Genomic DNA, 115,343 nt, shown 5'->3' on the forward strand with positions numbered 1-115,343 from the left:
CCCAACTTTTCCACGGACTCCAAAAAATTATAACATATTCATTTTTCGGGCCGCCATGGATAGCCTGCCATGAAGATGGAAATGCCCGGCGAAAGATTTGCAAACCCGTAAAACCATCATGATTTATAAAAAGTCTCATATAATAGAGTGACCAGACAAAAACGGGAGAGTCTGTATGGAGCTGAAAAAAACCTATTCGACGTTGTCTCACATGTACCTGTGTCAAACCGTTATTCTTGCATGCGGCCTTTCCGCATTTTGTCTCACGCTGATGTATATCGGGCGCGGCGGCATGTTCAACTGGCTGATTTTGGCCGTCTGGCTGTTCATTCTCTACTTTGCTGCGCGCTATTTCTACTATCAAAAGATAGAAGAAAACATATCCGGAGAAAAAGGGGAGGAAGAAAGACAAGCGGACAGCGGGCAGTACTTGATCCAGTTTCCGCCCGGTGCAAAACTCTCGGTGCAGCTTTATGATGGAAGCGGCCGCTTAGGGTGGCTGCTTGAGGAAAAAGCTTTCAGACAACAAATCCGGTATTTCCGCCTTGAACGGGGAGCGGGCGCCACATTTAGCGCCACGGTCCGCAAACGGCAAAATTGGGAAATCAGCATCGGGTTTCCGGCATATGAACGGTTCTTTTCATTAAAAAGAGCAAAGGGAAAAGAAATGATATTTGAAAACGGCAGCCGGACTTGTGCGATCCGGAAAAATGGAAACCATGATTTGGAATTTTACCGGGACGAACAACTTTTAGCAGTGGTGTCACGCGGCGTGATGCCGGTGAGCTGGCAGCAGAAGTTTCCGCTTAATGCACCGGTACTTACTTTTATACGGGGGACGGAAGAAGACGAAGTACTCGTCATCGCACTGCTCGCCTTTTTTTACAGGCATAATAAATATTTCGTGTAAAAAAAAAGAAGAAATGATACAATTTTTGTAAGAATAAAGAAAGAAAAAGAGAGGAAATCCATCATGCATGTGAAACTGATTAAATGCCACGGCTCAGGCAACGATTTTTTGCTGATCGATGAAACGGAAATCTCTGCGCCATTAACGGACGACATCCGCAAAAAAATGGCTCTGTCATTTTGCCGGCGCGATGCCGGGCTCGGGGCGGACGGCCTGCTCTTTGTGTCGGAAAGCCAGCAGGCAGACGCAAAAATGCGGGTATTCAATGCGGACGGTTCCGAGGCGTCCATGTGCGGGAACGGCCTGCGCTGTGTTGCGCGGTACGTATCCGAAAAACGCGGGAAAGACGATCTGTTAATTGAAACGATGAAAGCAAATCTATATGCCCGCAAAGCAGAGCCCCTATTGGACGGCATCCCAACGTTCCGGGTCGAAATCTCGCCTGTCTCCTTTGACTTGAACAAACTGCCGATGCATATTGATAAAGAAGTGCTCATCAATGAACCGGTTAAGGCCTTGTCGGAAGATTTGTCGTTTACAGCAGTTGCGGTGCCGAATCCGCATCTGATCGCCTTTGTCGAAAATGAAGGATTCCGGTCTGATACGCAAAAAACATTGTCCGAGTATGTGAACGGACCAAATGATATCTTTCCGGACGGCGTGAATGTCAGCTTTGCCAAACCGATTGGTGAAAATGGCTTATACGTCCGCACGTTTGAACGCGGCGTCGGTTTTACAAATGCGTGCGGAACGGCGATGTCCGCTTCAAGCCTTGTGGCCTGCCTGTTAAGATTGCGCCCGTTCGGTGAAATGATCGACGTGTTCAATAATGGCGGTAAAGTACGGTGCTTTGTCCAAAAAATTGAAAAAGAAGGGGAACCGGCATACACGATTGACCTGATCGGTAATGCCACCTATTTATACGAAACCGCTGTTTCTTTTGACGATGGGCACCCGGAACAGTTCCGGATTGCAGAAAAAAAGGATTTCGGCGAACAGAAGCTGTATCAAAAGCTCGAAACCCATGCAAAAGAAACGGTAGAGAAAGCATTGGCTTAAAATTTTCGTCTCCTGTAAAAGGGAGGCGTATTTTTTTCGATTGGAAAGCTGCGCCAAACTATATGGGGCGCCCTTTGTTCTGCTTTAAAAATGCAAGTACCGGGGCAAAAGGCTGGCCGCTTTTGCAGGCAAAGAATCGCGCAAACGGGCAGCCGTACCGGTTCACACGCGAAAGGACCGTTTCAATAGTAAAGTCATACGGCGAAAGCGACGCGTTTACTTCTTCCCAGAAAAGCGGCGCCGCCACAAGCGCATCCTCATGCCCGCGCATCGAATAAGGTGCAATGATCGTTTTTCCTTCCGCATGCTGGACGAAATCAACATATAATTTTCCGCCCCGTTTTTTCTTCATCCGTTCGATTGTAAAATGTTCAGGCGATTTCGAAATGAAATAAGCAGCCATAAATTCCGTGAACAGCCTTGTATCTTCCCATGAGAACTGCCTGTCCGGCAATGGAATGTAGACTTGCAGCCCTTTATTTCCAGAAATTTTGACAAAGCTCTCCAAATGAAGGGCATCCGTCACCTGTTTTAACAGCAAAGCCGCTTCTACTGCAAGTTGAAACGCATCCCGGGAAGGGGGGTCAAAATCAAATACAATCTCACTGACGAAACGGCTGTTTACGGTCTGAAACGGGATATGGTATTCCACCGCTAGCTGGTTTGCGAGCCACATCAGTGTTTTTAAATGGTTGCAGACAATATACCGGATGTCTTCATGCATAGCCGTATCCACAAAAGCGGGCGCATAATCGGGGCAGTTTTTCTGGTAAAATGCCTCGCCGAAGACGCCGTGCGGGTAACGGATGACGGTCAAAAGCCTGTCCGAAAGAAACGGCAGCATAAAAGGAGAAATTTCCCGCATATAGGCAAGAAAGTCGAGCTTTGTCACATGGCGCTTTTTCCATAGCGGTTTATCCGGATGCGTCACTTCCACTTCTTCCGGAATGGCGGCGTTACGGAGCCTGAAATCTTCAAACGTGCAGGCATCCGGCGAAAGGTCAAAGCGGAAGCGGTGGAAATGCGGTTCCCGCAGATTGGCGCCGTCCCATTCCAAATAAAATATCTCGACGCAAATCGAAGGATCGATCGTGTAGACGCCGTTTTCATTGTTTGTGGCATTTTTCCTGACCGCTTCTGTGAGGATTTGTTTTTCGTCCGGATTCATGCTGAAAAGAAACTGGCCGATTGGAAAAATGTCGCCATCTTTAAACACTGCGACATCGAAATACCCGTTTTTCTCGTCGTAAGCCGTAATAAAGCAGGCGGCTGTCTTCCAATTTTTCACTTTTATCCATGTTTCAACTCGTTTTCCCGCTTCCCACTTGCTGTCCGTTTGTTTTGCGACAATGCCTTCACTGTTAAAATTTTTCACCGTCTCTTTTAAGACGGATGCGTCACGGGTGAACGGGATTTGCTGAACCCGTGCCGTTTCGCCCGGGGCGGGGGAGAGCGGCAGCGCGAGCGTTTCACATAAGTTTTCCAATGCTTTTTTTCGCTGCAAATACGGTTTGCCGGCCATATCCTCTCCACCAAGCATGAGCAAATCAAATACGAGATAATGGGCGGGGCGCATTTTCGCCTGCTCTGCAGCTGCTTCAGCTTTCATCCGCCCGCGGCGTTGCAGCTCCCCAAAGCCAGCTTTATACGGATTTTCAAGCAGCACAAGTTCGCCGTCAAGCCGTAACGGAAGCTGCCCTTTTACACGGCCTTCAAGCGTTTGCAAAAAGGTGCGGATTTCCGGAAACCGGGGCAGCAAATCTTTTTCGTTGCGGCTCCATAACCGCATGCCGTCTTCTGTCCAGTCGAGGATCGCGCGATAACCGTCATATTTAATTTCGTATACCCACTTTCCTGTATCTGGCAGAGACCATTTTAAAACCGGCAACATCGGTTTCATTTCGAGCACCCTTTCTTTTTCCAAAAGTTGAAGTACATAGCGGGGTGGATTCGTACATATATTATCTTCAAAAAGCGAGGCGTTTCATTCATGCATACGATGTGGAAAGGCACGATCAGTTTCGGACTCGTCAATATCCCGATTAAACTGCATGCCGCAACGGAAGATAAAGATATCAAATTGCGTTCCCTTCATAAAAAATGCCATTCCCCGATCCGGTATGAAAAGGTTTGTCCGGTGTGCGAGGAAGAATTGGACGCAAAAGAAATCGTAAAAGGATACGAAATCGCGAAAGGAAAGTTTGTCGTATTGGAAGAGGAAGAACTGGAAGAACTGCGCAAACAGACAGAAGAAAAAGCAGTGGAAATTATGGATTTTCTTGATATGCGGGAGATCGACCCGGTCTATTTTAACCGGAGTTATTACATGTCCCCGAATGAAGGGGGCGTAAAAGCTTACGGCTTGTTGCGGAAAGCGTTGACCGAATCAGAGAAAGTCGGACTTGCCCGGATTGTTATGCGTTCAAAGGAGCAGCTCGCCGTTATCCGCGTGTATGAAAACACGCTTTTGATGGAAACGATCCATTACCCGGATGAAGTCCGGAAAGCATCTGACGTTCCGAATGTGCCGCAAGATGATGAAGTCTCGAAAAAAGAAATTGAGACGGCAATTTTGCTGATTGATCAGTTAACGACATCGTTTGAGCCTGAAAAATATACGGATGCATACCGGTCAAACCTGATGGCTTTAATTGAATCGAAACGGACCGGAAAAAAACTCGTCACGGCAAAAGTAAAAGAACCGGAAAACAATGTGACCGACCTGATGGCGGCGCTCCAGGCTTCCATCGACAGGGCAAAGCCGGCAAAAAAACCGGCAAAAAAACCAAAAAAAGCGGCCAAAACAAAGGCAAAAGAAGCGTAAAAACCGGGCGGTACCGGATAGCACGGGGAATGCCGGAAAATTTGCCGGAAAGCCTCCAATATGGTAAATTATTTCATATTGGAGGTTGATGATGAAAAGGCAGACGATTGTGCAATGGGTGTTCGTTTTACTGGTGCTTTCCTTCTGCACCTGGATTTTTTTTGAAATCGCCGGTCACTTCAACCAGGCGGAGATCCGGCATTTTGACCTTCCGATTATCTCATTTGTCCAGGGGAATATTTCCGGCCGGCTAACGAGCGTGATGCTGGCTGTTACCTTTCTCGGATCTGTAAAAGGGGCGGCGGCGGTCACCCTCTTTCTTTCCCTTGTGCTCTGGATCAAAAAATACCGTACACTAAGCCTTTATCTCGCTGTATCTGTCGCGCTTGGAGCCGGGGTTTTTAACACCATATTAAAATACATATTCAAGCGCCAGCGTCCCGATATTATGCGTGTCGTCCAGGAAACGGGTTACAGCTTCCCAAGCGGGCATTCGATGGGATCCATGATTTTATACGGCTGCCTCGTATTGATCCTGTTCCGCATTGCGAAACGCCGGTGGGTGAAGGTCGCGGGGACGCTGTTTGCCCTTTTATTGGTGCTTGCCATCGGCATTAGCCGCATCTATTTAGGGGTCCACTACCCGAGCGACGTTGCCGGAGGATATGCGGCCGGCCTTGTTTGGGTCATTTTATCTGCGCTTGCGTTGAACTTGTTTGAAAGAAAATTGAAATTGTAATAAAATATGGTGGAAATAAAAATATTTGGCGGTGGGTATGCGGAATTCCGGCGCGGACAGCCCCGCTTGGCCGGAAAGGGCTGCCCAGGGGCTGGAAAAGCCGTTGATGAGCGCTTGCTTTTTTTTAAAATTGTATTACAATATGTTGGTATGAATAAATGAAGCGTCCTGAAATTGTTGCCGGAGAGTTTGGCAATTGGGAGGGAATACTGAATGAAGATCTCGTTTAACCAGATTAAAAGTTTGCTAAATAAAAAATACGCCCTGTACTTTCTCATGGTTTTATTGTTCTGGGTAAAAACTTATATTGTCTATAAAGCGGAATTCAATCTGGATCTGCAAAACGGCATGCAGAAATTTTTGCTTGCCATCAATCCCATCAGCTCGGCACTGTTCTTCTTTGCGCTTGCGCTTTTCTTTAAGGGACGCGGCCGGATCATTGCAATGACTGTGATTGACGTGCTTTTGTCTGTTTTGCTGTACGCGAATGTATGCTATTACCGTTTCTTCAATGACTTCATTACGCTGCCGGTTTTGTCGCAGACGAAAAACTTCGGCGACCTCGGCGGGAGTGCAGCTGCATTAATGAAGCCTTATGATATTTTTTACTTTTTTGATACGATCATCCTCATTGCCTTGATTGCAACGAAAACCGTCAGGGCCAACGCAGGGAAAATCAACCGCCGCTCGCTTGCCGGGCTGATGATTGCCGCGATTGCATTTTTCATTTTTAATCTCGGGCTTGCCGAAGCGGACCGCCCGCAGCTTTTAACGCGGACTTTTGACCGTAGCTATATCGTGAAATATCTCGGTATGTACAATTACACGCTTTATGATGCGATCCAGACAACAAAATCGTCTGCACAGCGGGCGATGGCTGACAGCAGTGACGTGAGCGATGTGGAAAACTATGTGAAAGCGAACTATACCGAGCCGGACAGCAAATATTTCGGCGCGGCAAAGGGTATGAATGTCATTTACGTTTCACTTGAGTCGTTCCAGAACTTTTTGATCAATTACAAATTGGACGGCAAAGAAGTCACACCGTTTTTAAACTCGCTGACAAAGGATAAAAACACCTTTTATTTCGATAACTTTTTCCACCAGACAGGCCAGGGGAAAACGTCTGATGCCGAATTTATGATGGAAAACTCGCTGTTCCCGCTGCCGACGGGGTCTGTATTTACGACGAAAGCACAAAATACGTACCAGGCAGCACCTGCCATTCTTGGCCAGAAAGGCTATACATCGGCTGTTTTCCACGGAAACTATAAGACTTTCTGGAACCGTGACGAAATGTACAAATCGTTCGGCTATGACCGTTTCTTTGACGCCAAGTATTACGATATGAGCGACAAAAATACGTTAAACTACGGGATGAAGGACAAACCTTGGTTTAATGAATCGATGCAGTATTTGACCAAATTGCCGCAGCCTTTCTATACGAAGTTTATTACGCTTTCAAACCACTTCCCGTTTCCATTGGATGAAGAGGATGCTGACTTCCCGAAAGGCAATTTCGGTGATAAAACCGTTGATAACTATTTCCAAACCGCCCATTATCTGGATGAAGCGATGCAGCAGTTCTTTACCTATTTGAAGGAATCCGGGCTTTATGACCATACCGTGATTGTCATGTACGGCGACCATTACGGCATTTCGGAAAATCACAATGCGGCAATGGCGAAAGTGCTCGGTGTCCCTGAAATTACGCCATATTTGAACGCGCAGCTGCAAAGGGTGCCGCTGTTTATCCATGTTCCGGGCGTAAAAGGCGGGATCAAGCATACGTACGGCGGTGAAGTCGATGTAATGCCGACGGTGATGCATTTGCTTGGCGTTGATACAAAAGACTACATCCAGTTCGGGTCTGATCTTTTGTCCAGCCAGCATCGCCAAGTTGTTCCGTTCCGTAACGGCGATTTTGTCACCAATAAGTACACGCAAGTATCCGGAACGCTTTACGACAATGCGACCGGTGAAAAAGTCAATCCAAAACTTGGCAAAAATGATGAAAAGATTGCAAAAGAGATGCTGAATCTGTCTGATAAAGTGGTATACGACGACCTGCTCCGTTTCTACACACCAAAAGGTTTTACGCCGGTGAACCGGAACAAGTACGATTATTCCTTTGATCAGACGGATATGAGTGGGTTGCCTGAAACCTCCATTCCGGATTCAGCCAAAAAGAATAAATAAAACAAACAACCCCCGGTGAATCAACCGGGGGTTGTTTGTTGTGCCGTGCAAAAAGGATATTGTGAATGCATCATTCCGGCTTTTTTATGGGTTTGCACAAGTATGTCCGGCTTTCCGTTTTCACGCTTTATTCAAGCCCTTGTCTATTCTCACGATGTTGATGGATTAATTGTAATACCCACTTTTCGTCAAAACGGAGCTTTTCTAACCGGTGTCGGAAAAAGGTCAGGATATACTGCTGTTCTTCCTTGGGAATCCGTTTATCCCCTCCCGCATAAGCCAACCGTTCTTCCTCATGGCGGATTTCATAACGCAAGTAATCTTTATATTGATGCAAAATTAAAAACTGCACTTCCTCACTGACCAGACCAAAATTTTTGAGCTTCATATAAAAATGCAGTTCATAATCCGGTGAGTATGGAATCGGTTCTTCCATCAGCCGGAAAAACCGGATTTTACCTTCATCTGTAAGTTTGTAAATCTTTTTCTTTTTTCCTTTTCCCCGCCGAGCGCCCTCCGGTTGTTCTTCGGGGACCTGCTCGATCAGACCGTCTGCAAGCATGCTGTGAATGAGTGGATAAAGCGCCCCCCAGCTGATTTTTCGTGTGGGGCCCACAATTGCGTTCAAAATTTGATGCAGCAAATAGCCGTGCATCGGGTTGTTCATCAATTCGCCAAGTATGAACAATTCGTTCAAGCGAACGTCTCCTTTCCGTCTAACTGCCTTTTTATGGAACAAGGGATGCTGAACCATGAATATCCAACAAACAGACTCTCGCCATATAATTGTGGGAAGATGGTGCAACGGGAAGCGCCGGGATTCCGCTTAACCTGTCTGGCGGCTGCCAAGTTGGCATGGATGACATTTGAAAGCCGCCTCTTTTTTAATGATCAGATACTAAGTAAAGGGTATTGCCGTCAGGGTCATTGAAGTGTACGACCTGGGCTGCCTTCCCTTCAACATAATCATGGAATTTAACACCATGGGATTTCAATGTCTTGATGGCTGCCTCTAAATCCTGCACCACAAATCCAATCGACATGCTTTCTGATTTTGCCGATTGGGCATTCCGCTCTCCGGTAGGTAAGATGCAGGAGCCCAATCGTCAATCTCGGTGCTTCGATCTGTACAAAATGATCGTCCATTTCGCCCTGCAGCTTCAATCCAAGGGTTTCGGTGTAAAATTGAACGGTTTTTTTTAAATCCGCTACCGTAACTGTTACATTCGCACTCGTAAACATGATATTGCCTCCTTCATAGATTTGGTCGCTTTTATTATATCAAAAATTTATAATGTGTAAACATGTTTTTTTGATATAAAAAATTGGAAGAAAGAAGATGAATGGAAAATGCAGGAAGATAGATTTAACGGCAATCAGAAAATGGTGCTTATTTCAAAAAGGGATTATCCTAGCAAAGCAAACAGAGCATCATCATAGTTCCGGGCAACTGTTCATTTTCTGCTCCCCGTATGTAATAAAAAAAGGAAGGCATCCACCTTCCATGCATAAATCATTTTTTAAAAAGCAAATCCAGTGCAGTTTGAAAATCATTTGTCGGTTGATTGCAGCTGAAGTTTTCACAGACATAAATGGTTGGTTGTCCGTTTATCATGGCATAATCTTCAATAAAGGAAGCGATTTTGGAGAGTTTCGCCTGTTCACGCCTTTTTACCACCATGACGGAAATGCCAGGGTAGAAGTTCTTCTGTATATGGTTAATGAAATCAACAACTTCTTTTGTTTCATCATCCATCACGATCACGACTTCTTTTGTTGCCTGCTGTGCGTACATCACAGCCTGCAGCATCATGGCGTGGGCAGTGGGTTCATCATCGATATCCTTGCTGAAGGCCTGAAACAATTGCTGGACTTTTTCTTCCAACGTAAAATCCCCAGTCAGTTTCGAAAGCCTTAACAACTGGCAGGCTGCAACACTGTTCCCGGAAGGTAGTGCCCCGTCATAAGACTCCTTTTGCCTGACGAGCAATGGTTCATCGTCGTTTCCGCTAAAGAAAAAGCCTCCTCCATGACCATCCCAAAATAAATCGATCATATTGCCGGCCAGTTTTTTTGCTTCCGCCAAATAAAAAGGGGCAAAAGTGGATTCGTACAGTTCCATATATCCCCACAGGAGAAAGGCATATTCGTCTATAAAACCTTTATTTTTTACTTCGCCATCGCGGTATCTCACCATTACACGGTCATTTTGAATCAAGTTGTCCCTGATAAAAGAAACCGCTTTTTCTGCAGCCTGCACATAGGATGGTTGATGAAAAACACGCCCTGCTTTTGCGAGCGCTGCAATCATTAAGCCGTTCCATGCCGTTAAAATTTTATCATCGCGGAACGGGCGTACCCGCTTTTCCCGGTGTTGAAACAAGCTTTGCCGTGCCGTTTCTAATTTTTCTGCGAGCGCCGCGGGAGAAATCCCTTCTTTTTTTGCAATTGATTCTAAATGCGTTGTAATCTGGTTCGGGATATTTTTTCCTTCGAAATTTCCCTGCCCGGTAATGCCGTATGCCTGGCAAAAGAGCGTGCCCAACTGTTCCCCCAGCACATCTTTTACTTCTGCAGGCGTCCACACATAAAACTTTCCTTCCTTACCTTCTGAGTCGGTATCTTCCGCGGAATAGAACCCGCCATCCGGATGGGCCATATCACGCAGCACATACGTGATGATTTCTTCCGTTATTTTTTTGTACTGGGCATTTTTCGTCATCCGGAAAGCATCGGTATAGGCCAGCACAAGCAGCGCATTGTCATAAAGCATTTTTTCAAAATGTGGCACCAAAAATTTTTCATCAACGGAATAGCGGGAAAAACCGTAACCAATATGGTCATAAATCCCCCCGCGCGCCAGCCCGTCCAATGTTTTGGTTGCCATCGCAAGCGCATCCCGGTTTTCATAAAATTTGGCATACATCAGTAAAAATACGAGTGAATGCGGCATTGGAAATTTCGGCGCCTTTCCAAAACCGCCGTAGCGGGGATCAAAACCTTGTTTGTAAGCTTGGAAAGCGCGCCCGATCGTTTCTTTTGTTAAAGCCGTTTGTTTCCCTTTTTCCCGGCTTGCCTCGAGCGCCTGTTTGACTTGTACCCCTACATCCTTGATACGGTCCGGATTTTCGGTATACTGCTGCGATAAATAAAGCAACACTTCTTTAAAACCGGGCATCCCATACCGGCTTTCCCGCGGAAAATAGGTGCCGGCATAAAAAGGGACCTTTTCAGGCGTCAAAAATACACTCAACGGCCAGCCGCCCTGTCCAGTCATCATTTGGCAAACAAGCATATAGATGGCATCAATATCCGGCCGCTCTTCCCTGTCAACCTTAATCGCCACGAATTTCTCATTCAAGATCCGGGCTACCTCTTCGTTTTCAAAAGACTCTCGTTCCATCACATGGCACCAGTGGCAAGTCGAATAGCCGATGGAAACAAAAACCGGTTTGTTTTCCTGCTTCGCTTTCGCAAAAGCGTCTTCACTCCACGGATACCAGTCAACCGGATTACGGGCGTGCTGCAGCAAATAAGGCGATTTTTCATGGATTAACCGATTGAATCGTCTGTTTTCAGCCAAAGCATTCCCTCCTTCTTTCTTTCAGTTTCTTCGTCATCAGTTTACCTGAAACGGTAAGGCGCTACAAATGATATCGCACAGCTCCAAAATTTAGGCAGGGGAAGAGGCTTCGGCGCGTGATTTGTCCGGTTTCACCGCCACAAATGTAAGTCCTGCCGCCACCAGGCAGAAACCGGCCATGATCACCATGCTGATCTCAACCCGCCCTTTCATAAAATTGGCCATAAATAACGGACCTGCCGCCACGCCGATGTAGCGCATAGAACTGTAAATGGCGCTGATCGTTCCGCGGACTTCTTTTTCAATCGACTGATTAATCAGCGCATCCAAAGGCGTAAGGGAGGCGCCGATTCCAATTCCGCAAATGAGAAAGGTCCCTATTAAATAGAAAAAACGGTCCGAAAAAGTGATCACGAGCACGGAGGCTCCGGTAATGAGCACGCTGGAGAAAATAATCCATTTCATCAGTACCATGTTTTCTTTAATGATTTTCCCGGTTATAAAGGAAGAAAGGCACAATGCCGCAAGCGGGACGGCCAAAATAAACCCTTTCTTCACGCCATGGTAGCCGTACTGGTCTTCCAGATTGGACGACAAATAAAACAGCACCGCAAACAAAATAAACATCACGATGGCCCCGATCGCAAATACGGCCGACAGCCAGCGCCAGTGCTTTCGGAACACCTTTTTCGTATTCCCTATAAATGCTTTGATTCCCGGCCCCTGTTTTTCGTGTGCCGGCCTTTTGACAAGAAACAAAACAGACAGGATAGAGATCAGGCAAAAGACAGGGATGGCCGCAAAAGGCAAAAACCAGATCAATCCTGCCAAGAAGGATCCGAGAATCGGGCTCAATACTTTTCCAAACGTATTGGCCGTTTCAATAATGCCGAGGGTGGTGCTCACATCCCGGTTGCGGTGGAACATATCACCGACAAGCGGCAAAACGATCGGTGCTGCGCCGGCCGTCCCAACGCCCTGCAAAGTCCGGCCGATCAAAATAAGGGAATACGGGTGATCAAGTTGCCAGGCCGCGTATGCCGAAATCGCCCCTCCTATAGCCGTAATCGCAAGTGACGGGATAATGACCATTTTTCGGCCGTATCTGTCCGATAAAAATCCGGCAACCGGAATAAGGAAAATGGCGACAATTGAATAAAAGGTGATAATATAGCTGGATTGGACTTTGGTGATGCCCAGTTTGTCCTCCATGAGGGGAAGGACCGGAATCAACATTGAATTCCCCAGTGTCATAATCAGGGGAATGGACGATAATGCAACAATCGCCCATCTTTTTTGATGGATTTCATTGTTTTTATCGGATAAAGGTGTGTTCGTTGTCAAATGATCCATTGTCTGTATTTTCCTTTCTTCTTCTCAATGTCAGCACTCTTCTTTACTACTATCTGCCCAACCGGAGACATTTATGAATGGAAAAAACGGGTTTTCTTTCTCATCATTTTTTAACAAACCATTCATATCTTTTTCTTTTCATTCGGTTAGCATATAAGAAAAAGCGGATTCTCCTTGATCATGCGCTGTCCGGAGCTATAATAAGGGCAGCGGAAAAGAAAGAGTTCCGGCAAAAGAACTTCGAGGGGGAATCATCATGAAACGGATATTACTGGTGGAAGATGAAAAAAATCTGGCCCGTTTTATTGAGCTGGAGTTAAGGCATGAAGGATACGAAGTGAAAGTGGCGTATGACGGACGGGAAGGGCTGCAGTCGGCTTTGGAGGAGGATTGGGATGTGATTCTCCTTGATTTAATGCTGCCGAAACTGAACGGCCTTGAAGTATGCCGCCGCTTACGACAGGAAAAAGAAACACCGGTCATCATGATTACCGCCCGGGACAGCATTATGGACCGGGTATCCGGGCTTGACCACGGGGCGGATGATTATATTGTCAAACCATTTGCGATTGAAGAATTGCTCGCAAGGCTAAGGGCCATTTTCAGAAGGATGGAGTACGCCGAGCCCAAAAAAGCAGCGCTAACAACGTACAAGTTCCGTGACCTTGTGCTGGAAAAAGAAAGCCGGCTTGTTAAAAAGGCAGGAAAAACCATTGAATTGACAAAACGGGAATACGACTTGCTGCTTACGCTTTTGGAAAATAAAAATATTGTCATGACCCGGGAAGCACTCCTGAACAAAGTATGGGGATATGAAACCGAGGTCGAAACGAATGTTGTCGATGTGTATATCCGGTACTTGCGCAATAAAATTGATACAGAAGGCGAAGACAGCTATATTCAGACAGTGCGGGGGACAGGATATGTGATGCGCGAATGAGAGCGGTAAAACACTGGCTGCAAAAAAGTTCCTTGAAAGTAAAATGGTCCGTTGGCGCAAGTATTGCGATCTTTTTAACGTTTCTGATTTTCGGTTTTTTCCAGTATACGCTGATCAGCAGATGGCTTTTGCATGAAGAGGCGACTTCGGTGTCCGAGGCGCTGGATGATTTGAACAACAAGGGGGAAAACATCGATGACATTTTATCGAACCGGACGCTCTTTCAGCAGGTGCTGGAAAAAGACCAGTCGATCCGGATTATCAATGCGGACGGAAAGGAAATGCTTGTCGTAAAAAGCATTCATTCCACCGATGCAAAAGTGCCGTTTGTGCCGGTGAACGAAAAACGGGTCAGCCTGATCCGCGCGGGCAATCATCAAATTTTAGTCGGAAGGAGCCCGTTCCGCTCCCAATCGTTCAACGGCTATATTGAAGTGATCTATCCTTTATACCGGTATGAAAATTTAATGCGGAATGTTCTGTTTGTCATGATGGTCGCCGGATGCGTGGGCTTGCTTTTGAGTGCTTTTCTCGGGTTTATGATGGCAAAAAATTTCCTCAAACCGCTGAAAAAGCTCTCTTCCACGATGCAAAGCATCCGCAAAAAAGGATTCCAAGAACGGATGGAGCCGAGCGCCTCTAAAGACGAAATGGGGGAATTGACCAATATTTTTAACGATATGATGGACCAAATTGAACAGTCGTTCCGGCAGCAGAAACGGTTTGTCGAGGATGCTTCCCATGAATTAAGGACCCCCGTCCAAGTGATGGAAGGGCACTTAAATTTGTTAAACCGGTGGGGGAAAAATGACCCTGCGATTCTTGAAGAGTCGCTCCAGGCTTCGCTGCAGGAATTAAGCAGAATGAAAAAACTGGTGGAGGAACTGCTCGATCTTTCGCGGGCGGAAGAAGCCAAAATATTGGCCAATGAGGAAAAAGCAGATCTTTTGGCGGTCACAGAAAGGGTGATCCGCAATTTTAAAATGATCCATCAGCAGTTCGACTTCAATTTTCAATATGATCCCAATCAGGCCTATGACATCCAAATGAGCGAGAACCATCTTGAGCAGGTGCTGATCATTGTATTTGATAATGCGATAAAATATTCCGACCGCATTTATAAAGTCGATATCCGCCTCAAGCAGGAAAAGGGGAGGGCCATGTTAACGGTAAAAGATTACGGCATCGGGATCCCGAAAGAAGATTTGCCGCAAATTTTCCACCGCTTTTACCGGGTGGATAAAGCAAGGAGCCGCGCAAAAGGCGGGAACGGACTCGGGCTCGCCATTGCCAAACAACTGACTGAAGGATATTCCGGCACGATAGAAGCAGCGAGCGAGGTTGGTAAAGGGACCGAGATCCGGTTTACATTCCCCCTTGTCGCAAAACAAAAAACAGGTGGAAAAGAGGGCGTTTCGAAAAAATGAAACGTTCTTTTTTCTTTTTAAAGAAAAGGTGCAGGGCCGTGTCTGGCAAGGTGCCCGCCTTTCGCCCGTGATGGGTAAGTCTTTTGATACGCAAAAAACGGGAACTGTCAGAACCAACTGTAAGTTTTATCGAGAAGGCAGAGCCGTTAAAAATCAATGCCGACTTCTGTCATTTCATGTTCGCTTTTTTTCAGGAGCCGGATTTCCAGGATGCCATCCCGGTATTTTGCGGTCGTCCCTTTCCTGCGTACCGGGGAAGGCAGCCGTATCACCTGTTCCGAGTCCGGTTTTGGAAATGATTTTAACATGACTTGAAGGGAAGTGTGGAAGATTTTTAAGCCTGTGAGCATGCTTTCCTCCTGGACAGGGACGCGGATAAAAATAAAATCCAGTGTTTCAAATATTTCTATAGACGGGGCGCCCGTATCCGGGGAAGAGGGAGCCGGATCATCGGCCCCGTCCCCCTTTTTGAACGCGGCGCCCCATTCGTCCCATTGAGAAAGGGCTTGGTTGATATGTTCCTGTACAGGCGGAAACGGCATATTCATCATCTTGAAGATCTCTTCGGTGAACGGAAACGTTTTCCATGGGAACATTTTTCTGCTCCTTTCTGCAACGGGGATATAATAAAATATGCGGTTTTGAACAATCAGGTGAGGCAAATGCAGCATCACTTTCCGGAAAAAAAACAGAATGAATCACTATTCATGCAAATTTTTAAAAATAAGAGTTTTTAACTTTATCTATTACGCTTACAGTGCTAAAATTGAGTTTGTAAGCGTTACAGCTTTCAAAATTCTTTATCGTTACATAATTTCATGGTTCCGTTTTGGTATCCGCCAGACGAAATCATACGAAAGTGAATAAGGGACGAAGGGCTGGAGGTTTTTCAAAATGAATGCAACTACACCAAAGGGATTTTGGGAAAGTTTTTCCGGGCCTAATCTTGGGTATGTCATGGATTTATATGAACAATACCTGGAAGATCCGGAGAGCATCGACGAAGAGGCGAGAAAAGTATTTGACCAGTGGGGCGCGCCCGCTGTTTCCGAAGGCGGGAGCCCGACACAGGGGCAGGCGGATATTTCTTTCCAATTGCCGGCAAACCCGACGATTTTCAGCAAAATGGTCGCTGCCGTCAAATTGGCGGACAATATCCGGACTTTTGGCCATCTCGCAGCGGATATCAACCCGCTCCAAAAACCTGTTGGGGATGTCAGAAGAATTGAACTGGGAGAATTTGATTTAACCGAAGAAGATTTGAAAAAAGTGCCGGCATCCTTTATTTGCCCGGATGCACCTAAAAGGGTCAAAAACGGGCTTGATGCCATCAATTATTTAAAAGAAGTGTACACCCAAAAAGTTGCCTTTGAGTTTGACCATATTCACGACATGGAAGAAAAGCACTGGCTGCAACGGACTGTTGAATCGGGCAGCTTTTTCCGCGAACTCAGCCGGGAACAGAAAATCGGCATTTTAAAACGCCTTTCCGATGTGGAAGGATTTGAAAAATTTATCCACCGGACATTTGTCGGGCAAAAGCGTTTTTCCATTGAAGGGCTTGATGCGCTCGTTCCGCTGATGGAACAAATGATTATTGAAGCGGTAAAAACAGGTGTGAAAACCGTTAATATCGGCATGGCGCACAGAGGCCGCCTCAATGTGCTTGCCCATATTCTTGAAAAACCGTATGAGCTCATTTTTGCAGAATTCAAGCATGCTTCCAATAAAGATTTAATCCCTTCCGAAGGATCGATCGGCATTACGTACGGATGGACCGGCGACGTTAAATACCATCTCGGTGCGGACAGAAAAGGGCAAAACGGCGGACCGATCGGCGCGCGCATCGTACTTGCCAACAATCCGAGCCATTTGGAAGTTGCCGATCCTGTTGTCGAAGGGTATACACGCGCCGCGCAGGATAACCGGAACAAAACGGGCTATCCGGACCGCGATCCGGACCGCGCCTTTGCGATTCTTGTCCACGGGGATGCCGCATTTGCGGGGCAGGGCATTGTCGCAGAAACGCTGAACATGAGCAAACTGAACGGATACGGGACAGGCGGGACGATCCATATCATCGCCAATAACAATATCGGGTTTACGACCGAAACGTATGACTCGCGGTCAACGAAATATGCTTCCGATCCGGCAAAAGGTTATGAAGTGCCGATCCTCCATGTGAATGCGGATGATCCGGAAGCATGCGTACAGGCGGCGCTGTTTGCGTATGCTTACCGCGAAAAATTCCATAAAGATTTTGTGATCGACCTAGTCGGCTATCGTCGCTATGGCCATAACGAAATGGATGAACCGATGGTAACCAACCCGGTAATGTACCATGCAGTGCACAATCATCCGACGGTCAGGGCCATTTACGGTGAACAGCTTGCAAAAGAAGGCGTCCTGACAGCCGAAGAGGTCAAAACCATCGATGAAGCCGTCCAGAAAAAACTGCAGGCGGCTTACGAAAAAGTGCCGGACGGCGAAGCGGAACCCGATACGGCCATGGAACCCCCTGAAAATGTGAAAAAAGGTTATTTGAGCATGGAAACAGGGGTGCCGGAACAGGAACTGCGGGCTTGGAACGCTGAATTGCTCGCCTGGCCTGAAAACTTCCATGTCTTTAAAAAACTGGCGCGGATTTTGAAACGCCGCGAACACGTCTTTGACGGCAAGGGAAAAATTGACTGGGCCCATGCGGAAGCGCTCGCGTTTGCAGCCATTTTAAAAGATGGCGTGCCGATCCGGTTTACCGGCCAGGATACACAGCGCGGCACGTTCGCTCAGCGCAATCTCGTCCTGCACGACGAACAGACGGGGGAAGAATACATTCCGCACCATCATCTGTCCGGCGTTCAAACTTCATTTGCCATTTATAACAGTCCGCTGACTGAAGCTGGCGTCGTTGGCTTTGAATACGGCTATAACGTCTTTTCGCCAGATACGCTCGTCATTTGGGAAGCCCAGTTCGGCGATTTTGCAAACATGGCGCAAGTGATGTTTGACCAGTTCATTTCATCTGGCAGGGCAAAATGGGGGCAAAAATCAGGGCTTGTCATGATGCTGCCGCACGGATACGAAGGACAGGGTCCGGAACATTCAAGCGGCAGGGTGGAACGCTTCCTGCAACTGGCAGCGGAAAACAACTGGACAGTGGCAAATGTTTCGACAGCCGGCCAATACTTCCATATTTTAAGAAGGCAGGCAAAATGGCTGGCAAAAGAAGAAATCCGCCCGCTCATTCTCATGACGCCAAAAAGCCTGCTTCGCCACCCGCTGGCATCTGTAGAGCCGTCTGTACTGACGGACGGAAAATTCCACACCGTGCTGGAAGGCCCGGGTACGAAAAATACGGATGCAGTCGAAAGAATCCTGCTTTGCAGCGGGAAAGTGGCTGTAGACTTGGAAGAAAAGCTGAACAGTGCGGAAAATACCAGCTGGCTGCATACGGTAAGGGTTGAGCAAATTTATCCTTTCCCTGAACAGGAATTAAAGGAAATGTTCGCGCGCTTTAAAAACGCGAAAGAAATTGTATGGATGCAAGAGGAGCCGAAAAATATGGGTTCCTGGTCTTTCGTTGAACCGTATTTAAGAAAGCTGGCGCCTCAGGGAGCGGAAATCCGGTACATCGGCCGGCCGAGAAGATCAAGCCCGTCGGAAGGCGACCCGGTCGTCCATAAAAAGGAACAAAACAGAATTCTGACTGAAGCCATTACCCGCCCTTAAACGGCGGCCCGCTCCTTCCAAAGGGGCGGGGGCTTCAATATGCGCAAAATAACCGCTGCTTTGCCCGCTTCATCCTGCAGCCCGCACATGCCGCGCTGCTCGGAAGATGAAGGAGGAGGCTTTGATATAAAAAAAGTGATACTTTTAAGGGAGGACAAGTGTTGTGGCTGAAATTAAAGTGCCTGAACTGGCAGAATCCATCACGGAAGGAACCATTGCACAATGGTTGAAACATCCGGGGGACCATGTGGACAAAGGTGAATATATTGTAGAACTTGAGACAGATAAAGTAAATGTAGAAGTCATTTCGGAAGAAGAGGGTGTCGTCCAGTCCCTCCTTTTTGAAGAAGGGGACACAGTACAAGTTGGCGATGTCATTGCAATTGTCGGCGAAGGAACAGGGGAAAACAGTGCAACGCCATCCGCGCCGCAAAAAGAAGCGGAAGCACCACAACCGGCACAAGCAGAGGCGCCGGCACAAACACAAGCTTTTGCTGCGGAACAGCAAAAGCCGGCGCAAACAAAAGCGTCTGCTCCGGAACAACAAAAGCCGGCTCAGGAAGAAAGCGAAAGCCGCCCGATTGCTTCTCCGGCTGCCCGCAAACTGGCACGCGAAAAAGGCATTGACTTATCGCAAGTGCCGGCAGTGGATCCGCTTGGCAGGGTAAGGAAACAAGATGTGGAAACTTTCAATCCGCAAGCTGCGGCAAAAGCGCCGGCAGCACCGGAAAAACCTGCAGCTGGAAAAGTTGTGCCGGAAGAAGCCGGCAAACCGATTGAAAGAATCCGCATGTCACGCCGCCGCCAGACGATCGCAAAACGGCTCGTTGAAGTGACACAGACAACGGCGATGCTGACGACATTCAACGAAATTGATATGACAGCTGTCATGGATTTAAGAAAGCGGAAAAAAGAACAGTTCGTTAAAGATCATGACATCCGTCTCGGTTTTATGTCGTTCTTTACAAAAGCCGTGGTTGCGGGATTGAAGAAATATCCGTATGTTAATGCGGAGATTCAGGGCAATGAGCTGCTGCTGAAAAAATATTATGATATCGGCATTGCAGTATCCACAGAAGAAGGGCTTGTCGTACCGGTTGTCCGGGATTGCGACCGGAAATCGTTCGCGGAAATTGAAGCGGATATTGCTGCATTTGCCCAAAAAGCACGCGATAATAAACTTGCATTAAGCGATCTGCAGGGGGGAACCTTTACGATTACAAACGGCGGCGTCTTCGGCTCGTTGTTCTCGACACCGATTATCAACGGGACACAGGTTGGTATCCTCGGCATGCACACCATACAAAAACGCCCGGTTGCAGTCGATGGAGACCGAATTGAGATCCGCCCGATGATGTACGTGGCGCTTTCTTATGACCACCGCGTCATTGACGGAAAGGATGCTGTCGGTTTCTTGAAAACGGTGAAGACATTAATTGAAAATCCTGAAGATTTGCTGCTGGAATCTTAATAGTATGAAAGAAAAGCATCGGCAAAACCGATGCTTTTCTTTTTGGTGCCCTTTAAGGGTTGGCAATCCAGACGCTTTTGACTTCCGTATAGTTTTGGAGTGCGTAAGAACCCATTTCACGTCCGATGCCAGATTGTTTATAACCGCCAAACGGGGAAGCGGCATCAAACACATTGTAGCAGTTCACCCAAACCGTGCCCGCACGGAGACGGTTTGCAATATAGTGCGCATTGGCCACATTTTCCGTCCAAACCCCTGCCGCAAGCCCGTACTCGCTGCAGTTGGCGCGGCTGATTACTTCATCAAGGGATTCATATGGCATGGCCGCAATAACAGGACCGAAAATTTCCTCTTTGGCGATCGTCATCTCATCACGGACATCTGCAAAAATCGTCGGTTCAACAAAGAAGCCTTCTTCACGCGGTTTTTTCCCGCCTGTTACAATTTCCGCTCCTTCATCGAGTCCTTTTTCAATGTAATTCAAAACGCGCGCTTGCTGCTCATCTGAAACAAGCGGCCCCATTTCCGTATCTTTATTGAGCCCGAAGCCCTGCTTAATCGACTGGGCGTGGGAGGCCATATCGGCAATGACATTATCAAAATGTTTCTTTTGAATGAACACGCGCGAACCGGCACAGCATACTTGCCCCTGGTTGAACATGACACCGTTTAAGGCGCCAGGAATCGCTTTCGACAAGTCGGCATCTGGCAAAATAATATTCGGGGATTTTCCGCCAAGTTCGAGCGTCACCCGTTTTAACGTTTTCGAGGCATTGGCCATAATCAGTTTTCCGACTTCAGTAGAACCGGTAAAGGCAATTTTATCTACAAGCGGGTGGTCGACAAGGGCGGCTCCGGCAGTTTCCCCAAAGCCTGGCACAATATTGACAACGCCGTCCGGGAAGCCAGCCTCGCTTACCAGCTGCGCCAAGTAAAGGGCGGAAAGCGGCGTTTGTTCAGCCGGTTTTAAGATAATCGTGCAGCCGGTCGCAAGCGCGGCACCCATTTTCCACATTGCCATTAAAAGAGGGAAGTTCCAAGGGATAATTTGCCCGACAACCCCGACCGGTTCATGGCGGGTATAGTTAAAGTAAGGGCCGTTTACGGGAATGGTCTGGCCGGTGATTTTCGTTGTCCAGCCGGCATAATACCGCATATGTTCGATGGCAAGCGGAATATCGGCATTTGCCGTTTCACGGATCGGTTTCCCGTTGTCGAGCGTTTCGAGCTGCGCCAGCGCTTCCCGGTGCTCTTCCATCAGATCCGCCAATTTATACATTAACCGGCTTCTATCGGCAGGGTTCATCCGCGGCCACGGGCCTTCGTCAAATGCTTTTCTGGCTGCTTGTACGGCACGGTCGATATCTTGTTTATCCCCTTCATAGATCGTAGCCAGCGTTTCGCCGGTAGCCGGATTCGGCGTATCAAATGTTTTTCCGGATGCACTTTCAACAAATTGCCCGTTGATGAACATTTTCTTTTTGCCCTGAAGGAAATGCTGAACCCTTTCATCCAACTGCACGGTTAATTGTTCCATTCCAACCCCTCCATTTATGTTAATTTCAAGGAGACAAGCCTCCTTATATACTTGCTTTGTGCGCCAGCCTGTCAGCGCTTACATCCATATTCTACTAAATATCAAAAATAGACGCAATAGAAATCATTCGAATAATTTGAACATAATCTGCGGAAAATCGCAAAAATTCGACATACCCCTTTATGAATAATTATTCGCTACTAATTTTCTAATAAAAAATAATTATTTTATCTTTTTATTTTACTAGTTTCATATTATAATCTATATATACATATATTTTAAGAAACGAGGGATAAAATTGACAATGAATGAGAGAATGGCACTAAAAATCCGCCTGGAGCAGCTGGAAGACGCTGAGATTCGGGTTATACAGGAATTCCAAAAAGAACGGGAAAATATTTTTAAAAGATTAAGGGAGCTGGATGAAAATGAAGGCCAGCAGGTAAAAGCATCCGGCAAACCGGAATATGTATCTTTTAATGCACTTGCGTCCGTCTCGCCGGAAACCTCAGGCGGCGAAGCCCTTACGAATGAAAGAAAGGTGCGGAAATCGCGGTCGTCAAAAAAGGGCAGGTCGGGCAAGATGAGAGAAGAGGCTATCCAAATACTAAAAAACGTTTCGGAACCGATCAGAGGGGCTGAACTGCAGCGGATGATCGAAGAAAAAACCGGCTATAAAATCGCTAATATGACCTCTTTCATGAAATCCGTCGAAAAACTCGATCCGCGTATCCGCAAACCGGACCGTGGGTTGTACGAATTTGTGAATGATACAGCAAATACGGAAGAACCGCATCAGGAAATGGAGCAAAATGAGAACTTGCCGGAGGAAAACGAGGCAGTTACTGAACAGAAGTAAACCTGTATAAAAAATCCCCGGAAACCCGGGGCTGTAAACAACATAAAAGCGGCGGGAACACATCAACTGTGACCCGCCGCTTTTTTATATTTTGATGATCAGATACAATTATGAATTGGATTCTTCCTTCGGCGGATGGGACTGATAAAATTTTTTCTGAATCAGTGTTTGTCCGATCATAAAGAGCCCGCTCACTGTCCAGTACAGCGGCAGAACCGCCGGAGCTGAAAAAGAAACAAAAAGGATCATGATCGGCGACATGAGCATCATATATTTCATTTGTTTCTTCTGTTCCTCAGGAATACCGATCAGTGAAATTTGGGCTTGGATAAAATAAATGACACCAGCGAGAATGGCCATCGGAATATCTGTTTGTCCGAGATTAAACCATAAAAAGGAGTGGGTGGCGATTTCTTTCGAGCCGCGGATCGCATAATAAAACCCCATTAAAATCGGCATTTGGATGATAATCGGCAGGCAGCCCATATTCAGCGGGTTAACGCCGTGTTTTTGATACAACCCCATCATTTCCTGCTGCAGCTTTGCCTGTTCTTCTTTCGTTTTGGCCGCTTTGATTTTTGTCTGCAGCTTATCCATTTCCGGCTTCAAAACTTTCATTTTATCCTGCATGATTTGCTGTTTTTTGAATGTATGCAGCATAAAAGGCATGAGAATCAGCCGGATGATTAACGTCAAAACAATAATGGCAATCCCGTAATCACCATGAAGCAGCTGGGCCGTTGCTTTAATGACAACTGAAAACGGGGAAACAAAATAATGATGGAAAAATCCACCGCTGTGCGTGCTGTTTGTTGAATTTGAACATGCGCTTAAAACGAACAGCAAACTGCTTAAAACCAATGTAAAACTGAAAAATCTTTTCATGAAATATCCTCCTTTAGTATATTGCACAAATCCTGTCCTTTCTGACCGGTCTTAAATCCGGTTCCGAATCAGGATCTTCAGAAGGATATGTCCGTATTCTGACGCAACTTAAAATCCAAATCGTAAAGAAATTGCACCGGCATTCCGCAGCCGGGCGGGTGTGTACAGTAAAATCCTGCATGACGGCGGCAGGCCTTGCTTCAACAAACGCTGCCGGCCTGATCACAAACCGGCTCAAATAAAGAAAACCTGCTGCCAGTACGTAAAATGACAGCGTGCAGACGGCCGGGTCATTTACAAAATCGATGATGTTTTGAATCAAAGCTATTCACTCACTTTAAAGAGATCAGTACAAAGTATACTTTAATTTTGTCTGTTTTACAATCGTAATCATCATTTTACCATACACTGCGAAAGAATCCTAATTTAAGGGAGGGGGAGTATGCCCGGGCAGCATGAAAATGGAAAAATTTTTACGCGCATATAAAACGGGACTGCCCGGATGGACAGTCCTCAGTTACGCTGTTAGTGAATGTCTTTCTTCTTAAATCTGCCGCCGCGCACTTCTGATATGTTTCCAACCGCGATAAAGGCGCTTTTGTCAAATTCTTCTACAATCGATTTCAATTTTGCTTCCTCAAGGCGGGTGATGACGCAGAAAATGACTTTTTTATTGTCTCCGGTATAAGCGCCTTCCCCGTTTAGATAGGTTACCCCGCGGCCGAGGCGGGCCATGATCGCATCACCGATGTCATACATCTCGTCGCTGATGATCCATACCGATTTGGATTCATCCAGCCCCTGTACAACCACGTCGATTGCTTTTGTGGCGATAAAATAGGTAATGACCGAATACATAGCATATTTCCAGCTGAACACAAAGCCGGCACAGGTAAAAATGAAGAGATTGAGACCGAGTATGATTTCACCGACAGAGAAAGGAAGCTTTTTGTTTAATAGAATGGCAAGCGCTTCTGTTCCGTCAAGGCAGCCACCCCAGCGGATGACAAGGCCGACGCCGATGCCAAGGATAATACCGCCAAAAACCGTACACAGCAGCAAATCATCCGTAAACACTTTTACAGGGGTCAGCAGGATGGTTGTCACCGACATGATGGAGATGCCGTAAAGGGTGGTCAAGGCAAAAGTTTTCCCGATTTGCTTGTACCCGATATAAAAGAATGGGAGATTTAAGATGAAAATAACTGGCCCCAGTTTCCAGCCGGCAAGGTGGGAAAGGATAATCGAGATGCCGGTGATGCCGCCGTCCAGAATCTGGTTCGGGACAAGGAACAGCTCGAGGGCAACCCCCATAATCATCGCGCCGAGGCTGACAAAGATAAAACGCTGGCCAAGTACCGCCCACTTATTTTTCTTCTGCCTGAATTGGGCATATGTTTTTGCCGTTTCTTCCATATTTTATCCCCTTTCCAAATGTTTTTGTGAAAAAATGTACATTTTACGCATACATAAGCCGTTCCTTTAAGAGCGGGGTTTTCCAAAGCCAAGGATTTTTCCCTGAACCGGAGAACGAAAAAATATTTACAATGAAGGACGCTCCCGATCAAACAGATGAGAAAAAGCGGTATAAATATCTATAATATAATTATATTATAAGAAAGTTAAAAAGTGAATGAATATGCATTTCCATGTTGTTTAAATTTTTCCCGGCCGTTTTGAATCATGGGGAAGGGCGCGCTTTTAGGGGCCCAAATTGCCCGTATTGACCGCGAAAATGTTTATAAAAAAAGCCCGGCTCGGCCGGGCTTTTCAAATATCCAATCTATTCTTTTTCCAAGGCGGCTTTTAAAGCATCTGCCAGGCTGTTGCCGAAACTTTCCTCTTTCTTTGTGTATTTTTGCAGCAATTTCTTTTCTTCATGTTTTGACAAAGTTTTTTTCTTTTCGTCTGCTTTTTGGACAATATTGCAGTGGCGGCACTGGAAATAGACGCCGGATTTGCCGTGATGAATCTCCATCTTTTTATGGCAGGTCGGGCAGCGCCTATTTGATAGTTTCGGGCTTTTCCGCTTTGTAAACCGGCATTCCCGGTTTGAACAGACAAGCTTTTTCCCGTCTTTTCCGTTTACTTCTTTCATAAGGGAACCGCATTCCGGGCATTTTGTTCCCGTTAAATTGTGGGCGCGGTATTTTTTGTCACTCGTCCGGATTTCACGGACGAGGCGTACGGTTTCCCGGCGGATGGTTTCCAAAAACTGCTTCGGGTTGCCTTTTCCGCGGGCAATTGCTTCAAGCTGTTCTTCCCATTTGGCGGTGAGTTCCGGCGATTTTAGCTCGTCATTGACAAGGTCGATCAGTTGCTTGCCTTTCGGGGTCGGCACAAGGCGGCCGGACTCACGGCTGATCGTTTCGGAGGAGACGAGCCGTTCAATGATATCGGCGCGTGTTGCCGGCGTCCCGAGTCCGTATTTTTCCATTCTCGAAAGAATATCCGCTTCGGAATACCGTTTCGGTGCTTCGGTTAAATGCTGGCTGAGCCGGATTTGTTCCAGCTTAAATTTTTTTCCTTCTTTGATCGAAAGCAGCGTCGTATTTTCCCGCTCCTGTTCATGGTGCAAAACAGCGGTAAAACCGGCATTTTTCACGGCCATTGTCCGCCCGGTCATGGTTTTTCCGCCTGCTTGAAGTTTAAATTGGACGGTTTCATATTCATAAACCGGATAGAATAGCGCAAGGAACCGTTTTACGATCAGATCATAGATTTTCCGTTCATCGGCAGACAAATCTGATAAGGCCGGGCGTTCATCTGTTGGAATAATCGCATGGTGGTCCGTCACCTTCGCATCATTGATGACACGTTTGGCCAGTATTTTACCTTTCCGGGAAAGGACCGGCTGAACTTCTTCTTTGTATGCATCTTTCACCGCAAGCAGCCGGTCGTACATCGTATTTTCCATATCTTTCGTCAAATATTTCGAATCGGTGCGCGGGTAGGTAACGAGTTTATGCTGTTCATATAAGTTTTGCAGCACGTTCAATGTTTTTTTTGCTGTAAAACCAAAACGGTGGTTGGCATCGCGTTGCAGTTCCGTCAAATCGTAAGGGAGCGGCTGCTGCTCTTGCTTCTGTTTGCGGATCACCTCTGTCACGACGGCAGTCTGCCCGGATAAAGCCGCATGTATGGCATTTGCTTTTTGCTCGTCAAATATCCGTTTTTCGCCATGCTGGTCATACGATACTTCGAGTTTTCCGGCGAGCGCTTCAATGGTCCAGTATTTTTTCGGCACAAAAGACTGGATTTCCCGTTCGCGCTCGAGCACCATCGCCAATGTCGGCGTCTGCACGCGCCCGGCGGAGAGCGGATCGTTGTATTTCACGGTTAAAGCACGGGAGACGTTCAATCCGATCAGCCAGTCTGCTTCGCTGCGGCAAACGGCGGAGTGGTACAGATTGTCATACTGCTTTGCCGGTTTTAACTGTTTGAATCCGTCTTTAATCGCTTTATCGGTCTGGGAAGAAATCCATAACCGTTTCACCGGTTTTTTCCAGCGCATTTTTTCCAGAATCCAGCGTGCGACAAGTTCGCCTTCGCGCCCGGCATCGGTTGCGATAATGCAGTCTTTGATGTCGCTTCTTTTGCCAAGCTGTTCGATCGCTTTATATTGCGGATAGGTCTGCCGGATTGTTTTAATTTCCATTTTATCCGGAAGAATCGGCAGGTCTTCCATACGCCATTCTTTATATTTCGGATGATAATCTTCCGGCATTTTCAGTTCGATCAAATGGCCGAGCGCCCATGTCACGATATAGCGCGGCCCCTCAATATAACGTTTTTTATTTTCCGTGCAGCCGAGGACGCGCGCAAGTTCGCGCCCGACGCTCGGCTTTTCGGCGAGTACAAGCGATTTCATTGCATAACACCTTTCTTTTATTCCTGTCTGAACAAGTATAACGCATCAAACAGGATTGATAAATCATTTCGTTTCTTCTGTTTTCACAGTGAAAATTTTGAAATACAAACGGGCTTTTGGTAAAATTGTGGTTTGTAAGAGACAGTGTAACCTGAAAGCCTGCATTATATCTTGCAAATATAATTGGATAGGTGGTTATCAATAATGGAACAAACAAAGCCGTACAGAGTCTTATTGTATTACAAGTATGTTGAAATTGAAAATCCGGAAGCCTTTGCAGCCGAGCATTTGCAGTTCTGCAAAGAGACCGGTTTAAAGGGGCGTATCCTCGTTGCCAAAGAAGGGATCAATGGCACCGTTTCCGGAACGGTTGAACAAACAACCAAATATAAAGAAAAGATGCACGCCGATCCCCGGTTCCGGGACATGGTCTTTAAAGAAGATGAAGCAGATGGCCATGCGTTTAAAAAAATGCACGTCCGCCCGCGCAAGGAACTTGTTACGCTGCGGCTTGAAAAAGATATCAATCCGAATGAAAAAACGGGAAAATATTTATCCCCGAAAGAATTTCGCGAGGCGCTGCTGGCTGAAGATACCGTTGTACTGGATGCGCGCAATGATTATGAGTATGATCTCGGCCATTTCCGCGGAGCATTGCGTCCGGATATCCGCACTTTCCGCGAACTGCCGGGATGGGTGCGCGAACATAAAGATCAATTAAAAGGCAAAAGAATTGTGACGTATTGCACAGGCGGCATCCGCTGTGAAAAATTTTCGGGCTGGCTTTTGGAAGAAGGGTTTGAAGATGTCGGCCAACTGCACGGCGGGATTGTAACATACGGAAAGGATCCGGAAGTGCAGGGCGAGCTGTGGGACGGCAAACTGTATGTATTCGACGAACGGATTTCCGTTCCGGTCAATCGAAAAGAACATGTCGTTGTCGGCCGGGATTATTTTACGGGGGAACCGTGCGAACGTTATGTCAACTGCGCCAACCCGGCCTGCAACAAGCAAATTTTATGCTCGGAAGAAAATGAACATAAATATATGCGGAGCTGCTCGCATGAATGCCGTACCGTACCAAATAACTTATATGTAAAAGAACACGGCCTTACACCGGAAGAAGTGGCTGAACGGCTGCGCCGGATCGAAGAAGAAGACGCGGCGTTAAACCGGTAAACGGTGCGGCTTTTAACCTTACTATCCGAAAAGCGGATGGTGAAAAAGGGCATGGAAACCGTGCTCGCTCCCTGCCGGAACGATTCCTTGCTTCGGAAACGGCATTTTCTTGAAAGAAACAAGGCCTAAAGAGCGGAATGTGAAAAAGAGAAGAAAAACCGGGAACTGCTGCAAACATCCCAGCTCGGGGGCAGGGTTAACAAGCGGTGCGTTCCGGAACAGAGAAAGGATTTGGTGCAACTGGGCCAAATCCTTTTTATCTGCCTGTTTTTTGTGTAAAATGGGGAAAAATGGGCATCTTTGCCGCTTCATACGCGGTATGGCAGAGGATGAAAATCAGCGGGCAATATTTTCAGGATAGAAAGAAAGGCGGGATTTGGATGTGCGGGAGGTACACGTTAACGGCATCTGTAAATGAATTGGAAGAAAGGTTCCATGCCAAAGCTTCTTTTTCAAGCAGTGAATATGCCAAAAGTTATAATGTCGAGCCTTCGCAAATGGTGGCTGCCGTGATCAGCGCCCATGGGCAGTACAGACTCGGTTTTTTAAAATGGGGCTTGATTCCTTCCTGGGCAAAAGATCCGAAAATCGGGCATAAGATGATCAATGCCAGAAGCGAAACCGTATTTCAGAAACCGGGTTTCCGGGAGGCAGTGAAAAGGCGGCGCTGCCTCATTCCGGCCGATTCTTTTTTTGAGTGGAACCGAAAAGACGGCACCCGGGAGCCGATGCGGATCAGGCTTAAGAACAGGGGCATTTTTGCGATGGCCGGGCTTTGGGAAAAATGGATGGACCAGGAAGGGAATCCGGTCTTTACTTGCACGATTTTAACGACAAAGGCGAACAGGATGATGGCAAAAATTCACGACCGGATGCCGGTGATTTTACGCAGGGAAGATGAAGAAAAATGGCTGGACACATCGGTCACTGAGGCGGGCCGGCTGTTGCCACTCCTTTCGCAGTATGATGCAGACCTAATGGAAATGTATGCCGTATCTGAACGCGTCAATTCGCCGAAAAACAATTTTCCGGAGCTGTTATTGCCAAAAGATTAAATTTTTTGTTGAAATGTTGTGGCAAAAAGTTTATCATAAAGGTGACAATTTCATGAACGTAACCACAGGGGGAGCGTTAAGCTGAGAGTGAACGCCATGTTCTGACCCTTTGAACCTGTCCGGTTAATGCCGGCGTAGGGATGTGGAATTTCTTTTGTCCTCCCATGGTTCGTTATGTTCATGCATACCAAAAGGGGGATTTTTTTATGGGCAAATTAAGTTTACAGGCTATGATTGAAGCGGCTATTTTTGCGGCGTTCGCGCTCGTGTTGGACTTATTGCCGTCCATTAAGGTGACGTCCGCGATTTCTCTGTCGTTTGCCATGCTGCCGATTTTTGTGGTCGCTTTTCGCTGGGGATTTAAAGCAAGTGTTGCTTCCGGATTTATTTGGAGCCTGCTGCAGATCGTCACCGGTGATGCTAATGATATTCTTAACCCGCTTCAGGGCATCATGGAATATCCGGTCGCTTTTTCGTTCATCGGGTTTTCCGGGCTTTTCCGGCCGCTTGTCGAAAGAAGCTGTCGTCACGATAAAAAGGGCACGATGACTTTTTGGATATGCCTTTCCGTTCTTACCGGAAGTTTTGCCCGCTATTTCTGGCATTTCGTAGCCGGCGTGATTTTTTGGGGTTCCTATGCGCCTAAAGGACAGTCGGCGTTTCTCTATTCTCTCATCATGAACGGCGGCACGATGATTGGGAATGCGATTTTATGCGCAGCTGTTGCGGCGATTCTCTTGAATGCCGCCCCGCAGCTGCTGACAAAATACCGCAATCCGCACAGGCATGCGGCATAAAAGCAACTTGAAAACGGCAAGGCCAACTGCGCCTTGCCGTTTTCGCTGAAGGAAAGAGGCTTCATGGTAACAGGCGCCTTGTAAAGCCGGTAGTCCGGTTTTTACTGCTTTTTCGGTTGATGATAGGAGGCTACGGGTAAGGCTTTCGAGAAACGGGAAAAGATAAATAGAAGGAAAATGAAAGAAAGGGGATTTTATGGACAAAGACATTCATCACCCGTTTGGCCACCGGGTCATCCCGATGACTTCGATTGAGAGCGGAACAGGCAGGGAATTGCTGCCGGATATCTATTGCCTTACCATCCAAATTGTCAATGTGTGCCTGATCGGCAGGGCCGGAACCGATGCATTTGTCCTCGTGGATGCCGGCATGCCGGGTTCTGCCGAAGCGATATTTTCAGCCGTGCGGGCACGCTTCGGGGAAAAGGCAAAACCAAAAGCGGTTTTACTGACGCTCGGCCATTTTGACCATGTCGGAGCGATTGCGCCATTATTGGAAAAGTGGGACGTGCCGGTTTTTGCACATCGATTGGAGTTGCCCTATTTAACCGGGCGTGAAACGTATCCGGATCCCGATCCGTCCGTTGAAGGCGGCCTGCTGGCGAAGATTTCCATGATTTATCCGAATGAACCGGTTGATCTTGGCCATGCTGTCCAGCCCCTTCCCGAAGACGGGACGGTCCCGTTTTTGCCGGGCTGGAAATGGATCCATACGCCCGGCCATTCGAGAGGGCATGTGTCGTTCTTCAGGGAAGCAGACAGCGTGTTGATCATGGGGGACGCATTTATCACCGTCAGGCAGGATGAATTTTGGAAAGTGCTGGTGCAAAGGCAGGAAGTAAACGGGCCGCCGCGCTATTTTACAAATGACTGGAAAGCGGCCAAACGCTCAGTTGAAAAATTAGCTGCTTTAAAGCCGGAAACTGCTGTTTGCGGCCACGGGATCCCGATGTCTGGCTCCGGCTTGCGGAAAGGGCTTGAGGACCTTGCATCCAGATTTGATGAAATCGCGCTCCCGGATCACGGGAAATACGTAGATGGCACACAATAGGCGGTTTGTTCATTGCTTCCTTCCCCGCAAAGGTTTACAATAATTTGTAAATGGATGGATATAAAGGGGTGAGAAAATTGGAAGTCAAAGATTTTATGATCCGGGATGTTATTACGGTAAAAAAAGAGACAACGATCCGGGAACTGTTAAAGGTGCTTGCCCACCACCGGATCGGCGGCGTACCGGTCGTGGACGCGGAAGGAAAGCTACTCGGTATGATCAGCGACGGGGATGTCATCCGCTTTTTGCAGCCAAAAGCACGGACCGTTTACGATTTTTATATTACGATCGTGGTAAATGAGCAGGAAGACTTTAATGAAAAATTGGTGCACAGCCTGGACTTCCCGGTGGAAAAGATTATGAAACGGCGGGAACTGTATACGGTAAGGCCTGAAGACGATTTTGAAAATGCGCTCAGGATTCTGGCAAAACACCATTTTAAAAAGCTTCCGGTCGTCAATCAGGCAGGGCGTGTTGTCGGCGTCATCTCAAGAGGCGATATCATGCGCCAGATTACGGATAAATTGCTCAACAGCTAAATCGCAATGTTTAGACCGGCCTCCCCGGGGAAGACTATACATAACAGTCTTTCGGGGAGGTCAAATCATGAACGGAACTTCAATGCCGCAATCTCCTGAACCGTTGTGGCGCAAAACGGTCACGATGCCGCAATTTCCATCGTTAACGCAGGATATGGAAGCCGATGTGGCCGTTGTGGGTGCCGGAATGGCCGGGATTGTAACTACCTATTTGCTGGCAAACGAAGGGTATAAAACGATCCTGTTTGATGCCGGATCCATTGCAAATGGCACAAGCGGGCATACGACGGCAAAAATCACCGCACAGCACGGGCTCATTTATGATGAATTGATCCAGCATATAGGAAAAGAAAAAGCATCCCTTTATTACAAAGCAAACGAAACAGCTGCATCGTTCATTGAACAAACGATCCTGAAGCACGGGATCCGCTGTGATTTTTCGCGGCAGGATGCCTTTCTCTATACCAATTCCGATGCATATATTGAAAAACTGGAAAAAGAAATGCAGGCGTATGAAACCCTCGGCATCCCGGGAGAATGGATCGGTTCGCTGCCGGACGGGATTCCCGGGAAAAAAGCGGTGAAAATGGCCGGGCAGGCACAGTTCCATCCGCTTTCGTACTTAAAAGCACTGATTGAATATTTAATGGACAAAAATGTCCCGATTTTTGAACAAACCACTGCGAAAGATATCGATTTTGGCAGCCCATTAAAAATCAAAACGGAAAAAGGGCATACCATGACGTGCAAATACATTTGCATCTGTACACACTATCCTTTTTACAATGCGAAAGGCTTGTATTTCTCAAGAATGTATCCGGAACGTTCGTACTTGCTTGCCGTGAAACCTGTAAAACCTTTTCCGGGCGGCATGTACATTAATGCGGAGCAGCCGTCGCGTTCATTCCGGGAAGCGGAAGGAGCCGGGGAAAAACTGCTTTTGGTCGGCGGAGAGAACCATAAAACCGGCCATGGGGAACCGGAGATCCGCCACTATGAAGCATTGCAGCAATTTGCAGAAGAAACATTCGGAATAGGGGCATTCTGCTGTCGCTGGTCAGCCCAGGATATGACCACATTAGATAAAATCCCTTATATCGGCCCCATTACCAAAAATGAAGAAAGGGTCATGGTCGCAACAGGGTTCCGCAAATGGGGGATGACCGGCACCCATCTCGCCGCCATGCTGATGCGGGACCGGATTATGCAAAAAGAAAATCCTTATGCCGGTATCTTTTCCCCGCAGCGTTTTGAAGCGGATCCGATGGTCAAAAAATTTATCTCGGCAAATGTCGATGTTGCCGGGCAGCTCGTCAAAGGAAAACTTGACATGCGGAATCAATCTTTAGATGCGTTAAAAAATGACGAAGGGGCCGTTGTCCGTATCAATGGAAAGCGGGCAGGCGCCTACAAAGACCAGGACGGGAACATCTATCTGCTTGATACGACGTGTACCCATATGGGCTGTGAAGTGAAATGGAACTCGGGAGACCGCACATGGGACTGCCCGTGCCACGGTTCGCGGTTTGCTTGTACAGGCGAAGTGGTAGAAGGGCCGGCGAAAGAACCGCTGAAAAAAATCGATCAACAGGACTAAAGTGCTGCAAACACCGCCGCAATTCGACGGTGTTTTTCTGCTTCTATGCGCGAATTCGTGACTTTATGCCTATGTTACAAATTTTTCACGGGATTACAAAGAAGCGTTTTTGTGTAACCAAATCAACATTTTGCCGTTATCCGCCTGTTAAATCCGTGTGTTAGGATTTACGGTGTTGGCACAAAAGCCGGCAAAAAGAGGAGGTTACAATTTATGAAAAAAGCAGTATCAGCACTTGCAGCTGCGGTGACAATCACAAGCGTAATGGCTGTCAATGCACAAGCCGCAGCGCCGGATACTTATACCGTAAAACCGGGGGATACACTTTGGGGGATCTCTCAAAAATACAATACATCCGTTAAAACATTAAAACAAAATAACCAACTTTCCACCGAAATGATTTATCCTTCACAAAAGTTAACCATTTCCCCGAAAAACGTTTATGTCATTAAAGCCGGTGACACGCTGTCGGATATCTCGAAAAAATACGGCGTGCCGGTTGAACAAATAAAAGAATGGAACGATCTGTCATCGGATGTCATTTTCCCGCATGATCAAATCGTGATTCGTTCCAATCCGAACAGCAAAGTGACAGTAAAAGAACGTGCAGCGGAAGTTTCCGTCCAGCCGCAAACAAACACGGAAAATGCAAAAGTGGACGTGAAAAAGCCGACCGTGCACGTGGAATCTTCCAAAGAGGCGGCTCCAAAACCGCAGGGAAAAACGATGACCGTCACCGCGACCGCTTATACAGCCAATGATCCGGGCTGCTCCGGCGTTACAGCGACCGGCATCAATGTTAAAAATAATCCAAACGCAAAAGTGATTGCCGTCGATCCGAACGTGATTCCGCTCGGTTCAAAAGTATATGTCGAAGGGTACGGGACCGCTGTTGCAGGTGATACGGGCGGCGCCATTAAAGGAAACCGTATCGATGTCCTCGTCCCGGATTCAGGAAAAGCCGCCAACTGGGGGCGCCGTACGATCCAAATCACCGTGCTGAATTAATGGGCGCACGGATGGTGATCCGGTACTTGCACCCGAAACATTCAACAGGCACAGCAAAACAGAAAACAACCATTTAGGAAGTGACAATGAACGATGGGGGAAATACCGCATTTTGAAACACCGCCCGGCCGCGTAAATCCAGTGGAAAAGGATTTACCCGGCCGGGCGTTTATTTTTTCTTGGCAGCGTGTGAAAAACATTGTAAAGTAGAGCTAGAAAAAGAAAGGAGTGATCTGTTTGTCTTTTCCTTTGATCATCGCTGAAAAACCTGACCAGGGGCGCACCCTTTGTTCGGTTTTTCCGCATGTGAAACGGGAGGGGTATATTGAAATCCGGCCGAATGAGATCTTCCCGGAAGGCGCTTTCTGCACATGGGCGATCGGCCATTTAACCCAGCTCGTCCCGCCGGAACATTACAATCCCGCCTGGGAGCAGTGGAAACTGGAAACGCTGCCGATTCTCCCGGAAACATTCAAATATGAAGTGGCAAAGTCAAAATACAATCAATTTCAAATCGTCAAAAAACTGGTAAAAGACGCGCGTGTAACAAATATTATTCATGCAGGCGATGCCGGCCGCGAAGGGGAACTGATCATCCGCAACATCCTTCATTTGTGCGGCGCCAAAAAACCGCTCCGGCGTCTATGGATCTCGTCTTTAACCCCGCAGTCGATCCGGGAAGGGTTCCGCCATTTATTACATGATGAAGACACCCGCCCTTTGTATGATGAAGCATACGCCCGCGCTTGTGCAGACTGGCTGGTTGGCATGAACGCCTCCCGTGTCTACAGCCTGCTTTTAAGGCAAAAAGGCATGCGCGATGTCTTTTCGGTCGGTCGCGTCCAGACACCTACGCTCGCTTTAATCGTAAAAAGGGAGCTGGAAATTGAACATTTTAAACCCGAACCGTTTTGGGAAGTCACCGCAATGTTTCAATTTGATGACAAACAATACGAAGGCAAATGGGTGAAAGATGGCGAATCGCGTTTGAATGACCCGGCCATGGCAGCACGGATTGCCGCATTTTGCCGCCAAAAACCGGCGGAAGTTGCAGAATTGAAAAAAGAAAAAAAGGAATTCCAGCCTCCGCTGTTGTTTAACTTGTCATCTTTGCAGGCAGCCGCGAACAGGGCTTTTCAATTTCCACCGAAAAAAACGCTTGATCTTGTCCAATCCCTCTACCAAAAAGGGATCGTTTCCTATCCCCGTTCCGATTCCCAATACGTGACAAAAGGGGAAGCCGAAACTTTTCCCGGTATTTTGGAAAAACTATCCGCCTGCCCGGAATATGCTCCGTATTTCCCGCTTCCAAAGCGTTCCATCCTTCAAAATAAGCGTTATGTAAATGAGAAAAAGGTTTCCGACCACTACGCGATAATTCCGACCGAACAGGTTGTGGCACCAGGCAGTCTTCCGGACGGTGAGAAAAAAATTTATGATATGATCGTCCGCCGCCTTATTGCTGCCCATTACGGCAATGCCGTTTTTCATTACACGACGGTGAAAACGGTCGTGGATAGCCGTGCAACATTTCTTTCCAAGGGCACGCAAATGGAAGCGGAAGGCTGGCGCAAAGTCATTTTTTCGAAAGAAAAGGAAAAAGATGGAATTTTGCCGGATGTAAAGCAGGGGGAAAAAGGGGTTGTCATCGATACAAACGTCAAAGAAGGCAAAACGCAGCCGCCGAAACGGTACACGGAAGGCCAGCTCATCACGCTGATGAAAACGGCCGGAAAATATATTGAGGATAGGGAACTAGAAAAAGTCATGGCGGAAGTGGAAGGGCTCGGTACGGAAGCAACAAGGGCCGGCGTCATCACCATTTTAAAAGACCGGAAGTATATTGAGGTGAAAAAGAATCAGGTCTATGCCACTGATAAAGCGAAAGTGCTCATCCGTGCCATTGGCGGCAAAATTCTGGCTTCTCCGGAAATGACTGCAAAATGGGAAAAACGGCTCCGCGAAATCGGGAGGGGGGCGGCAGAAGCAGCCGCTTTTATGGAACAGACGAAAAAGCTGTCCAGAAAAATTGTGCAAGATGCTGTTCAGGCAGCGGCCGAATGGGATTTTTCCGGCTTAAAAACGGATGACATTAAAAGGCCGGAATCAAAATATACCATCGGGAAAAAAGCCGGCAAATGCCCGGTATGCGGCGGCGTCATTGTGGACAAGGGCGATTTTTACGGTTGCAGTGCCTATCGGAAATCAGGCTGCACCTTTACGCTGTCAAAATCGATCCTTGGCAAGAAAATCAGCCTGGCCAATGTAAGGAAACTGCTGGCCGGTGAAGAAACAAACATGATCAAGGGATTCCGAAAAAATGGCAAAATCTTTGATGCAAAATTGAAATGGGAGGACGGGAAACTCCGGTTTATTTTTGCAAAGCAACAAACCGGCCGTTGATTATTCAGGGGCCGGTTTGTGCGAAGCTTGTTTTTTCTTTCGGCTCACGAAAACGGCAATGGCAATGATGATCACCATGACGATGAAACTGGCATAAAACCCGGGGCGAATTTCTTTTTCCGCCAGTGTCCCGCTGATCGCAAGCAGCAGGAAAAGGATACCGGCTATGGCCGTGATTTTTCCGCCGCCGTTTAGTTTTAAGACGCGAAAAGCCGAAAGGATAATAAATAGCCAGTTCATCAGCAGCAAAATCCCGGCTGCTGTTGTAATGTATTCATAAATTTTCCCCGGCAGCAAAAGGGCTGTAATAATGGAAAGAACCAGGCCGCAAGCCGCAAGCCCGAGCGAAGGAAGCGGAAGGTTTTTCCATTTTTTTATTTTTTTGCCGAACCATTTTGGCGCATCCCCGTCATTCGACAAGGTTACGAGCAAATTGGTAACCCCGAACAGCGCGGCCGTCATCGTCGAAAATCCGGCAATGATAATGGCGCCGTTAAAGACGTGGGGGAAAAAGGTGAGATGATAGTCCGCCATTGCCTTGACAAACGGACTTTCTTTATCATTAAAAGCCGTATAGTGTTCCATTGTGACGGCAAGCCCGAGCGAGACCACGTAAATCATCGTTAGAACGACTAGCATGATCGATCCGGCTTTCGGCGCATCTTCTTTGTTTTTCAATTGCATCGCCATCAGCCCGATCACTTCAATGCCGCCAAACGCATAAAACGCATAAATGAGCGAAGCCCAAAAGCCTAACGCGCCATGGGGAAAATAGCCGTGGAGACCATTAGGGAGGAACCCGCCCGTTCCCCGCCCGCCGTCAATCCAACCAAAAAGGGCACAAAAGGCAAGCAAAATAAACATGATGATGGCGGCCGTTTTGATGACAGCGAGAATATTTTCCACCTTATCAAAACCTTTTGTGCCAAGCAGGACAACAACAATGGAAAGGGCTGCGTAAATGGCGGCCAGTATCCATAACGGCACCGTATGAAACCAGAATTTTGTTAAAATGGACAATGCGGTCAGCTGGCTCCCCATAATAAGCACATTCGAACACCAGTAATTCCAGCCGCAGCTGAATCCTGCCCAGTTGCCGTAAGCTTTTTTTGCATAATAACAAAACGAGCCTTCGTGTGGGTCGCGTGCCGTCATTTTCGCAAGCGCGCGGAAAACAATATATGTACCGGCGGCCGCAATCAGGAATGACAACACGAAAGAAGGGCCTGTCGTTTTGATCCCGATACCCGATCCGAGAAAATAGCCGGTTCCGATCGTACAGCCGACACCGACAAGCGAAAGCTGCCACCATGTCAGGTTGCCGTTTTTTGTCGCTTTAGATGGTTGCTTCTGGTTGCCCATCCCGGTTCCCTCCTTTACCTTACATACTGTTTGATAAAGCAGGCCGGTTTATGTACAAGTCCTTGATGCTTCTTAAGACAGAAGCGTTTTGATCCCCTGCACGCCGAAATACAGGCCGAATCCGATTAAAGACGCGCCGGAAGCGAGGGAAATGATTTGCAGTGTCCGGTGATTGAAATAGCGCCGGAATCCGCCCGTCAAACCGGCGATGAACACATCCCAGATGGCAAGTCCCACAAAAATCATGCTGCTGTATGCCAGCAACATGCCCGTCCCGTAATGGCCGGCGGTTTTGGCAAGGACAGACCCGTATATGCCAAGCCAGAACAAAATGGATAAAGGACTTGTGATCGACATGATAAATCCTGTTAAAAAGCATGCGGCAAGCGGATCTTTCTTCCGGTATAAATCAACGGTGATCGTTTTTGAGCTGATTACACTTTCCACGCCGGTATAAATGAGGATAAATCCGCCAAACAGCCAGAGAAAGACCTGCACCATTTCAATATTTAAAAACCGGACAAGCCCCAAATACACTGCCGCCATAAAAATGCCGTCCGTGATCATCGACCCGGTCCCGACCATCCACGCATGCCAAAAACCGTTTTTAATACCTTTGTCAATGCGCGCGGAATTGACCGGTCCGATCGGCGCAGCCAAAGAAAGCCCGAGAAACACATAGCCGGCAAAAAGGCCGATGTCCACATCCCCCATCCCTCCCGCGGAAAACTTGTACATTTTATGCACGGGCTTGCCTTTTCATGTATGCCATGCTTTGACAAAGCGTGTTACCCGTTCGCTTTTCCGCCACCAACAGTGTTTGATACAGCAGGCAAGCGGGAATAAAAAAGGGAAGAGAAAGGGGGAAGACGTTTGTTACATCTGTATAAAAACAAGGAAAACAACTGGAAATGGTATCAGCTGGAAAGTGCGGATGAGAAAGAAATCGCACGGATTATTGATGAAAACGAGGAATGCAAAACATGGATTAAAAATATAAAAAATGATGATACAAACACTTTAAAGATTGATACAACCCAAAATGACCGGCCGTTTGTCGAAGGCTCGCTTATTTTTGACCAGCACACGATCAACCGTGAGGAACATGATATGTTTCACTTTTACATCACCGAAAAAACGCTGTTGACGGTAGATCTTGATTTTTCCAAGCTGAAAAATACGGAAATCGAAAAAGTCATCGGGCAGATGGCCTATTCCCGCAATGCCATTGAGGCATTTTTTATTATCATCGGCGCGATCGTAAATAATTACCTAGATAAAATAGACGAATTTGAAATTAAATTAAACGAACTGATCTGGGAGATCCAAAAAAGGAACAATATTGACACGCTCGATAAAATATACGAACGCCGCCACGAACTGCTCGTCTGCCGGAATTTGATGATCCCGGTGAAAGAGATATTATACGGCATGCAGGAAGGATTTGGCACTGATATTTTGGAATACCCGCAAGTCCGGCAAAGGGTCATGAAAATCGAAAGATGCCTTGCGCTTTTGCAGGATTACCAACAGGAAATCGATACGCTGCTCAAAGTGGAAGAAGTGGTTTCAGGCCACAGGGGAAATTCGATTATGAAAACTCTGACCGTTTTAACGACGCTGTTTACCCCGATTTCCGCCTGGAGCGCCTTATGGGGCATGAACTTTAAAAACATGCCGGAACTCTCCTGGCGCTACGGCTATATTGCAGCGCTCGGCCTGATTGTCGTAAATACCATCCTGCTTTATATCTATTTGTACCGGAAAGGATGGACAGACGATATTTTAAAAGGGAATAAGAAAAAATCATTATTTAAATAGCCCTTGCTGAACGAATCCGATTCTGAGTTTGTACCCAATTTGTCAGTAAGTTCTAGAAGAATCCATCTTTAAAAATACGATTCTGTCTTCTCTATACATTGAATCAGCTTTCAAGTGCAAGCTTTTCTCTGGATTTTTATAACACCCTTGCATCTAAATTTTTGCCAAAGCTGTCAGCATCCTTGCCAGATCTAGGAATTTTGGTTATTTTTGCAAGCCCTATGTTAAGAAAGCCTGGAAAATTGACGGCCTTTCTTCACATAGGACTCGTCTACGTTAAGGAAGCAAGCAAAAACGAGGCTCTTCCTTGACATAGAGCCCGTCTATGTTAAGGAAGCGTGGAAAATTGGTGGCCTTCCTTAACATAGGGCGCATCTACGTTAAGGAAGCACGAAAAAACGAGGCTCTTCCTTCACATAGAGCGCGTCTACGTTAAGAAAGCGCGAAAAAACGAGGCTCTTCCTTCACATAGAGCGCGTATATGTTAAGGAAGCGCGAAAAATTGACGGCCTTTCTTCACATAGAGCGCGTCTACGTTAAGAAAGCGTGAAAAAACGAGGGTTTTCCTTCATATAGAGCCTGTCTACGTTAAGGAAGCGTGGAAAATTGGTGGCCTTCCTTAACATAGGGTGCGTTTCAAGTGCAAGCTTTTCCCTGTATTCTTTATAAAACCCTTGTATTAAATTTATGCCAAAGCTGTCAGCATCCTTGCCAAATCTAGGAATTTTGCTAATTCAGCAAGCCCTAAATAGCCCTTTTCCGGCTCGGGACCGCCAGCTTTTTTGCGCCCGTTTCATTGATGTGAAAGCCAAATTCCTGTATGTTAAAAACAAAGAAAAAATTTCAAAAGGAGCGTTTCCAATGAAAGTGTACGGCCCGGTGGTAGATGATGAGACGCGCTGCATCCATTATGCTTCTCCGTTGGATGTCGTAGCCATCCGTTTTAAATGCTGCGGAAAGTATTATCCGTGTTATCAATGCCATGAGGAAGCGGAAGCCCATCCGATCGAGCGGTGGGAAAAACGGGAATGGGATACAAAAGCGGTTCTTTGCGGTGTCTGCAAGCATGAGATGACGATCCGGGAATATATGGGGGCAAGCGCTTGCCCGCATTGCGGCGCGCCATTTAACCCCGGATGCGCCGCCCATTATCCGCTCTATTTCCAAATCGACCGGGACAAGCCGGCTTGTCAAAAATTTTCACCTTGACCGCTTTTCTGAAATATGGTATCTTAAATGCAATCAAATCCTTTAGTGTATTAGAGTACTAACATAATAAAGAGAAAGTACAGGATGTGAAACCGATGTTTTTACCGGAAGGCAGCCAGGATGAAATGGGCACGGTTGTCAAAAACCGCGCAACCGTGTTTGAATTGTTCCGTCGCACGGCGGAGAAGCGGAATTATACGGAAATCTCGACACCGCTTGTTGAGTACGCGGATACGTTTACAAATGAAAAGGTTGGCATGAAGCTTCAAAATATGCTGAAATGGTTTGACAGCCGCGGCCAGATTGAAGTTTTGCGCCCGGACTGGACCACCTCCATCGCAAGGGCGCTTTCGCAAAAACCGTTTCGGGCGTGTAAATGGGCTTACCAGGGTTCAGTGTTCAGAATGGATACCCCCGGCCTTGAGAGCCGCCAGGTCGGGATCGAAATGGTAGACCTGCCGGAACTTTTAGGGGAAGGTGAATGCCTGTTTTTTGCCCATGACTTTTTTAACAGGCTCGGCGTTACCGGGGTGATGGTGGAGCTTGGCCATGCCGGTATTTTTGAGGAACTGGTCGCACGCCTGAATCTGGAAGACGGCCAGGTTGACCGGTTAAGAGGGGCCATGCACGATAAACGGAAAGATGAAGTATTCGAGATTGCAAGTTTAAGCGGCAATGCAAAAATTGCCGCGGAACTGGCGGGACTTGTGGATGCGTACGGTCCGTTCGAAATGATCCGGACATTTCAGGAAAGATGGAAAACGGAACCGGCACTTTCGGATATGCTTATTCATATCGAAAAGCTTGGTAAAATTTGCATGGCTGTCGGAATGGAAGACATCATGATTGACCTTGGCCGGGTGAAAAATCTGCCCTATTATACCGGCATTTTGTTCCGGGGATTTTTAAAACAAACCGGCGCTTCCTGCTTTTCTGGCGGGCGGTACGACAAGCTGTACGAACAGTTTCACCGCCAAACAACAGCTGTCGGCATTGCTTTTGACGCCGATATGCTGGCTGAGGAACTGGTTCAGGAAGAAAAACCGGAAAAAATCTGCATCATTGCCGGGGAAGAAACGCTTGCGGAAGCAGAAAAGCTGCGGGCTGCATACGACGGAAAAATCGTGGATATCCGTTTCGCGCCGCCTGCAGAAGGCGAATTCAGTAAGGTCCTCAAGTTTAAAAATGTGGGCGGCCATTGGGAGGCGGAAGAAATTTGACGATCAGCATTGCCCTTACAAAAGGGAGAGTGGAAAAACAATTTTTGCAATATTTAAAGTCGCGCGGCTTTCATGTTGAACCGCTCGTTGAAAAAGGGAGAAAACTCCTCGTTGAAACGGATGCATTCACCTGCATTTTCGTAAAAGGCTTTGATGTTGCAACATATGTAGAGTACGGCATTTGCGATCTTGGCATTGTCGGGGAGGACATTTTGGCGGAAACGCATCCCGATGTTTTCGATTTAATGCCGCTTCCGTTCGGGAAATGCCGGTTTGCCCTTGCAGGTAAACCGGAGGCTGTCCGCCATCAGCGGAAACGCCGGATCGCAACCAAATACCCAAATGTGACCGAGCAATTTTTCCGCGAAAAAGGGGAATCTGTGGACATCGTGAAACTCGAAGGCTCCGTTGAACTCGCGCCGATCGTTGGCCTTGCTGATGCAATTGTCGACATCGTGGAAACGGGTAACACATTGAGAGAAAACGGGCTTACCGTCATAGAGGAGATTCAGCCGGTCACAGCGCGGCTGATCGCCAACCGGTCGGCGTTAAAAATAAAAAAGCAGGCAATCTGGCCGTTTATTGAAAAACTACAGGGAGAAGGGGTCGCAAAATGATACGGGAATACACAAAAGAAGCATTTGCCGAAACGTTTTTGCAATCGAAAAACAAGAGCGGCGTGCATGATGAAGGCGTGCTGCGCACCGCGAAGGAAGTGCTGGAAGACATTCGCTTAAATGGGGATGCCGCCGTGAAAAAATATACCGCCAAATTTGACGGGGAAGTGCCGGAATCGTGGGAAGTTTTACCGGAAGAACGCAAACAGGCATGGCACGAAGTCCCGCAAGATGTGATTTCCGCCTTGCAAAAAGCAGCGGAAAATATTCGCCGTTTCCACGCGAAACAGCTGCAAAACTCCCGGATCATGGAAATGAATGAAAACATCATTTCAGGCCAGCTGTTTCGGCCAGTGGAAAAAGCCGGGATTTATGTGCCGGGCGGGACTGCCTGCTATCCGTCATCCGTTCTCATGAACGCAATCCCAGCTGTCCTTGCCGGCGTGGAAGAAGTGATCATGGCGACACCGGCGAGAAACGGCACGAAAATTGCACCGGTTTTATCCGTAGCGGCCGATATTGCCGGTGTCGGGACCATTTACAAACTTGGCGGCATCCAGGCGATCGGGGCGCTTGCATACGGCACGGAAACGATTCCTAAAGTCGATAAAATTGTTGGCCCTGGGAACGCATATGTCGCTGCCGCCAAATCGCTCGTATATGGCACGGTCGGCATCGACATGATCGCAGGCCCGTCGGAAGTCGCCATCATTGCCGATGAAAATGCTAATCCAGTATATATAGCAGCCGATCTGATCGCCCAGGCCGAACACGACGAACGTGCAAGAACGTTTTTGTTCACCACCTCACAGAAACTGATCAATGAAACAAAGTCGGCACTTGAAAAACAGCTTGTTGTCCTCCCACGCCGCGACATCGGGGAAGTGTCCATCAAGATGCAAAGTGCAGCCGTGCTTGTTGAATCGATAGATGAAGCCTTTGCACTTTCGAACCGGCTTGCGCCAGAACATTTGGAAATCCAGGTGGAAAATCCGCTCTTGCAGCTCTCAAAAGTGAAAAATGCCGGCTCCGTTTTTCTCGGAGAAAACACGCCGGAAGCCATCGGCGATTATTACGGCGGCCCGAACCACATCCTGCCGACATCGGGAACGGCGCGGTTTTCTTCCGGTTTGTCTGTTGACGATTTTTATAAAAAAATTACGTATTTATATTATGGTGAAAAAGCTTTACAGCAAGCGGCGCCGGATGTGATGGCGATTGCTACGGAAGAGCAGCTCGCCGGGCATGCGCGGGCGGTCCAAAAACGGGTGAAAGGGTGAGTGCGTTGCGGAAAGCGGCAAAAAGCAGAAAAACAAATGAAACATGTATTGAGATTGCCGTCAATCTGGACGATCCGGCGGAAGTGAAAGTGGATACGGGTGTTGGATTTTTTGACCATATGCTCGAACTGTTCGCGCGGCACGGGCGCATCGGACTTGTTGTAAAAGCGGAAGGCGATTTGCATATTGACAGCCACCATACCGTCGAAGACACAGGGATTGTGCTCGGCCAGCTGGTACGTGAAGCGCTCGGCGATAAAAAAGGCATCACCCGTTACGGCTCCGCTTATGTCCCGATGGATGAAGCGCTCGGCTTTGTCGCCCTCGACATCAGCGGCCGGCCTTTCCTGCATTTTGAAGCGGAATTTGAAAACCCGAAACTCGGCAATTTTGACACAGAACTTGTGCGCGAATTTTTCCAGGCGTTTGCGTTCCAGGCGGCGGTTACTCTTCACGCCAGGGTGCTGTACGGCGAAAACACCCATCACAAAATCGAATCGCTGTTTAAGGCGTTGGGACGGGCGCTTCACCAGGCAGTGGAAGTTGACCCGGAAATCAAAGGCGTCAATTCGACAAAGGGGCTGATAGAATGATCGCAATTGTCGACTACGGCATGGGTAATATTGCAAGCGCCTCGAACGCTTTCCGTACGCTTGGGCTTGAGGTTGCCGTAACGGACGACCCGGAAAAACTCGCTGCCGCCACCCACATCATCCTGCCCGGCGTCGGTGCATTTAAAGCAGCAGTGGACGAAATTGAAAAGCGCGGGCTGCGGCCGGTTTTAACGGAGCTTGGGAAGAAAAAGCCGTTTCTCGGCATTTGCCTCGGGATGCAGCTGTTATTTGAAACAGGATTTGAAAATGGTGTTGCGGAAGGGCTCGGCTTTATTCCGGGGACGGTGGAACGGATTCAGACGAATGAAATTTTACCGCATATCGGCTGGAATACGCTCGATGTGAAACCGGGTTTTCCGGCTTTTGCGCCGTTTCAGCATCAACATGTGTATTTCGTTCACTCCTACCAGGCGAAAACAGAGGCGCCGTATATTGTGGCTTCAACCGATTACGGGGCGGAAATTCCGGCCATTGTCAAAAACGGGAATGTGTATGGGATGCAGTTTCATCCCGAAAAAAGCGGCAAAACCGGCATGGCACTGTTAAAAATATTTTTGCAGGAAAGCAGTTTGGAGGTACAGGCATGAGAATTATCCCGGCTATCGATTTAATTGGCGGAAAATGCGTAAGGCTTTACCAGGGGGATTTTAACCAAACGACAGAAGTGGCACCCGACCCGGTGGCACAGCTGGAACGCTTTATTGAAATGGGGGCGGAAATGGTCCATATTGTCGATTTGGACGGCGCAAAGACAGGCCGGCCGGCACAGTTTGAACTGATTGCCTCTTTATGCAAGACTGCCGCCGTTCCAGTCGAGGTAGGCGGCGGCATCCGCAATTTGGACACAGTCCATCAATATGCGGAAATAGGCGTTTCCCGGATTGTGCTCGGAACGGCCGCAATCGAAAACCGGGATTTTTTAAAAGCGGCGGTCGCCGAATATCCGGAGAAAATCGTCGCCGGCATTGATGCAAAAAACGGGAAAGTCGCGGCACACGGCTGGCTTGCTGTTACCGAAATGGATTACATCGGTTTTGCAAAAGAAATAGAAAGCCTGGGCGTTTCGCGCATCGTCTTTACCGATATATCGAGGGATGGCACGATGAAAGGCCCGAACCTTGATGCGTTAAAAGCGCTCATTGAAGCGGTCAGCTGTGACATCATTGCTTCCGGCGGCATCACAAGCGAACAAGACGTGAAAAACCTGGATGCAATCGGCGTCAAGGAAGGCATTGTTGGCAAAGCGATTTACGAAGGCAAAATCCGGCTCAAGGGGGCGGCACGATGATCGCAAAACGGATTATTCCGTGCCTCGATGTGAAAGACGGGCAGGTTGTAAAAGGAACAAATTTTGTCGGGCTCCGCAATGTCGGCGATCCCGTTGAGCTTGCAACATTTTATTCGGAAAGCGGCGCTGATGAACTGGTTTTTCTTGATATTACCGCAACCCACGAACAGCGCGATACGGTCATCAATATGGTGGAAAGGACAGCTGAAAATGTGTTTATCCCGTTTACGGTCGGCGGCGGCGTGCGGACGATTTTCGACGTGACCCGCCTGTTAAAGGCCGGCGCCGATAAAGTGTCGGTGAACTCGGCGGCGATCAAAAACCCGGACCTGATCCGAAAGGCGTCCGACCGGTTTGGTGCGCAGTGTGTCGTCGTGGCGATTGATGCCAAAAAAACTGCGGAGGGGAAATGGACTTGTGTCGTAAACGGTGGCCGCATCGATACCGGAATCGATGCGATTGAATGGGCGAAGGAAGCAGAACGGCTCGGTGCCGGGGAAATTTTACTGACGAGCGTTGATACCGACGGGGTAAAAGACGGCTTTGACCTGGCGCTGACAAAAGCGGTCGCCGGTGCCGTCAAAATTCCAGTGATCGCATCGGGCGGTTGTGGCAAACCGGAACATTTTGCCGAAGTGTTGAAAGAAACAGGCGCTTCTGCAGCCCTTGCCGCCTCCATTTTTCACGATGGCACGTTTACCATCCGGGAAGTAAAAGACATTTGCAGCAAAGAAGGGGTGAACATCCGTGAAGCTTGATTTTTCGAAAGGGCTGATTCCGGCCATTGTGGTCGACGATGCGACGGGGGATGTGCTCATGCTCGCTTATATGAATGAAGAAGCGTACGAAAAAACGCTTGAAACGAAAGAAACCTGGTTTTATTCCCGGTCCCGCGGCAGCCTTTGGCATAAAGGCGAAACGAGTGGAAACACGCAAAAAGTAAAATCGCTCCAGGTGGATTGTGATGCCGACACGCTTTTAATCCGTGTTGACCCGGAAGGCCCTGCCTGCCACACGGGGGAAAGGACATGCTTTTATACAAGGCTAGATGAAAAAGGGGAAGCGGTGGAAGCGGAAATTCCCTCCAACCGGCGCATCTTTGACGTGCTGGAAGAGGAGATGGAAAGCCGGAAAATCAAGCCGGTTGAAAATTCCTATACCAATTATTTGTTTGAGAAGGGCATCGATAAAATCGCAAAAAAATTTATTGAAGAAGCGGGCGAGGTCATCATCGCTGCCAAAAACAACAGCAAATCAGAACTCATTTACGAAACAGCGGATTTGTTGTTTCATACCTTTGTCCTTCTGTCTAATCAGAATGTCAAACTATCGGAAGTGGAAGCCGAACTGCAGGCCCGTTCTGCCAAAAAAGGCAACAGCAAAGGCGACCGGAAAAAAATCGAAAAATGGTAATGAAAAAAGGATGTCCGGATAAGGGACATCCTTTTTCCATTACTTGATGCCGGCACGGCAGGGTTATTTACAAACGCGGATGTAATAATACAGCGTCGTTCCGTCTTTCACTTTCGAGAGCACTTCATGCCCATGCCGTTTGCACGACGCCGGCACGTTAATAAAAGATTGCGGGCAGTCGGCGATCACTTCCAATATTTTCCCGTCTTCTAATTTTTCGATGGCCTCAAGCGTATAAAGCTCCGGATACGGGCATGATTCGCCACGGACATCCAGTGTTGCATCCACAGTAAAATTTTCCGCCATTTTTACCGCCTCCTGATTACGCAGACGTTTTCTTTTCGAATAACGTGCGTTTTGCGTTTATTTTTTTCGTATACCAATTTTCCCGCCATACGATAAGAAGATAAAGGGCCAGCAGAAAAGCGCCCGTACCGAAAAGCGCCCCGCCCCATCCGAATGACGTGACAATATTGACTTCCGGCCATCCTTTGACAAACACATCGAAAATGCCCCAATGATCCCATCCGTATGCCAGGAGGGTTGCCCCAACGATATTGCCGGCGCCGACTGCAAAAAATTGCACTTGCCCCTCTGTAATGCGGTACATCCACCCTGTTTCACAACCTCCGGCAATGACAATGCCAATGCCAAACAGGACGCCGCCGACAAGGGCACCCGGGCTTGCCCAGTGGATAACAGGGGCTTCGCCTTTAAATATGAAAATAGCGGTGCCTGCCGTCTGGATCGCCATTCCCACAATGATCGCTTTTCCGAGCGTGCCCCGCCCGGTCAGCCATAAATCCCTGAGCCCGGAAGTAAAGCAAATTTGGCCGCGCTGGATCAGTATCCCAAATGCCGCCCCGAACAGTGCGGCAAGCCCCAGCATTATTTTACCGGATATGAGATACCAGGCGGCAATCAGCGCGATAAAAAGCAAAACCAAAACAGCAGCATAAAGCTGGTAGTTCCCGTGTTGCGGATCCGGCTGTGTGCTTTTGGCAGCATGCCGGCTGAACGATATTTTTGGTTTTCCTTTAAAAATGGGCAATACGGCAAGTTTGACGCCAAAATAAGTACCGATCGCGGTGCCGGCAATAAAGAACCAGGCGTGGAGAGAAAATTGCGGCAGTCCCGTAAAAAACGCAGCCAAATTGCAGCCCATCGCAAGGCGCGTTCCGAATCCGGCAATGATGCCGCCAATGAAACCCCACACCCAGCGCCGTTTCTGGCGGGGAACTTTCCATTTAAAATTCTTGCTGGCAAGGGCACTGAACAAACTGCCAAGCAGCATGCCGATGACCAGCCATCCGTCTGTCCGGTCCTGCGGCTCTCCGATCAGTTTGATCGCTTTAAAATACGCCCAATCAGCCGTATCGACGCCGAACAGCTGAAGCAAATTCCCTCCCCAGCGGGTAAATTCGCCTGTGACGGCCCAGAGCGTTCCGGTCAGCCCAAAATAAAAAGCAGCAAACACGCCTGCCAACAGTAAGACAATAAAAGGATTCCAAAACCCGCTGAAGTACTTTTCATGGGCTTTTTCCAACCATATACGCATGCCTTTCCGGCCTCCTTCATGAAAAATCATACATTCCCTATTATAGCAGAGTTTTCCGTCGGCACATTGATAAAAGTAAAGGTTGTAAAGCGGTTTGCTTTTTCAAATCTGAAAATAATGGTAAAATAATGAAACATATCATGGGGAAAGGGGGGAGATGGCCCGGGGACGGCGTATACCTGGACCAGCGAAGCAACAAATGGGAAACAATCAAAAAAGCGGGGTGTTATACACCTTTTTTGCTTATTTTTTGTGGGGGCTTTTTCCGATTTACTGGAAAATGATTGAGCAGGTGCCTGCTATTGAAATTCTCGCACACCGCATTTTCTGGTCTTTTATTTTTATGATCATACTTTTAGCCTTTTTAAGGAAAATGGGTGATTTAAAAACGAGCATAAAAGAAGGGGTCCGCCACCCGCGCACGCCGCTTTTATTGCTTCTCGCGTCCGTGCTTGTGAGCGGGAACTGGTTTATCTACATATGGGCGGTCAACAACGGGCATGTCATTGAAACAAGTATGGGATATTACATCAACCCACTTGTCAGCATCCTGCTCGGGATGGTCTTTTTGAAAGAAAAACTGAACCGATGGCAATGTCTTGCTTTTCTGCTGGCAGCGTGCGGCGTCGCGATCCAGACGTTCAGCTACGGGCATATTCCCTGGATCGCCATCGGCCTTGCCCTCACATTTGGGTTTTACGGCCTTGTGAAAAAGAAAGTGGACATTGATGCTTTTATCGGCCTGACATTCGAAACATTCTTTGTGATGCCGGTTGCGCTCCTCTACTTACTGGTGATCCAGGTAAAAGGCACGGCATCTTTTGCAACGGTTTCACCGGGATTAACCGTATTGTTAATTGGCACAGGCGTTGTGACGGCAATCCCGCTCATTTGCTTTGCACAGGGGGCAAGAAGCATTTCCCTGACAATGATCGGCTTTTTCCAATACTTGACGCCGACGATGACGCTGATCATGGGCATTGCCTTTTTCAAGGAACCTTTTACGCATGTGCAGCTTTTGTCCTTTGCTTTTATCTGGCTGGCGCTTATCGTGTTTTCCGTTTCCGGTTTTTTGCCGAAGAAGAAATTCCATGTGGAAGAAGTTGCCTGAGGTTGCCATGCCGGAACGGGTTTACTGGAAAAGTTTTTAAATGCATACAAAAAAGCGGCGGGAACCCACCTGGTTTGTCCCGCCGCTTTTATATATGCGGCAACTTGTCTGCTAAAAAAGGTATTTTAACAAATGATCTTTTCGGCCGGCTTTTTTTTAACGGGAAATTTCAGGTATAATAGGGAAGATCGAAGTCACAAGGGAGATTGGTTTATGTCCAGGTTCCAGTTCCGCCCGGCAACGTTTAAAATGGTTTTTTTCATGTATTTGCTGGGCACGGTTATTTTTGCCATTTTGTATTTGCTGCCGGTTTCACACAAACAGCCGTTGCTGCCGGTAGATGCTTTTTTCCTGTCCGCAAGCGCCATTAGTGCAACAGGGCTGTCCACTGTTACCGTTGCGCAAGAACTTACAACGGCTGGAAAAATCATCCTGCTCATCCAGATGGAAATCGGCGGGATCGGCGTCATGGCCTTGGTCGGTGCGCTTTTAATTGCATTGCGGACGAACGCGCCTGTTCCGTCTCAAACATTGATGATTTTTGACCAGAACCAGAACAGCAGCCGTTCGATATCCAAACTGATGGCCTTTATTGTAAAATACACATTAATCGTCGAGACGGCAGGCTTTCTGCTGATTCTGCCGTCTGCACTACAGCACGGCAGCCATGCTTTTGCCGCTTTTTTTCTTTCGGTGTCGACATTTACAAACGCCGGCTTTGAAATTTCGGGAAACGGGCTTGATAATTTTAAAGGCGAACCGTTCGTGCTTGCCGTTTTAAGCTGTATGATCATTCTGGGCGTCCTCGGGTTTGCCGTCGTCATGGAGTTTTTGCAGTCGCGCCGGAAAAAGAAAAGCCTTTATTTCAAAGTAAATGTTTTGATGCACGGCATTTTGCTTTTGGTCGGCTTTCTTTTCTTCTTTTTTGTCGATTTTATACATATGCCGGGGCTTTCTTTTACAGAAAAAATTATCCAGTCCCTTTTCTTCAGTGCGGCGCCGAGAAGCGGGGGGCTGGCATCACTCGATTTGCACGTTTTTTCTTTCCCGTCTCTGCTGTTTATGATCATGCTCATGTTTATCGGCGGGTCGCCAAGCAGCTGCGCCGGCGGAATCCGGACGACCACATTCGCCGTCATTCTTGCCAAATTGTGGTCTGTCATCCGCGGTTCAAATGAGACGCATATGTTCAGAAAGACGCTGTTTGCCGAAGACGTAAACAAAGCCTTTCTCGTCTTTTTCGCTTTTCTTTTTTTGTTCTTTTTCTCTTTTTTTGTATTGTCTTTTACGGAAAAAGCAGCACCGTTTCCGCTTGCATTTGAAATTATGTCGGCGCTGTCGACATGCGGCTTTTCACTCGGGATCACGGCCGGCCTGACGGTGTTCGGCAAAATTTGGCTGGCTTTCCTTATGCTGATTGGCCGTCTCGGGGTGATTATTTTGATCTATACTTTTATGAATCAAAAAAAATCCACAATCAAATATGCAAAAGAATCCATTTTAATCGGTTAGGGGTGGGATTGTGAAACATTTAAAAGAAAGTTTTCTAGTGCTCGGGCTCGGCCGCTTCGGGTCAAGTGTGCTGAAAGAATTGGCGAGGCTCGGATACGATGTTGTCGGCGCCGATAAAAATGAAAAGGTACTTCAGGATGAGGAACTGCAGGACGCCGCATCGTACCTTGCAGAAGGCGATGTGACCAGCACCGCTTTTTTGGAAGAACTAAATGTGACCAATTTCGATGCGGTGGTCGTCAGCATGGGAGATGATTTTGAGTCCGCCATTTTAACGGTGCTTGCTTTAAAAGATCTTGGCTGTGAAACGGTTTATGCGAAGGCGAATGATCAAAAGCGGGGGAGAGGCTTGAAAGGGGCCGGTGCGACGGACGTGTTTTTTCCCGAAGAAGAAACGGGGCGCCGGGTTGCCTACCATATTGCAAACCCGGGCATTTTGCAGTATATCCGCCTGTCACCGTATTGCTCCGGCCTTGAGATGACAGTGCCGGAAGATTTTATCGGAAAGTCTCTGACAGAACTCGATTTCCGCAACAGGTATAAAGCCCTTGTTGTCATGGTCACTTCCCAGACTGAAGAAACACCGGTTGTCTCGCCGGCGCCGGATTATATTTTTCAGCCAGGGGACACCATTTTCACAGTCGGTGCGGAAAAAGATTTGGAAAGACTGCGCCGGAAATTTTACTAGAAAGGTGAGGTATTTTCCGGCTGCGTTGAATTGAACTGCAGGAGCTGCCGTTTTTCCGGCCTGGGGATTCCCATTCGGGGCGTCGGCACGGGAGCCGGAAAAACTTATCCGCCGGGGGATAAGTCTCCTGGCCCCTACTACATATTTTGCAGAAAAATCGTTGCGGTTAAATACCGCCTTGCGAGCATTTGAAAATAAGCCGTAAAAACGGAAAGGGTCGCGATGACGATGGTGTTGCGGATGGCTTCTTTTTTCGGGTCGTCCGGCGATATGTATTTCGATATCATCTCTTCCGCTTTTTCAGTAACCATACCTTCCATTGCCGAAATCATATGTTCATGTTTTTCGGCCGGGAACCGCCCGACTTCCCGCATGGAATTCAGCTCCTCGAAAAGCTGGGAATAAGTGGCATACAGCTGTACCGGATTAATCAAATCATCATGCTCATCTTCGGGGTCATTGACGATCAATTGCAACAGCTTACGGATGGAATCGAAATCGAGCGCCGTTTTCAAGTCTTCCACCAGAAACAGTAGCGCCATCTGGTCAATCGAATATTTTTTCCCTTTTTCCGGCGCCACGATCATTTCTTTAATATCGCGCTTTACCCAGTTTTGAATCGCGGTCAGTGTAAAATTTGTATTTTCAATCTGGCTTCCGAGCGCCACGATTTCATTTAACGAAAATCCGAAGTCATCCGTGTTCTTCTTCAGTATTTTTGTAAAGATGGGGGGCATTACAGCAGCTGCAAAGGGGTGATGCGGGTCTTTGCCACCGTTTTTCTTTGCCCATAAGCCTTGTAAAAACGTTGCAGGCGTCATGGGGCCTGCTCCCTTCAGCGCAAGTAGCAGATCTGCCATTTCCCTGCGTGTCATTTGGAATAGTTCCATTAACAGCACCTCCCAAACATTGGCATGCTACTTTTTATCGTAAGATTGATGGATGGAAAAGTCAATGATGATGATAAGACTCTTTGTATCCTTTCATCATCCAGCAATTCGTGATATTATATCTATGGGAAGACCTCTCTATAGATGTTTATTTTACGGTGTACATTTAGATAATAGAGTGTCTTCCCATTTTTTCTCCTCATCTGCCCCTTCGAGAAAAATTTTTACACATACGGCGTGACAAGATTTCTCCGGTGTCCCGGAATGCCAAGGATGCCTTATTCTTTCAGGTGAAACAATCCGCACTTTTAGGAAGAAAATTGCCCCCGCCCTGGTTTGAAAACGTTTAATGTCAGCATTTCAGGGGAAATAAAAACCGGGAATCGCAATCTTTTGTCAAAAAAGCTTGCATTTTGATTGATAAGTTCATATAATAAGTTCATAGGAACCTAGTATAAAAATAGAAAAGGGGAAATGAAGTTGAAGAAATTTTTTGCGCTGCTCCTGGCATTTACGTTTGCCTTTTCAGTTGTCGGGATTCACTTTTCAAACCCGGTTGATGCAAGGGGATACCGTTCTGTAAAACGGTCTTACCAGACGGTGCCAAAGACAACAACACCATCGTCAAAACAACAGTCCCATTACCAGTCGAAAACGAACCAAAATACAAATTCGGTTTCCGGCAATAAAGCCAATACAGCGTCGTCTTCATCGAGAGGCAGCTTTGTAAAGGGGATGCTGCTCGGCGGTCTTGGCGGCATGCTGTTCGGATCGATGTTCGGCCATCTCGGCGGTTTGGGAACGGCTTTGACGGCAATGGTCAATATTTTAATCTTTATTGCGCTGATTCTCATCGTCATCAAATTGTTCCAATCCGTATTCGGCAACAGGAAAAAAGATCGTGAGGCTTATGACAGATGGAAGAATTAAAACTGTCAGAGCAAGATTTGATTAACGCGGTTTGCACGTTTGTGGCAGATCAGCATTATGCTTATCCGGAAAATGTGATGGCGATGCTCACATACGATGATGATACCGGCTACGGCGCAGATGTCGAACTGAACGGTAAAGATCTCGAGCCGCTGACTGAGCCGAAACTGATTCAGGCCATCCGCAAATATTTAGAAGAAGAATACAGCATTGACCCGTTTGCCGTCAGTATCCGACTGGAAATTGAAGATCAAGATGGTATGGTGGCATACGTAGATTAAGAAACAGCCCGGCAAATGCCGGGCTGTTTTACACTATTTTGATACATATTTGTTTCGTCCTGCGCCGGCTCCTGCGGCAAGCATGAGGATGCCACAGATAATCATGACCACAACCGGCATATGCCAGTTATGCGCCCGGTCATACAACCAGCCGATCAAAAATGGGCCGGCTGCCGCCACGAGATAACCAGCAGACTGGCTCATGCCGGACAAATTGGCAGCTTCAGTGGCCGTTTTCGAACGGAGGCCGATAAACGCAAGCGCGAGGCTGATGCTGGCACCCTGGGCGATGCCGATCAAAATGATACAAATCCACATCCACAACATATGCCCGCCGTACAAAAGGCCTGTAAGCCCGCACAAATAAAAAATCGTAATCCCGAAAACAAGGGGAATCTGGTTTTTCATCCGCTCCGCCCAAATCGGCGTCATAAAAGTGGCGGGCAGGCTGACGAACTGCATGATTGACACCATCCAGCCGGCCGCTACGAGGCTTGCCCCATGGCTGACCATAATTTCCGCAAGCCAGGCGATGGTGCTGTAAAATAGAAACGACTGCAGGCCGAGAAAAAGCGTCACCTGCCAGGCGAGCGAAGACAGCCAGACCGATCTTCCGGGCGTTTCCTGATGGGTGGAAAACTTTACTTTGGCGTGCTCACGCAATTGCGGGATCCACACCAAAGCAGCCAGGATAGAGAGGATGCCCCAGACGAGCAGCCCCCATTTCCACCCGAGCCCCAGGCCGTTCACAATCGGGACGCTGACGCCGGAAGCGAGCGCGGCAAATCCGCCCATAACGGTTGTATAAATACTTGTCATCAACCCGAGTTTTGCAGGCACCCGGTGTTTAATGAGGCTTGGCAGCAGCACATTCCCGATGGCAATGCCTGTTCCGATAAAAGCCGTGCCGATATAAAGCATGGCGGCATTCCCGGCCGTACGCGCCAAAATGCCGATAAATAATATGACGATCCCAAGAAGCAATGTCAACTCCTGGCCAATCCGGCTTGCCAGTTTTGGCGCAAGCGGTGAAATCAGTGCGAAGGCAAGAAGCGGGAGCGTTGTAATAAATCCCGCTTGTGCATTTGACATATGAAGGCTGTGGCGGATCGTGCCGATTACGGGCCCGATGGAAGTGATTGCCGGCCTGAGGTTTGCTGCAATACAGATAACGCCTGCCACAAGCAGCCCGGATAATACTTTTTCTTTTTCTTTCTGATCACCCATCTTTTTCTAAACTCCTTTAAAACTTTCCTGATTTAAAAATGGACAGCAACAGCCATAAAAGCATCAATGTTGCGACACCAAATCCGATCTCAATGATCGGGTTTTTCCAGATCACCGTCGATTGGCCGCTGATGGACGTTCCGATCATCAGCCCGACCATCAGGATACTAAAGGCGAGCAGGACGATCGCGAAGGAAAGCCGGTTGCTGATCCTGTCAAGTTTTTCCAAAAATAAATGCAAATCCGGTATGACGACTTCCATCCTGAATTTGCCTTTCCGCATCGTTTTGGAAATATCGCGCAAATTTTTCGGAAGCTCAAGCAAAATTTCCGCCTGGTCCAAAAACGTTTTCCATCCTTTCTGTGCGACCCTGCCCGGCCGCAAACGGTCCCGAAGCAGCCTTTCCCCAAATGGGCGCGCAGCTTCGATCAGGCTGAATTCCGGGTCAAGCGATTCCACGACACCCTCCACCGTAATCAGCGATTTGCCGAGTATCGTCAGATCGGCAGGGAAGCGGATATGGTATTTGAACGCAAGATGGTATAAATCATTGATGGCTTCCCGCAAGCTTAACTGGCTGAGCGGCAGATCATAATATTTTTCGCGGAGAACTTCGACATCTTCCTTCAGCAGATGAAGATCGGTTTCTTCCGGAATTTCCGCAAGCGCATCGACCGACTTCATAATGGCATTCGTATCCGCCCGCATCAGCGCAATGACAAGTGAGGCGCAATGGTACTTGGTCTCTTCCGTAAGCCGGCCGACCATGCCAAAATCCATATAACAAATCACATCGCCGGGCAAAACGACAATGTTTCCCGGATGCGGATCGCCGTGAAAAAATCCCTCCACAAAAATCTGCTGCAGCATCGAATGGATCAGCCGTTCAGAAATGGCTTTTTTTCGGTATCCGGGGACTGTTTCACTGAAAAATTCGCTGATTTTCCTGCCCTTTATGTACTCCATGGTCAGGACTCTTTTTGTGGAAAAGTCCCAGTAAATTTTCGGAATCCGGATGTTTTCATCGCCTTCAAATTGTTTGGCGATCCGTTCCGCATTCCGGCCTTCATGGTAGTAATCTAGCTCGGACAACAGCGCCTGGGAAAATTCTTCGACAATGTCCCGCAATTGGTATGCCCTTGCCCATTCAAAACGGGACTCTAGGGAGAGGGACAGGCTTTCCAATATTTCAAGATCGGTTTCAATGACTGGGCGGATATTCGGGCGCTGGATTTTGATCGCAACCGGCTCTTCCGTATGCAATTTGGCTTTATGCACTTGTCCGATCGATGCGGTTGCGAGCGGCTCCGGATCGAATTCGGCAAAAAGCTCCTCAACGCCCGCTCCAAATTCGTCCCTGATAATCTTTTTTACTTCTTCAAACGGAAACGGCGTGGCCTTATCCTGTAATTTTTCCAGGTCAGCAATAATCGATTCCGGCAAAATATCACGGCGGGAGCTGGCAAGCTGCCCGAGTTTAATAAAGGTCGGGCCCAATTCCTCTAAAAACAGCCGGATCCTTTCCCCGGTGCTGCGGTGGGGGGTGCGGGGAGCCGCTTTTTTCGAGGGAAAAGGAAGTAAATCCGAAAGGCCCCAATCGCTGATTAAATAACCGAGGCCATTTTTAATCAGGGCGCCGGCAATTTCCTGGTATCTTTTTCCGTGCTTCATTTTTCTGGAAAGCAAGCAACCACCCCCGGTTTTGTTTTATGCAAAAAAACAGCCGGCCCCGGGCAAAAGGGCCAACCGGTTTACGGATTCAACCGTTCTTCAAGCTGCTGGATGCGAAGTTCCAGCGCCTTGATTTCATCTTTTGTCGCAACATTCATTTCAGAAAGGATCTCGTTGACCCGGTCTTTCAAGGCCTGATTCAATTCTTGTTTGGATTGTTCCCCTTTTTCCAGCAGTTCATCAATCAATTGTGTCGATTCCGCTTTTGTCAGGTTGCCTTTTTCCACGAGGCGGTTGACTGCTTTTTCCACTTGTTCTTTGCTGAGCACCGCCATGCCAAGGCCGAGTGATAACAATTGGTTTACTTTATCGCGCATTCCAATTCCTTCCTTTCTCCTCTATCTTAATGTAATCATAGCCCAATCCGGCCGGAATCACAAACGGAAAGGTGTGAAAAATGGCCAATGAACGGACTACTTTCCCCAGTGGGAAGCAATAAACGTGTCGCGGCCCGATTTCGCCCGGTCTTCATGATAGGCATTCGGATTTTTCTTATAAAAATCCTGGTGGTAATCTTCGGCGGGATAAAAAGGCTTCGCCGGCAAAATTTCTGTCACAATCGGCTTTTTGAATTTGCCGCTTTCTGCAAGCTGCTTTTTTGAAGCTTCTGCCAGCCGCTTTTGCTCTTCATTATGGTAAAAAATAGCCGTCCGATAGTTGGAGCCGCGATCCTGGAACTGGCCGCCGGCATCGGTCGGATCGATTTGCTGCCAAAAGATTTCGAGCAGTTTTTCGTACGGAAAAACTGCCGGATCATATGTAATTTGGACGGCTTCGTAATGGCCGGTCGTTCCGGTCTTTACTTGTTCATACGAAGGATTGTCGACCGTTCCCCCTGTGTATCCGGAAACAACTTTTTCAATGCCATCCCACTGGTCGAAAGGTTTGACCATGCACCAAAAACAGCCGCCGGCAAAAGTTGCTTTCTGAAATTGTTCTGCCATTTCTTCTCCTCCAAAGGTGTTGCTTTTTCTAAATCGTAACATTTCCTACCCATCACGACAAGAAAGAATGCCCAGTCGTATGTGTCAAGTTTTTCTCGACAAGGTTTAAATATCGGGTATTCCAAGACACTCTTTTTGTACACTTTCGGCTACCGTGCTTTACTTGCTCGGTGTAATTTTCGGAAAAGATGTAATATTTCCGTATAAAGATGGATAACGGGGATGTTGAGGCGCGCGAAATTCACTCGCTTTCCGCGGGCGGCCGGCGAGCCTCCTCGCTCGTACCTCGCTGCGGGGTCTCTCCTGGCTCGCTTTTCCCGCAGGAGTCTCGTAAATTTCGCGCGCCTCAACGATCAGTCCCCACTGAGCCAGGCTTAAAACGAAAGCTCTAATATTTTGCTTAAATGTCCCATTGCCGATGAACTGCTTGAATGCAGGGCAACTGATCCGTGCTTTACGCCCACTGACGGGCGTACAGGCTGCTTGAGTAGTTGAGACATCCTGATGGATTGTTTCAAGTTCCGTTGCTTTCTCTCGCTTCTTGAACGGTGTTTCAGATAGGCTTCTCTCAATGTCCCATTGAGTATGCCTTGTTTGATTTTCACCATGGCTTCTGCGCCAAGTTCACTCCAATGCATGCCCCTTTTTTTCATCCTGAAGGAGATATGCCTTTGATTCGATTCCATCGCTCCTAGGCCTCTCGCACCTTCCGGCACGTTTTTCACCCTGTCTCTCCAGTCAAAAATGCGGTCCCAGTTTTTCAAGATATACGAACGGAATTCCTTGATTTTCTTGAGAGCCTTTTTATCCGTCAAGGTGCTTTCGTGCGTATCCAAATATAACGTGAATTGGTCCAGGTCATGCGTTCTAATCGCTTTTCTAATTTGCTCCTTGATCTCGCTCTTTCCGCCCCCAAATGTCCTTATGATGGCTTGTGCAACGTGGTAGGTATCCAGCTGGTTGAGCACCGGAAATTCCGACTGTGAGAAAGCTGTTTGAAACCGTTCAGCTGTGTATCCCGCACCTCCATCACTGTTTGTAATGACATGCGTTTTTTCGAGGGAGTAGGTGTTGGCAGCTGTGGCTTGGACTTCATCCCAAAATGTCTGGATGGCTTCCGTTGTCATGATGACTGTGGGCTGACGCAGGGAGACCCTTTTACCATTGGTTTGCCATCCCTCATAGAGAATGGCGTGGTGGACTTCCATACTCTGTTTCTTTTTTAGTCCCCGAACGAATACACCATCTGCTTCAGAAAACAGGTAGTCTACCTTCTTCCCCTCAGGCAGGGAAACAGCTATTTCTAGCTCTTCTACAAGTGCCTTATCGGCTTCCGCCTGAGTTTTCCCTACGTGTTTTACCATGTTCCCTACAGTTGTGTGACTAAGACTCACTGCTGTCCACTCTTTTAAAATATCAGCTACTTCCCGATAGGTGTTCTCACTTGCCAACTCTGCCACCTTTAATTCCACTAACGGGCTGTATCGTTGGTGTGGTACCAGCCCTAACCATTCATCCAGAGGATAATGGGAATTTCCTCTCTTGTCATGCATTAATGAGCGTTTAAAGGTCACACTTCCAAATAGAAACTGAATGTTTCTGTTATCACTCCGGCAGTACACCCAGCCCTCCTCTAACTTCTCCTGTTTAATTATTTTATCTAACTCTTCAAATATTTCCCCAACCCATTGTGTAAAAGCCTTCTGCATCAGAAGTTTAAGCTGTTCTTCAAATTCGATAAGACTCTTTGTATCCTTTAATAATCCAGCAATTATTGATATAATATCCATGGGAAGACCTCTCTCTCTAGATGTTCATCTTGAAGTGTACAATTAGATGATAGAGCGTCTTCCCATTTTTTTCCACTCATATGCCCCGTCGAGTAAAATTTTACACATACTGCCCAGTCTGCTGCGAAAAATCGAAAAATTTCGGTTGTATTTGTCCAGCTTTGAATTTTAGAGCATATCATTTTTTCGTTGTCCACTAAAGTGCAAAAAATTTTTAAAAAATGTGTTTAAAATTTGAACATTTTGTGAACATAAGGTAATATAATATACAAAAGGGGAGGGTTGTGAAATGAAGGAATTTAATGGGTACTATTTGGTTGCAACCGCTGAGCTGATCATGAGTGCGATTTTTCTTTCTATTCACTTTATTGTAAGCGCTCACACAACAGACTGGTCTTTGATTTTGTTTTGGGGTTTTCTGCTAGGGGGAATGATTACTTACGGGCTCGGCATGGCATACTTGCTGATGCTTTGCGCGTCAGGGAAAGAATTGCCGCATGAATATCCGGAAAACGATCCGTCATATAGAAAAGCGGGATAATCGTTCGCACAGCATGAACCCTGTATACACGGGGTTTCTTTTTTTGGGGGGAAGTGGGCGCCGATCCATTCGGATTTATGATGGCTGAAAAAATTTAAGCGGCGGGAAATACGGCCTTTTTCATGCAAAAAAACGATGCCGCAAAGGGCACCGTTAGTCTTCTTTTTGAACATTTGCCGCCTGCGGACCGCGTGAACCTTCTTCCACGTCAAACGATACTTTCTGGCCTTCTTCAAGCGTTTTATAGCCTTCACCCTGGATGGCTGAGAAATGGACAAACACGTCGTCTCCGCCTTCCCGTTCAATAAAGCCATAGCCTTTTTCACTGTTAAACCATTTTACTGTACCATGTTCCACGTTTAATGCCTCCTAATTTTTAACCTTTCTTGCTTTTAATATATCCAGAATCCCGGGTTTTAAACGCCATTTCTCACTTGCAGGCAAAATTTGCGGCTTTTTTTGCTGTATCTTTATAAAATGAACTTCAGTTTTTCGTGACAAAATCAATTGCGATCGCGATAGACATTGCTACTGGCAACATTTACAGAAATAGTAATTTAACTTATATGCCCTGAAAATATACGCCGGCCGGTTTTCACCCCCCGTTGGTGCCCGGATCCATCCCAGGCGTGGGCGTCCATTTGGAAAAAGCTTGATACACTTTGCGGCATCAACATTTGATATAATCGGGCAGCCGTTGTACACTTTTAAATAGCCGGATAGTGAAAACTTCATTGCAAAAGGAGCTGTACCCATTCATGATTGTTTCCGGACAAAAGGAACATCAACTCATAGAAGAAACTTTTAAAGATCAAATAGATCATCCCGCTGTGATCAGCAAAAAGCTCGAACAGTCGGGTCAATTTATGGAAGCTGTCCGCAGTCTGGTTGACTTATGCGGCGATGATCCGGACCGCGACGGCTTGCAGGAAACGCCTTACCGGGTGCTGAAGGCCTTTTTGGAATATACAGAAGGGTACCGGGAAGACCCGAAAATGCATTTGGCAAAAACATTTGATGTCGACCACGACCACAAGGAGCTCGTACTTGTAAAAGATATCGAATTTTATTCCATATGTGAGCACCACTTCGCGCCATTTTTCGGCGTCGCTCATGTCGCCTATTTTCCAAATGAAAAAATCACCGGCCTGTCGAAAATTGCGCGCATGGTCGACGGCTACGCCAGGCGTTTTCAAGTTCAGGAACGGCTGACAAAACAAATTGCGGATGCGGTGGAAGAAGTGCTTGAACCGCAGGGCACGATGGTGGTTTTAGAGGCCAAGCATATGTGCATGTGCGGGCGGGGCGTGAAAAAGTCGGATGCGTCCACGACCACGATGTCTTACCGTGGCATTTTTGAAGGGCGGGCGGATTTGCGCGCCGAATTTTTGTCCTTACTCAAATAGAAAAAAGGATGGTGTTTATGCTAGATGCGGACATATTGATCATCGGGGGCGGCCCTGCCGGCATTTCGGCAGCGATCTGGTGCAACCGGCTTGGCATGGACCATCTGCTTGTTGAGGAACACAAGATGCTTGGCGGGCAGCTCAGCCTGATCCATAATCGCATTATTGATTATCCCGGCCTGCAAGCGGAAAACGGGGAGGAAATGCGCCGCTATTTTGTTCGGCATGCCGAGTCGTTGCAATGCCGGTACCGGGTGAATACGCGTGTCGTAAAGATAGATGCCGAAAGAAAAGTTGCGGTGGTGGAAACAGGCGGGCTTAAGACCCAAATCGGTTTTCGCTACTTGATTTATGCCGCCGGTGCCGTGCGTAGAAAACTCGGTGTGCCGGGGGAAAAAGAGATGTTCGCCCGCGGGGAAATTTATTCGGCGACGAAGGACAGCCATTTGTTTAAAGGAAAATCTGCTGCAGTCATCGGCGGCGGCGACCGTGCTTTTGAAGGGGCTTGTTTGCTTGCCGAAGCAGGGGCGCACGTCTATCTTATTCACCGCTCGGAACGTTTCAGGGCCAGGCAGGCATATCTCAGTCGGGCCCAATCTTATAAGAACATCCGGATTTTGCCGAATATGCGTGTGAAAGCCATTATCGGGGAAAACCAAACCGAAGCGGTGGAACTCATCCATTCAAGCGGTGAATCCTGTTTTTTGTCGGTATCCGCGGTTTTCGTCCGGATTGGGATGGAACCAAACAGCGCACTCGTTCAAAATGTTACGGGGACAGATGCGGACGGGTACATTGTTTCGGACGGTTACGGGAAAACCGAATGTGAATGGCTGTATGCAATCGGAGACAACTGCCTTGGTCCGCTTTATTCCAGTATTGCAGGGGCGGCCGGGCAGGGGGCTGCTGCAGCAAAGCATATTGCCTCCCGTTTGGCGGAGGTACCCGCGCGGTAAAATAAACGATCTGCTACCGGCTTTACGGCCCCGCGCACGCCGGCATAAAGCCGGGTAATGCGTCCCGGTGAAAAGATGGAGCGTTTTCGAAAAAAACAACGAAAGTGTACAGAGGCGATAGTTTATAAAACATTTTTCCCCGTGCCTTTTTTGTTTTAATCCCGGCCGCCAGGTTGTGAGGCATCTTCCCCGCCCAACACCCGGCTGAATGCGGCAGAAACTTTTTCATATTCTTCGTTTGAATGGAGAGCGTCAAGATCGCCTTCTTCGTCTGTTTTCAAGAAAAACACATCTAAGTCCCGGCCTGTCTGTTCCTCTAAATCTTCAACAAAAGAAACGGCGGCATATTCTGTTCCTTCTAGCGACAATACGCCGATGATTTCCACTTCTTGCTCACGTCCGTTTTCTGTAATTGTAAACACTTCACCCTGTTCAATATTTGCCATCAGGTCTCCTCCTTCGCTTCTTGTTTGGTATTGTATAAAAAAACGGAAAAAACATGCCGAAAAAATACGCTTATGATCGCAGCCGACTATCGGAAAGGAGTGTTTATATATGGATAAAAAAGACATGGAAGAAAAAATCATTCAGCAATACAAAATGGATGAGAAAATGATGGCACTCATTTTTGCCCAGTGGTGCGTGAACAATGGGCTTGATCCGGAAGAACTTTACAGCAGGGCATATCCGCAACAAGAAAAAAATGGCTTGCTGGAAGAAGCGCTTGCCCTAACGGTACCGAAAGAAGAAGCGGGAGAAATCAGCACCGGGACTGTATTGAATGTATTATCCTTATTTGGCAATGACGATTTGGCTTTCGTTGTGTCGGAAGAAAACGCCAAGTTAAAACGGTGAGTCCAGAAACAAACCTGCGTGGAGACGACCCATAATGGTGTTTTTTCAATTTCGGAAATGACAAAATCACCCCTTGGATGCCCAAGGGGTGATCATTATAAGGAATCGCGTATCGCCTTTTTAAATCCTTCGACAGAGAGCAGGGCAAATACCGAATAAAACAACGTATATAGGCCCATCACGATCAGCATCGGTGTCCACAGTTCGGACCCAAAAAAGAACCAGCCGGATTTTACTGCAAAGTAGCTGTGCGCAAGACCGAGCAAAAGTGGAATGCCAAAATTGTAAAGCTGCTTGATCCGGATCCCTGTTGTTAAATCCTGCATGGTAAAGCCAAGCTTGCGCAAAATGGTGTAGGCCGGTTTTTCCTCTTCGCTTTCTTCCATTTGTTTGAAATACAAAATGCAGCCGGATGTGACCAGAAAAGTGAGTCCAAGAAATCCAACAATAAACATCATCACCCCCATGTTTTCTTTTTGCATTTTGATGATTTCAGGACTGGAGTAGGCAAAGGAATCCGACGGGAAATGCAGACTTTGGAACAGCTGGTTTGCTTTGTCAAGATCTTCATCTTTTTTCAGATTGATGCCGGTAAAGAGATTCGAGTTCAATTGAATTTTCGGGTCCGTATCCTTTTTTAACGCCTGGAATAATACATCATCCGTTACCAGAACGGGCATGCTGCCTGAAAAATAATTGGAAAGAACCTGGTCTTTTCGAAGGGCAACGGTGCGCAGTCTGGCTGTTTTCCGCTTGCCCGTTAAGTCAATCATCCCTTCCGATTTCATCGGCAGAAATCTGGCTAAAGCATCGGAATAGCCGGAAAAAACCGCCTGCCCGGGTTTTACATCCATTCCTTTTACTGCCGCATCGCTTACGACCGCTATCGGTACAGCTTTGGAGTCGAACTTCAGATCTTTTGATTTTTTATCGAACAGGCTGCTTAAATCGGCTGTAACCCGTACGACTTCAATTTCTTCTTTTTCATAGGGGATGTTGTTTTCATTTAAACGTTCTGTAAATTGTTTCGCCTCATTCGTCTTGATAAATGAAAAGTCCGCAGCTGTCATATTATGGGCTGTTTCTTCAGCAGAATAAAAGGTAATGTAGCTTAATGACAATAAGCCGATCGCAAGGGCCGACACGGTTGTGATGATGGTCAGCAGCACTGCGTTTGAACGGATCCGGAACATGATGGCGGATAGTGACATGACATCCCGGATATTCAAATACCCGCCTTTCTTTTTCCGGATGAGGTAAAAAACAAACCGGACAGATGTTTTATAAAAAAGATAGGTCCCGAAAATAACAAGGGCTAAAATGCTAATCATTGCCGTATACAAAGCACGCACTGTTACAAAGTCTCCATTGAACAATTCTGATGAAATATAGTATCCTGCCCCGATGCATACAAATCCGATTATTCCAAGCAGCAATCCCGCTTTGGAGATTCGCCCGGCCCGGTCTTCCGTGGAGGAAACGGTACGGAAAAGGGAAAGGATCGTCTGCCGTTTGATAAAGATGCTGTTGATCAGCAGGATCAGGATGAAAATAATGGTAAAGACAAGGAGCGTCTGCCCGAAAGCCTTCATCGAAAAATAAAGGGAAACCTTTGTTTCCACTTGAATGATCCGGAGCAGCAGCATCATCAGCAGCTTGGATGCCGCAAACCCGAAAAAGATGCCGGCAAAGAGTGAGCCGTAGTAGAGCAAAAAATTCTCCGTCCCTAAAATCCGGAACACTTCTTTTTTCGTCATGCCGACAAGCTGGAAAAGCCCGATTTCCTTGCTCCGCCTTTTCATAAACAAATGGTTGGCATAAAAGAGAAACACCGCCACAATGACGATCAGCAAAACCGACGCCACCTTTAGCGCGGCCAGCCCTTTTACGGAAGATTTTACTTCGGCGAGAGAAGGGGCGTATTGCAGTGTCACAAACGCAAAGTATAATGCAGCACTAAAGGCGAGTGCGAAAATATACAGCGCATAATGTGGAAGGTTCTTTTTAAAATTGCGGTAAATCAAACCGTTAATCGTCATGCTGCACACCTCCCAGCACGGCCTGTGTTTTCAGGATGGCCTGATAGAAATCCTGTCTTGATTCGGTGCCTTTATGCAGTTGCGAATAAATCTGCCCGTCTTTGATGAAAATGACCCTGCCCGAATAGCTGGCTGCGGCCGCATCATGGGTGACCATTAAGATGGTTGCGTTTCTTTTTTCGTTCAGGCGGCTTAATTTATTCAAAAGGTCGGATGCCGACTTTGAATCGAGCGCACCTGTTGGTTCGTCGGCAAAAATAAGACCCGGTTCATGGACAAACGCCCGCGCTGCTGATGTCCGCTGCTTCTGCCCGCCGGATATTTCATTCGGATACTTGTCCTGAATATCGGTAATACCGAGTTCTTCCGCAACCGCATGGAATTTTTCGTTCGCCTCGCGTTTTGAAACTTTTTTCACAGACAGCGGCAGCAATATATTTTCCTTCACCGTTAACGTATCAAGCAAATGGTATTCCTGGAAAATAAAGCCTAAATGCCTTTTCCGGAACTCTGCCAGCTGCTTGTCTTTCATTTTCGTCAACGCCTTGCCTTCGATTTCAATGGAACCGCGGCTGGGCCGGTCAATAGAGGATAAAACATTTAACAATGTCGTTTTTCCGGAACCTGACGGCCCCATAATGCTCGTGAATTCTCCTTTTTCAACATTTAAATCAATCCCTTTTAAAACTTCTTGTTTGTTCCACTTGTTGCCGTACGTTTTATAAACATTTTTTGCTTCAAGGATCATGATTGGCTCCCCCTTTCTGATATGATTTCATTATAGAAAAGCCGGCATGTTTCTTCCTTCGTTTCAGCTAACAATACAGAAAAGCATATGACAGTTTTGTCACATGCCTGTAATTTGCTGCAAGCTATTTCTTTCCGGGAAGATGAGCGTAAAGGTCGAACCGGCGCCGGGAACCGACTGGACAGTAAGCAGGATATTTAATTTTTCTGCCGCCCTTTTGGCAAGATACAGGCCGAGGCCGGTTGCCCCCCTGTTTTGGCTGCGGTCAGAAGAGGTGAAGCCCTTTTCAAAAATGCGCGGCAAATCTTTCGGGTCAATGCCGCGCCCCTTGTCTGCCACCGATAATTGGAAGCGGCCGTCTGCTATTTTTCCGGAAATGGAGATGTCTGTCCCGCAACTGTACTGGACCGCATTTACCAGCAATTGCCGGAGGATAAACGACAGCCATTTTGCATCTGTAACCATTGCCGGAACCCCCGGTGAGACGTCAAAACCGATGCCTTTTTGAATGCACCATGGCTGAATCGCTTTGATTTCCTGGAAGATCAGGCGTTTCAGGTCAACATTTTCCATATAAACGTCATTTTCCATATTGCCGATCCGTTTTTCATGAAGCTGTTTGTCAAGCAGGTGGTGGATGCGCAGCCATTCATAATTGAGCGACACTTTTGCTTCTTCATCTTGAAGCCGGTCAATGATGAGCTGCATGGCGGTCATCGGCGTTTTGACCTCATGTACCCATGCTGTTAATTCATCTTGTTCTTCTTGCACCGCGGACGCGTTCCGGTCGGTTTCCGCCCGTAGATGTTCCGCCTGCGCTTGTACGGCCTGATGCACGATCTGTTCAAAAGGGGTTCTGGGGCGGGTGATCTCGCTCGTATCAAGATCCCCATCCCATTCTGAAAGGCTTTGATAAAATTTCACTTCTTTCCGGGCGCGGAAGAAAAGGAAAAGAAGAAAAGCAATCGTTTCTAAAAAAACGATATAAAGAACGGATGAAAGCGCGATTTGCGGATCAAGCCATGCAATGAAAAGCAGCATCAGCTGGCAGGCGGCAAAAAATATTACCCAGCTTTTTCGTTCAACAAGAAATATCCGGATCATAGGCCGGCATCCTTTTCAAGCGCCATATAGCCTTGGCCCACTTTTGTTTCGATACAGTCACCGAGCCCGATCGTGGAAAGTTTTTTCCGCAGGCGGTTGACGTTCACGGTCAATGTATTATCGCTCACAAACCTTTCATCGTCCCATAAACATTCGATCAGATGCGTGCGGCTCACAATCCGGTTTTTCATGTCCACCAATATTTTTAAAATAAACATTTCGTTTTTTGACAGTTCAATGCATCCATGTTCATTTTCGACCGTGTTTTTCTGCAAATCGATTGTGGCCCCGCACCATGTTTTTAAAACCGTCTGCTCGCTCGTGTAGGCATATACCCGACGCAAAATAGCCTGGATTTTGGCGATTAACACGTCGATATGAAAAGGCTTTTGCACATAATCGTCCGCGCCGAGCTGCATCGCCATCACCATATCTGTCGGATGGTCGCGGGAAGAAAGGAAAAGGATTGGGACATGGGAGTGCGCGCGAATTTGTCGGCACCAGTGGAACCCGTCAAATTTCGGTAGCTGGATGTCAATGACTACCAGATCAGGCCGGAATTCCGCAAATTCCTCCATCACCTGTCCAAAATCGCGGATCCCCGCAACTTCAAATGACCACTGCGAAAGTCTTTCTTTCACTTCACGAAACAGCGTCACATCGTCTTCAATGATTAGAATTTTTATCAACCGGACCACTCTTTCTATTTTTGCTACCCTCCATTTTACAAGAAAAGGCGAAAGCAGGCTACATTAACCATCAACGAGAAAGCGCGGCATACTTCCTTTTGCTGCGCTTTTTCCTTATCACTTCTTTTAGAAAGCAAACCAATGCTCTTCCAAATCACAGAAAAAGGAACGCAATGCCCGAAAGCGCTAAAATATATGAATGATAATCCCAGATGCGTGCAATCAGAATGCTTATCGAGAACCCGAAAAGAATAAATTGGTACCTGTAGAAAGGACGTTTTTCGTTGGAGAAACGCGGGAGATGCGTCAATTGGCTGATGGACGCTATGCAGTACAGCTGTTAAAATCAACTTAAATGAAAATTTTGAGGATGTACAAATATAAAAATTTTGGTTTATTTTCCAAGGAAGATGGGTAGATAATATTGCTTTTTAATAGAATGAAAGTAGAAAGGTAATTTTTTTTCGCGGATTTATGTACTGTTTGCAGCGGGCTAAATGCTGGTATTGTTGAGGTGAGAACATGAAGTTTAAAAGAAGCGTAATAATCATGATGATGCTGTTTTTGTTAGGAAGTTGTAGCTTGATGCCGAATAAAGCGGATGAAAAAAAGCAGGCGGAAGCATCAGAGTACATGCCGGTACAAGATTACACGGGGCAAGGTTATTCGTTTGATAATGGAGAAGAGACAGGGAAATTTGCCAATCAGCACCGGAAACAAATCGTTGAAAAGGTTAAGCAATATTTTAGACAAAAATACCATCTGGATATTACTGTCCATCAGATCTACGGGGCAACTGACGCGGCAGTTGTTTTTGTTGAATCCAAAAAAGATCCGAAATTTCACACCTCTGTCATCGTTGGAATTGATTTGGAAAACAAAAAGATTGGCAATGTAGGCGCCTATGAGGGCTCGGTTGAAGGGGCAATTACATCAGGTTTGTACGTCATGGCATATGAAAAGGAATTTCAAAGACTGGATGATTTTTGTACGGCGATTACGAAAGAATACCCGGTTATTGGCAGGACAAAGGAAGCTGTGGATCATACAGTTGATTCCGGTTATGCTACGCCATATTATTATTTAAATACGACGCATTTAGAGTTTTTAAAGGCTTACAAATCTTTTCTAAATAACCCAAAAACCACTGGTCAGAATCTAAAAAAGCAGATAGAAGATCAAAAATTCGTTCCTGACAATATGATAATAGAATTAACATTTTATATGCGAAAAAAACATGAGCACCCTGATAAAACGCTTGTAAATAAGATAAAAGATGAATTGAAAAAACAAAAAGATTTTCCGCCGGGTGAATATTCAATATCCGTAAATAGTAATGATATTTTAATGCGGACTGGAACCGAAAAGGATTATGAAGATTCAGATACAAAAAACAATGATGTGATTATTGAACCAAATGGGGAAGTGGCGAAATGAAAAAACGTATTTCTGATCAGGATTTGATTAAATTGAGCGGATTCCATATATGTGACCATCCTCAAAAGATAAATAAATTTCGTTCGTATATCTATTGTTAAACAAACTAACTATAATCATTCATCTTCCGGTCCTGATGCAATGGTAGTCGGATACAACGCCAGGCATTTTAGATCAGTTTTTCTAAAAAGGAAAATTACTTTTGTTTGGAGTGTAAATAATGACTTTTAAAAGAAGCGGAATGGTCGTGATGCTGCTGTTTTTATTAGGGGGGTGTAGCTTAATGCCGCATAAAGGGGATGAAAAAAAGCGGGCGGAAGCATCAGAGTACATGCCGGTACAGGATTACACGGGGCAAGGTTATTCGTTTGATAACGGAGAAGAGACAGGGAAATTTGCGAATCAGCACCGGAAACAAATCGTTCAAAGGGTCAAGCAATATTTTATCCAAAAATACCATCTGGATATCACCGTCCATCATATATACGGCGCAACTGACGCGGCAGTTGTATTTGTTGAATCCAAAAAAGATCCGAAATTTCATACCTCTGTCATCGTTGGAATTGATTTGGAAAACAAAAAGATTGGCGATGTGGGCGCCTATGAGGGCTCTGTTGAAGGGGCAATTACAACAGGTTTGTATGTCATGGCATATGAAAAGGAATTTCAAAAGCTGGATGCATTTTGTACGGCGATTGCGAGAGAATACCCGGTTATTGGTAGGACCAAAGAAGCTGTGGATCATACTGCCAGCACTGGTTTCACCACCCCATATTACTACACAAGTACGTCGGATTTAATATTTCCAGAAGCCTATCATGCCTTTCTGCTATACATTTAATAAAGCAAACACCATTCGATAAGGAGGGAATGATGATTACGCTCACATTTTTTATGGAGAAAAAACATAGTCTCCCAGATAAATCAATAGCCAAAGAAGTGATTAATAAATTAAAAAAATCAAATGGGTTACCACCGGGGAATTATGGTGTTTATATCAAAAGTAACGAAATATTAAAAAGAACAGGAACGGCGAAAAAGCAGGAAGGTACGACATCAGGGATAGATGATATCATCTTGGAACCTAGTAAATGAGGTGTGGTTAATGAGCATTTTAAAACAAAATGATAATACTTCTGATCGAGATCTTATTAAATTGTGTGGTTTTAATGTTTATCAACAGTCTAAAAATAAGGGAACACGCTGCCAATGTCAAACGATCCTTTTCTCACGTCCTTTATTGACGGAACCTGTCGGCGCGATACGCTTTTAAATAAGGACCTGTTATAGCTGAAAAAGATGGAGGGTGCCGATCTTGAATTCAAAACACGCACGATGGATCTGATGGAACCCTTTTTGGATTTTGTTTCAGAATCATGTGTTGACATATCGTTATTTTTCGATATAATGATTTGTATGGAACTCATTGAAGTCTTCAAAGCCTTATCCAATGAATCAAGATTGCAAATTTTACAATGGCTGAAAGAACCGGATCGTCATTTTACGCCCCACGAAGGGATTGATATGAATACTACAGGGGTATGTGTTAGTCAAATAACAGATAAATTGAAAATGACGCAATCCACAGTATCTCAATACCTTTCCATACTGCAACGAGCTGGGTTAATTACGGCAGAACGTATTGGTAAATATACTTACTACAAAAGAGATGAAGAAGCCATAAAAAAAATTGCCACTCTCTTTGAAAAGAATATTTAAAAAATGAAACTGAATCCTGATTATGAATACAGTTTCATTTCCTTAAACATATCGACATATCACGATATGTGTTTTTGTCGATACAAAACGTTCAACCCTGATATATTTTGATGATGAAGGAGTGATTTATTTTGTCAAACACTGGTAAGATCTATATCTTAGCGATCGTAAGTTTTTTAGTTGGAACTTCACAGTATATCATTTCCGGAATTTTGGATAATATTTCGGAATCATTAGGCATTACTCTCGCAGCAGCTGGTCAGTTAATAACCATTTTTTCGCTTGTATATGCTATTTTCACACCTGTATTAATGGCTATCACCTCCAGAATGGATAAACGTAAGTTAATGATATATTCACTTGGTCTATTTGTTATTGGAAATATTCTTGCATTCATCCTTCCTGGTTATGGATTCTTTATTGTCTCAAGGATTATTATGGCCTTTGGTGCAGGAATGGTTGTAGTGACAGCCTTAACGATTGCGGAGAAAATTGCTCCAAAAGGGAAGAAAGCTAGCGCCATTGCCACTGTCATTATGGGATTGACAGCATCATTAATCATTGGCGTTCCACTTGGAAGAATGACGAGTGAGGTACTGGGTTGGAAGGCTGTTTTTGGAGGGATTGCCTTACTTGGATTAGTTGCGATGGTTATTATTTCGCTTACCATTCCAAAAATTCAGGTGGAAAAATTGACACCTTTAAATCAGCAACTCGCTTTATTAAAAAAACCAAAAGTGGTACTCGGATTAGCCATCACTTTTTTCTGGCTTGGCGGATATTCCATTGTTTATACCTACTTATCCCCTTACCTGCTAAATATTTCAGGTGTAAGTGACAAATTGCTTAGCGGCGTTCTCCTTATATTTGGTATTGCCAGTCTAGTTGGATCAAAGTTTGGCGGATTTAGTACCGATCGGTGGGGTGTGCGGTTCACACTCATTGGTGGCATGATCTTACATATCACCATGCTCGTTCTGTTATCAATCGTTACCCACTCTTACGTGGGCGTGTTGGTCATATTAATATTATGGTCCTTTGCAGCATGGTCTACTGGCCCGACTCAACAATATCACCTAGCTACAATAGAGCCGGAATCATCTAGTGTATTGCTCGGTCTCAATCAATCAATGATGCAGTTGGCCATGGCGGCAGGGGCAGGCATTGGGGGTATCTTTGTAGAGAGAATTTCCCTCACTTCCATTACCTGGTTAGCCGCTTTAGGCGTTACAATTGCAATTGGATTAACAATATTGACTTCACGTTCTCCTTCTAAAAAGACCTCAGTCGACTGCAACGTCGTGAAGTCGCAATAAATTGTTAGAATCGTATCTTGTTGTCAAATTAGTGGATTTAGATTTCAAAGTAAGGATGAAGGAATTCATAACGAATATTAAGTAAGAATTTCTGCTCATGCTCAGATTGTAGACAAATAGGGGTTCAGAACTTGTCCCTAAGTTCTGAACCCCATTATGATGCTCATCTTCAAACTCGTAAATAGAATATAAAAAATATACTAAAATAACAAATTTTAGGTTTTGCTCGCTCATCCAAGTGTATTGCCCCTTATAAGTGGGTACAAGAAATTATCCGGCAAGCATAATCACGTAACGATGACGGAGGGATAATGTATGAGTGAACAAATCCGAAATGGTCAAAAACCGGCAAAGGGGATTGCCCCAAATGTGGAACCCGATGCCTTATACAATGATAAAAGAAAAGTTTTCCTCTTTGGTTCCCCAAGCTACACAAATATCGGGGACCAGGCCATTGCCTATGCAGAGGAAAAATTTATCCGTAACCATTTTCCTTATTACGAATACATCGAAATAATGGACTATGCGACGGATGAGGGAATTGATTTTGTGAAAAAGATCATTGGGAAAGAGGACATCGTCTGCTTTACAGGCGGCGGTAATCTCGGCAGTCTCTACCTGGACATTGAAGAAGACCGTCGAAAAGTGATCTCGGCTTTTAAAGATTATAAAACCATCTCTATGCCGCAATCCGTTTATTTTGAACCTACCGAAAAAGGACAGCGGGAGAAAAGGAAATCGCAGGAAGCCTATGGCAGTAATCCAAATCTCACCATATGTGTTCGCGAATCGCAAAGCCTGGAAATCGTCAAGGAGACCTTCAACGCAAATGTATTGTACACCCCGGATATGGTTCTGTCGTTAAAAATTGAACCGCAGGATCTGGAAAGGGATGGCGTGCTTTTTGTATTAAGGGCGGATAAAGAAAAAGTGACAGATGAAAATTTTGTCTCCGAACTCATGGAAAGAGCTGCGAACATCGGGCCTGTTGACCGCACGGATACCGTGTTATCGGAAGTGGACACGATCGATTATGCGGACAGGGAAACATATTTCATGAAAATGCTGCACCGGATCGGCTCGCGCAAACTTGTCATTACCGACCGATTGCACGCGATGATTTTTTCGATTATCACCAATACGCCGTGCCTCGTATTCGGCAACAGCTACGGAAAAGCAAAACATTCCTATACCGACTGGCTTTCCGGGTTGAATTTTATCCAGTATACGGACAAGCAGGATCCGGATGAACTGGAACCGTTGATCGCCCGCCTGCTTCAGACGGAACCGAATGAAATAGATTTGTCGGAAGATTTCCAGGTACTGCGGGATTATTTTAAATCTTAAAATGGTGCACGCCTATCCGATGTCGGCCGTATTAAACCCACTTTTATGTTCAGCTTGTATCCGCCGGGCTTTTTTAACAAGGCGTGCATGTTTACCACTTGCCTGCAAATAGTAAAACAAGGGCGCAAAATTAGGCGGGGCAGCCTGACGCGCGGTCCCGGCTGAACGTGAATCAACAACAAAGGAGAATGCACATGAAGAAAAAAGATCGATTTTTGGAAGGCGCGAAAGTCACGAAAGACAATCAAATATTCGGGACACCGAACAGCAAAGCAAAAGATGGAACTGGAAACTCACCGAACGATGATGTAAGAGAAAGAAACAACCGGTAGCGGGCCCGATGCACTGTTTAAAAAGACTGCTCCTCTTTGGGGACAGTCTTTTTTAAAAACAAATAAAAAAAGGAATGTTTAAATTATTCTATGATAATAAAATACTTGTTCCTTGTATATAAACAATTGTATTTCGGGTAAAAACATATTACAATGAAAAAGTAATTTGTTATAAAGACTGACAATGCTATTTTTCTATTTTTTAAGCATGTTTGAAAAAAACAGCGGGAGTGAATGGCGTGGAAGAAAGAGCGTTAAGCAGAGGCTTGCATGCGCGGCATATTCAAATGATTGCGATTGGCGGTACAATCGGTGTCGGGTTGTTTATGGGGTCTGCCAGCACCATTAAGTGGACAGGGCCGTCCGTGTTGCTGGCGTATGCGATTGCCGGGATTTTTATCTTTTTTATTATGCGTGCAATGGGAGAAATGCTCTACGTTGAGCCAAGCACGGGCTCCTTTGCCACATTCGGCCATCAGTACATTCATCCGCTCGCAGGTTTTCTCACAGCCTGGAGCAACTGGTTCCAGTGGGTGATTGTCGGTATGTCGGAAATCATTGCCGTTGGATCTTACATGCAATTTTGGTTTCCGCACTTGCCGGCATGGATTCCGGGGCTTGTAGCCATGGTGATCCTCGGAACGGCCAACCTCGTATCTGTAAAATCGTTTGGCGAGTTTGAGTTCTGGTTTGCGATGATTAAAGTGGTAACGATTATTTTTATGATTATAGCCGGGCTTGCCATCATTTTATTCGGGATCGGCAACGGGGGGCATGCCGTCGGGTTTTCCAATCTGTGGGAGCATGGCGGTTTCTTTACCGGCGGGCTGAAAGGTTTCTTCTTTGCCTTATCTTTGGTCGTAGCAGCCTACCAGGGTGTTGAACTGATCGGCATTACGGCAGGCGAAGCAAAAAACCCCAGCCATACATTGAAAAATGCGATCCAAAATATCATTTGGCGCATATTGATCTTCTATATTGGCGCCATTTTCGTCATTGTTACGCTTTATCCGTGGAATGAACTTGATTCCATCGGCAGCCCGTTTGTGGCGACTTTTGCAAAAATCGGCATTACGGCCGCAGCCGGCATCATTAATTTTGTTGTCGTTACCGCCGCATTATCCGGTTGCAACAGCGGTATCTACAGTGCCGGCCGGATGCTGTATACGCTCGGCGTGAACGGCCAGGCACCGAAAATTTTCACGAAAGTATCAAGCAATGGCGTTCCACTTTTAGGTACAATCGGTGTTCTTGTCGGCCTTGTGATTGGTGTAGTGTTAAGCTATATCGCACCGAAAAATCTGTTCGTATATGTATACAGTGCAAGCGTCCTGCCGGGGATGGTGCCATGGTTTGTCATTTTAATCAGTCAGATCCGGTTTAGAAAGATGAAAAAGGCTGAAATGAAAAACCATCCGTTTAAAATGCCGTTTGCACCGGTTTCCAACTATGTAACCATTGCATTTTTAATCGCTGTCCTGATCGGCATGTGGTTTAATGATGAAACAAGGATGTCACTTGTTGCGGGCATTGTCTTTCTTGGCCTTGTCACGGTCTGTTACTTTGTTTTCGGCATTGGCCGTGCAAGTTCAAAAAATGCGAAAGTGCAAGCATCCAAAGGGAAAAAGATACTGGATCACCCCCAATCATGAACAAAAATAGCGTGCGAATGGAGCACGCTATTTTTGTTCATTTACGATGGCCCCGGCTTTCTTCTTCAACCGTTCAAGCACATGATCCAGTTCGTCCGGCTGCAGAAATTCAACGGGGGAAAACCCTTTTTCAAAGAGGATGGATTCAGACTCGACGATCGTGACATACCGGTCTCCGATTTTGGCGAGATGGACCGTTTCGCCAAAATCGGAAAGGAGGGCATTCACCGAAATATGGTCCAGTTTCATTCGCAAATCGGCCTCCGGGGCAGTTTCGACAATCTGGGCCGCGGCTTCGATAACCTGTTCCGCCGGCAATCGTTCCTGTAACGTCCGCTTGGGGCTTGCTTCCCAAATCTCAAGTTCTTTTTCGAATTGCTCGTATTCGATGCTGTCTTCATGCAGCACTTCCTGAAAATGTTCTTCCACCATCGTCTTCACTTGCGCTTTCATGATTTCCGGCATCGATTCGCCGTATTCCACATACTTTAAAAATTCTTCGAAATAACGGGCGTGAGATGCCTGGTGAATTTTCAGCTCTGATTCTTCAATCATGCCTTCTTCCGGCATATGCGGATACTGGATGGATTTCATGCCTTTTGTGGTAATCGCCATTTCCACTTTTTTCAACAATGTGGATTCATCGGCAATCGTGGCGACTTTCGGTTCGAAATCGCATTTCAACAAAAAAACAAACGGTTCATCGAAGTATTTCCGCATCGTTGCATTTGCGATCAGAAACGCGCCGTCCCTGACAGCATTGGTGTCCAGATAGGCGGCGAGAAAGGCTTCGCTTGCTTTTTGAAACTCACCAATCGTGCCGGCCATACGCGCACGGTTAAACAAATTGAAGTTCGGGTTGGAGTCAAGGCCGTAGCCCGGTTCCACAATAAAGCGGCCGATTTTCGTCGGTACTTGTTCGGACTTCGGATGCTTATCCACTTTCCTTTTTACGATTTTTTCAAGTTCGCCATCGAGAAAGTCTTTTACGTTACTTATCTCATAATTTTCGCGATCTAAAGTTTGAAAGTGCCTGAACTGTTTTCTCGTTTGTTCGCCTTCCCCGTCTGTCTGGATGACATAGAAGGAAAGGAAATTGATGTTAAAATCCAATCGTTTCACCCGGTTTCTCTTTTTTCACTGAGCACTATTTTACTTGAAAAAACGGGTTTCCACAATGTGCTTGCTGGACGCGGATGATTTGCGGGATTAAAATGGATAGGAAAACGGATTTTTGAAAAAAGAGGTGGAGATTTGCAAACCTTTTTACATATTCTGCTTTTAAGTACGGTTGAACTTTTCAACCTGCTTGGAACGATCATTGTGGTCGGGTTTGTGCTCGGTTTTTTGGAAAAGCGGGCAACGGCCTTCATTTACCACGTTTTCGGGTGGAAGGGGATTGCGGTGACGGCATGGCTCGGTACGCCGGTCCATGAATTTAGCCATGCCTTGATGTGCGGCATTTTTAGGCATGAAATTGTCGAGATCAAATGGCTCCAGCTGAAAAGCGGTGATGGCACGCTTGGGTATGTAAGCCACCAATACAACCCGGACAGCGTTTACCAAAAAATCGGAAATTTTTTCATTGGAACTGCCCCGGTGTATATCGGCATTTTGATTTTGTCGCTAGGCATGTATGTGCTATTGCCGGATACATACCGGCCGTTCATGCAGGCAATCAGGGCAGGTCTTCATCCGTATTCCGGCCTCGAAAGTTTCTTTGCATTTTTTGGCCATTCCATCGGCGCACTCGCTAGTCATCTTTTTTCAATCGAAAACTTAATGAACCCCCGTTTTTGGATTTTTGCTATTGCCGGCATTTGCATTTCCGCGCATATTTCGTTGAGCACCGCGGATTTAAAAGGGGCATGGAACGGCTGCCTGTCAATTTTTGGTTTTCTTGTTTTCCTGAATGTGGCCGGTTTTCTCTTCGGATTCCGGACAAACGGCCTGATTGCGCGCATCTCGGCTTATAATTTATATATTTTAGCGTTTTCGGGCATTGCGTTCCTGTTTTCTCTTGTTTGGATGAGCATTGGGTTGCTTTCTGTATGGGCAAAAAAGATCCGATAACGAAAAAGCGTGGCATGCTTCCTTTTGCCGCGCTTTTTCCGTTACCCCTCGTGCACACGCAGTTTTCTTCTTGAAGGTTGTAAAAGGAACATCGATGCCTCGAATCATCTCTTTTTTGATAGGCTTCATTTTCGTAGTTGAATGACGCTTAAATGCCCGAAGTAATTGCAACCAAAAGAAAGCTGTTAATCAAAATACTCAACACAATGAGGATGATGGTTAGAATCGGAACAAATTTCAAGTGTTTCGATGATTTGGATTTAGCCAGTTTTATATATCCAATGAACAGATAGATAATACTCACGATTGCCAATATATAAGGTATCGAAAAGGAAATAATCGGATTGTGTATGATCGTAAGTAGGTCTTGTACACCTGCTGATAAAAAAAACGAAAACAAGGAAAAAATCAATGAAACCACAAAGAAATTCGTCTTTTTTGATGACAAAATGATCACCTCTATTCGACTCTACAGTTATACTCCATTATATACCATTACAATAAATAAGGGCTTGCTGAACGAATCCAATTTTGACTTTGTCTCAATATATAGAAGAATGGTGTATCTGTGAAAATGCGTCAAGCTGCCTTCTCTATACATTGAATCAGCTTTCGAGTGCAAGCTTTTTCTGGATTCCATTGAAAACGATATCCAGTGGGTGAAAGAAAAAGCTGGAAAGGCGGAATCAGATGCTTAGAGAAAAAGGCCAGGCGTATGACACCCCTGACCTCATCCGTAAAATAAAATTTGACAAAGAAAAGCAGCATTTGGATGCATAATACATTAGTAAGTTGTATGCTTTGATGACGGGGTCTCAAAAGCCGTTACCTTCCTCTATTTTATACCGCCCGGGCACGCGCAGTTTTTAAGCTGAGGAGAAAGAAAAATGCGCTCACTGCAACTAAAACAGCTGACAGGATAAGAAAACGGGCTGTTGACATGCCGCTTGCGAACACAACGCCGAGCACGACCGATGACAGGATCGAGCCTAAATACCGGCATGTTTGGAAAAGGCCGGAGCTTGTGCCAACCATGGCTTCAGGCGATTCGTTCAGCATTGCCGCCTGCAGCGCAACATTGCCGATCCCGTAACCGATACCGAGGATAAACAGGATCACACCCATCAGCCAGACCGAGGCATGGATAAAGAAAACGGCCATGAAAACGGCGCCGGCAATCATAGTCAAAGCACTGATCCGGATCGGTCCGGCGGTTCCGGCACGGTCAATCCATTTACCCGAAACGAGGGAAATGAGGATGCTTGCGCCGGACATAAAGAGCATCATGAACCCGCTTGTGTGCACGCTGAAATGAAGCCCGTCCTGGTAGAAGCTCGGCAGTCCGAAGAATAAGCAGTAATTAAATAAATTCAGCACGATGAATTGCAAATACACAACAGAAAGGGAACGGTGCTTGGATAAAAAGCGGACATCAATAAACGGGCGGCCTGTTCTGGCTTCATAGATCACAAATAGGACAAGCAGCACAATGCCTGCCACACCCGTCCAAATATGGACAGCCGACTCCAGTTCCAACAGAAAATACAGAAGCAGTACAAGCCCGGCCGCAAATAAGAAAATGCCGGTCCAGTCGAGCTCGTGCACAACATCTTTGAAAGAAGCATGTCTGTTCTCCGGATCTTTCGGGAAGATAAACCAGCCAAGTAGAAAACTAATCACGATAAAAGGGAAGTTCACGAGAAAAATCGACGGCCAGCCGCCAATCCCGATTAAAATTCCGCCGGCAGTCGGTCCGAGCGCCGTCATGGCAGACGCAAAAATGGACAAAACAGCAAGCGCAGAGGCTTGGTTTTCATGAATATGGGTACGAATCAGTGCGACACCGGACGGATAAATAGCACTGGAACCGATCGATTGGAAAAGCCGCATGAGCAGCAGCACGAAAAAGGCCGGGGCAAGCGGCGCACCGATTGCCGAAACGGCAACAAGCAAAAGCCCTGCAAGAAACATTTTTTTGCGCCCGATCATATCGCCGATTTTTCCGGTCACAGGCTGGGCGACCGCGCTTGCCAAATAAAAGGATGAAATGAGCCACGACACAGTTGAAAAACTCAAATGGAAATCTTTTTGGATGCTGTGAAGGGCGAGCGAGATCATCGATGAATTCAGCGGGTTCAGCATCGTACCAGATGCAATGGCCGTTAAAAAAACTGTTCTTTTCGATAAAGGCATCACAATCCTCCTCGCTTCAGATGAAAGCCTTCTTTCTAGAGCATATCTTTTACCTTGTCTTCCACGTCCATTCAAAACAGAAGTATCATACAACAAATATTTCGGGTGTGCAAATATTATGCCAGTGAAGATCCGGTATCCCGGCTGAATCTGTCCAGCCCTTGGAGTACAGCTGAAACAAGCCATCATGAGTGCCCTCCCAAGCCGCAAAACCGGCCGAAACAGCCGGAAAGCACCTGCTTAGTAAACTTGAACCCCAGCAATGAAACAAAAGCGGTTTGTCCTCTAAGAACGCTTCAACCCTTTACGTGAAGCATTCCGGTTTGCGATTTCCGTTTTTTCTGTCATAATAAAGAAACAAAAACAAGATGAATTGAGGTAGGAACATGAACGTTAAAATCAATCGGAATGCCGCAAAAATGTTTAAAAAAATATTGGAGGAGGAAGATGCGGAAGGAAAAATGATCCGCGTCTTTGTGACCGAAATGCACGGCGACCATGCCCATTACGACATCACGCTGGATACACCGGGAGAACATGATGAAATTGTCAAAACGGATAAGGGTATTGATATTTTACTTGATTCACGCGAGCCATATTTGGACGGCATCTGGATCCAGTATTTTTACGTGCCGCAGGAAGAATTCGTCATTACAAACCCGAGGATTGAACGCGAACACGGTCATCACCATCATCATTGATTTTTTTTATGTTGAAAGGCAGTGCTTTTTAAATTGGCCAGCCATCAGGCGATGCACATTTTGAAAAAGGGGATGAACAAGATGAAGCATCATCCGGTTTTACTGTTGTCTTACGGAGAGAAAGAAGGCGGATAGAGACAGAAATGACGGGAGGAGGACGACGGTTTGTTTAGTGTATTGGGGAAATTAGGGTGGTTTTTTAAAGCCTATTGGAAAAGATATGCGATTGCAGTGCTTGCGCTTTCAATTGTTAACTTGTTGGAAGTGCTCCCGCCGATGATTCTCGGCGATTCCATTGATAAAATATTCACCGGGGAAATGACAGCACACATTTTTTCCCTCTACATCGGCGTCATGCTGGCGATTGCAGCTGCCCTTTACGGCCTGACCTATATATGGCAGTATAACTTGTTTGGCGGGGCGTTTATCGTGGAAAAAATGCTGCGGTCCCGGTTAATGAACCATTTTTTAAAAATGGCGCCTCCTTTTTTTGAGCGGAATCGTACGGGCGACTTAATGGCGCGGACGACGAATGATTTGCGGGCGGTGTCCCAGACAGCGGGTTTCGGGATTCTGACGCTTGTTGATTCAACCATGTATATGCTGACCATTATTCTGACCATGGCCGTGCTGATCTCCTGGAAGTTAACGCTCGTTTCGATCTTGCCGCTTCCGTTTCTGGCAGCCGGCATTAAAGTGCTGGGAGAGAAAATTCATAGACGTTTTACTGTTGCCCAGGACGCCTTTGGGGATTTAAATAACCGGGTGCTGGAATCGGTTGCCGGTGTCCGCGTCATCCGTGCCTATAACCAGGAAATAGCGGACGAAACAAGATTCCAGTCGATGACGGAAGACGTTTATCAAAAAAACATTGCGGTCGAAAAAATTGACGCGCTTTTTAATCCGCTGACAAAAATCATTACCGGGATGAGTTACACGATCGGCCTTGCTTACGGCACTTATCTCGTTTTTCACCAGCAAATTACACTCGGAAATCTTGTTTCCTTTAATGTCTATTTGGGCATGCTGACATGGCCGATGTTTGCGATTGGGGAATTGATGAATGTCATGCAGCGCGGCAATGCTTCACTTGACCGTGTAAATGAAACGTTGCGGCATGTGGAAGATGTAAAAGACCCGGAAGCCCCGAAAACGGTTGAACAGCCGGATATCATAGAATTTGCCGATTATACTTTCCGCTATCCAAAATCGCGGGAAGAGAACCTGAAGCATATTCATTTAAAGATCAAAAAAGGGGAGACGATCGGGATCACCGGTAAAACCGGCAGCGGGAAAACAACGCTGATCAAACAACTGTTGCGCGAATATCCGCTTGGAAGCGGCCGGCTGCTTGTCTCCGGTGTTCCAATTGAACAATTGACCAAAGAGGAAGTATTAAGCTGGATCGGGTATGTGCCGCAGGACCATGTGCTTTTTTCCAGAACGGTGAAAGAAAACATCCTGTTCGGTACCGATTCGGCCGGGGAAGCGGAACTGCAAAAAGCGATCCGGACTGCATCACTTGAAAAAGATATCGAGATGCTCCCGGACGGACTTGAAACGCTTGTCGGTGAAAAAGGGGTCGCTTTATCAGGCGGGCAGAAACAGCGGATCTCGATTGCACGGGCGGTCATAAAAGATCCGGAAATTTTGATCCTGGATGACGCGCTGTCCGCTGTCGATGCCAAGACCGAGGCGTCCATTATTGCGAACATCCGGAAAGAGCGGAAAAATAAAACGACCATCATCGCGACCCACCGGCTGTCGGCGATTGAACACGCCCAGTGGATTGTCGTCCTCGATAACGGCCGGTTCACGGAGGAAGGGACGCACGAACAGCTGTTGAAAAACAAGGGCTGGTATTACGAACAGTACATGCGCCAACAGCTCAAGTCCCGTGAGGAGGTGGAAGCATAATGGCTGCAAAACGGCTTTTCCGCTATGCGATGAACTTTAAACGTTCCATTTTGATTGCGCTCGCGGCCCTTATGGTTGCCGTTGGGGCGGATGTGTTCAGCCCGATCGTGGCAAAAACGATGATTGACCGCCATATCACCGGCATTGAAAGCGTATGGGTGGAGACCCATGATGCCCGCCAGGCGGTTTCTTATCACGGCCGCCATTACAAACGGCTTGTTTATGCTTCCGCTGAGGAGAAAAAAGGGAAGAAGCGGACGATTGTCCAGGCAGGAAGAAACTTTTATTTCGTAAAAGGCCGTGTTGAAACCGGCGGGAAAAATACGTACCGGGACGGAAAACTGTATATGACCTATAATGGCAAAACGGCTTCTTACCGGGCGGAAAAGATATCCTATGCGGGCGTGCTCCGCTTTTACAGCCCGGAAATCCCGTATATTTTGAAACTGTTAATCTTGTATTTCGGCCTTTATGTTGTGTCGGGATTCGGCCAGTTTACGCAATATTTTTATTTGCAAAAAGCTGCAAACCGGATTATCCAGAAAATGCGGAATGACCTTTTTATCCACTTGCAAAAATTGCCGATCCCATTTTTTGACAACCTGCCGGCCGGAAAGATTGTCTCGCGCATCACCAATGATACGGAAGCCATCCACGAATTGTATGTGGCTGTGCTGTCAAACTTTTTCAGCGGCCTGGTTTATATTGCCGGCATTTATATTGCAATGTTTTTGCTCGACTGGAAACTTGCGCTTGTCTGCCTGTTGTTAATGCCAATTTTATGGCTGTGGATGCGGGTATACCGGAAGTTTGCCCAGCAGTACAACCGGATGATCCGTTCGAAAGTGAGCGAAATGAATGCCATGATCAATGAGTCGATCCAGGGCATGCCGGTCATCCAGGCTTTCCGGCGCGAAAAGCAAACGAAGGAAACCTTTGAACAGCTGAATCGGACGCATTTTAAATACCAGAACAAAATGCTGGTGTTAAACGCCTTGTCGTCCCATAATTTAACCGGCATTTTAAAAAATCTCGTGCTTGTGGCGTTTCTCTGGTATTTCGGGCACAGCGCCCTTTCCGGTTTGTCAGCCGGGCTCTCCGTCGGCCTTTTGTATGCCTATGTGGACTATATTAACCGGCTGTTTAACCCGATCAGCAATATTGTCAACCAGTTCAGCAATCTTGAGCAGGCGCTTGTTGCCGGCGAACGTGTTTTCAGGCTGCTGGACGAAAAAGGCGAGGATGCGGAGGCGAAATCCGTACCGCGCTTTAAAGGGCATGTGGAGTTCCGGCACGTCTTTTTCGGCTACAAAGAAAACGAATATGTGCTGAAAGACATTGACTTTGAGGCAAAGCCGGGTGAAACGGTCGCGCTTGTCGGCCATACCGGATCCGGGAAAAGTTCCATTATGAATGTGCTGTTCCGTTTTTACGACTGTAATGAAGGAGAAATCCGGATTGACGGGACGGATATCCGGTCGCTTCCGCGGCAGGCCGTCCGTGAACATATGGCGATCGTGCTGCAGGACCCGTATTTGTTTACCGGCACGATTTATTCAAATGTCAGCCTCGGGGACCCGCGGATTACAAGAGAAAAAGCGGCTGCCGTGTTAAAAGCGGTCGGCGCCGATCAAGTGATCGGAAATCTGGAAGAAGGGCTCGATGAACCGGTCTTTGAAAAGGGGAGCACTTTATCGAGCGGGCAGCGCCAGCTCATCTCGTTTGCCCGCGCACTTGCTTTTGACCCGGCTATCTTAATTCTTGATGAGGCGACGTCCAATATTGATACGGAAACGGAATTGGCCATCCAGCATGCCATGGATGTCCTGAAAAAAGGAAGGACCACGTTTATCATTGCCCACCGGCTTTCCACCATCAAAAATGCCGACCAGATTTTGGTGCTGGACCGTGGCCGGATTGTGGAACGCGGAAGCCATGAAGAGTTAATGGAAAGAAAAGGGAAGTATTATCAAATGTACCAAATGCAGCATTCAGGCGGAACGGAAGCAGCCGGATAAATCCAGCAATGTGAAGCGGAGTCTGTACTATAACAAACGGGCAGGGAAATTCTCTGCCCGTTTTATTTTTTCTTTAATTGTTCCTGCGCCATCCGGACCAGTTCTTTCACCATGTTTCCGCCGATCGGCCCGCCGATTTTTCCGGCCTGTTCAGCCGTCAGTTTGCCGTTATAGCCTTTTTGAAGCGGAATGCCGCGTTCACTGGCCACCTCGTATTTGATATCGTCCGGGTGGTCCGTATCGGTACGATATCCTTCTTTGGCCATCACTTCGGTTTTGAACCGGTCAAGCGCGCTCCTTGATTCTGCGATAAGCGGTTTTCTTTTTCGTTTTGGCATGCGGATTCCCTCCCCTTATAGGATGCGGATGGCCAGCTGCCTTTATGCGCCGGGGAGAAAAAACGAAAAATGATTTTTTTTGAAAAAATCATACAGGATATTTAAAATCTGTATGGAATATTTGTATAATAAGAACTGTAATAATACAGCAAATAAAAAGGGAGTATGCAACGTGAAAAAAGCAGTAATTGGTGCATTGCAGATCGGTTTGCTCTGGGTCATTTACGAAATCGGGCTGGAAGCAGTCAAAATCCTGCATTTGCCGGTACCGGGGAATGTATTTGGCATGCTGGTGCTGTTTCTTTTATTGATCACGGGCATTTTGAAGCTGCAGTGGATCGATACGGGCGCAACATGGATTTTAAAACATTTATCCTTCTTTTTTATTCCGATTTCCGTCGGGCTGATGTCGCTCGGTTCATTTTTCCTCCATAATGGCGTGGTGCTGACCGTAATACTGGCTGTCAGCGCGGTAGCCGGCATTGTAGGGACGGGGATGTCCGCCCAGCTTTTGGCAAGGGGGCGTGAGGCAAGCCATGAGCAGCAGTTACGCCGTGACACTTTATAGCATTTTCATCACCGTTTTCGTTTACCTGCTGTCGTTGCGGTTATCGAGAAGGTTTCCTTCCCCGTTCACAACGCCTGTATTTTTCAGTACGGTGGTATTGATCGTGCTATTGGCCGCAAGCCATATATCCTATAAAGCGTATCTTCCCGCAAAAGGGGTCATGACCTATTTTCTCGGCCCGGCCACCGTTGCGCTGGCTGTGCCGCTTTATAAAAACAGGGCGATTCTTGCGCGCTATTTTCTGCCGGTTGTCGGCGGCATTCTTTCAGGCAGCATGCTGACTGTCGGGACCGCCCTCGCCCTGGCCAAAATTTTCCAGCTGTCGCACAATATTTTTGCTTCCCTTGCCGTGAAATCCGTCACCGTGCCGGTTGCAAGCGAGGTAGCAAAAATCATCGGCGGCAATGAGGTGCTGGTTGCGGGGTTTGTCATGATTACCGGGATGATCGGTGCCATGTTCGGCCTGAAGCTCTTAACTTTGGCGCGCGTCCACGACCCGGTATCACGAGGCCTTGCGCTCGGCACGATTTCCCATGGGATTGGAACGGGGGAAGCCGTGAAGGAAGGAGAACTGCAAGGTGCCGTATCAGGGGTGGCGATGGGGATGGCCGCCATTTTAACTTCTTTTATCCTGCCATGGTTGTTCTAAACCGGGATAAACATATATTACAGCTAAAGGGGTAGATACTGATGATGAAGACACCGCTTCTGCTTTCTACTATGATCGAGAGGGCTGAACGCTATTTTCCCGAAAAATATGTCATTTCACGTACACACACCGGGATTCAGCGGATTCCGTATCGTGAAATTGCAAAACGGACACGCCGGCTTGCCAGTGCGCTGGAAAAACTCGGGATGAAAAAAGGAGACCGGGTTGGTACGTTTGCATGGAACCACCACCGCCATTTGGAGGCCTATTTTGCCGTGCCATGCCGCGGGGCTGTCCTTCATATGGTCAACATCCGTTTGTCAGAAGACCATCTCACCCATGTCATTAACCATGCGGAAGATAAAATTTTGCTGATCGATGAAGATCTCGTCCCGGTGATTGAAAAAATCCGGGATCGCCTGAAAACGGTCGAGCATTTTATCATTATGAGCGATGAGAAGGCGGTTCCGGAAACTACCTTGTTTCCTGTCTCCTCTTATGAAGCCATCCTGGAAGAAGGCGATGAGCGTTATCCGTTTTTACACGACCTTGATGAACATGCGCCAGCCGCGATGTGCTACACGTCGGCAACAACCGGCTATCCGAAAGGGGTTGTCTATTCCCACCGCGGCCTTTATTTGCACAGCATGGCGCTCGGGCTTAGTGACCAGCTCAGCGTTCAGGAACGCGACATCGCCATGACGGTCGTTCCGATGTTTCATGTCAATGCCTGGGGGCTTCCCTATGCAGCCACCTGGTTCGGGGCAACCCAGGTGCTGCCGGGGCCTTCTTTTACACCGGAAATTCTCGCACAGCTCATTGAAAAAGAAAAAGTCACGATGACAGCAGGCGTCCCGACGATTTGGATCGGCATGCTGAAAGTGCTGCAGGAAAAGCCGTATGATATCAGCAGCCTGCGCCTGATCGTAAGCGGGGGTGCGGCATCGCCTAAGGGATTGATCCGTGCTTACGAGGAAACGTACAAAGTGCCGTTTATGACCGGCTACGGGATGACGGAAACGACCCCGGTTGTTTCGTTGGCCACGTTAAAAAGCAGCATGGATCATTTTACCGTGGACGAAATGGTGGATGTGAGAGGAAAAACCGGGCTGCCTGTTCCCGGCGTTGAAGTGAAAGTCGTCAATGAGAACGGAGAAGTACCGTGGGACGGAAAAACAATGGGGGAACTGATCGTAAGAGGGCCGTGGATTGCGGATGAATATTACAATGACGAGCGTACGCAGGAAGCATTCAGGGATGGCTGGCTGTATACCGGAGATATTGCAGTCGTGGATCAGGAAGGGTACCTAAAGATTACCGACCGGACAAAAGACCTGATTAAAAGCGGCGGCGAGTGGATTTCTTCCGTCGAACTTGAAAACGCTCTCATGTCGCACGAAGCGGTCTTTGAAGCAGCCGTCATTGCCGTTCCCCACCCGAAATGGCAGGAACGCCCGCTCGGCTGTGTGGTTTTAAAAAGCGAATATGAAAACAAAATCACGGCTGCGGAACTAAAAGATTATTTAAAAACACAATTTGCCTCATGGTGGGTCCCTGACGACATTTTGTTTATGAAAGAAATCCCGAAAACGTCTGTCGGCAAGTTTTTAAAACGGGCATTGCGTGAACAGCTGCAAGACCATTATGCAGGCGTGCAGTAATGCATGCGGGAAAAAGCCGGAATCTTTCTATGGATTTCGGCTTTTTCATTCGATAATATAAAGGGGAGAGGTTTTAACGGAAAGACGAAAGGATTCAAACGGAAATGCCCAAAACATGGAAGAAAAAGAAGCGGAACCGGGGTAAAACGTGGATCGTCCTGCTTATTCCGGTCATCGTGTTAAGCGCCTATTTTATTTTCGAAGAGAACATCCAGAAAAAAACGGATCCCCAAATCCCTGAAAAATATTTGTCCATCTATTTGGAAGCAGAGAAAATATACGGGGTTCCCTGGTATGTGCTTGCCGCTCATCACCGGGTGGAAACCAGGTTTTCAACGATGAAGCCGATGGTCTCGCCGGCCGGCGCCCAAGGCCCGATGCAATTTATGCCGTGCACATTTGTCGGCTGGAAACATCCGTCATGCAGCGGCCTTGGAAAAGGAGACATCCCGAAAAATGAAGAAACGAACCCGGCTGTCATAAAAAAATACGGAGGATATGGCGTCGATGCGGACGGGGACGGGAAAGCAGACCCGTTTAACGATAAAGATGCGATTTTCAGCGCGGCAAATTATTTGTCGAAAAACGGGGCGGCAAACGGGCAGATTCAAAAAGCGGTTTTTGCGTATAACCACAGCCGTAAATACGTGTCCGAAGTGATGCATTATGTACACCTTTATCAAAAAGAAGGTTTAGAAAAAGCAAGCAAGTAAAAAAGGGCGGTTCTGGCCGCCCTTTTTTACTGTTATGCTTTTCTTGCTATTCTTAAAATGAAGCTTAACACAAAGACGAGAATGATGGCCCCGATTAAAGCAGGTATGATGGCCATCCCTGCAATATGCGGCCCCCAATTCCCGAAAATTGCGCCGCCAAGCCATGCACCGACAATCCCAGCAATAATATTTCCGATAATTCCGCCTGGGATGTCCCGGCCCATGATCAATCCTGCAAGCCATCCGATAATCCCACCTACGATTAAATATAGAATAAACGACATTTTCACATTCCTCCTGTTAACTTAAGTTTCATGTCTTTTTATCGAACTTGGTGTACTTATTACCTTTTTTGTACCAGACTAAACATGCGCAGGCGTATTCTAAAACGTCTAAAATGACAAATATGCGGAACTTTTCAGGGGAAAGCGGGAAATCCTCTGGTTTGAAGTTTATAGATCATGCCCGGGATTGTGCTTTTGCCTTGAATGATTCCGGTTTTTAACCTTTTTTGAGCCGCTTAACGGTTCCGGCTGCCCGCTGTTGTTTGCTTTTGGCTGGTTTCTGCGTATATCATTTCCGTCGTTTTTATTTACCATTTTCATCCCTCCAACTATACAATTTGCTTTTTGTAAAGCGGTTATACAGCATACCATGAAAAAAATTGAACATACTATCGTTTGAAGGAGAGATGACAATGCCTTACCATAAAGACAAACAGCAGGCGTTCCAAGCGGCCGAGCAGCACATGGCCTTGACGGAAGACATCTTGCAGAATGTAGAGATGGGAAGTGAAGACGCCGGGCACCAGCTCGCCCATTTGAAAGAAGAAATCAACGAAACGTACCAAGAGATCGAAAATGCACTCGAAGTGGCGAGCGAAACGCAACGGGTGCAATTGGAACAGTTCCGGCGCGATTTGGATACAATCGTAAAACATACAGATTTGCATTAAAGCGGGGAGGAGGATCCCTGCTTTTTTTCATCTGCGCCCGGATCTGGTATAATATAGAATGGTATCAAGCCTGCGACCGGGCGGGGTTCATACATATGAAAAATAATAAACAGGAGGGAATCGAAATGGCTTTGCCAAATTTTGAACAGAATTTACAAAAATATGCGAAATTGCTCGTGACAAAGGGCATCAATGTAAAGCAGGGCGACTGGGTAAAAGTATATATTGCAGTCGACCAGGCAAAACTTGCGCGCCTTGTCGTAAAAGAAGCGTATGCACTAGGCGCGGAAAAAGTAATCGTCGAATGGTCGGATGATGAAATTACAAAACAGCATTATCTGAATCAGCCGCAGGAAGTGCTGACACATATTCCGGATTACAAAATTGCCGAGACGGAAGACCATGTGCTTAACCATAAAGTGAGCCGGCTGTCTATTCTTTCAAGCGATCCCGGCCTGCTCAATGATGTCGATCCGCACAAAGTGGCCGCTTATCAAAATACAGCAGCGAAAGCTTTCAAAGCGCAGCGGGTTGCCACGCAAAATGACGATATCAAATGGACGGTTGCTGCAGCGGCGGGGGCCGGATGGGCAAAAGCAGTATTCCCGGATTTAGAAACCGAAGAAGCACAAGTCGATGCGCTTTGGGATCAGATTTTTAAAACATGCCGTGTCTACGCGGACGACCCGGTTGCCGCCTGGGAACAGCATAAACAGACGTTAAATGAAAAAGCGGCGAAGTTAAACGACATTCAATTCGATGCCCTTCATTATACGGCGCCGGGGACGGACCTTACACTCGGCCTTCCGAAAAACCATATTTGGGCCAGTGCGGGCAGCGTGAACCCGAAAGGCGAAGAATTCATTGCCAATATGCCAACGGAGGAAGTGTTTACTGCACCGGATACGCACAGGATGGAAGGCGTCGTGCGCAGCACAAAACCATTAAGTTATGCAGGCACTTTAATCGAAGGCATTGTTGTCCACTTTAAAGACGGGAAAATCGTCGATATTTCTGCTGAAAAAGGCGAAGAAGCGATCAAAAAACTCGTGTTTGAAAACGAGGGTGCAACAGGGCTCGGGGAAGTTGCGCTTGTACCGGATCCGTCGCCGATTTCACAGTCCGGCATTACATTTTTCAATACATTGTTTGACGAGAATGCCTCGAACCACCTGGCCATTGGTGCAGCCTATCCGACAACGATCCAGGGCGGCACGAAAATGAGCGAAGAAGAACTGTTAAAACACGGCATGAATGTCTCCAATGTCCACGTTGACTTCATGATCGGCTCTGCTGATATGAATATTGACGGCATCAAGCAGGATGGAACCGTTGTGCCGGTATTCCGCAATGGGGACTGGGCCATCTAAAGAAAAACATTAATATTATATTGATAAAGATTCTCAATGGCCAAAACAAAGAAATCAGCCCATAAAGCTGATTTCTTTGCCATCCCATGCTACTGGTTTTTCTTGCGTTTTTTGTTAAACTGTCTTTCTTTTTCCGTTAAAGGCTCGTTTGAAAATTCTTCATTGTATCCGGCGCCTTTCCCTTGCGCTTTTGCCGTATTCATGCCCGGCCGGATATGGTTTGCTTTCTGTCTTGTCACAAGGCTCACCTCCCTGGCCACAGTTTCAGTATGTTGAATAAAGGAAAAATCATACCTTGCCGATAAATTTTTTGCAAACCAAACGACAGGTGATATAATTAAAACTTATCACACACAATAATATTATTGTTATTTACTTATGTCATTTCTTGTAATAAGATGAAACTGTGAGGCGTTTTTTACGAATCATTCTGTTAATCTTTTAAATGATGAAAATATGAATCTTGACAAAGGGGGAAAAGACATGTCCAATGATGTCTTTAAAGCGCGTTCCATTTTTGAAGTAAATGGGAAACGCTATCACTATTACCGCCTAACAGCGCTGCAAGACGCAGGAATCGCCAATGTGTCGCGCCTGCCTTATTCGATTAAAGTGCTGCTTGAATCGGTGCTCCGCCAAATGGACGGCCGCGCGATTACGAAAGAACATGTTGAAGATTTGGCAAAATGGGGATCGGATGAAGTAAAGGACAAAGAAGTCCCGTTTAAGCCGTCACGCGTTATTTTGCAGGATTTTACCGGTGTTCCAGTTGTTGTCGATCTTGCATCGCTCCGCAAAGCGATGGCTGATTTGGGCGGAAACGCGGATAAAATCAATCCGGAAGTACCGGTTGACCTTGTGATCGACCACTCGGTTCAGGTTGATAAATACGGTGCGCCGGATGCCCTTCAGGTGAATATGGATTTTGAATTCAAACGCAATGCCGAACGCTATAAATTTTTAAACTGGGCCCAAAAAGCGTTTGACAATTACCGTGCCGTTCCGCCTGCAACGGGGATTGTCCACCAGGTAAACCTTGAGTATCTGGCAAGTGTCGTCCATGAAAAAGAACTGGAAAACGGCGAATATGAAACGTATCCGGATACCCTCGTCGGGACCGATTCCCATACGACAATGGTCAATGGACTCGGGGTGCTCGGATGGGGTGTCGGCGGTATCGAAGCGGAAGCCGGCATGCTCGGCCAGCCTTCGTATTTCCCAATTCCGGAAGTTATCGGCGTAAAAATGACCGGATCGCTTCCGAACGGGGCAACCGCAACCGACCTTGCGTTAAAAGTCACCCAGCTTTTGCGCCAAAAAGGCGTGGTCGGCAAATTTGTCGAATTCTTTGGCCCGGGCGTCTCAACGCTGCCGCTTGCAGACCGTGCGACGATTGCAAACATGGCGCCTGAATACGGGGCAACTTGCGGTTTCTTCCCGGTTGACGATGAGTCGCTTGCCTATTTGCGCTTAACCGGCCGCAGCGAAGAACATGTAAAAGTGGTGGAAACTTACTTGAAAGAAAACGGCATGTTCTTTACGCCGGACAAAGAAGACCCGGTTTATACGGATGTGCTTGAACTGAACCTTTCTGAAATTGAAGCCAACCTTTCCGGCCCGAAACGCCCGCAGGATTTGATTCCGTTATCGCAAATGCAGTCTGCTTTCCAAAAAGCGATTACGGCGCCTGCCGGCAACCAAGGTTTCGGACTGGATGAAAAAGAGCTCGATAAAGAAGCTGTGATCCATTTTAACAACGGCGAAACAGCTGCGATAAAAACCGGCGCAGTCGCCATTGCAGCGATTACGAGCTGCACAAACACTTCAAACCCTTACGTTATGCTCGGGGCCGGCCTGCTTGCGAAAAAAGCGGTTGAAAAAGGGCTGGAAGTGCCGAAATATGTGAAAACATCGCTTGCGCCTGGATCAAAAGTCGTGACCGGCTACTTAAAAGACTCCGGTTTAATGCCGTACCTCGAACAACTTGGCTTTAACCTGGTCGGTTATGGTTGTACAACCTGTATCGGAAACTCCGGTCCGTTGAAGGAAGAAATTGAAAAAACCATCATGGACAATGATTTGCTCGTAACGAGTGTCCTTTCCGGGAACCGGAATTTTGAAGGCCGGATCCATCCGCTTGTCAAAGCCAACTATCTGGCTTCGCCGCCGCTTGTCGTTGCTTATGCGCTCGCAGGAACGGTGAATATCGATTTAAACCATGACCCGATCGGCAAAGACAAAGACGGCCAAGACGTCTACCTGAAGGATATTTGGCCGCAAGCGGATGAAATCAAAGAAAATGTTCAAAAAGTCGTCACGCCGGAACTGTTCCGCAAACAATATGAAAACGTCTTTACCGACAATGAACGGTGGAATGCGATCGAAACGAGCGACGAACCGTTGTATACATGGGATGCAGAATCGACTTACATTCAAAATCCGCCGTTCTTTGAAAATCTCTCGCCTGAACCGGGCGAAGTACAGCCGCTGTCGAGCCTGCGCGTCATCGGCAAATTCGGCGATTCGGTGACAACGGACCATATTTCGCCTGCAGGTGCGATCGGCAAAGACACCCCTGCCGGAAAATACCTGTTGTCAAAAGGAGTCGAACCGCGTGACTTTAACTCTTATGGTTCCCGTCGCGGCAACCATGAAGTCATGATGCGCGGAACATTTGCCAACATCCGCATCCGCAACCAAATTGCACCGGGTACGGAAGGCGGCTACACGACTTACTGGCCGACGAATGAAGTGACGTCGATTTATGATGCAGCCATGCGTTATAAAGAAAACGGCACCGGCCTTGTGGTTCTTGCCGGCAAAGATTACGGCATGGGCTCATCGCGCGACTGGGCGGCAAAAGGCACATACCTGCTTGGCATTAAAACCGTGATTGCGGAAAGCTTTGAACGGATCCACCGTTCCAACCTCGTTCTCATGGGCGTGCTGCCGCTGCAGTTCAAAAAAGGGGAAAATGCCGACACACTCGGCTTATCCGGCAAAGAAACATTTGATGTCCATATTGACGAAAATGTTAAACCGCATGACTGGATAAAAGTGACGGCTACCGACGAAAACGGGAAGAAAACGGAATTTGAAGCGCTTGTCCGTTTCGATTCCGATGTAGAAATTGACTATTACCGCCACGGCGGCATCCTGCAAATGGTGCTGCGCGAAAAACTACAGCAGTCCAAAAATGAAGTGAAATCAAAATCATAATGTTTAAAAAAGCTGCGGCCAAAGCCGCAGCTTTTTTTGAATCAAATTTATAATTTTTCCCATAATTGCCCATACTAAGTAAAAATACTTGTAAGGAGTGGCAAATATGAGAAAAACCCATAAAAAGACCCTTTCGGATCTTGTTGCCGAAAATAAACAGGAACTGTTGCGCGACAGGGATGCGCTGATGCGGATAGAAGAACGGCTGGACCGGAAACACGAGATGAAATTAGCAGAATAAGCCACTGTTTGTGAATCATAATCCGCTTTCCTCCTGGGGAAAATGTATAAGGAGGGGGGAGATAGGATGGGCAACCCAAACAAGAAAAGCAAATATTTCGTTCCCGATCATCTTGGCACGCAGCCGCGCGGATTTTCCGGCAATAAGGGGAAGAAGATGCAGGACCGTTCGGGACAGCACGCCCAGGTGATACAGACAAAAGGGGAGTAGCTTTCACAGCCGAAGGAGGAGAACACAATGGCGCATAACCGACCGAAACCGGACGACCGCAGCGATAATGTGGAAAAACTGCAAAACATGATCCACAATACGATCGAAAACATGGAAAGCGCGGAAGAATCGCTTGCCGTTACAAGCGATGAAACGCAAATCCAACAAATAAAGGAAAAAAATGAGCGGCGCCGTGAAAGCCTCGAAGCGATGAGAACCGAGGTAAAAGACGAAGCCGCATACAAACAGCAGCAATAAACGAAAACGGCCTTTCGACGGAAAACAGCAGCGTTTCTTTGGAACCACGCCTTTTCCCTCTCGGAAAGGCCGTTTTTTCTCTCCTTTTGCTGCGACCATGCGTGCATCCGAAGTTTTCCCGGCCCCGTATCAGGCATCCTTTTAGGAGGGGGAATTTTCTTTATGCTAAAATAAAATTGACTGTACATATGAAAGAGGTGTCCGGGATGTTTGTATCAGAAACAGAAGTCAAAGTGCGGTATGCAGAAACAGACCAAATGGGGGTTGTGTACCACGCCAATTACCTGATTTGGATGGAAGTGGGGCGGACGAAATTAATCGAAGACCTTGGCTTCCGTTATGCGGATATGGAAAAAGACGGGATTTTGTCGCCGGTCATCGATATTCAAATTTCATACAAAAAACCGGCCCGTTACGGGGAAACAGTGACCGTAAAAACATGGGTCGATGCATATGACGGGCTGCGCGTAACGTACGGCTATGAGATTTACACAGAAACCGGCGACCTTGCCGTGGCCGCGAGTTCAACACATGTCTGCGTAAAGAAAGACAGCTTCCGACCGGTTTCGTTCCGCCGCCTCTACCCAAAATGGCATGAAGCATATGAAAAAGCAAAAAAATCATAAAGCGGGGGGATGGATTTGGCTTTTGGCATACACCGCAACCAGCTTAAAGCGTGGAAAGCGGCGATTGACCGCGGGGAGATTGCGTTTTTAACGCATTTTTGGCTGGACGACCGTTTCCCCGGCGCAAAATCGGTCACAAAAGTCGGCTGTAAAGATCTGGAGAAACTCGCTGCATGGGGAGCACGCTACCAGCTGAAAAAAGAATGGATTCATGTCCGTAAAGACGGTTACAGCCATTTCGACCTGCTTGGCAGGAAGCAGCGAGAAATTTTGCAAAAAGAAGGGCGCCTTGCGGAAGCAAAAAAATTTTTAAAATGAAAAACCGGCATCACTGGCAGCAAAAAAGCAAAAGCTGCCGGATGATCCCGGTTTTAACCTTTTTTATATTCATATACCGGTTCATCCCGTTTCGGGTCATACCCGATATACAAATCATGGCCGTCAAAATACCATTCGTCCGTGCCTTCAATGAAAAAAGCATGGCCGTTCCGTTCAACGGCCGCCACCGGATCGTCGGGAACGTCTTTTTGAACACCAAGTGAAAACCCGTGTTGGACAGGCGTGGAGCCGCCGTATTTGGCAAAAAAACGGACGGACTCGCCGTCGTCCAGTTCCAGTTCCCTTTTAAACCAGTTTACTGCCTCATCTGTAATGTGCATTTTCATGCCGCCACTTCCTTCCAACTGCCTTTTACATTTTCATTATAGACCAAAGCACGTTTTTTCCCTAACCTTTTGCCTTCGTTTACCGGCCCCGGGTTATAGGAAACATCAGATTTAGAAACAATGGCTGCCTTACAGCCACTTGACTTTTGGCTCGGTCTTATTTTTAATCCGCTTAATATTGGCTTTATGGCGGTAAATAATGAAAGAGGCAAGCGCCAGAACGATGACGAACAGCGGCCAGTCATGTGTTGCAATCATATAAATGAGCGTATACAGGATGCCAAAAACAGCCGCCATGATAGAAGAAAGCGAAACGTATTTGCTCCATTTTAATGTAATCAAAAAAACGATGATGACCATGACAAACAATGGCCATTGATAGGCAAGAACAACGCCGGCGGAAGTTGCCACCGCTTTGCCGCCTTTAAATTTGGCAAATACCGGAAGCATATGGCCGATAACAGCGATCATCCCGATTAAAAGCGGGTGCACCGTATGCTCCAGGCCAAAAAAGTGGGGCAATAAGGTGGCGATTGTCCCTTTCAGAATATCCACCACTGTTACGACACTGCCGGCTTTGAACCCGAGCACACGGAACGTATTGGTCGCACCGAGATTTCCGCTGCCGTGTTCGCGGATGTCTATACCGTAAAAAAGCTTACCAACGATCAGGCCTGTCGGGATTGAGCCGAGCAGGTAAGCCAAAAGGATCATCAGGACAATATTCATGTACAAAACTCCTTGGAAAAAATCTATGCTTATTGTAGCATGTTCTTAAAGGAAAGAGGAATATTTTTTGCCGATTCCGTGCAGATTTTCTAACCGAGCAGGAATTGGAAAAGATCAAGCGAATGTTTAAGTTGGGATCAGACTGGCGAAAGTACAAGAAAGGAGAGGTGTTGATCAAATGGCAATCGAAAATCCGAGCAGGGAAGAAATCAGGGAAATTTTACAAAAAGCAAAACGAATTGCAGTGGTTGGCTTGAGCAATAACCCGGAAAAAACATCTTATACGGTAGCCAAAGCCATGCAGGATGCCGGCTATGAGATTATTCCGGTCAATCCGAAAGCAACGGAAATTCTCGGGGAAAAGGCTGTCCCGAGCTTAAAAGATATCGAAGGCCATGTGGACATTGTGGATATTTTCAGGCGGCCCGAATATTTGCCGGAGCTGGCACGGGAGTTTGATGAAATCGATGCGGACGTTTTCTGGGCGCAGCTCGGCATCGAAAACGAGGAAGCATACCGGTTTTTAAAAGAAAAAGGCTATACCGTTGTGATGAACCGCTGCATTAAAGTGGAACATGCCCTGACAAAATAGGCTTTTTCAAGCAGGCGCCAGCTTAAAGGGCGCTTGCTTTCTTTATATTTTCCCAATAAAACGGCCGTTTACTGGAGAAGTTTTTATAACCGTTGCTTTGCCCCTCCCGTTCCCGTCACTTCCGCATGCCCTTTTACAAATTCCGTTTTATCGTTAAAATGAGTATGATAAAAACGGCAAATGATGTTATAATGAGAACGAATATTTGTTCTTATGAACGCCGGTGCACGTGCTTTGCAATTGAAAGGGGAATAGATGTGGCGAAGAAACAAAATATATTGGAATATAATGATGATGCAATCCAGGTGCTGGAAGGGCTGGAGGCCGTAAGGAAAAGGCCGGGCATGTACATCGGGTCGACCGATGCGCGCGGTTTGCACCATCTTGTCTATGAAATCGTCGACAATGCGGTGGATGAGGCGTTGTCCGGGTACGGAAACCATATCATCGTCAACATTCACAAAGATAACAGCATCAGCGTCCAGGACTTCGGGCGCGGCATGCCGGTCGGGATGCACAAGCTCGGTAAGCCGACGACAGAAGTGATCTTGACGATTTTGCACGCCGGCGGAAAATTTGGGCAGGGCGGCTATAAAACGAGCGGCGGCCTGCACGGTGTCGGCGCGTCCGTCGTCAATGCCCTGTCGGAATGGCTTGTTGTTACCATACATCGCGACGGTTACGTGTATGAACAGCGTTTCCGTGACGGCGGCAAACCGGAAACAACGCTCGAGAAAACCGGGAAAACCAATAAGACCGGCACAACGATCCATTTTAAACCCGACCCGTCCATTTTTAGCACCATCACTTTTAACTACGATACATTATGCGAACGGCTGCGCGAATCGGCCTTTCTTTTAAAAGGGTTAAAAATTGAAATCACTGATGAACGTTTCGGGCGGCATGATCTGTTCCACTACGAAAACGGCATTGAAGCCTTTGTCCAGTACTTGAACGAAGGAAAAGAAGTGCTCCATCCGGTTGTGTTTATCGAGGGGGAAACAAACGGAATCGAAGCGGAATTTGCGTTTCAGTTTAACGACGGCTTTTCGGAAAACATTTTATCTTTCGTGAACAACGTGCGCACGAAAGACGGCGGCACGCACGAAGCCGGGGCAAAAACGGCATTGACGCGCGTCGTGAACGATTATGCAAGAAAAACCGGGCTGTTAAAAGAAAAAGATAAAAACTTAGAAGGGACGGATATCCGCGAAGGGCTGTCCGCCATTATTTCCGTCCGCATTCCGGAAGAACTGCTCCAATTTGAAGGACAAACGAAAGGGAAACTTGGCACAAGTGAAGCCCGCTCTGCAGTTGATACGATTGTTTCGGAACACCTTTCTTATTTTCTTGAAGAAAACCCGGATACGAGCAATCTTTTAATCCGGAAAGCCATCAAGGCGTCGCAGGCAAGGGAAGCAGCGAGGAAAGCACGGGAAGAAGCGAGAAGTGGCAAAAAGCGGAAGAAATCGGAAACGACTTTGTCCGGAAAGCTGACGCCGGCGCAAAGCCGCAATCCGCAGCGGAACGAACTGTATCTCGTTGAAGGGGATTCCGCGGGCGGTTCTGCGAAACAGGGGCGCGACCGGAAATTCCAGGCTGTTTTGCCGCTGCGCGGAAAAGTCATCAATACGGAAAAAGCAAAGCTTGCGGATATTTTTAAAAATGAAGAAATCAATACCATTATTTATACGATTGGTGCCGGCGTCGGCCCTGAATTCAATTTGGAAGACGTCAATTACGACAAAGTCATTATTATGACCGATGCCGACACGGACGGTGCCCACATCCAGGTGCTGCTTCTTACGTTCTTTTACCGCTATATGCGGCCTTTGATTGAAGCGGGAAAAGTGTACATCGCGCTGCCACCGCTTTATAAAGTCAGCAAAGGCACCGGCAGGAAAGAAATCGTGGAATATGCTTGGACCGAAAAAGAACTGGATGAAACGATCAAAAAAGTCGGGCGTGGCTATATCCTGCAGCGTTATAAAGGGCTCGGTGAAATGAACGCCGACCAGCTTTGGGAAACGACGATGAATCCGGAAACGCGGACTTTGATCCGTGTCCGTATTGATGATGCGGCCCGGGCTGAACGGCGGGTGACCACGCTTATGGGCGATAAGGTCGAACCGCGTCGGCAATGGATTGAAAGCCATGTGGAATTCGGGCTTGAAGACGACACCAATATTTTAGACAATGAGAATTTGATGATTGAGGAAGGGGACATGAACGGATGAAGACGGCTGAACGTTTTCAAGATTTGCCTTTGGAAGAGGTGCTGGGCGACCGCTTCGGCCGGTACAGCAAATATATTATCCAGGATCGTGCCCTTCCGGATGCGCGGGACGGCCTGAAGCCGGTGCAGCGGCGGATTCTTTATGCGATGCATGTAGAGGGCAACACTGCTGACAAGCATTTCCGGAAATCGGCAAAAACGGTCGGCAACGTCATCGGCAATTACCATCCGCACGGGGATTCTTCCGTTTATGAAGCGATGGTGCGGATGAGCCAGGACTGGAAGCTGCGAAACGTGCTCATCGAGATGCACGGCAATAACGGGAGCATTGACGGCGACCCGGCCGCGGCTATGCGGTATACAGAAGCAAGGCTCGCTCCGATTGCATCCGAACTCCTTCATGATATTGATAAAGAAACGGTTAAATTTATCCCGAATTTCGATGATACCGCAAATGAGCCGGTTGTGCTGCCCGCCCGGTTTCCCAACCTGCTCGTGAACGGATCGACCGGCATCTCGGCTGGATATGCAACTGAAATTCCGCCGCATCACCTCGGGGAAATCATTGACGGGGCCATCATGCGGATGGAAAACCCGGACTGTACGGTAGAAGATTTGATGACGGTCATAAAAGGCCCTGATTTTCCAACAGGCGGCATTGTCCAGGGAATTGACGGAATTAAAAAAGCGTATGAAACCGGAAAAGGCAAAATGGTCGTAAGAGGCAGGACATCGATCGAAGAGATCCGCGGCGGGCGAAAGCAGATTGTCATCGCAGAGATTCCTTATGAAGTCAATAAAGCCAATCTTGTCAAAAAAATCGACGAGCTCCGGATTGACCGGAAAGTGGAAGGCATATCTGAAGTCCGCGATGAAACCGACCGGACCGGGCTCCGGATTGTGATCGAACTGAAAAAAGATGCGGATGCAGATAGCGTCCTGAATTATTTATTCAAAAACACCGATCTCCAGGTATCATACAATTTCAACATGGTGGCCATCCATAACCGTCGGCCGCAGCTGATGGGCCTCCGTGAACTGCTCGATGCTTATATTGAACACCAGAAAGAAGTGGTCACAAAAAGGACGGAATTCGATCTCAAAAAAGCGCGTGACCGCAAGCATATTGTTGACGGCCTGATGAAGGCACTTTCCATCCTGGATGAAGTCATTGCGGCGATTCGGGCATCCAAAGATAAAAAAGATGCAAAAGCGAACTTAATCGCAAAGTTTGCTTTTACCGAACCCCAGGCTGAAGCGATTGTCACGCTGCAGCTCTACCGCCTGACCAATACGGATATTACGACGCTGGAGAATGAAGCGGCAGACCTTGAGAAAAAAATTGAGACCTATCTCGCGATTTTATCCAGTGAGAAAAAACTGTTTACGGTGATCAAAAAAGAACTGAGAGATATCCGGAAAAAATACGCGGATAACAGAAGGACAACGATTGAAGCGGAAATACAGGAATTAAAAATCAATCTGGAAGCGATGATCCCGAATGAAGATGTGATGGTCACCATTACAAAAGACGGTTATATCAAACGGACAAGCCTCCGTTCATATACCGCTTCAAACGGCCGGGACCTTGCTATTAAAGATAGCGACCGCCTGCTCTTTAAACAGCAGCTCAATACCGTCCAGACGGTGCTGCTTTTCACAAATAAAGGGAGCTATATCTATTTGCCGGTCCATGAACTGCCGGATATCCGCTGGAAAGATCTCGGGCAGCATGTTTCCAATCTTGTGACGCTTGAACGCGATGAAGGCATCATCAAAGTGCTCCCGATTGAAGATTTCAACCAGCCGCAGTTTATTTTGTTTTTCACGAAAAACGGCATGGCGAAGAAAACGGAATTGCAGCAATACCAGGCACAGCGCTATTCGAAAGCCCTCGTTGCAATCAACTTAAAGGGCGATGATGAAGTGCTCGATGTTCACCTGACAGACGGCTCGAAAGAAGTCTTCCTCGCTTCCCGCCTCGGTTACGGGCTCCGGTTTGATGAAGCGGAAATCAGCGTTGTCGGCCAGCGGGCAGCAGGGGTAAAAGGCATGAACCTAAAAGAAGGCGACAGGCTCGTTAGCGGGAAAATCATTGAAGATCCGGAAAAAGACAAAGTATTTATTGCCACCCAAAGAGGAGCCGTCAAGAAGATGAAAGTGTCCGAATTTGACAAAACAAGCCGGGCCAAACGCGGTGTCATCATGCTGCGCGAATTAAAAGCCCATCCGCACCGGATCGCCGGAGCCGTGATTGCAGGCGACGATGAAACCGTCTCGGTCATCACGGAAAAAGGGCATCAGGAAGACATTCGGCTCCATGATTTGCGCGACCATGACCGTTATTCAAATGGCTCATTTGCCATTGATGAAGAAGAGAACGGGACAGTGGCAGAAGTATGGAAGCAGGAACCGGAAGAGGGTGCTGCGGAAGAAAACGATTGAAAAAAGTGTTTGCCGTTTTCGGCAAACACTTTTTTCATCTTCAGGCAAGTTTTACATAATTCTATTCTTGCGGCGTATCCTAAAGGAAAACGGATGCGGGGTGAGAAGATGAAAAAAGAATACATGCTTGCACTGCTCGCATTATGGTTTATGGCAGCCGGCACGGTTGTGATCGCGGACGCGGGCGGGAAGACGAAAGCCGGCAAAACGGTGATTCACCGGTACGAGGCGGATGTAACCGGCGACGGAAAAAAGGATGCGATTGTATTGGAAGGCATCCCGTTTGCAGCCGGCAGCCCGTATATGAAAAAAATTTGGGCGCGGATTGCCACGTCGGAAGGAAAGAAATATAAATTGCCGTATGAGCCTGGGTATGAACCGGAAATCCAGTTCATCGATCTCAACCATGACGGCGTAAAGGACATGCTTGGATCAAGCAACAGCGGCGGAAGCGGGGGCATAAACCAGTACCGCCTCGATACGCTGAAAGGCGGCATTTTAAAACATTTGCCGATGCCGCCCGTGTTAAAGCTTAGCGGCAAATTTGAAAATGCATTGTCGGCCAGGCTCAACATTGAAAATACGAACGAAACATTTTTGATTGATTTAAGAAAACGGAAAAAAGATTATATCCGGCTCGGTATTTACCGAAAGGACGGAATGCTCAATGAGCCGTTTGAACTGATGATCGATCCGGCGGCGGTTTACAAACCGGTGAAAATAAAAGGCAAAAAAGGCGTCGGGCTCGAAGGTTTCCAGCAAGTAAGCGGTGCCTACCATGCAGATAAACTCGGCAACGTAAAGGCAACATGGTATTTTAAAGACGGAAAATGGATCCTGGTTCGTGCCAAATGGCAGCCTACAAACGCATAAAAAAACTCCCGGCGGGGGAGTTTTTTTATTGCGGATTCGAAAATTGAAAATGTTTTTGCGCAAAAATAGATTATAATAGTAATAAATTCCAAACAAAACAGGGGTAGAGCAGATTGGACAGACAAAAAAGCAAGTACAGATGGGTTGTTTTTTTCGCGGTGCTGTTTTCCTACATGGTGATTGTCAGCCAGCGAACGGCGCCAGGCTTGATTTCGGATAAACTGATGAGCGAGTTTCATATGACAGCGTCCGTCATCGGTTTATTGACAGGTGCGCAGTTTCTCGCTTATGCGGGGCTGCAAATTCCGATTGGGATTTTTTCCGACCGGTTCGGGCCGAACGTTTTTTTGGTCACAGGCACTTTATTCAGTGGCATCGGCACGTTCTTATACAGCATTTCGCCGAATGAAGCCTGTTTGCTCGTATCCAGGGTGCTTGCCGGCATGGGGGATGCGACCATTTGGATTAATCTTGTCTTGATTTTAAGTCAGTGGTTTTATGCGAAAGAGTTTGTCGGGCTGATCGGTTATGCCGGCATGGCCGGAAGCGTGGGTTCTTTGCTCGCAACCGTTCCGCTAACGGCCTGGATTTCAGCTTCGGGATGGCGCCAGCCGTTTTTTGTAACCGGTATTCTGCTCCTCGCAAGTACGGTGATGCTGTATGTCGTGCTGATCCGACTCCCGCAAAAGCGGGAAGGGGGAACGCATGCGAATACAAAAGTCCGCCATGAAAAAATGCTTTTGGTTCTAAAGCGGATCTTGAAAAGCAGGCAGGCGAGGGCTGCATTTTTATGCCATTTCGGACTTGTCGGCACATATGTTGGTTTTATTGGTACATGGGCTGTGCCGTACGGGATGCATATTTTCGGCATGAACCGCCCGGAAGCGAGCCAGCTGGTCATGACAGGATTAATCGGAGCAATTATCGGCGCGCCGGTTACCGGATGGATCGCAAGCAGACTCGGTTCAAGGAAGAAGCCATATTTGCTGATTCAAACCCTGATTTTTCTGGCATGGACGGTTTTCTTTTTGAGCGGGGGCAAACCGCCGTTATTTTTCGCGGTGCTGTTAATGTTTGTCATCGGATATGGTAATGGTGCAAGCGCGCTGACGTTTGCGGTCGTCCGCCACTCCTTTGACGTAAGGGAAGTCGGATCGGTTTCCGGATTTGCCAATACCGGCGGCTTTTTAAGCGCGGTGCTTTTGCCGAGCTTGTTTGGAAAAGTGCTGGACCATTTTCATGCTGAAGCGAGTGTGGTCGGTTATCATTACGGCTTTTTAATCCCGGCGTTCTTTTCGCTTTTTGGCGTGCTCGGGACGGTGATGATCCGGGAGAAAATCCGCGCCGGAGAGAATCAGGCAGCATAAAAATTTTTAAACGGTGCACAGCAGTTGCCTGTTTTACATGAAATAAAAATTTTTAAAAAAAACCGGTAAAATGGTTCACGCATCCTTTTAAATGTGTTATACTAATGAACGATAAGTATAACACATTTGTCAAACAGTGCATATACTGATGGCATACGGGAGGGGCAGTGAAAAGAAACCATATACATACGGAGCCATTTTCCGGTTCGAAAAGGATGGGAACCATACATGGAACAAAAAGAAATTGTGCATATCATCTCGGACTCGGTCGGAGAAACGGCTGAATTTGTTGTAAAAGCGGTTGCTGCGCAGTTTAACGGCGGACACATCGAAATCAGGCGGCATCCGCATGTGGAAGAAACAGACGATATCGAACCGGTGATTGAGACGGCAAAAAAACAAAATGCCATCATTGCTTACACGATCGTCGTTACCCCTTTGAAAGCATACATTGACCGCCGTGCCAGCGAAGAAGGGATCATTGCGGTCGACCTGATGAATCCGTTGATGGAAGCTTTTATGAAAAAGTTTCACAAGGAGCCGTACCACCGTCCGAAGTTAATGCGCAAGCTGGATCAGGAATATTTTAAAAAAATTGAAGCAATTGAGTTTGCCGTGAAATATGATGACGGGCGCGATCCAACCGGACTGAAAAAGGCGGACATTGTCCTACTCGGCGTCTCCCGGACGTCGAAAACACCGTTGTCGATGTATTTGGCACATCACAGCTTTAAGGTGGCAAATGTTCCGATCGTGCCGGAAATCGCGCCGCCTGATGAGTTGTTTTCCATCCCACGGGAAAAATGCGTCGGGCTGATGATATCGCCTGAAAAACTGAATGAAATCCGAAGAGAACGGATCAAAGCAATGGGTTTAAAATCGGACGCCAATTATGCGAGCTTTGAACGGATTTATGAAGAACTTGTATACGCGGAAAATTTGATGCGGAAACTCAGATGCCCGATCATTGATGTTTCGAACAAAGCGGTGGAAGAAACAGCAAGCCTTATTATTGAAATGTTCAAAAACAGGGAGGAGCTGCTCAAATGACAAAATTTGTCTACTTGTTCAACGAAGGGAACAGCCATATGCGTGACCTGCTTGGCGGCAAAGGAGCCAATCTGGCGGAAATGACAAACATCGGCCTGCCGGTGCCGTTCGGATTCACGATTACAACCGAGGCATGCAATGACTATTATTCAAACGGCAAAAAAATTTCAGATGCAGTCGAAACACAAATGGAAGAAGCGCTTTTGAAACTGGAAGAAAAAACCGGCAAAAAACTGGGCGGGAACGAGAACCCGCTGCTCGTCTCCGTCCGTTCCGGCTCTGTGTTTTCGATGCCGGGGATGATGGATACGGTACTGAACCTCGGCATGAACGATGAGACCGTGGAAGCCGTTGCGAAACTGACCGGCAATCCGCGCTTTGCCTATGATTCGTACCGCCGGTTTATCCAAATGTTTTCTGACGTGGTGCTCGGGATCGAGGTATACCATTTCGAACATTTGCTTGAACAAACCCGGGAACAAAAAGGGTATACAGCTGATCCGGAAATGACTGCGGAAGACTGGAAAGACATCATTGCCGGCTATAAAAAGATCGTTAAAAAACATACGAAACAGGATTTTCCGCAAGACCCGAAAACGCAACTGTACCTTGCCGTAAATGCCGTTTTTGATTCGTGGAATAACCAGCGTGCCATTGTATACCGCCGCCTGAATAAAATTCCGGACCATCTTGGGACCGCTGTCAATATCCAAAGCATGGTATTCGGAAATATGGGGGATGATTCCGGAACCGGCGTCGCTTTTACACGGAACCCGTCAACAGGCGAACGCGTGCTGTACGGCGAATATTTAATCAATGCCCAAGGCGAAGATGTCGTTGCCGGTATCCGCACCCCGCAGCCGATCCAGGTACTGGCAAAAGACATGCCGGAAGTGTACCGCCAGTTTGTAAAAACAAGCAAATTATTGGAAGAACATTACCAAGATATGCAGGATATTGAATTTACGGTGGAACGCGGCAAACTGTACCTGCTACAAACCCGGAACGGCAAACGGACGGCGCAGGCTGCGATCCGCATCGCCGTTGAAATGGTGAAGGAAGGCATTCTCGATAAAAAGACAGCGCTTTTAAGAGTCGATCCGGATCAGATGAACCAGCTCTTGCACCGCCGCATTGATGGTTCCGCGACTAAAAACCATCTTGCAAAAGGGCTGCCGGCATCCCCTGGAGCTGCAACCGGCACCGTTGTGTTTGATGCTGATGAAGCGGAACGGCTCGGCAAGGAAGGGGAAAAAGTGATTTTGGTCCGCCCCGAAACGACACCGGATGATATTCACGGCATTGTTGCATCCCAGGCGGTTGTGACAAGCCGCGGCGGGATGACGAGCCATGCGGCGGTTGTCGCGCGCGGGATGGGGAAAGCGTGCATCTGCGGCTGCGAATCTATGAAAATCGATTTGAAAGCAAAACAATTTACGGTCGGTGACACCGTTGTCCGTTATGGGGATGTCATCACGATTGACGGTTCGACAGGTGAAGTGATGCTCGGCGAAGTCCCGATGATTGACCCTGAGCTTTCCGGCGAATTCAAAACGCTGCTTGAATGGGCGGATGAGGTGCGCGATCTCGGCGTGCGCGCCAATGCTGACAACCCAACGGATGCGAAAAAATCGCTCGAATTCGGTGCAGACGGCATCGGCCTTTGCCGGACGGAGCATATGTTCATGGATATTAAGCGCGTGCCGATCGTTCAGGAAATGATCCTCGCCGAGACTTTGGAAGAACGCGAAAAAGCTTTAGATAAACTGCTTCCGATGCAGCAGGGCGATTTTGAAGGCATCTTTGAGGAAATGGCCGGCCATCCGGTGACAATCCGCCTGCTCGATCCGCCAATGCACGAATTTTTGCCGGATAAGGAAGAACTGCTCGTAGAAGTAACAAAACTGCAGCTTACGGCACCAGAATCAAAAGAACTGGAAGAAAAAGAATACTTGCTGAAAAAAGTCCAGCATCTTGCTGAATTCAATCCGATGCTCGGCCACCGCGGCTGCCGGCTCGGCGTGATTTTCCCTGAAATCTACGAAATGCAGGTCAAGGCGATTTTTTACGCTGCCGCTGCCGTTCTGCAAAAAGGGATAAAAGTTCAGCCGGAAATTATGATTCCACTTGTCGGCCATGTGAATGAGCTGAAACGGATGCGCGCGCTTGTGACGGACATGGCGAATCAGGTCATGGAGGAAAAAGGCTTGAAATTCGATTATACGGTCGGCACGATGATCGAAATTCCGCGCGCCGCCCTCACCGCAGACCAAATTGCAGAAGAAGCGGATTTCTTCTCGTTTGGTACGAATGACTTGACGCAAACGACGTTCGGCTTTAGCCGTGACGATGCGGAAGGAAAATTCTTGCAACAGTACATCGAGCAAAAAGTGCTGCCGGAAAATCCGTTTGCCGTCCTTGATCAGGAAGGCGTCGGCAAACTTGTCGAAACCGGTGTCAAACTCGGCCGTCAGACAAAACCGGGCTTAAAAACCGGCATTTGCGGCGAACACGGCGGGGAAAAAAGCTCGATCGAATTCTGCTACAAAACCGGCCTGAACTACGTCAGCTGTTCGCCTTACCGCGTACCGCTCGCAAGGCTCGCCGCTGCACAGGCCACCATCCGGAACAAAAAAGAAGACACCGACAAAGTGACAGTCGCTGCAAAATAAATCATTTTCCTTAAGGCACACGGTGGATTGCCCCCGTGTGCTTTTTTCTGCGCAAGTCCATGAAATAGGCATGCCGGGGGTGTAAAGAAGCCATAAGCAAATCTTATCAAATGAGTTGTCAAAGCCATTATTTAAATGACAAAAGAATGAATGTAAGATGAATGTAAGGAGGGATGAGATTGGCATTTAATTTTATCGCAATCGACCATGTTCAGCTTGCTGCTCCACGTGGCAGTGAGCAGACAGCAAAAAAGTTTTACGCAGAAATCCTCGGATTTACGGAAATTGAAAAACCAGCAGAATTGAAAAAACGCGGCGGCTGCTGGTTTCAAAACGGAAAAATACAAATCCACATCGGCATTGAAGAGCCTTTTTCACCCGCCAAAAAAGCGCATCCTGCATTTGAAGTCAGAAATCTCGAAAGCTTGAAAGAAAGGTTTACCCACTATCAAATGAAGTGGACAGAAGACGGTAAACTACCAGGGGCAGCGCGCATTTACGCAACAGATCCATTCGGAAACAGGCTGGAATTTTTAGAATGGAAGAGCAAGTAAAAAAACGTGCGAAATGGTGAAATGAGAAATTGGCAGGGGGTGGAATATGGCTGTAAATTGCACAATGATGAAAGCGAATCTCCCGTCCGGAAATCCAAAATGCATGCATGCCTGACCGGGTCTTGGTTAAAGTAACAATGACGGGCGGAAAGGAGGCACGACATGGACAATACGCATGGATTTGTGCAGAAGCTGAATGAACAGCAAAAGAAACAGGAACAAAACAAAAAACGGCAGGGGAACGGAAACCCAAGTGAAAAGCTGCCGACAAACCGGCATTAAAAAAATGGCGTGTGGGATACACGCCATTTTTCAAAAGAACGGGACAGCCACGCTCTAAAAACGGGAATTGGTTTACATAATAATATTATAAAAAACCACACATTTCTTTTCCGCTGTTGGGAAGATGTCTGTTTATCCTGAAAATGGAAAAGGCAGCCAATCAGATGGCTGACTGGTTGCCCATGTTTTCTTCCATTTTCATGCTTCGCGCGATTTGTTGTGCATGGCGCTTCGCTTCTTTCACGGACTTTCCTTTTACCGTAATCAATCGTCCGTCAATAATGAAGTTGAAAATTCTGGTTCTCATATGCTATCACCTCTTCTTTGTTTACCCATTGTTCTTTTTTTAAAACATATGCTTCTTTCGGAAAGTTTTTCAGAAGTTGAAGATGCAGTGAGTAGAAAAATATTGCAGCGGGCAGTTTCATGTTATCCGTCGTGCGCAGGGATTTTTTGCGGAACTCGGGCTTTACATTTATAGAATTATAACAGATAAACGAAAAAAATACAACATATTGATATGGAAAGAGTTTTTCTGCCCATATTTTGAAAAGCGCTGCATTCATTTGGACGGGCAACAGGAGAGGGTTTTCACTATTTTTAAAATGTTTAAAATAAATCAGAATCCTGTTATAATGGGATAAAGGCGAATGGGGAGGCATATGGCCACTTTTGTGATGGATGTCGTGAGTTGAACACTCGTCATTTTGCTTGTTTGCTATATTTTTAGGCATATTGTAGAGCTTCCGGTATATGTCATTCCGGTATTCAGTGCGGTATGCAGCATTGTGCTCTTGTTCAGCAGCTTTTTCAAAGGAGGATGGGGCGGAATGGGGCTGGGTGCAATAGGGCTTGTGCTGTTGCTCGCATCCGTCCTGCCTTTTATGCTATCCGCGTTATTTTTAAGGCCGATGGTGGAAAAAAATCGTGAGCTGTCCGGAAAACGGCGGCACATGGCATGCTGCTATCAGAAAAACGGAACGCGAAGATCAGTAACAAGCATTTTACAAGCAGGACTGTAAGCGCTATGATCAGAAAAAAGGTAGAATGGTTTTGAGGGAGGAATTTGGATGTTGAAAAACGTTTTGACCGAACGGCTGAAAATACGGTACCCGATGATTCAGGCTCCGATGGCAGGGGGCATCACCAAACCGGCATTGGTGGCTGCGGTCTCAAACGCCGGCGGGCTGGGCATGATCGGGGCGGGGTACTTAACCGCTGCTCAAACAAAAGAACAAATCCGGGAAATCAAACAGTTAACCGGAAAACCTTTTGGCATCAATCTTTTTGTTCCCGGCGAGTTTGAAGTAGATGAAAAAGTAACAGCCGCAAATGGCATTTTAAATCGGGTCCGCAAACAGTTAAAAATAGAGGCAAAAGCGGAAATAGAAGTTCCTGATTTACATAGCGTACAAGATCAATTTTTGGCACAGGTGCAAGTGGCCATCGAAGAGAAAGTGCCTGTTTGTTCATTCACTTTTGGAATACCTTCCAGGGAAGTGATCGAAAAGCTGAAACAAAACGGGATCCTCCTCATTGGAACGGCAACAACCGTTGATGAAGCGATCGAAGTGGAGCAAGCCGGAATGGATATGGTGGTTGCACAAGGCAGTGAAGCGGGAGGCCATCGCGGGAATTTTTTGAAAGAACATGAGGAAAGTATGATTGGCCTGATGTCACTAATTCCCCAGGTTGCCGACAATGTCCGGATTCCCGTCATTGCGGCAGGCGGTATTATGGATGGCAGGGGGCTTGCAGCAGCGCTTTGCTTAGGGGCAAAAGGCGTGCAAATGGGAACTGCCTTCCTGGCCTGTGCGGAAAGCGGCGCACCTCAGTCCCATAAGGAAGCCGTTCTCCATGCGAAAGAAGATGAGCTTGTCCTCACCCGGTCATTTTCCGGAAAATGGGCAAGAGGCGTAAAAAATGCATTCATCTCGGAAATGAAGCCGCATGAAGCGCTTTTTCCGGATTATCCCGTGCAAAATACGCTCACACAGGATATCAGAAAGGCTGCCGGAAAGCAGAACAACCGTGAGTTTATGTCACTTTGGGCCGGCCAAAGCCCGCGACTCGCAAAACATCAAACGGCAAAAGCATTGATAGGCCATGTCATAAAAGAAGCTGAAGAAATCATGGGCAAAATGCCTGAAACTCTATAATTTTTCGCCGGCAATGAAACAAGGCATCAAGGCACACGAGAGGGTGAATCATTTTCATGACAGGTTTTCTTGCCGTGTTTTAGGTGGCGTGGAAATCTACGTGAAGGAAGCAGGCGCAAAAGATGATGTTTCTTAATGTAGAGTGCGTCTCCGTTAAGGAAGCGCGTGGAAAAAACGATGTTTCTTAACGTAGAGTGCGTCTAGGTGAAGGAAGCTGGGGCAAAAGTCGGTATTTCTTAACGTAGAAGGCGTCTACGTGAAAGAAGCGCGGAAAAAAGACGATGTTCCTTAAAATAGAGTGCGTCTACGTTAAGAAAGCAGGCGCAAAAGACGATGTTTCTTAACGTAGAAGGTGTCTACGTTAAGGAAACGCGTGGAAAAAACGATGTTTCTTAACGTAGAGTGCGTCTATGTTAAGGAAGGGAGCGAAAAAATTGATGTTTCTTAACGTAAAAGGCGTCTACGTTAAGGAAGCGCAGAAAAATGCTGGTCTTTCTTAACATAACCCGCAAAGTGAAGGAAATGTGAAAAAATATCAGCAGGATCTGCTAAGATTGAAGGAATAGTTGTTATCTATAATTTTATTATGTTAACTAAAAATATGACCATATCAAATGATCCTCCTATTATTGTCTGCATTGTAAGCCGAAATAAGCAGGACAAACCCGGACTGAAGACGAATCATAGCGTAAATAGCTGTGAAGTGTGCCAAAGCCATAACAGGTTTGTCCCCCTTTCCCTTTCGCAATTTCTCGGACCACCTTACGGGCGTTTGTCCCACGGTTCCAGTTGCCCGACAATATGCCTTTTTTTGCCTGACTGGATGGCTTCGATGACGCCGTCCGAAATTTCTTCATTTGTCAGCCATCTTGACTGATGATTTTCGAGAATAAATCCAAGCTGGATTTGATGGTAATTGCAATTTTCCAAACCGGCAAGCTCGTTCAAAAGTTCATCCGGATTCCGGGTGCTTCCGAGGACGTGATACAGTTCCCATTGGCGGCTGTTCTGTGAAAAAACATTTGAAATCGTTACAAGTGCTTGATCTGCATAAGAATGGATCCAGGCTACTGCAAGGTCAACCGGTCCGTGCTGCCCAATCAGTTTATCTAAATGTTCACGCAGTGCACTCGAATCAGCGTAATCCGTTAAAACAGGGGTAATCCGGCTCCGGTCAGCGGCCCGGGAAATGCATGCATCCATTTTTTCGGGATTGCGCGCAATAATGGAAACATGGTCAGCCTGTCCGGCGAGCCACAGAGATACATTGCATAGCATGCCGGTTCCGCCGACGACTAAAGCGTGTTTCAAGGAAGTTCCCCCCTGCTTTTTATGAATAGATATCCTAAGCTCTCTGCTGCCCGCAAGGAAAGTTAATGGACTTCCCGAATTTGCGAGAGCGGGTAAAATACCGCTTCGGTTTTTCCCACGAGTTCTTTCTTCGGAATAAGGCCGAGCCCGTTTCTGCTGTCTTCGCTGTACAACCGGTTATCGCCCATTACGAAATATTTATTTCTTGGTACGGTGAGAGGCCCGAAGTTATTCGTCAACTTGCTGCCTTTTTTACGTGCTGCTTTCAGGTTTTTTGCAAGGTAAGGCTCTTTGTGCAACTTCCCATTAATGTAGAGATGGTCATTTTTGACTAGAATGGTATCTCCGGGAAGGCCGATAATCCGCTTTACATAGTTTTCCGTTTCTCCCTTGATGATGATGATATCGCCTCTTTGGTAATCGGCAGCAGAATGGACTTTATAAACGAGAATTTTATCGTGGTTATGAAGTGTCGGCTCCATTGATTCCCCTTCAACCATATAAGGGGCAATGAAAAATCCCCTGATGACCGCAACAAGCAGAATGGCAAATATGAATGATTTTAACAAGGTTTTTATCCCTTTGCTCATTTGACCAGCTCCCATGCATATCTTCATCGTATTCTATTCTTCCAGAAAGACAGGAAATCCTTTATATTGTTTAATAATATGCAACATTTCCATGTTATAAACATAAGAGATGGGGCACAGGAGCGATTTGTGCCATTCAAGGCGGCGGGAAATTGCGGAATCATCCGCCGTCCGCGGGATCTCGGAAAGCTGTAAAAATGCCCGTTCAACAGTCTTTAGGCAATTCGCACAAATCATGAGAGCTGGTAAATTTTTTTGATCACAGCATCTGTAAAAGCTGTTGTGGAAGCAGAGCCCCCCAAATCATGGGTAACGGTCCCATCTGCAATGGTACCCAAACATGCATCTTCCATTTTTTTCGCAATTTCATTCAGGCGGGGATCGCGGTGATGTGCACTTAACCATTGCAACAGCATGACAGCTGACAGCAGCATGCTTGTTGGATTTGCAAGATCCTGTCCGGCAATGTCCGGTGCTGAACCGTGTGCCGCCTGGGCCATTGCCTGTTTCCCGTTTGTGTTTAAGGAAGGGGATAATCCCAAGCTTCCCGCCAATTCACCGGCCAGGTCCGACAAGATATCACCGAATAAGTTTTCTGTCACAATGACATCAAAGTCACCGGCCCTGCGCACGAGGCGTGCTGCCATTGCATCAATAAGGACATCTTCCACTTTGACTTCAGGATAATATTTTTTGCCGGTTTCATAGCAAATATCGCGGAATAACCCGAATGCCAATCTAATGACATTGGCTTTGTGGACAATCGTGACCTTCTTTCTCCGGGACATAGCCAGCTTAAATGCTTCATGGGCAATTCTTTCAATTGATTTTCTGGTAAAAACGCCGGTTACAAGTGCTACATCCGGTGTAACCATACACTCTCCGGTACCGATGTACATATTCCGATCGGATAAAAAGCCTTCGGAGTTTTCGCGTAAAATTATCAGGTCGCTAAACCCGGCGACACTTTTTGTCCCGGGAAAAGTCCGACTTGGGCGAATATTGGCAAATAAATCAAAGCAATGCCGTAACTCGCCGCTTGGATTTCTTTTGAATAAACGGTGTTCATCCGGATATGCGGAGGAATCATGCGGCCCCATCAACCAGCCATCGGTTTCTTTCAGCCCTTGTTTTGTCACGTCCGGCATAGGATCATTGTATTTTTTAATTCCTTCCCAGCCCATTGGAAGCTCTATGAAAACAAATTCGGTTCCGTTTGCTGCTTTTGAAGCTGCAGCTTTCAACACTTTAACAGTAGCGCTTACAATCTCAGGCCCGATCCCGTCGCCATATAATACACCTAATTTATACGTTGTCATCTTTCAAACTCCTCTCAACTGTTTTAAAAAATCGAAGGGGGTGCCTGGTGATCATCTTGACTTACAGGAAGGACAGCCGTATTGGGGAAGTGTTCAATGGATCATCGGGGCTGAATTTCTAAAATTACTTTGTCCCTTTTCTATTA

At 47.0% G+C, this 115,343-nt stretch carries 112 protein-coding genes and 1 riboswitch; of the genes, 72 read left to right on the forward strand and 40 right to left on the reverse strand.

Annotation, left to right across the window (positions count from 1 at the left end; translation table 11 throughout):
• The first annotated feature begins 175 nt into the window (after positions 1 to 175).
• Together NSS95_RS06625 and dapF are read left to right on the forward strand one after the other, a co-directional pair.
• A complete protein-coding gene (locus tag NSS95_RS06625) occupies positions 176 to 910 on the forward strand; it encodes a hypothetical protein (RefSeq protein WP_014098448.1) in 735 nt (244 codons plus the stop codon).
• 63 nt (positions 911 to 973) lie between these two features.
• Entirely contained in the window at positions 974 to 1,969 is a 996-nt protein-coding gene (gene dapF, locus NSS95_RS06630; RefSeq protein WP_014098447.1) for a diaminopimelate epimerase, read from the forward strand.
• 58 nt (positions 1,970 to 2,027) lie between these two features.
• Here the strand turns inward: dapF and NSS95_RS06635 are convergent, their stop codons facing one another.
• Complete coding sequence (locus NSS95_RS06635; protein WP_061577826.1) at positions 2,028 to 3,869, reverse strand: DNA ligase D; 1,842 nt, start codon at positions 3,867 to 3,869, stop codon at positions 2,028 to 2,030.
• Positions 3,870 to 3,959: 90 nt separating this feature from the next.
• On the opposite strand from NSS95_RS06635, the gene ku reads away from it, so the two are divergent.
• The 3 genes from ku to NSS95_RS06650 all read left to right on the forward strand — a co-directional run bounded on the left by ku (position 3,960) and on the right by NSS95_RS06650 (position 7,731).
• Positions 3,960 to 4,793 carry a non-homologous end joining protein Ku gene (gene ku / locus NSS95_RS06640; protein ID WP_014098445.1) on the forward strand — a complete coding sequence of 278 codons (834 nt, stop codon included), beginning with the start codon at positions 3,960 to 3,962 and terminating at the stop codon, positions 4,791 to 4,793.
• Positions 4,794 to 4,884: 91 nt separating this feature from the next.
• Complete coding sequence (locus tag NSS95_RS06645) at positions 4,885 to 5,532, forward strand: phosphatase PAP2 family protein (protein WP_035188555.1); 648 nt, start codon at positions 4,885 to 4,887, stop codon at positions 5,530 to 5,532.
• Between the two features lie 213 nt (positions 5,533 to 5,745).
• Positions 5,746 to 7,731: an LTA synthase family protein gene (locus NSS95_RS06650; RefSeq protein WP_017550794.1), complete on the forward strand. Its 1,986-nt coding sequence runs from the start codon at positions 5,746 to 5,748 to the stop codon at positions 7,729 to 7,731.
• Positions 7,732 to 7,858: 127 nt separating this feature from the next.
• On the opposite strand, the gene NSS95_RS06655 is transcribed toward NSS95_RS06650, so the two are convergent.
• From NSS95_RS06655 to NSS95_RS06675, 5 genes are all read right to left on the reverse strand, one after another.
• Positions 7,859 to 8,428, reverse strand: coding sequence for a PadR family transcriptional regulator (locus NSS95_RS06655; protein ID WP_026683490.1), 570 nt, complete (start codon positions 8,426 to 8,428; stop codon positions 7,859 to 7,861).
• A 187-nt stretch (positions 8,429 to 8,615) separates the two neighbouring features.
• The gene (locus NSS95_RS06660; RefSeq protein WP_328229107.1) at positions 8,616 to 8,774 is read right to left on the reverse strand and encodes a VOC family protein; all 159 of its coding nucleotides are present in this window, start codon (positions 8,772 to 8,774) and stop codon (positions 8,616 to 8,618) included.
• A complete protein-coding gene (locus NSS95_RS06665; protein WP_328229108.1) occupies positions 8,707 to 8,973 on the reverse strand; it encodes a VOC family protein in 267 nt (88 codons plus the stop codon). Before NSS95_RS06665 ends, NSS95_RS06660 begins: the two co-directional genes overlap by 68 nt.
• Before the next feature lie 271 nt (positions 8,974 to 9,244).
• Entirely contained in the window at positions 9,245 to 11,314 is a 2,070-nt protein-coding gene (locus NSS95_RS06670; protein ID WP_328229109.1) for a thioredoxin domain-containing protein, read from the reverse strand.
• Positions 11,315 to 11,404: 90 nt separating this feature from the next.
• The gene (locus NSS95_RS06675) at positions 11,405 to 12,667 is read right to left on the reverse strand and encodes an MFS transporter (protein ID WP_017550797.1); all 1,263 of its coding nucleotides are present in this window, start codon (positions 12,665 to 12,667) and stop codon (positions 11,405 to 11,407) included.
• A 256-nt stretch (positions 12,668 to 12,923) separates the two neighbouring features.
• Here NSS95_RS06675 and NSS95_RS06680 point away from each other — a divergent pair, with 256 nt between their 5' ends.
• Positions 12,924 to 13,607 (forward strand): response regulator transcription factor, encoded by a 684-nt coding sequence (locus tag NSS95_RS06680; protein WP_014098436.1) that lies wholly within the window; start codon positions 12,924 to 12,926, stop codon positions 13,605 to 13,607.
• Entirely contained in the window at positions 13,604 to 15,034 is a 1,431-nt protein-coding gene (locus NSS95_RS06685) for a HAMP domain-containing histidine kinase (RefSeq protein WP_017550799.1), read from the forward strand. Before NSS95_RS06680 ends, NSS95_RS06685 begins: the two co-directional genes overlap by 4 nt.
• 146 nt (positions 15,035 to 15,180) lie before the next feature.
• Here NSS95_RS06685 and NSS95_RS06690 read toward each other — a convergent pair whose 3' ends face one another.
• The gene (locus NSS95_RS06690; RefSeq protein WP_026683486.1) at positions 15,181 to 15,630 is read right to left on the reverse strand and encodes an HSP20-like chaperone; all 450 of its coding nucleotides are present in this window, start codon (positions 15,628 to 15,630) and stop codon (positions 15,181 to 15,183) included.
• A 298-nt stretch (positions 15,631 to 15,928) separates the two neighbouring features.
• Here NSS95_RS06690 and NSS95_RS06695 point away from each other — a divergent pair, with 298 nt between their 5' ends.
• On the forward strand, positions 15,929 to 18,763 hold the full coding sequence (locus NSS95_RS06695) for a 2-oxoglutarate dehydrogenase E1 component (protein WP_017550801.1): 2,835 nt from the start codon (positions 15,929 to 15,931) through the stop codon (positions 18,761 to 18,763).
• 163 nt (positions 18,764 to 18,926) lie between these two features.
• A complete protein-coding gene (gene odhB, locus NSS95_RS06700; protein ID WP_017550803.1) occupies positions 18,927 to 20,234 on the forward strand; it encodes a 2-oxoglutarate dehydrogenase complex dihydrolipoyllysine-residue succinyltransferase in 1,308 nt (435 codons plus the stop codon).
• Between the two features lie 52 nt (positions 20,235 to 20,286).
• Here the strand turns inward: odhB and NSS95_RS06705 are convergent, their stop codons facing one another.
• Entirely contained in the window at positions 20,287 to 21,771 is a 1,485-nt protein-coding gene (locus NSS95_RS06705; protein ID WP_014098431.1) for an aldehyde dehydrogenase family protein, read from the reverse strand.
• 304 nt (positions 21,772 to 22,075) lie between these two features.
• Here NSS95_RS06705 and NSS95_RS06710 point away from each other — a divergent pair, with 304 nt between their 5' ends.
• A complete protein-coding gene (locus tag NSS95_RS06710) occupies positions 22,076 to 22,630 on the forward strand; it encodes a Rok-like winged helix domain-containing protein (RefSeq protein WP_225620986.1) in 555 nt (184 codons plus the stop codon).
• 108 nt (positions 22,631 to 22,738) lie between these two features.
• Here NSS95_RS06710 and yidC read toward each other — a convergent pair whose 3' ends face one another.
• From yidC to NSS95_RS06730, 4 genes are all read right to left on the reverse strand, one after another.
• Positions 22,739 to 23,515 carry a membrane protein insertase YidC gene (yidC, locus tag NSS95_RS06715; protein ID WP_014098429.1) on the reverse strand — a complete coding sequence of 259 codons (777 nt, stop codon included), beginning with the start codon at positions 23,513 to 23,515 and terminating at the stop codon, positions 22,739 to 22,741.
• A gap of 13 nt (positions 23,516 to 23,528) precedes the next feature.
• Positions 23,529 to 23,837: a hypothetical protein gene (locus NSS95_RS06720; protein WP_014098428.1), complete on the reverse strand. Its 309-nt coding sequence runs from the start codon at positions 23,835 to 23,837 to the stop codon at positions 23,529 to 23,531.
• A 203-nt stretch (positions 23,838 to 24,040) separates the two neighbouring features.
• Positions 24,041 to 24,931, reverse strand: coding sequence for a YitT family protein (locus NSS95_RS06725; protein WP_014098427.1), 891 nt, complete (start codon positions 24,929 to 24,931; stop codon positions 24,041 to 24,043).
• 367 nt (positions 24,932 to 25,298) lie between these two features.
• Positions 25,299 to 27,386, reverse strand: a complete 2,088-nt coding sequence (locus tag NSS95_RS06730) for a DNA topoisomerase III (protein ID WP_017550807.1) — start codon at positions 27,384 to 27,386, stop codon at positions 25,299 to 25,301.
• Positions 27,387 to 27,590: 204 nt separating this feature from the next.
• Between NSS95_RS06730 and trhO the strand changes: the two genes are divergently transcribed.
• The 8 genes from trhO (at position 27,591) to NSS95_RS06770 (ending at position 37,015) form a co-directional block, all read left to right on the forward strand.
• Positions 27,591 to 28,565: an oxygen-dependent tRNA uridine(34) hydroxylase TrhO gene (trhO, locus tag NSS95_RS06735; RefSeq protein WP_014098425.1), complete on the forward strand. Its 975-nt coding sequence runs from the start codon at positions 27,591 to 27,593 to the stop codon at positions 28,563 to 28,565.
• Positions 28,566 to 28,945: 380 nt separating this feature from the next.
• Positions 28,946 to 29,620, forward strand: a complete 675-nt coding sequence (locus NSS95_RS06740; RefSeq protein WP_340713847.1) for an SOS response-associated peptidase — start codon at positions 28,946 to 28,948, stop codon at positions 29,618 to 29,620.
• 57 nt (positions 29,621 to 29,677) lie between these two features.
• Positions 29,678 to 29,778: riboswitch (TPP riboswitch) on the forward strand.
• Positions 29,779 to 29,826: 48 nt separating this feature from the next.
• Complete coding sequence (gene thiT / locus NSS95_RS06745; protein WP_017550810.1) at positions 29,827 to 30,417, forward strand: energy-coupled thiamine transporter ThiT; 591 nt, start codon at positions 29,827 to 29,829, stop codon at positions 30,415 to 30,417.
• Positions 30,418 to 30,613: 196 nt separating this feature from the next.
• Positions 30,614 to 31,468, forward strand: a complete 855-nt coding sequence (locus NSS95_RS06750; protein WP_035185008.1) for an MBL fold metallo-hydrolase — start codon at positions 30,614 to 30,616, stop codon at positions 31,466 to 31,468.
• A gap of 68 nt (positions 31,469 to 31,536) precedes the next feature.
• Positions 31,537 to 32,007: a CBS domain-containing protein gene (locus NSS95_RS06755; RefSeq protein WP_235801580.1), complete on the forward strand. Its 471-nt coding sequence runs from the start codon at positions 31,537 to 31,539 to the stop codon at positions 32,005 to 32,007.
• Positions 32,008 to 32,074: 67 nt separating this feature from the next.
• Entirely contained in the window at positions 32,075 to 33,604 is a 1,530-nt protein-coding gene (locus NSS95_RS06760) for an FAD-dependent oxidoreductase (protein WP_017550812.1), read from the forward strand.
• Between the two features lie 213 nt (positions 33,605 to 33,817).
• Entirely contained in the window at positions 33,818 to 34,612 is a 795-nt protein-coding gene (locus NSS95_RS06765; RefSeq protein WP_014098419.1) for a 3D domain-containing protein, read from the forward strand.
• Between the two features lie 237 nt (positions 34,613 to 34,849).
• The gene (locus NSS95_RS06770; RefSeq protein WP_035185002.1) at positions 34,850 to 37,015 is read left to right on the forward strand and encodes a DNA topoisomerase III; all 2,166 of its coding nucleotides are present in this window, start codon (positions 34,850 to 34,852) and stop codon (positions 37,013 to 37,015) included.
• Here the strand turns inward: NSS95_RS06770 and NSS95_RS06775 are convergent, their stop codons facing one another.
• Together NSS95_RS06775 and NSS95_RS06780 are read right to left on the reverse strand one after the other, a co-directional pair.
• Positions 37,016 to 38,377: an amino acid permease gene (locus NSS95_RS06775; protein ID WP_035185000.1), complete on the reverse strand. Its 1,362-nt coding sequence runs from the start codon at positions 38,375 to 38,377 to the stop codon at positions 37,016 to 37,018.
• A gap of 72 nt (positions 38,378 to 38,449) precedes the next feature.
• Positions 38,450 to 39,082, reverse strand: coding sequence for a LysE family transporter (locus tag NSS95_RS06780; RefSeq protein WP_061087346.1), 633 nt, complete (start codon positions 39,080 to 39,082; stop codon positions 38,450 to 38,452).
• Positions 39,083 to 39,250: 168 nt separating this feature from the next.
• Between NSS95_RS06780 and NSS95_RS06785 the strand changes: the two genes are divergently transcribed.
• The 10 genes from NSS95_RS06785 to hisIE all read left to right on the forward strand — a co-directional run bounded on the left by NSS95_RS06785 (position 39,251) and on the right by hisIE (position 47,839).
• Entirely contained in the window at positions 39,251 to 40,198 is a 948-nt protein-coding gene (locus NSS95_RS06785) for a magnesium transporter CorA family protein (protein WP_328229111.1), read from the forward strand.
• Between the two features lie 861 nt (positions 40,199 to 41,059).
• Entirely contained in the window at positions 41,060 to 41,407 is a 348-nt protein-coding gene (locus NSS95_RS06790) for a CHY zinc finger protein (RefSeq protein WP_014098414.1), read from the forward strand.
• A 95-nt stretch (positions 41,408 to 41,502) separates the two neighbouring features.
• Positions 41,503 to 42,627 carry an ATP phosphoribosyltransferase regulatory subunit gene (locus tag NSS95_RS06795; protein ID WP_035188908.1) on the forward strand — a complete coding sequence of 375 codons (1,125 nt, stop codon included), beginning with the start codon at positions 41,503 to 41,505 and terminating at the stop codon, positions 42,625 to 42,627.
• Complete coding sequence (gene hisG, locus NSS95_RS06800; protein WP_014098412.1) at positions 42,624 to 43,244, forward strand: ATP phosphoribosyltransferase; 621 nt, start codon at positions 42,624 to 42,626, stop codon at positions 43,242 to 43,244. The genes NSS95_RS06795 and hisG overlap by 4 nt, the downstream gene beginning before the upstream one ends.
• On the forward strand, positions 43,241 to 44,524 hold the full coding sequence (gene hisD / locus NSS95_RS06805) for a histidinol dehydrogenase (RefSeq protein ID WP_014098411.1): 1,284 nt from the start codon (positions 43,241 to 43,243) through the stop codon (positions 44,522 to 44,524). The genes hisG and hisD overlap by 4 nt, the downstream gene beginning before the upstream one ends.
• Before the next feature lie 5 nt (positions 44,525 to 44,529).
• Positions 44,530 to 45,117, forward strand: a complete 588-nt coding sequence (hisB, locus tag NSS95_RS06810; protein WP_026683474.1) for an imidazoleglycerol-phosphate dehydratase HisB — start codon at positions 44,530 to 44,532, stop codon at positions 45,115 to 45,117.
• Positions 45,114 to 45,725: an imidazole glycerol phosphate synthase subunit HisH gene (gene hisH / locus NSS95_RS06815; RefSeq protein ID WP_014098409.1), complete on the forward strand. Its 612-nt coding sequence runs from the start codon at positions 45,114 to 45,116 to the stop codon at positions 45,723 to 45,725. The genes hisB and hisH overlap by 4 nt, the downstream gene beginning before the upstream one ends.
• Positions 45,722 to 46,426 carry a 1-(5-phosphoribosyl)-5-[(5-phosphoribosylamino)methylideneamino]imidazole-4-carboxamide isomerase gene (gene hisA / locus NSS95_RS06820; protein ID WP_014098408.1) on the forward strand — a complete coding sequence of 235 codons (705 nt, stop codon included), beginning with the start codon at positions 45,722 to 45,724 and terminating at the stop codon, positions 46,424 to 46,426. Before hisH ends, hisA begins: the two co-directional genes overlap by 4 nt.
• Entirely contained in the window at positions 46,423 to 47,184 is a 762-nt protein-coding gene (gene hisF, locus NSS95_RS06825) for an imidazole glycerol phosphate synthase subunit HisF (RefSeq protein WP_014098407.1), read from the forward strand. The genes hisA and hisF overlap by 4 nt, the downstream gene beginning before the upstream one ends.
• Positions 47,174 to 47,839: a bifunctional phosphoribosyl-AMP cyclohydrolase/phosphoribosyl-ATP diphosphatase HisIE gene (gene hisIE / locus NSS95_RS06830; RefSeq protein WP_014098406.1), complete on the forward strand. Its 666-nt coding sequence runs from the start codon at positions 47,174 to 47,176 to the stop codon at positions 47,837 to 47,839. The genes hisF and hisIE overlap by 11 nt, the downstream gene beginning before the upstream one ends.
• Before the next feature lie 63 nt (positions 47,840 to 47,902).
• On the opposite strand, the gene yedF is transcribed toward hisIE, so the two are convergent.
• Together yedF and yedE are read right to left on the reverse strand one after the other, a co-directional pair.
• Positions 47,903 to 48,145 carry a sulfurtransferase-like selenium metabolism protein YedF gene (gene yedF, locus NSS95_RS06835; protein WP_014098405.1) on the reverse strand — a complete coding sequence of 81 codons (243 nt, stop codon included), beginning with the start codon at positions 48,143 to 48,145 and terminating at the stop codon, positions 47,903 to 47,905.
• A 16-nt stretch (positions 48,146 to 48,161) separates the two neighbouring features.
• Positions 48,162 to 49,397 carry a selenium metabolism membrane protein YedE/FdhT gene (gene yedE / locus NSS95_RS06840; RefSeq protein ID WP_026104543.1) on the reverse strand — a complete coding sequence of 412 codons (1,236 nt, stop codon included), beginning with the start codon at positions 49,395 to 49,397 and terminating at the stop codon, positions 48,162 to 48,164.
• A 157-nt stretch (positions 49,398 to 49,554) separates the two neighbouring features.
• On the opposite strand from yedE, the gene rarD reads away from it, so the two are divergent.
• From rarD to NSS95_RS06855, 3 genes are all read left to right on the forward strand, one after another.
• Positions 49,555 to 50,508, forward strand: a complete 954-nt coding sequence (gene rarD, locus NSS95_RS06845; protein WP_014098403.1) for an EamA family transporter RarD — start codon at positions 49,555 to 49,557, stop codon at positions 50,506 to 50,508.
• A gap of 213 nt (positions 50,509 to 50,721) precedes the next feature.
• Positions 50,722 to 52,020, forward strand: coding sequence for a TrkH family potassium uptake protein (locus NSS95_RS06850; RefSeq protein ID WP_014098402.1), 1,299 nt, complete (start codon positions 50,722 to 50,724; stop codon positions 52,018 to 52,020).
• A 10-nt stretch (positions 52,021 to 52,030) separates the two neighbouring features.
• Positions 52,031 to 52,708 (forward strand): potassium channel family protein, encoded by a 678-nt coding sequence (locus NSS95_RS06855; RefSeq protein ID WP_014098401.1) that lies wholly within the window; start codon positions 52,031 to 52,033, stop codon positions 52,706 to 52,708.
• 137 nt (positions 52,709 to 52,845) lie between these two features.
• Here the strand turns inward: NSS95_RS06855 and NSS95_RS06860 are convergent, their stop codons facing one another.
• Positions 52,846 to 53,598 (reverse strand): DUF1836 domain-containing protein, encoded by a 753-nt coding sequence (locus tag NSS95_RS06860; RefSeq protein WP_014098400.1) that lies wholly within the window; start codon positions 53,596 to 53,598, stop codon positions 52,846 to 52,848.
• 474 nt (positions 53,599 to 54,072) lie between these two features.
• On the opposite strand from NSS95_RS06860, the gene NSS95_RS06865 reads away from it, so the two are divergent.
• Complete coding sequence (locus NSS95_RS06865) at positions 54,073 to 54,528, forward strand: hypothetical protein (protein WP_233896701.1); 456 nt, start codon at positions 54,073 to 54,075, stop codon at positions 54,526 to 54,528.
• On the forward strand, positions 54,516 to 54,809 hold the full coding sequence (locus tag NSS95_RS06870) for a YxcD family protein (protein ID WP_014098398.1): 294 nt from the start codon (positions 54,516 to 54,518) through the stop codon (positions 54,807 to 54,809). The genes NSS95_RS06865 and NSS95_RS06870 overlap by 13 nt, the downstream gene beginning before the upstream one ends.
• 33 nt (positions 54,810 to 54,842) lie before the next feature.
• On the opposite strand, the gene NSS95_RS06875 is transcribed toward NSS95_RS06870, so the two are convergent.
• The 5 genes from NSS95_RS06875 to NSS95_RS06895 form a co-directional block, all read right to left on the reverse strand.
• The gene (locus tag NSS95_RS06875) at positions 54,843 to 56,036 is read right to left on the reverse strand and encodes a CynX/NimT family MFS transporter (protein ID WP_014098397.1); all 1,194 of its coding nucleotides are present in this window, start codon (positions 56,034 to 56,036) and stop codon (positions 54,843 to 54,845) included.
• A 16-nt stretch (positions 56,037 to 56,052) separates the two neighbouring features.
• A complete protein-coding gene (locus NSS95_RS06880; protein ID WP_014098396.1) occupies positions 56,053 to 57,723 on the reverse strand; it encodes an ABC1 kinase family protein in 1,671 nt (556 codons plus the stop codon).
• Between the two features lie 65 nt (positions 57,724 to 57,788).
• A complete protein-coding gene (locus tag NSS95_RS06885) occupies positions 57,789 to 58,085 on the reverse strand; it encodes a phasin family protein (protein WP_014098395.1) in 297 nt (98 codons plus the stop codon).
• Between the two features lie 96 nt (positions 58,086 to 58,181).
• Positions 58,182 to 58,712: a peptide-methionine (S)-S-oxide reductase MsrA gene (gene msrA, locus NSS95_RS06890; RefSeq protein WP_017550823.1), complete on the reverse strand. Its 531-nt coding sequence runs from the start codon at positions 58,710 to 58,712 to the stop codon at positions 58,182 to 58,184.
• 374 nt (positions 58,713 to 59,086) lie between these two features.
• Positions 59,087 to 60,502 (reverse strand): ISLre2-like element ISBco6 family transposase, encoded by a 1,416-nt coding sequence (locus NSS95_RS06895; RefSeq protein ID WP_114316679.1) that lies wholly within the window; start codon positions 60,500 to 60,502, stop codon positions 59,087 to 59,089.
• A 289-nt stretch (positions 60,503 to 60,791) separates the two neighbouring features.
• On the opposite strand from NSS95_RS06895, the gene NSS95_RS06900 reads away from it, so the two are divergent.
• A complete protein-coding gene (locus NSS95_RS06900) occupies positions 60,792 to 61,043 on the forward strand; it encodes a hypothetical protein (RefSeq protein ID WP_046721160.1) in 252 nt (83 codons plus the stop codon).
• A 153-nt stretch (positions 61,044 to 61,196) separates the two neighbouring features.
• Here the strand turns inward: NSS95_RS06900 and NSS95_RS06905 are convergent, their stop codons facing one another.
• On the reverse strand, positions 61,197 to 61,400 hold the full coding sequence (locus NSS95_RS06905) for a cold-shock protein (protein ID WP_013859272.1): 204 nt from the start codon (positions 61,398 to 61,400) through the stop codon (positions 61,197 to 61,199).
• A gap of 401 nt (positions 61,401 to 61,801) precedes the next feature.
• On the opposite strand from NSS95_RS06905, the gene folE reads away from it, so the two are divergent.
• Both folE and NSS95_RS06915 read left to right on the forward strand, forming a co-directional pair.
• Positions 61,802 to 62,449: a GTP cyclohydrolase I FolE gene (gene folE, locus NSS95_RS06910; protein ID WP_046721159.1), complete on the forward strand. Its 648-nt coding sequence runs from the start codon at positions 61,802 to 61,804 to the stop codon at positions 62,447 to 62,449.
• Between the two features lie 17 nt (positions 62,450 to 62,466).
• Positions 62,467 to 63,405, forward strand: a complete 939-nt coding sequence (locus NSS95_RS06915; RefSeq protein ID WP_046721158.1) for an NAD(P)/FAD-dependent oxidoreductase — start codon at positions 62,467 to 62,469, stop codon at positions 63,403 to 63,405.
• A 155-nt stretch (positions 63,406 to 63,560) separates the two neighbouring features.
• Here NSS95_RS06915 and NSS95_RS06920 read toward each other — a convergent pair whose 3' ends face one another.
• Positions 63,561 to 63,851 (reverse strand): DUF1292 domain-containing protein, encoded by a 291-nt coding sequence (locus tag NSS95_RS06920; protein ID WP_046721157.1) that lies wholly within the window; start codon positions 63,849 to 63,851, stop codon positions 63,561 to 63,563.
• 109 nt (positions 63,852 to 63,960) lie between these two features.
• Here NSS95_RS06920 and NSS95_RS06925 point away from each other — a divergent pair, with 109 nt between their 5' ends.
• Positions 63,961 to 64,260 (forward strand): hypothetical protein, encoded by a 300-nt coding sequence (locus NSS95_RS06925; RefSeq protein ID WP_014098389.1) that lies wholly within the window; start codon positions 63,961 to 63,963, stop codon positions 64,258 to 64,260.
• 95 nt (positions 64,261 to 64,355) lie between these two features.
• On the opposite strand, the gene NSS95_RS06930 is transcribed toward NSS95_RS06925, so the two are convergent.
• The 4 genes from NSS95_RS06930 to NSS95_RS06945 form a co-directional block, all read right to left on the reverse strand.
• Positions 64,356 to 66,299 (reverse strand): ABC transporter permease, encoded by a 1,944-nt coding sequence (locus NSS95_RS06930; RefSeq protein ID WP_071451896.1) that lies wholly within the window; start codon positions 66,297 to 66,299, stop codon positions 64,356 to 64,358.
• Positions 66,289 to 67,050, reverse strand: coding sequence for an ABC transporter ATP-binding protein (locus NSS95_RS06935; protein ID WP_046721155.1), 762 nt, complete (start codon positions 67,048 to 67,050; stop codon positions 66,289 to 66,291). The genes NSS95_RS06930 and NSS95_RS06935 overlap by 11 nt, the downstream gene beginning before the upstream one ends.
• A 96-nt stretch (positions 67,051 to 67,146) precedes the next feature.
• Entirely contained in the window at positions 67,147 to 68,151 is a 1,005-nt protein-coding gene (locus tag NSS95_RS06940) for a sensor histidine kinase (protein ID WP_014098386.1), read from the reverse strand.
• Positions 68,148 to 68,840, reverse strand: a complete 693-nt coding sequence (locus tag NSS95_RS06945; RefSeq protein ID WP_014098385.1) for a response regulator transcription factor — start codon at positions 68,838 to 68,840, stop codon at positions 68,148 to 68,150. Before NSS95_RS06945 ends, NSS95_RS06940 begins: the two co-directional genes overlap by 4 nt.
• A 522-nt stretch (positions 68,841 to 69,362) precedes the next feature.
• Here NSS95_RS06945 and NSS95_RS06950 point away from each other — a divergent pair.
• The 8 genes from NSS95_RS06950 to NSS95_RS06985 all read left to right on the forward strand — a co-directional run bounded on the left by NSS95_RS06950 (position 69,363) and on the right by NSS95_RS06985 (position 76,643).
• Entirely contained in the window at positions 69,363 to 70,277 is a 915-nt protein-coding gene (locus NSS95_RS06950; protein ID WP_014098384.1) for a DUF1672 domain-containing protein, read from the forward strand.
• Positions 70,278 to 70,497: 220 nt separating this feature from the next.
• Positions 70,498 to 71,118: a DUF1672 family protein gene (locus NSS95_RS06955; protein WP_014098383.1), complete on the forward strand. Its 621-nt coding sequence runs from the start codon at positions 70,498 to 70,500 to the stop codon at positions 71,116 to 71,118.
• A 32-nt stretch (positions 71,119 to 71,150) separates the two neighbouring features.
• Positions 71,151 to 71,372 carry a hypothetical protein gene (locus NSS95_RS06960; protein ID WP_014098382.1) on the forward strand — a complete coding sequence of 74 codons (222 nt, stop codon included), beginning with the start codon at positions 71,151 to 71,153 and terminating at the stop codon, positions 71,370 to 71,372.
• A gap of 321 nt (positions 71,373 to 71,693) precedes the next feature.
• The gene (locus NSS95_RS06965; RefSeq protein WP_046721163.1) at positions 71,694 to 71,996 is read left to right on the forward strand and encodes an ArsR/SmtB family transcription factor; all 303 of its coding nucleotides are present in this window, start codon (positions 71,694 to 71,696) and stop codon (positions 71,994 to 71,996) included.
• Between the two features lie 131 nt (positions 71,997 to 72,127).
• Entirely contained in the window at positions 72,128 to 73,312 is a 1,185-nt protein-coding gene (locus NSS95_RS06970; protein ID WP_014098378.1) for an MFS transporter, read from the forward strand.
• 315 nt (positions 73,313 to 73,627) lie between these two features.
• Positions 73,628 to 74,659, forward strand: a complete 1,032-nt coding sequence (locus tag NSS95_RS06975; protein WP_017550834.1) for a polysaccharide pyruvyl transferase family protein — start codon at positions 73,628 to 73,630, stop codon at positions 74,657 to 74,659.
• A gap of 194 nt (positions 74,660 to 74,853) precedes the next feature.
• Positions 74,854 to 74,991: a hypothetical protein gene (locus tag NSS95_RS06980; RefSeq protein ID WP_014098376.1), complete on the forward strand. Its 138-nt coding sequence runs from the start codon at positions 74,854 to 74,856 to the stop codon at positions 74,989 to 74,991.
• Between the two features lie 287 nt (positions 74,992 to 75,278).
• The gene (locus NSS95_RS06985) at positions 75,279 to 76,643 is read left to right on the forward strand and encodes an amino acid permease (protein WP_199772173.1); all 1,365 of its coding nucleotides are present in this window, start codon (positions 75,279 to 75,281) and stop codon (positions 76,641 to 76,643) included.
• Positions 76,644 to 76,670: 27 nt separating this feature from the next.
• Here NSS95_RS06985 and NSS95_RS06990 read toward each other — a convergent pair whose 3' ends face one another.
• Positions 76,671 to 77,756, reverse strand: coding sequence for a DUF3900 domain-containing protein (locus tag NSS95_RS06990; RefSeq protein ID WP_026104549.1), 1,086 nt, complete (start codon positions 77,754 to 77,756; stop codon positions 76,671 to 76,673).
• Between the two features lie 141 nt (positions 77,757 to 77,897).
• On the opposite strand from NSS95_RS06990, the gene NSS95_RS06995 reads away from it, so the two are divergent.
• Positions 77,898 to 78,716 carry a hypothetical protein gene (locus tag NSS95_RS06995; protein WP_014098373.1) on the forward strand — a complete coding sequence of 273 codons (819 nt, stop codon included), beginning with the start codon at positions 77,898 to 77,900 and terminating at the stop codon, positions 78,714 to 78,716.
• An 840-nt stretch (positions 78,717 to 79,556) separates the two neighbouring features.
• Here the strand turns inward: NSS95_RS06995 and NSS95_RS07000 are convergent.
• Positions 79,557 to 80,909, reverse strand: a complete 1,353-nt coding sequence (locus NSS95_RS07000) for an MFS transporter (protein WP_014098371.1) — start codon at positions 80,907 to 80,909, stop codon at positions 79,557 to 79,559.
• 386 nt (positions 80,910 to 81,295) lie between these two features.
• Here NSS95_RS07000 and NSS95_RS07005 point away from each other — a divergent pair, with 386 nt between their 5' ends.
• The 3 genes from NSS95_RS07005 (at position 81,296) to NSS95_RS07015 (ending at position 85,545) form a co-directional block, all read left to right on the forward strand.
• Complete coding sequence (locus NSS95_RS07005; RefSeq protein WP_013859293.1) at positions 81,296 to 81,610, forward strand: heme biosynthesis protein HemY; 315 nt, start codon at positions 81,296 to 81,298, stop codon at positions 81,608 to 81,610.
• Positions 81,611 to 81,775: 165 nt separating this feature from the next.
• On the forward strand, positions 81,776 to 83,527 hold the full coding sequence (locus tag NSS95_RS07010) for an ABC transporter ATP-binding protein (RefSeq protein WP_061565328.1): 1,752 nt from the start codon (positions 81,776 to 81,778) through the stop codon (positions 83,525 to 83,527).
• Complete coding sequence (locus NSS95_RS07015; RefSeq protein ID WP_035188943.1) at positions 83,527 to 85,545, forward strand: ABC transporter ATP-binding protein; 2,019 nt, start codon at positions 83,527 to 83,529, stop codon at positions 85,543 to 85,545. The genes NSS95_RS07010 and NSS95_RS07015 overlap by 1 nt, the downstream gene beginning before the upstream one ends.
• 62 nt (positions 85,546 to 85,607) lie before the next feature.
• Here the strand turns inward: NSS95_RS07015 and NSS95_RS07020 are convergent, their stop codons facing one another.
• Entirely contained in the window at positions 85,608 to 85,883 is a 276-nt protein-coding gene (locus NSS95_RS07020) for an alpha/beta-type small acid-soluble spore protein (RefSeq protein WP_017550841.1), read from the reverse strand.
• Between the two features lie 172 nt (positions 85,884 to 86,055).
• On the opposite strand from NSS95_RS07020, the gene NSS95_RS07025 reads away from it, so the two are divergent.
• The 4 genes from NSS95_RS07025 (at position 86,056) to NSS95_RS07040 (ending at position 89,474) form a co-directional block, all read left to right on the forward strand.
• A complete protein-coding gene (locus tag NSS95_RS07025; protein WP_017550842.1) occupies positions 86,056 to 86,451 on the forward strand; it encodes a CidA/LrgA family protein in 396 nt (131 codons plus the stop codon).
• The gene (locus tag NSS95_RS07030; RefSeq protein WP_014098366.1) at positions 86,420 to 87,100 is read left to right on the forward strand and encodes an LrgB family protein; all 681 of its coding nucleotides are present in this window, start codon (positions 86,420 to 86,422) and stop codon (positions 87,098 to 87,100) included. The genes NSS95_RS07025 and NSS95_RS07030 overlap by 32 nt, the downstream gene beginning before the upstream one ends.
• 41 nt (positions 87,101 to 87,141) lie before the next feature.
• On the forward strand, positions 87,142 to 88,761 hold the full coding sequence (locus NSS95_RS07035; protein WP_014098365.1) for a long-chain fatty acid--CoA ligase: 1,620 nt from the start codon (positions 87,142 to 87,144) through the stop codon (positions 88,759 to 88,761).
• Between the two features lie 104 nt (positions 88,762 to 88,865).
• A complete protein-coding gene (locus NSS95_RS07040; protein WP_014098364.1) occupies positions 88,866 to 89,474 on the forward strand; it encodes a lytic transglycosylase domain-containing protein in 609 nt (202 codons plus the stop codon).
• 32 nt (positions 89,475 to 89,506) lie between these two features.
• Here NSS95_RS07040 and NSS95_RS07045 read toward each other — a convergent pair whose 3' ends face one another.
• Together NSS95_RS07045 and NSS95_RS07050 are read right to left on the reverse strand one after the other, a co-directional pair.
• Entirely contained in the window at positions 89,507 to 89,758 is a 252-nt protein-coding gene (locus tag NSS95_RS07045) for a GlsB/YeaQ/YmgE family stress response membrane protein (protein WP_013859301.1), read from the reverse strand.
• Between the two features lie 168 nt (positions 89,759 to 89,926).
• Positions 89,927 to 90,073, reverse strand: a complete 147-nt coding sequence (locus NSS95_RS07050) for a small acid-soluble spore protein P (protein ID WP_014098363.1) — start codon at positions 90,071 to 90,073, stop codon at positions 89,927 to 89,929.
• A gap of 98 nt (positions 90,074 to 90,171) precedes the next feature.
• Between NSS95_RS07050 and NSS95_RS07055 the strand changes: the two genes are divergently transcribed.
• Both NSS95_RS07055 and NSS95_RS07060 read left to right on the forward strand, forming a co-directional pair.
• Positions 90,172 to 90,429, forward strand: a complete 258-nt coding sequence (locus tag NSS95_RS07055; RefSeq protein ID WP_014098362.1) for a hypothetical protein — start codon at positions 90,172 to 90,174, stop codon at positions 90,427 to 90,429.
• 125 nt (positions 90,430 to 90,554) lie between these two features.
• Positions 90,555 to 91,799 carry an aminopeptidase gene (locus tag NSS95_RS07060; RefSeq protein ID WP_014098361.1) on the forward strand — a complete coding sequence of 415 codons (1,245 nt, stop codon included), beginning with the start codon at positions 90,555 to 90,557 and terminating at the stop codon, positions 91,797 to 91,799.
• Between the two features lie 89 nt (positions 91,800 to 91,888).
• Here NSS95_RS07060 and sspO read toward each other — a convergent pair whose 3' ends face one another.
• Positions 91,889 to 92,038 (reverse strand): small acid-soluble spore protein O, encoded by a 150-nt coding sequence (sspO, locus tag NSS95_RS07065; protein ID WP_014098360.1) that lies wholly within the window; start codon positions 92,036 to 92,038, stop codon positions 91,889 to 91,891.
• Positions 92,039 to 92,282: 244 nt separating this feature from the next.
• On the opposite strand from sspO, the gene acnA reads away from it, so the two are divergent.
• The 6 genes from acnA (at position 92,283) to NSS95_RS07095 (ending at position 96,671) form a co-directional block, all read left to right on the forward strand.
• Positions 92,283 to 95,018, forward strand: a complete 2,736-nt coding sequence (acnA, locus tag NSS95_RS07070) for an aconitate hydratase AcnA (protein WP_014098359.1) — start codon at positions 92,283 to 92,285, stop codon at positions 95,016 to 95,018.
• Between the two features lie 106 nt (positions 95,019 to 95,124).
• Positions 95,125 to 95,259, forward strand: coding sequence for an FbpB family small basic protein (locus tag NSS95_RS07075; protein WP_014098358.1), 135 nt, complete (start codon positions 95,125 to 95,127; stop codon positions 95,257 to 95,259).
• A 66-nt stretch (positions 95,260 to 95,325) separates the two neighbouring features.
• Positions 95,326 to 95,469 carry an acid-soluble spore protein N gene (locus tag NSS95_RS07080; protein ID WP_014098357.1) on the forward strand — a complete coding sequence of 48 codons (144 nt, stop codon included), beginning with the start codon at positions 95,326 to 95,328 and terminating at the stop codon, positions 95,467 to 95,469.
• A gap of 27 nt (positions 95,470 to 95,496) precedes the next feature.
• Entirely contained in the window at positions 95,497 to 95,727 is a 231-nt protein-coding gene (gene tlp / locus NSS95_RS07085; protein ID WP_013859310.1) for a small acid-soluble spore protein Tlp, read from the forward strand.
• Between the two features lie 206 nt (positions 95,728 to 95,933).
• Positions 95,934 to 96,353, forward strand: coding sequence for an acyl-CoA thioesterase (locus NSS95_RS07090; protein WP_014098356.1), 420 nt, complete (start codon positions 95,934 to 95,936; stop codon positions 96,351 to 96,353).
• A gap of 15 nt (positions 96,354 to 96,368) precedes the next feature.
• Positions 96,369 to 96,671, forward strand: coding sequence for a hypothetical protein (locus NSS95_RS07095; RefSeq protein WP_014098355.1), 303 nt, complete (start codon positions 96,369 to 96,371; stop codon positions 96,669 to 96,671).
• A gap of 53 nt (positions 96,672 to 96,724) precedes the next feature.
• Here NSS95_RS07095 and NSS95_RS07100 read toward each other — a convergent pair whose 3' ends face one another.
• Positions 96,725 to 97,018: a HesB/YadR/YfhF family protein gene (locus tag NSS95_RS07100; protein ID WP_014098354.1), complete on the reverse strand. Its 294-nt coding sequence runs from the start codon at positions 97,016 to 97,018 to the stop codon at positions 96,725 to 96,727.
• Between the two features lie 129 nt (positions 97,019 to 97,147).
• Positions 97,148 to 97,747 carry a glycerol-3-phosphate 1-O-acyltransferase PlsY gene (gene plsY / locus NSS95_RS07105; RefSeq protein ID WP_014098353.1) on the reverse strand — a complete coding sequence of 200 codons (600 nt, stop codon included), beginning with the start codon at positions 97,745 to 97,747 and terminating at the stop codon, positions 97,148 to 97,150.
• A 178-nt stretch (positions 97,748 to 97,925) separates the two neighbouring features.
• On the opposite strand from plsY, the gene NSS95_RS07110 reads away from it, so the two are divergent.
• The 9 genes from NSS95_RS07110 (at position 97,926) to NSS95_RS07150 (ending at position 109,818) form a co-directional block, all read left to right on the forward strand.
• The gene (locus NSS95_RS07110) at positions 97,926 to 98,339 is read left to right on the forward strand and encodes a CoA-binding protein (protein WP_014098352.1); all 414 of its coding nucleotides are present in this window, start codon (positions 97,926 to 97,928) and stop codon (positions 98,337 to 98,339) included.
• Between the two features lie 257 nt (positions 98,340 to 98,596).
• On the forward strand, positions 98,597 to 100,576 hold the full coding sequence (parE, locus tag NSS95_RS07115) for a DNA topoisomerase IV subunit B (protein ID WP_026683453.1): 1,980 nt from the start codon (positions 98,597 to 98,599) through the stop codon (positions 100,574 to 100,576).
• Positions 100,573 to 103,020 carry a DNA topoisomerase IV subunit A gene (parC, locus tag NSS95_RS07120; RefSeq protein ID WP_014098350.1) on the forward strand — a complete coding sequence of 816 codons (2,448 nt, stop codon included), beginning with the start codon at positions 100,573 to 100,575 and terminating at the stop codon, positions 103,018 to 103,020. Before parE ends, parC begins: the two co-directional genes overlap by 4 nt.
• A gap of 9 nt (positions 103,021 to 103,029) precedes the next feature.
• Entirely contained in the window at positions 103,030 to 103,893 is an 864-nt protein-coding gene (locus NSS95_RS07125) for a hypothetical protein (protein WP_340713848.1), read from the forward strand.
• 113 nt (positions 103,894 to 104,006) lie between these two features.
• Positions 104,007 to 105,260, forward strand: a complete 1,254-nt coding sequence (locus NSS95_RS07130) for an MFS transporter (protein ID WP_017550851.1) — start codon at positions 104,007 to 104,009, stop codon at positions 105,258 to 105,260.
• 228 nt (positions 105,261 to 105,488) lie between these two features.
• Complete coding sequence (locus tag NSS95_RS07135) at positions 105,489 to 106,310, forward strand: pyruvate, water dikinase regulatory protein (protein ID WP_017550852.1); 822 nt, start codon at positions 105,489 to 105,491, stop codon at positions 106,308 to 106,310.
• Complete coding sequence (gene ppdK, locus NSS95_RS07140; RefSeq protein ID WP_014098346.1) at positions 106,307 to 108,982, forward strand: pyruvate, phosphate dikinase; 2,676 nt, start codon at positions 106,307 to 106,309, stop codon at positions 108,980 to 108,982. Before NSS95_RS07135 ends, ppdK begins: the two co-directional genes overlap by 4 nt.
• Before the next feature lie 179 nt (positions 108,983 to 109,161).
• Positions 109,162 to 109,536 (forward strand): VOC family protein, encoded by a 375-nt coding sequence (locus NSS95_RS07145; RefSeq protein ID WP_014098345.1) that lies wholly within the window; start codon positions 109,162 to 109,164, stop codon positions 109,534 to 109,536.
• A 162-nt stretch (positions 109,537 to 109,698) separates the two neighbouring features.
• Entirely contained in the window at positions 109,699 to 109,818 is a 120-nt protein-coding gene (locus NSS95_RS07150) for a DUF4023 family protein (protein ID WP_014098344.1), read from the forward strand.
• A gap of 160 nt (positions 109,819 to 109,978) precedes the next feature.
• On the opposite strand, the gene NSS95_RS07155 is transcribed toward NSS95_RS07150, so the two are convergent.
• Positions 109,979 to 110,125 carry a hypothetical protein gene (locus NSS95_RS07155; protein WP_014098343.1) on the reverse strand — a complete coding sequence of 49 codons (147 nt, stop codon included), beginning with the start codon at positions 110,123 to 110,125 and terminating at the stop codon, positions 109,979 to 109,981.
• A gap of 400 nt (positions 110,126 to 110,525) precedes the next feature.
• Here NSS95_RS07155 and NSS95_RS07160 point away from each other — a divergent pair, with 400 nt between their 5' ends.
• The gene (locus tag NSS95_RS07160; protein WP_205422006.1) at positions 110,526 to 110,840 is read left to right on the forward strand and encodes a YesK family protein; all 315 of its coding nucleotides are present in this window, start codon (positions 110,526 to 110,528) and stop codon (positions 110,838 to 110,840) included.
• 48 nt (positions 110,841 to 110,888) lie between these two features.
• The gene (locus tag NSS95_RS07165; RefSeq protein ID WP_014098340.1) at positions 110,889 to 111,977 is read left to right on the forward strand and encodes an NAD(P)H-dependent flavin oxidoreductase; all 1,089 of its coding nucleotides are present in this window, start codon (positions 110,889 to 110,891) and stop codon (positions 111,975 to 111,977) included.
• 762 nt (positions 111,978 to 112,739) lie between these two features.
• On the opposite strand, the gene NSS95_RS07170 is transcribed toward NSS95_RS07165, so the two are convergent.
• The 3 genes from NSS95_RS07170 to NSS95_RS07180 all read right to left on the reverse strand — a co-directional run bounded on the left by NSS95_RS07170 (position 112,740) and on the right by NSS95_RS07180 (position 115,197).
• Complete coding sequence (locus NSS95_RS07170) at positions 112,740 to 113,288, reverse strand: short-chain dehydrogenase (RefSeq protein WP_014098339.1); 549 nt, start codon at positions 113,286 to 113,288, stop codon at positions 112,740 to 112,742.
• 62 nt (positions 113,289 to 113,350) lie between these two features.
• On the reverse strand, positions 113,351 to 113,878 hold the full coding sequence (gene lepB, locus NSS95_RS07175) for a signal peptidase I (RefSeq protein ID WP_014098338.1): 528 nt from the start codon (positions 113,876 to 113,878) through the stop codon (positions 113,351 to 113,353).
• Positions 113,879 to 114,111: 233 nt separating this feature from the next.
• The gene (locus tag NSS95_RS07180; protein WP_014098336.1) at positions 114,112 to 115,197 is read right to left on the reverse strand and encodes an isocitrate/isopropylmalate dehydrogenase family protein; all 1,086 of its coding nucleotides are present in this window, start codon (positions 115,195 to 115,197) and stop codon (positions 114,112 to 114,114) included.
• Between the last annotated feature and the right edge of the window lie 146 nt (positions 115,198 to 115,343).

Origin of the sequence: Weizmannia sp. FSL K6-3076 (genome assembly GCF_038007245.1) — a bacterium.
Classification (GTDB): domain Bacteria; phylum Bacillota; class Bacilli; order Bacillales; family Bacillaceae_C; genus Weizmannia; species Weizmannia faecalis.

Bases quoted from the DNA above. Each gene is read 5' to 3' on its own strand.
- NSS95_RS06765 (WP_014098419.1), top strand. From the start codon at position 33,818: ATGAAAAAAGCAGTATCAGCACTTGCAGCTGCGGTGACAATCACAAGC.
- ku (WP_014098445.1), top strand. From the start codon at position 3,960: ATGCATACGATGTGGAAAGGCACGATCAGTTTCGGACTCGTCAATATC.
- NSS95_RS07015 (WP_035188943.1), top strand. From the start codon at position 83,527: ATGGCTGCAAAACGGCTTTTCCGCTATGCGATGAACTTTAAACGTTCC.
- NSS95_RS06960 (WP_014098382.1), top strand. From the start codon at position 71,151: ATGATTACGCTCACATTTTTTATGGAGAAAAAACATAGTCTCCCAGAT.
- NSS95_RS06750 (WP_035185008.1), top strand. From the start codon at position 30,614: ATGGACAAAGACATTCATCACCCGTTTGGCCACCGGGTCATCCCGATG.
- msrA (WP_017550823.1), bottom strand. From the start codon at position 58,712: ATGGCAGAACAATTTCAGAAAGCAACTTTTGCCGGCGGCTGTTTTTGG.
- NSS95_RS07135 (WP_017550852.1), top strand. From the start codon at position 105,489: ATGGAACAAAAAGAAATTGTGCATATCATCTCGGACTCGGTCGGAGAA.
- yedE (WP_026104543.1), bottom strand. From the start codon at position 49,397: ATGCGTATATGGTTGGAAAAAGCCCATGAAAAGTACTTCAGCGGGTTT.
- NSS95_RS07150 (WP_014098344.1), top strand. From the start codon at position 109,699: ATGGACAATACGCATGGATTTGTGCAGAAGCTGAATGAACAGCAAAAG.
- NSS95_RS06975 (WP_017550834.1), top strand. From the start codon at position 73,628: ATGAGTGAACAAATCCGAAATGGTCAAAAACCGGCAAAGGGGATTGCC.
- NSS95_RS06940 (WP_014098386.1), bottom strand. From the start codon at position 68,151: ATGATCCGGATATTTCTTGTTGAACGAAAAAGCTGGGTAATATTTTTT.
- NSS95_RS06650 (WP_017550794.1), top strand. From the start codon at position 5,746: ATGAAGATCTCGTTTAACCAGATTAAAAGTTTGCTAAATAAAAAATAC.
- hisH (WP_014098409.1), top strand. From the start codon at position 45,114: ATGATCGCAATTGTCGACTACGGCATGGGTAATATTGCAAGCGCCTCG.
- NSS95_RS06790 (WP_014098414.1), top strand. From the start codon at position 41,060: ATGAAAGTGTACGGCCCGGTGGTAGATGATGAGACGCGCTGCATCCAT.
- NSS95_RS06665 (WP_328229108.1), bottom strand. From the start codon at position 8,973: ATGTTTACGAGTGCGAATGTAACAGTTACGGTAGCGGATTTAAAAAAA.
- NSS95_RS06795 (WP_035188908.1), top strand. From the start codon at position 41,503: ATGTTTTTACCGGAAGGCAGCCAGGATGAAATGGGCACGGTTGTCAAA.
- NSS95_RS06635 (WP_061577826.1), bottom strand. From the start codon at position 3,869: ATGAAACCGATGTTGCCGGTTTTAAAATGGTCTCTGCCAGATACAGGA.
- NSS95_RS07045 (WP_013859301.1), bottom strand. From the start codon at position 89,758: ATGTCGTTTATTCTATATTTAATCGTAGGTGGGATTATCGGATGGCTT.
- NSS95_RS07090 (WP_014098356.1), top strand. From the start codon at position 95,934: ATGTTTGTATCAGAAACAGAAGTCAAAGTGCGGTATGCAGAAACAGAC.
- NSS95_RS06980 (WP_014098376.1), top strand. From the start codon at position 74,854: ATGAAGAAAAAAGATCGATTTTTGGAAGGCGCGAAAGTCACGAAAGAC.
- ppdK (WP_014098346.1), top strand. From the start codon at position 106,307: ATGACAAAATTTGTCTACTTGTTCAACGAAGGGAACAGCCATATGCGT.
- NSS95_RS07050 (WP_014098363.1), bottom strand. From the start codon at position 90,073: ATGGTAAATAAAAACGACGGAAATGATATACGCAGAAACCAGCCAAAA.
- rarD (WP_014098403.1), top strand. From the start codon at position 49,555: ATGGCCCGGGGACGGCGTATACCTGGACCAGCGAAGCAACAAATGGGA.
- NSS95_RS07030 (WP_014098366.1), top strand. From the start codon at position 86,420: ATGAGCAGCAGTTACGCCGTGACACTTTATAGCATTTTCATCACCGTT.
- NSS95_RS06860 (WP_014098400.1), bottom strand. From the start codon at position 53,598: ATGGAACTATTCCAAATGACACGCAGGGAAATGGCAGATCTGCTACTT.
- NSS95_RS06740 (WP_340713847.1), top strand. From the start codon at position 28,946: ATGTGCGGGAGGTACACGTTAACGGCATCTGTAAATGAATTGGAAGAA.
- NSS95_RS06625 (WP_014098448.1), top strand. From the start codon at position 176: ATGGAGCTGAAAAAAACCTATTCGACGTTGTCTCACATGTACCTGTGT.
- NSS95_RS07060 (WP_014098361.1), top strand. From the start codon at position 90,555: ATGGCTTTGCCAAATTTTGAACAGAATTTACAAAAATATGCGAAATTG.
- NSS95_RS06865 (WP_233896701.1), top strand. From the start codon at position 54,073: ATGAAGTTGAAGAAATTTTTTGCGCTGCTCCTGGCATTTACGTTTGCC.
- NSS95_RS06690 (WP_026683486.1), bottom strand. From the start codon at position 15,630: ATGTTCCCATGGAAAACGTTTCCGTTCACCGAAGAGATCTTCAAGATG.
- NSS95_RS07055 (WP_014098362.1), top strand. From the start codon at position 90,172: ATGCCTTACCATAAAGACAAACAGCAGGCGTTCCAAGCGGCCGAGCAG.
- NSS95_RS06775 (WP_035185000.1), bottom strand. From the start codon at position 38,377: ATGGGCAACCAGAAGCAACCATCTAAAGCGACAAAAAACGGCAACCTG.
- NSS95_RS06760 (WP_017550812.1), top strand. From the start codon at position 32,075: ATGAACGGAACTTCAATGCCGCAATCTCCTGAACCGTTGTGGCGCAAA.
- NSS95_RS06695 (WP_017550801.1), top strand. From the start codon at position 15,929: ATGAATGCAACTACACCAAAGGGATTTTGGGAAAGTTTTTCCGGGCCT.
- NSS95_RS07075 (WP_014098358.1), top strand. From the start codon at position 95,125: ATGAGAAAAACCCATAAAAAGACCCTTTCGGATCTTGTTGCCGAAAAT.
- NSS95_RS06685 (WP_017550799.1), top strand. From the start codon at position 13,604: ATGAGAGCGGTAAAACACTGGCTGCAAAAAAGTTCCTTGAAAGTAAAA.
- NSS95_RS07155 (WP_014098343.1), bottom strand. From the start codon at position 110,125: ATGAGAACCAGAATTTTCAACTTCATTATTGACGGACGATTGATTACG.
- tlp (WP_013859310.1), top strand. From the start codon at position 95,497: ATGGCGCATAACCGACCGAAACCGGACGACCGCAGCGATAATGTGGAA.
- NSS95_RS07080 (WP_014098357.1), top strand. From the start codon at position 95,326: ATGGGCAACCCAAACAAGAAAAGCAAATATTTCGTTCCCGATCATCTT.
- plsY (WP_014098353.1), bottom strand. From the start codon at position 97,747: ATGAATATTGTCCTGATGATCCTTTTGGCTTACCTGCTCGGCTCAATC.
- NSS95_RS06675 (WP_017550797.1), bottom strand. From the start codon at position 12,667: ATGGATCATTTGACAACGAACACACCTTTATCCGATAAAAACAATGAA.
- dapF (WP_014098447.1), top strand. From the start codon at position 974: ATGCATGTGAAACTGATTAAATGCCACGGCTCAGGCAACGATTTTTTG.
- NSS95_RS06965 (WP_046721163.1), top strand. From the start codon at position 71,694: ATGGAACTCATTGAAGTCTTCAAAGCCTTATCCAATGAATCAAGATTG.
- NSS95_RS06915 (WP_046721158.1), top strand. From the start codon at position 62,467: ATGCTAGATGCGGACATATTGATCATCGGGGGCGGCCCTGCCGGCATT.
- folE (WP_046721159.1), top strand. From the start codon at position 61,802: ATGATTGTTTCCGGACAAAAGGAACATCAACTCATAGAAGAAACTTTT.
- NSS95_RS07005 (WP_013859293.1), top strand. From the start codon at position 81,296: ATGAACGTTAAAATCAATCGGAATGCCGCAAAAATGTTTAAAAAAATA.
- yedF (WP_014098405.1), bottom strand. From the start codon at position 48,145: ATGGCGGAAAATTTTACTGTGGATGCAACACTGGATGTCCGTGGCGAA.
- NSS95_RS06950 (WP_014098384.1), top strand. From the start codon at position 69,363: ATGAAGTTTAAAAGAAGCGTAATAATCATGATGATGCTGTTTTTGTTA.
- NSS95_RS06730 (WP_017550807.1), bottom strand. From the start codon at position 27,386: ATGAAATCGCTTGTACTCGCCGAAAAGCCGAGCGTCGGGCGCGAACTT.
- NSS95_RS06705 (WP_014098431.1), bottom strand. From the start codon at position 21,771: ATGGAACAATTAACCGTGCAGTTGGATGAAAGGGTTCAGCATTTCCTT.
- NSS95_RS06925 (WP_014098389.1), top strand. From the start codon at position 63,961: ATGGATAAAAAAGACATGGAAGAAAAAATCATTCAGCAATACAAAATG.
- hisF (WP_014098407.1), top strand. From the start codon at position 46,423: ATGATCGCAAAACGGATTATTCCGTGCCTCGATGTGAAAGACGGGCAG.
- NSS95_RS06870 (WP_014098398.1), top strand. From the start codon at position 54,516: ATGGAAGAATTAAAACTGTCAGAGCAAGATTTGATTAACGCGGTTTGC.
- NSS95_RS07165 (WP_014098340.1), top strand. From the start codon at position 110,889: ATGTTGAAAAACGTTTTGACCGAACGGCTGAAAATACGGTACCCGATG.
- NSS95_RS06895 (WP_114316679.1), bottom strand. From the start codon at position 60,502: ATGGATATTATATCAATAATTGCTGGATTATTAAAGGATACAAAGAGT.
- NSS95_RS06930 (WP_071451896.1), bottom strand. From the start codon at position 66,299: ATGACGATTAACGGTTTGATTTACCGCAATTTTAAAAAGAACCTTCCA.
- NSS95_RS07000 (WP_014098371.1), bottom strand. From the start codon at position 80,909: ATGCCTTTATCGAAAAGAACAGTTTTTTTAACGGCCATTGCATCTGGT.
- hisA (WP_014098408.1), top strand. From the start codon at position 45,722: ATGAGAATTATCCCGGCTATCGATTTAATTGGCGGAAAATGCGTAAGG.
- NSS95_RS07040 (WP_014098364.1), top strand. From the start codon at position 88,866: ATGCCCAAAACATGGAAGAAAAAGAAGCGGAACCGGGGTAAAACGTGG.
- thiT (WP_017550810.1), top strand. From the start codon at position 29,827: ATGGGCAAATTAAGTTTACAGGCTATGATTGAAGCGGCTATTTTTGCG.
- NSS95_RS06920 (WP_046721157.1), bottom strand. From the start codon at position 63,851: ATGGCAAATATTGAACAGGGTGAAGTGTTTACAATTACAGAAAACGGA.
- NSS95_RS06725 (WP_014098427.1), bottom strand. From the start codon at position 24,931: ATGGAAGAAACGGCAAAAACATATGCCCAATTCAGGCAGAAGAAAAAT.
- NSS95_RS06850 (WP_014098402.1), top strand. From the start codon at position 50,722: ATGTCCAGGTTCCAGTTCCGCCCGGCAACGTTTAAAATGGTTTTTTTC.
- NSS95_RS06885 (WP_014098395.1), bottom strand. From the start codon at position 58,085: ATGCGCGATAAAGTAAACCAATTGTTATCACTCGGCCTTGGCATGGCG.
- NSS95_RS06985 (WP_199772173.1), top strand. From the start codon at position 75,279: ATGATTGCGATTGGCGGTACAATCGGTGTCGGGTTGTTTATGGGGTCT.
- NSS95_RS06680 (WP_014098436.1), top strand. From the start codon at position 12,924: ATGAAACGGATATTACTGGTGGAAGATGAAAAAAATCTGGCCCGTTTT.
- parC (WP_014098350.1), top strand. From the start codon at position 100,573: ATGAAGACGGCTGAACGTTTTCAAGATTTGCCTTTGGAAGAGGTGCTG.
- trhO (WP_014098425.1), top strand. From the start codon at position 27,591: ATGGAACAAACAAAGCCGTACAGAGTCTTATTGTATTACAAGTATGTT.
- yidC (WP_014098429.1), bottom strand. From the start codon at position 23,515: ATGAAAAGATTTTTCAGTTTTACATTGGTTTTAAGCAGTTTGCTGTTC.
- NSS95_RS06710 (WP_225620986.1), top strand. From the start codon at position 22,076: ATGAATGAGAGAATGGCACTAAAAATCCGCCTGGAGCAGCTGGAAGAC.
- NSS95_RS07180 (WP_014098336.1), bottom strand. From the start codon at position 115,197: ATGACAACGTATAAATTAGGTGTATTATATGGCGACGGGATCGGGCCT.
- NSS95_RS06955 (WP_014098383.1), top strand. From the start codon at position 70,498: ATGACTTTTAAAAGAAGCGGAATGGTCGTGATGCTGCTGTTTTTATTA.
- NSS95_RS07110 (WP_014098352.1), top strand. From the start codon at position 97,926: ATGGCAATCGAAAATCCGAGCAGGGAAGAAATCAGGGAAATTTTACAA.
- NSS95_RS06875 (WP_014098397.1), bottom strand. From the start codon at position 56,036: ATGGGTGATCAGAAAGAAAAAGAAAAAGTATTATCCGGGCTGCTTGTG.
- hisD (WP_014098411.1), top strand. From the start codon at position 43,241: ATGATACGGGAATACACAAAAGAAGCATTTGCCGAAACGTTTTTGCAA.
- NSS95_RS06645 (WP_035188555.1), top strand. From the start codon at position 4,885: ATGAAAAGGCAGACGATTGTGCAATGGGTGTTCGTTTTACTGGTGCTT.
- lepB (WP_014098338.1), bottom strand. From the start codon at position 113,878: ATGAGCAAAGGGATAAAAACCTTGTTAAAATCATTCATATTTGCCATT.
- NSS95_RS07035 (WP_014098365.1), top strand. From the start codon at position 87,142: ATGATGAAGACACCGCTTCTGCTTTCTACTATGATCGAGAGGGCTGAA.
- NSS95_RS06900 (WP_046721160.1), top strand. From the start codon at position 60,792: ATGAAGGAATTTAATGGGTACTATTTGGTTGCAACCGCTGAGCTGATC.
- NSS95_RS07100 (WP_014098354.1), bottom strand. From the start codon at position 97,018: ATGAAAATGCACATTACAGATGAGGCAGTAAACTGGTTTAAAAGGGAA.
- NSS95_RS07020 (WP_017550841.1), bottom strand. From the start codon at position 85,883: ATGCCAAAACGAAAAAGAAAACCGCTTATCGCAGAATCAAGGAGCGCG.
- NSS95_RS06660 (WP_328229107.1), bottom strand. From the start codon at position 8,774: ATGTCGATTGGATTTGTGGTGCAGGATTTAGAGGCAGCCATCAAGACA.
- acnA (WP_014098359.1), top strand. From the start codon at position 92,283: ATGTCCAATGATGTCTTTAAAGCGCGTTCCATTTTTGAAGTAAATGGG.